Source organism: Rhizobium sp. M10 (assembly GCF_002531955.1).
Classification (GTDB): domain Bacteria; phylum Pseudomonadota; class Alphaproteobacteria; order Rhizobiales; family Rhizobiaceae; genus Rhizobium; species Rhizobium etli_C.
In genome coordinates, this window is the sequence record NZ_NWTA01000004.1 from 57,672 (window position 1) to 171,471 (window position 113,800).

Genomic DNA, 113,800 nt, shown 5'->3' on the forward strand with positions numbered 1-113,800 from the left:
GGTCGGCAAGGCCGCGTTTTTCGGCGCGGGCGCGGGAGACCTTCAGCTGTTCTTCGCTGAGCGTAATGCCGGTGAACTCGGCGCCCTCCGTCGCCTCCGTCAGATACATGCCCATGCCGCCCCAGCCGGAGCCGATCTCCAGGATACGCTGGTTGGGCTTGAGCAGGAGCTTGGCGGCGATATGGCGTTTCTTGGCGAGCTGCGCCTCATCGAGACTGATGCCCGGCGGATCGAAATAGCCGCAGGAATATTGCCAATCCTCGTCGAGGAAAAGATCAAAGAGCTTGGCCGACAGATCGTAATGATGGGCGACGTTGTGCTTGTTGCGATTGACCGGCAGGCGGCTCTTCAACTGCTGCCAGGCAATGCGGCCGACGAGCAGTGCTGCCATCTTGAAATCGAAGATCTCGTTGGTGGTATTCTGTTTCACCAGCGACAGGAAATCATAGATGTTGCCCTGTTCGAGAATGAACCGGCCCTGCATGTACATTTCGCCGAGCTTCATCGTCGGGTCGCGCCGGATGGCGTCCTCGGCCTCCTGATCGGCAAGCCGGGCGACGACCATGTCTCCGGTGCCGTCGCCGATCATATGGGTGTCGCCATTGGCAAGGGTAAGTTTCAACGAACCCTTGCGGATGATTTGCTGGACGATCGATAAGAAAGCCGACGCCATGGACGCCTCGCAAATGTGACAGGATGGTCACATCAACTTAATAACTCTCTTCCGCCTTACAAGCGCCTGATTTAGCACTCCTGCAATAACGCTGCCAAACTGTGGCATTTTTGCCGAAATGGTGGCTAAGCCCTTATTTTCGCTTCATCGCTTCGGCGAGTGCGGCGCCGAATGCGCCCTGGCTTTCCTGTTTCGGCGCCGCAGGCCGCCTCTCATTCTGCGGCCGGCCTCCCTGATTTCCGCGAGAATCACCGCGCGGCTGAGATGGCTGAGAACCGTCGTCACGGCGCATCGAGAGGCCGATGCGCTTGCGCTTGGCGTCGACCTCGACCACCCGAACCTTGACGACATCGCCCGCTTTGACCACCTCGTGAGGATCCTTGACGAAACGGTCGGCAAGCTGGGACACGTGCACCAGGCCGTCCTGGTGCACGCCGATATCGACGAAAGCGCCGAAGGCGGCGACATTGGTCACCGTTCCCTCCAGCACCATGCCGGGCTTCAGGTCGGAAATTTCGTTGACGCCCTCGGCGAAGGTCGCGGTCTTGAAGCTCGGGCGCGGGTCGCGGCCGGGCTTTTCCAGCTCGGCGATGATGTCGCGAACCGTCGGCAGGCCGAATTTCTCGTCGATAAACTGGCGCGGATCGACCGCTTTCAGGACGGCGCTGTCGCCCATCAACGCGCGCAGATCCCGGCCGCAGGCGGCAACGATCTTCTTGGCCACACCATAGGCCTCCGGATGGACGGAGGAGGCGTCGAGCGGTTCCTTGCCGTTGGGGATGCGCAGGAAGCCGGCGCATTGCTCGAAGGTGCGGCCGCCGAGCCGGGCGACCTTCAGCAGGTCGCGGCGCGTTTCGAAACGGCCCTCGCTGTCGCGGTGGCGGACGATGGCGTCGGCGATCGAGGGCCCGAGGCCGGAAACGCGGGCGAGCAGCGGCGCGGACGCCGTGTTGAGATCGACACCGACGGCATTCACCGCGTCTTCGACCACGGCATCGAGCGAACGCGACAGCTTCTGCTGGTCGACATCGTGCTGATACTGGCCGACGCCGATCGATTTCGGCTCGATCTTGACGAGTTCGGCGAGCGGATCCTGCAGACGGCGGGCAATCGAGACGGCGCCACGCAGCGACACGTCGAGATCGGGGAATTCGGCAGCACCTGTCGCCGAGGCGGAATAGACCGAGGCGCCGGCTTCCGAGACGATGACCTTGGTCGGCTTCGGGGCCGGCAGGTCGGCCAGCATGTCGGCCACCAGCTTTTCCGTTTCGCGGCTGCCGGTGCCGTTGCCGATCGAAATCAGCTCGACATTGTGCTTGCGGATCAGCGATGCGAGCTCGATCTGGGCGCCGCGCACATCGTTCCTCGGCTGGAAGGGATAGACGGTCGAGGTCGCCACCACCTTGCCGGTGCCGTCGACGACGGCGATCTTGACGCCGGTGCGGATGCCGGGATCGAGGCCCATCGTCGCGCGCGAGCCGGCGGGGGCGGCGAGCAGCAGATCCTTGAGATTGCGGGCAAAGACATGGATCGCCTCCTCTTCGGCCCTCTCGCGCAATTCGCGCATCAGGTCGAGCGACAGCGACATGGAAAGCTTGACGCGCCAAGTCCAGCTTGCGACCTCCATCAGCCAGCGGTCGCCGGGGCGGCTTGCGCCGATCTCATAGGCTGAAGCAATCATGCGTTCGACCGGCTTGTTGGGCGAGGCGGTCTCGGCATCGGCCTCGATCGTCAGCGTCAGCACTTCCTCGTTCCAACCGCGCAGCATGGCGAGCGCGCGGTGGCCGGGGGCGGTCGCCCAGCGTTCGGAATGGTCGAAATAATCGGAAAACTTCTCGCCCGTCGCCTGCTTGCCGTCGACGACCTTGGCCTTCAGCAGCGACGCCTGGCGCATATGGGCGCGCAGTCTGCCGAGCAGATCGGCGTTTTCGGCAATGCCTTCGGCGATGATGTCGCGCGCGCCTTCGAGCGCCGTCTTCACATCGGGCACGTCAGCGGTGACGAAGGCTTCGGCGAGCACCGCCGGTTCCCGGCCGCGGTCGGCAAGGATCGTCTCGGCCAACGGGCCGAGGCCGCGTTCGCGGGCGATTTCGGCGCGGGTGCGGCGCTTCGGCTTATAGGGCAGATAGAGATCCTCGAGCTCGGCCTTGGTTTCGGCGCCGGCCACTTTCCCCATCAGCTCGTCGGTCATCTTGCCCTGACCGGTGATCGATTCGACGATCGCAGCGCGCCGGGCTTCGAGTTCGCGCAGATAGACCAGCCGCTCGGCGAGATTACGCAGCTGCGTGTCATCGAGCCCGCCCGTCACTTCCTTGCGGTAGCGGGCGATGAAGGGCACGGTGGCGCCCTCGTCGAGCAGCTCTATGGCGGCCTTGGCCTGATCCGGCCGGGCGTTGATTTCGGCCGCGATGCGGGCTGCGAGAAAGCGGAGGTCAGCGGCCATGGGATTTCCTGTGTCGACGAAAGTTGCGGGACCATAGCGGCGAAAAGCGGCAAGGCAATGCCCGACTGTGGTTTCCACAGCGGAAGTTAATGGATGGGGGGTCATCGGCGTTGTGCCGTGGGGCCCCCTCATCCGGCCCTTCGGGCCACCTTCTCCCCGCTGGGGAGAAGAGGGAGAGTGGCGCTTCGCCATCGATCCCATTGGATGAAGTGCCTATTAGCAGGCGGATTCGTTTGCCAGTGTCGGAGCGACTTGCTCCCTCTTCTCCCCAGCGGGGAGAAGGTGGCCCGAAGGGTCGGATGAGGGGGCCACACGGCACAGCGCCTCCAACCATCCACCCCATCGCCCTCTTCCGTTTTTGCGGTTGTGCAGATGCGGCATTCTTTGATAGCAGAAGCAACGTTTTGGATCGCCCTGCCCGCGGGCGCAAGGAAAAGTGTGACATGCCAAACCTTCTTCTCGAACTCCGCTCCGAAGAGATTCCAGCCCGCATGCAGCGCAAGGCCGCCGGCGACCTGAAGAAGCTCGTCACCGATGCGCTCGTCGAAGGGGGTCTGTCCTATGAGGGCGCGCGTGAATATTGGACGCCGCGGCGGCTGGCGCTCGACATTCACGGCCTGACGGCCCGCTCGGCCGATGTGCGCGAGGAGCGCAAGGGGCCGCGCACCGACGCCAATGAAAAGGCGATCGAAGGTTTCCTGCGCGGCGCCGGCCTTTCGTCGGTCTCCGAGGCGCAGGTGGTCAGCGATCCGAAGAAGGGCGATTTCTACGTCGCGGTCATCTCCAAGCCCGGCCGCGCAGCGGAAGAGATCGTCGCCGAGGTGATGCCCGCCATCATCCGCGATTTCCCCTGGCCGAAGTCGATGCGCTGGGGCAAGGCCTCCTCCAAGTCCGGCGCGCTGCGCTGGGTGCGGCCGCTGCAGTCGATCGTCTGCACTTTCGGCCCCGAGCATGAGGAGACAGTCGTCATCCCCTTCGAGATCGACGGCATCACCGCCTCCAACATCACCTACGGCCATCGTTTCCATGCGCCCGAGGCGATCACCGTTCGGCGCTTCGACGATTATGCAGGGAGCCTGGAAAGGGCGAAGGTCATCCTCGATGCCGAGCGGCGCAAGGACATCATCCTGCACGACGCGCGCGACATCGCCTTCGCCAACGGGCTCGAACTGGTGGAAGACGAAGGCTTGCTGGAGGAAGTCTCCGGCCTCGTCGAATGGCCGCAGGTGCTGATGGGTTCCTTCGAAGAGGATTACCTCTCCATCCCCTCGGAAATCATCCGGCTGACGATCAAAACCAACCAGAAGTGCTTCGTCACCCGCAAGCAGGGCGAGGACACGCTGTCGAACCGGTTCATCCTCGTCTCCAACATCCAGGCGCATGACGGCGGCAAGGAAATCGTCCACGGCAACGGCAAGGTGGTGCGGGCCCGGCTTTCGGACGCGCTGCATTTCTGGAAGCGGGACCAGGGCAATTTGCCGGATCTCGAAACGCTTGCAGCTTCGGCGGCAAAGTTCGGCCTCGACCTCAAGAAGCCGCTCGATCAGCGCATGGCCAAGCTCGACGCGCTCGACGTGACGTTCCATGCCAAGCTCGGCACGCAGGGCGCGCGCGTCGCCCGCATCCGGGCGCTGGCCAAGGAATTGGCTGCTGTCACCGGCGCCGATACCGCGCTCACCGATCGCGCCGCCGTGCTCGCCAAGGCCGATCTGCGCACCGAAGCCGTCGGCGAATTTCCGGAGCTGCAGGGCCTGATGGGCCGCAAATATGCGGTGCTGCAGGGTGAAAACGCCTCGGTTGCCGCGGCCGTCGAGGATCACTACAAGCCGCAAGGCCCGTCCGACCGGGTGCCGGAAGACAAGGTGGCGATCACGCTGGCGCTTGCCGACAAGCTCGACACGCTGACCGGCTTCTGGGCGATCGACGAAAAGCCGACGGGATCGAAGGATCCCTTTGCGCTGCGGCGGGCAGCCCTCGGTGTCGTCAGGATCCTGCTGGAGCGAAGGGTCCGCCTGCCGCTGTTGGCGACAACAAGGGATGGCGATCTGCTCTCCTTCTTCCACGACCGGCTGAAGGTCTATCTGCGCGATCAGGGCGCCCGCCACGATCTCATCGACGCCGTGCTGACGCCCGATGCCGACGACTTGCTGATGGTGGCGCGCCGTGTCGAGGCGCTGACGGCCTTCATCACCTCGGAAGACGGCAAGAACCTGCTTGCCGGCACCAAGCGCGCGACGCAGTTGCTCGCCGCCGAGGAAAAGAAGGGCACCGTCATTGCCGACGGCGTATCCCCGGCACTCCTGAAGCTCGACGCCGAGAAGGAGCTGTTTGCCGCCATATCAAGCGCCTCGAAGGATGCGGCGAATGCCGTGGCCGGGGAAGATTTCCGTTCGGCGATGGAAGCTCTCTCCAAGCTGCGCGGCCCGGTCGACCGCTTCTTCGAAGAGGTGCTGGTCAACGACGAGGACGCCGCCATCCGCGCCAACCGCCTCGCCCTCTTGCGGCTGATCCGCGAAGCGACGGGAACGGTTGCGGATTTCTCGAAGATTTCGGGCTGAAAGCCGGGTTTCGGCTGGGCGTTTTAACTTAAACGCAATACATGCGGCCATGGGTCCTCGGGTCAAGCCCGAGGACGACGGAGGAGAGGTGTGCCGTCCTATCGTAAGGGCCAATCGAGGCGCAGGATCTTCGAGCCACCGCCGAGGAATGATCACGCAATACGAGGTCATCCAACACTGGCATTGTCGCCGCCGTGGCGCTATCAAACAGGCATGCAAGACAAGATTCTCGTCAGCGCCTGTCTTATGGGCTACGCCGTCCGCTATGACGGGCGGGCGAAGCCGTTGGTGCATCCGGCGATAGAGCGCTGGCGCGCCGAGGGGCGGCTGGTGACAATCTGTCCGGAAATGTCGGCGGGCATGCCGGTGCCGCGGCCGCCGGCGGAGATCGCCGGCGCGGCAACGGGCGAAGAGGTGCTGGGCGGCACGGCGCGGGTTGTCGAGATCACCGGCGGCGATGTGACGGAAGACTTCCTGCAGGCGGCGGAGAACGCCGTGGCGCTCGCAAGGCAGGCCGACTGCCGCTATGCGCTGCTCATCGACGGCAGCCCGTCCTGCGGCTCGGCTTTCATCTATGATGGCAGCTTTTCCGGCCGCAGGCAGGCCGGCAACGGCGTGACGGCGGCGGCGCTGAAAGCGGCCGGTATCGAAGTGTTTTCCGATCGCGAGATCGAGCGGCTGATCGAACGCGTGGCGCACGCGACGTGAAAACGACGTATCTGCCGGCGCTGTCTCTAGGTCAAAACAGAATGCACCCCCGCTTCTCTTCGAGGGTGCATCCGGTCCACCTGACGTGGAACCCCAACGATCGAAACCTTGATCGGGCAGGGGCAGGGAACTTTTTCTTCACGCAAATCAGGACGGAAGAAGCTGGAAAGTTTTTAGAACCGCAGCTTGAATTCGGACACGTTCAGCGGCGCCGGCTGTTCGGCCATGCCGGCGGCAACCGGCCGGGCATCGCTGCCGATGACGGCGGCGGTGGTGGCGTTCATATCGATGCCATCTGCGGCCGGGGCTGAAGGCGCGGCGGCAATCATCGCTTCCGGGGTCGCTTTGCTGACGAAGACCACGGGCGAACCGCCCATCCAGGCTTCGGTGCGATAGATCTTCTTTTCGCCGCCGACATCACGGACCTCGGTCGCCTGCACGGCGCCGGGCTTCAGTTCCGGCACCGTATAATCCTTCTTGGTGATCTCGGCCTGCAGCGGCGGGCAATCGGCGCAGCTTTCGGTGACGATGCTGCCCTCGGCAGCGCGCGGCGCGGCCTTGCCGATCACCTCGATCGAGGAGGCCATTGCCGAACCCGCCATCAGCAGGATTGCCGCACCGAGGAAAATCTGACGCATGAAGCCGCTCCGTCTCACTATGAGAGTGTTTTAACGCAGCTTTGTTTCCATCCCGTCAGGGGAAAGGGTAAAAATTTAACGAAGGCGCCGGTTTACACCTGATATCAGGCTTTTTCGCGCTCGATCGCCCGCCAGCCGATGTCGCGGCGGCAGAAGCCGTTATCCCAGCGGACCTTGTCGAGCAGGGCGTAGGCGCGGTCGCTCGCCTCGGCGACCGTGCCGCCGGTCGCGGTGACGTTCAGCACGCGGCCGCCGGTCGCAACCAGCGCGCCGTCCTTGAGGCCCGTACCGGCATGAAACACTTTCTCGCCGTCGCCCGCCTGCGGCAGGGAGAGGATCGGCGTGTTCTTTTCATAGGCGCCGGGATAGCCCTTCGAGGCCATGACGACAGTCAGTGCCGGATCGTCGCTCCAGTCGGCGCTCACCTGATCGAGCGTGCCGTTGGCGGTAGCCAAAAGCAGCGGCAGCAGATCGCTCTTCAGCCGCATCAGCAGCACCTGGCATTCGGGATCGCCGAAGCGGACATTGTATTCGATGAGTTCCGGACCCTTCTCGGTGATCATCAATCCGGCAAAAAATACGCCGGAGAAGGGATGGCCGCTTTCGGCCATGCCGCGGATCGTCGGCTCGATGATCTCCTTCATGGTGCGCTCGACCATTTCGGCGGTCATCACGGGCGCCGGCGAATAGGCGCCCATGCCGCCGGTATTGACGCCGGTATCGCCCTCGCCCACCCGCTTGTGGTCTTGGGCGGTTGCCAGCGGCAGCGCATGTCTGCCATCGCAGAGGCAGAAGAAGCTTGCCTCCTCGCCGTCGAGATAGGCTTCGACGACAACTTCGGCGCCGGCCGCGCCAAAGGCGCCCTCGAAGCAGTCGTCGACGGCGGCCAAGGCTTCATCCAGCGTCATCGCCACCGTCACGCCCTTGCCGGCGGCAAGGCCGTCGGCCTTGACGACGATCGGCGCGCCCTGAGCGCGAATATAGGCCTTGGCCTTCGGCGCGTTGTTGAAGCGCTGATAGGCGCCGGTGGGAATGCCGTAGCGGGCGCAGATATCCTTGGTGAAACCCTTGGAGCCCTCGAGCTGGGCGGCGGCGGCGGAGGGACCGAAGACGGCCAGGCCATCGGCGCGCAAGCGGTCGGCAAGGCCGGCAACGAGCGGCGCTTCCGGGCCGACGACGACGAAATCGATTGCCTTCTCCCGGCAGAAAGCGGCGACCGCTTCATGATCGTCGATATTCACGGGTACGAGGATGGCGTGTTCGGCAATGCCGGGATTGCCGGGTGCGGCATAGAACTCGCTCAGCAACGGCGATTGCGCCAGCTTCCAGGCGAGTGCGTGCTCGCGTCCGCCCGATCCGATCAACAGAACCTTCATGCGCCACCCTTTCCTTTTGTCCCTGGCGGTTAAGGGCCAAGCGCCGAAAGGTCAAGCGGGAAAGCTTACCAGCCCCCGCCTCCGCCACCGCCGCCGCCTCCGCCGGAGGAGCCGCCGCCGGAAAAGCCGGATGACGAGCTCGACGGCGGTGGCGACGGGATCGTCGAGGCGATGGTCGAGGCCATCGACGAGGAGAAGCCGCCGACGCGGTCGGAAAAGCGGCCGCTGTCGAAATCGCCGGAATACCAGGAGGGGTCGTAGGCCGCGGCCGTGCCGGCGGCGGCAGCCGCAAGCCAGGTCTCGAAGGTGCGCGACCAGGGTTTTTCGACACCGAGCGCCACCGCATAAGGCAGCAGCGTCTCGAAATGCTGCGGCGACATTTCGGGCGCGCCGGCCATGTTCATGCGGTCCTTCTCGGCCAGCGTCAGATATTGCCGCAGGCCATCAACGCCGTCCATCATCCTGGCGCCGAGCGGGGTCGGCGCGCCCATGATGAAGAAATAGAGGATGTTGAGCAGCACGATGCCGCCGATCGCAAAGAGCATCGGCGTCTCGTGCAGTTCCACGAGCGAGGAGGCGAAGGCCAGAACGCTGAGCAGAAGGATGCTCACGCCGACGAAAACAACGATTGACGTGACCACGAGTGCGATGATCTTGCCGAACAGCGATCTGCCGCGATAAAGCGGCCGGGTGAACCCGGCGACCAAGACGGCAATGAAGACCGAGATGGCGATCGGCATCAGCATCATCACGACCGTATCGGGCTCGAGCGACCCGACAATGAACGGCGCCGCCAGGAAGACGGCACTGAGCGCGACGCCGCCTATGGTGTAGCCGATATTGGAATTGTAATATTTGCCGCGGTGTTCCTTCTCGATCGCCGAGCGGAAGGCTTGACCCACCGATTTCACATGCTCGCCATTGGCTTTGTCGATCGTCAGCGTCCTGCCGGCGCCGCCGGCGGCTTTCAGGAGCTCGGTCTCGCCGGCCTGCAGTTTTTGCCTGTCGAGCGGCCTGCCGGTGCCGCGTATGGTGATCGAATTCTTGAGATCTTCGAGCTTGACGTAACCGCGGACGGCCAGATCGAGGGCGGTTGCGGCAAGCGCCGTCCAGCCTCCGGAGAAGCCCTTATTGTCGATATAGTTGACCAGGGCCGGCGAGATGCCCTCCGGCGCATCCCAGCGCGGCACGACGACACCGCGGGCGGGGTCGCGGCCGACCTTCCACCAAGATCTCCCATAATAGGCGAAAACCAGGATCAGGCCGCCGAAGCCGATGAAGTAATCGCGGTTATCCTTCAGCCACCATGTGCTCTCCATATCCTTGCTCGGCGGATCGATCGACCCTTTCGGCATGCGGATCGCGAAGGTCAGGCCATCGTTGGGATTGAGCGGCGCGGTGGTGGAAAAGACGAGGCCGGCTGCGGTTTGGCTGACGCGGGCATTCTTTTCCGTCGCGCCTTTCGGGCCGGTGAAAAAGGTCGTCTGCGTCGCAGCGACACCGGGCGGCAGCTTCACCGTCGCGGTGGCCGAGCGGATCGGGAAGAGCCAGCCATTGCCGGTGACATTCCAGTAGAGTTCGTCATGATCGTCGAAATAGCGGACCTGACGGTCGGTCCTGTAGGTGAAGACGTAGCGGTGGCGGCCCGGCGTCACCGTCACCTCGGCCGAACCGGCATAGATGCGGATGCCGCCTGATATCTGTTCCGTGTGCCAGGGCTCATCCTCGCCATCGCGCTTCACCGAGACGACGTCGAAGTCGACGCTGCGGCGACGGCCGCCGGCGTCGGTGAAATAGAGCGGGAAGTCCCGGAAGATGCCGTGCTTGATCCGATCGCGCTCGGCATTGACGGTGACGGTTTCCGTCACCGTCATCGCACCGCTCTTTTCGAGCGCAATGTCGGAGACGAAACTGTCGATCAGTTCCGTGGCAAAGGCCGCCGGGGCGGCCACCAACAAGAGCAGCGCCAAGCAAAAACCGAAAAACCGACGCCCCATCCCTGTCTCCCCGCCGGCAGCCTCGGCTGCGCTTTCCGTCAATCCTTGTCCCGATATGTCACGCCGAGTGCGGCGAGCGTGCGCCAGTAAGCCGGGAAGGTCTTGCCGACGCAATCGGGATCGAGAATGGTAATGCCGTCGATCTTGAGGCCCGCAAGCGCAAAGCTCATGGCGATGCGGTGATCGGCGAAGGTGTCGATCGCGGCCGGCAGCGTCTGACCGGCGAGAGCAGGATCGGAATGAACGATCAGATCGTCACCCTCCTCGACGGCCAGGCCTTCGCGGATATTGTTGAGCCCGGTCGACAGGGCGCGGATACGGTCGCATTCCTTGACGCGCAGGTTGGCGATGCCGACGAAGCGCACCGGCGTCTCGTTGAAGGCGGCAAGCACGGCGATCGTCGGAACGGCGTCCTGCATCTGCGAGCCATCGATTTCAGCCGGCAGATGCGGGAACTTGGCAATCGTCTCGTAGGCCTTGGCATCCGGCTGGGTGAAGGCATCATTCGGCACGCCGAGATCGATCTTGCCGTCGCTCAGCACTTCGGCCGCCCAGAGATAGGTGGCGGCGGACGCATCCGGCTCGATGACGAAATCGGCGGCGCGGTAGCCGGTCGGCTCGACGCGCCAGGTGACGGGACTGGTCTTTTCGACCTTGGCGCCGAAGGCCTTCATCGCCGCCGTGGTGAGATCGATATAGCCAAGCGCGCCGATATCCTCGCCGACGAGCTCGATGTCAACAGGACGGTCGCCGCCGGCGGCCATCATCAGCAGCGCCGAGACATATTGGCTGGACAGCCCGCCATCGATCAGGATGCGGTCGGCTTCGAAGCGGCCGGTCCCCCTGACGGTGACCGGCGGGCAGCCGGTCTCGGCGCTCACATCGATGCCGAGTGTGCGCATCGCCTCGACCAGCGGGCCGATCGGGCGCTTGCGCATGTGCTCGTCGCCGTCGACGATGACGGTGCCGTCGACGAGCGCGGCCGCCGCCGTCAGGAAGCGTGTGGCCGTACCGGCATTGCCGAGGAAGAGCGGCGCCTTCGGCGGCATGAGCCGGCCGCTGCCCGTGACGACGAAGGTGGTCTCATCGGGCTCGTCGATCGCAACGCCCATGGCGCGCAGCGCATCGGCCATATAACGCGTATCGTCGCTCTTCAGCGCGCCGGTCAGCCGGCTCGTGCCCTTTGCAAGGCCGGCGAGCAGCAGTGCCCGATTGGTGATCGACTTCGAACCCGGCGGCATGGCGCGGCCCGAAAGCGGCCCGGCAGGCGGGATGATCGTGAGTTTGGCTGTGCGTGTCATGTTGTTTCTTCCATGGAGCGACCATTGCCGGCCGCAATCTGCCCTTGCTCTTAATCGCTTTCTCGCAAAGGCAAAATGCCGGACCGTCAGAATTTCACGCTGGGGACGGCACGATCGGCCTCATTGGTGATTTCGAAATATTCCCGCTTGGCAAAACCGAACTGGCCGGCGACGAGATTGGAGGGGAAGCTTTCGACCTTGACGTTGAGATCGCGGGCCGCACCATTGTAATAACGCCGCGACATCTGCAGCTCGCCCTCCATGGTTTCCAGCGAATCCTGCAGCTCGGCAAAATTCTGGTTGGCCTTGAGATCCGGATAGGCCTCGGCGAGCGCGATGACCCGCCCGAGCGCCTGGCCGAGCAGCCCTTCCACCTGCGCCCTGCCGGCGACATCGCCTGATGGCACGGCCTGCGCCTTGTTCCGGAGCGCAACCACCTCCTCGAGCGTCGACTTCTCATGGGCGGCATAACCCTTGACGGTCTCGATCAGGTTCGGGATCAGATCGGCGCGGCGCTTCAGTTGCACATCGATGCCCGACCAGGCCTCTTGCGCCATCTGCCGGGAGCGAACAAGGCCGTTATAGATGAAGACGATGTAAAGCGCGATGACAGCGACAATAGCGAGTATGACAAACATGCAGATGGGCTCCCCGATTCGATGATCGCACGTTAGTGATTCGGCCATGGAAAGTCATCGTGGCGAAACAATTCTTCAGCCGGTTTCGATGAGACTTTGATGGATACTCTGCTGACTAAGAGGTTATCAGCCAATCCGGAGCATAGGCATCCATCTTCTGGCTCTCTCGCCACAGATTGAAGCGTTCGGTCCAGCGCTGCTCGACGTTGAGCGCGACTGCGAATGGCAGATTGTGCTCGTAGCATTCGACCGACATTGTCGGGCCGTTTATCTCGCCGCTGATATAACGATTCAAATTGAGGATATTATTGCGGATCTGCCGCTGCTTCGGCGTTGGCATGCGCAGCATCGCGAAAACCGCGATAATGCCGGCAATGTGCAGCAAGATCGCCGTCAGATATGGCCACTGTTCGCTGATCACCTTGGTCGTGCCGATATAGGAAAGCGCAGCAATCACAATCGCCGGAAGCCCCACAAACAAAAAAGTCGCCTGTGCGAACTGCTCGGAGGTGCCGGTGGCCACGGGAAACCGCTCCGGATGGCGAAACATCGTTGTAACGATCAAAAGAACCAACAATATCCCGCAGATGGCCGCGGAAAAAATCAAAAGGCCCGAGAATGAGGCGACGACAATGCCAAGAACCAGAACGGTCGCAGCAGTCGCCAAGCTCCATCGATCTGTGCCTCTGATCTTCTGATATTCCTCGGTGACTGTTCTGTGCAATTCATCCCTCACATCAGGCCGGGCATTTTTAACTCTGCGCCGATCGCCGGCAGGCCGCTCTCCTTCAATTTGGCCGAATACCAAGCGCGTCGCAGCCGGAAGAGCATACCACCTGGAACGACCCGGCTTGCCCTTCTTGCGCTCTTGCTTTGTGATTAAGTTCGAAGCCTCCGCATCCTCATCCAGGCTGGAAATGCGAAGCATTCGCTTTACTGCGAGTTGGCAGACGGACGCCAGGAAGGCCGCTTTTGCCGCATCTGCCTTCCAATTCCGGAACAGATAGGCCGCAAGAGCGGGGGATATGTTTTGCGTTATTTTGGTGTCGACAGTTATCAATGGTGCAGGCACAAGCCAGGACGGTCGAAAATTGAGGATAGCGACCAGAGCGACGATCAGCGGCCCTAAAATGCTTATGAAGGGGAGAAAGTGATCGGAAAGCCACCACTGTATCCGCTTCCCGCTTGTTACAATCACAAAGGTCCCTGCGGGATATTCGATCTCGATATCAGGCAGGACTCTATCCCCCTTGCCTGCTGGAATCGACACCAAGAGCTCATTCGGCGCGCTGCGCGTGACGTCATAGGCCGCCGCCCGATCCTGTTGCGAAGGGCGTAACGTTCCGCCCGGCGGCAGCTTCAGGGTCAGCGTTTTTTTCGCTCCCTGGCCGTGCACGCGACCCATATAGGCTGGCAGGAAGAGAACCTCGCGGTTGCCTTCCTGACGAACCAGGCGTCCGAGCCAGTAAGCGATCTGGATCTTTGTAGGAACCTTGGGCAGATCTGCGGAGCAACTTTTGCAGTGCTCCATTCCTATATAAATCGAATAGCCCGGCACATTGTTTTCTATGGAAAAATATTCATCGAGTCCGCCGCGCCGAGCTGCGGCCAGTTGGAAATCGCGCCAGTGAACACCACCTGACGCATCCGTGAAACGTTGAGGGATATCAACGTAAACGCCGCCGTAATTTTCCGCCCTTTTGACCGCTATGTCGAAGAACTCCGACACAAAGGCGGTGCCGTCGGTGTAGACCTCAACCGTGCTGTTTGCCGATTGGACGGTGAACTCTTGGTCGAAATTGCTGCACGACGTCAGTGCGAGCAGCATGGCGCATAAGATGGGCCATGATAAAAGGCGCAACATCCCGCCTGCGCAGTTTTCAAATGCGATTTTGAAATAAAAAATGCCGCTCTTCAAAAGACAGACCGAATCTATACCTGATCGAAACAGCGATAAGCTTCGCGCGAAAGAAGCGCAGTCTCGAGAGCGGCGAATTTTTAGAGACGGCTTTTACGCCGCCTCTTTCGACAGGTTGACGCCGCCGGCATCGGTCAGCAAGAAGGCTTCGCCGCAGGCTTTGGCGAGGGTGCGCACCCGCAGGATATAGCTCTGGCGCTCGGTCACCGAGATGACGCCGCGGGCATCGAGCAGGTTGAAGACGTGGCTGGCCTTGATGCACTGGTCATAGGCCGGGAAGACGCATTTGTGCAGGCGCTGGTTGGCGCTGTTGCCGGGGGCGCCGGCATCGAGCAGCGCCCGGCATTCCTTCTCGGCGTCGACAAAGTGGCGATGCAGCATTTCGGTATTGGCGAATTCGAAATTGTGACGCGAATATTCCTGTTCGGCCTGCAGGAAGACGTCGCCATAGCTGATCTTCTCGTCGCCCTCGCGGCCGTTGAAGTTCAGATCGTAGACATTGTCGACGCCCTGGACATACATGGCCAGGCGCTCGAGACCATAGGTCAGCTCACCGGCGACCGGCGCGCATTCGATGCCGCAGACCTGCTGGAAATAGGTGAACTGCGAGACCTCCATGCCGTCGCACCAGCATTCCCAGCCGAGGCCCCAGGCGCCGAGCGTCGGGCTTTCCCAATCGTCCTCGACGAAGCGGATGTCGTGCAGCAGCGGATCGAGGCCGATCGCCGCCAGCGAGCCGAGGTAAAGCTCCTGCAGGTTCGGCGGGTTCGGCTTCAGGATGACCTGATACTGGTAATAATGCTGCAGGCGGTTCGGGTTTTCGCCATAGCGGCCGTCCGACGGGCGGCGGGAGGGCTGGACGTAAGCCGCCTTCCAAGGCTTCGGCCCGAGGGCGCGCAGCGTGGTGGCCGGGTGGAAGGTGCCGGCGCCGACTTCCATGTCGTAGGGCTGCAGCACCGCGCAACCCTTGTCCGCCCAGTAGCTATGCAGGGTCAGGATCAGCGCCTGGAAGGAGCGCTTCGGGTTCATATGGTCTGGGATAGCTGACATCGACGGCACCGATTGCTTAGGGATTATCGGCGCGACAGGTGCCATGGAGGGCGGCAGGGGTCAAGGGTTTTGCGGGAGGGCATGTCGAGAGACACTGCCCAACGGCTGCCCCTCACCCTAGCCCTCTCCCCGCGCGCGGGGAGAGGGGACGTGCCCCGCGAGAGGTCAGCGAGGAACGGAGACGTTGCGGCATGCCCCCTTCGCCCCGTTTACGGGGAGAAGGTGCCGGCAGGCGGATGAGGGGCAGCGCAGGGCAATACCTTCTATTCCTCATCCCGCTTCAGCCGGTATTCACCGGTCACGGGATCCTTGACCAGCGTGCCGATCGCGCCGGTCTGGCGCTCCTTCTCGGCGCGGCGCGATTTTTCAGCGAGCTTGCGGGCGTCGGAGACGAAGCGGCGGTAGAGCCACCAGGCCGAAAAGACCAGGACCAGGATGGTGATAAGCTGTGCCATGCCCCTCTCTTGCTCCTCTCAAAGCCCGAAGCGGCTCCACAATGCTCTCTCTTCCGCCGCTTCGACAAGCCCCGTCGCGAGTCCCGATGCGGCGCCCTCGAGCGAGACCGGCGACACGCCGGGAATGCGGCGGCCGAGCAGGCCGCGGCTGGCGGTGACGAGCTCAAGCTTCGCCTTCTGGCCGTAGCGCCGCTTCAGCTCCTGGCGCATGTCGCCGAGGCCGTCGACGAGGCCGAGTTCGAGGCCGCGGGTGCCGCTCCAGAACAGGCCGGAAAAGACGGTGGCGTCATCCTTCAGCTTGCCGGCGCGGCGCTCGCGCACCATCGAGATGAAGACCTGATGGATCTCGAGCTGCAGGCTCTTTAAATATTCGATGTCCTTTTCCTTTTCCGGCTGGAACGGATCGAGGATCACCTTGTTTTCGCCGGCCGTGTAGACGCGCCGCTCGACGCCGATCTTCTTCAGGAGTTCGGGAAAGCCGAAGCCGCCGGAGACGACGCCGATCGAGCCGACGATCGAGGTGGCGTCGGCGATGATCTCATCGCCGGCAAGCGCGATCATATAGCCGCCGGAGGCGGCGACGTCCTCGACGAAGACCAGAACCTTCTTCTGCTTCTCGCGGGCAAGCTCGCGGATGCGGGTGAAGATCAGCCGGGACTGGACGGGCGAGCCGCCCGGCGAGTTGATCGAAATGGCAACCGCCGGCGAGCCCTTCATGGCGAAGGCCTTTTCCAGAACCGGAGCGACATTGGCGAGATTGAGGGTCGGCCGGAATTGGCCGCCGCCGCTGATGATCGCGCCCTGCAATCTGACGACCGGGATGGTGACGCCCTCCTTGCGGAACCGTTTCGGCAGCAATTTTTTCCAGAATCCGGCCATTTCCCATCCTTCGCTTCGGGTCGCCCGATCGTCATCTGCGATCGGCATCCATGTATGCGCTGGAACGACAAACGCAATGGCCGCGTTTGCAAAACATCGAGAATGGTCTTTCTTGTTGCGAATGACTTGCATTATCATTCTAGTTCGTCATAGTGCGCTCACGATAAACAGGTGGAAATGGCATGGACGCCCTCAACCCCAAGGTAACAAGCGGCTGGCGGCACGAACGCGGCGAGGCGTCGCTGTCGGATGTCTACCGCACGGTCGGAACCGGGCGTCACAGCTCGCGGTGGCGCAGGGCCGCGGCCTTTGCCGGGCCGGGCTATATGGTCGCCGTCGGCTATATGGACCCCGGCAATTGGGCGACCTCGCTCGCCGGCGGCTCGAAATTCGGCTATGCGCTGCTCACCGTCGCACTGCTTTCCAACCTGATGGCGATCGTCCTGCAATCGCTCTGCGCGCGTCTCGCGATCGCCTCGGGCCGCGACCTTGCGCAGGCCTGCCGCGACGCCTATCCGAAATGGGTTTCGGTGCCGCTTTGGGCCTTTGCCGAAATTGCCATCATCGCCACCGACATCGCCGAGGTGATCGGCACGGCGATCGGCCTCAACCTCTTGATGGGCATTCCGCTCGAACTCGGCGTGTTGATCACCGCGCTCGACGTCTTCGTGATCCTCTTCCTGCAGAAACTCGGCTTCCGCTGGGTGGAAGCCTTCATCATCGCGCTGCTCGGCGTCATCGCGCTCTGCTTCGGCGTGCAGATCCTGCTTGCCGACCCGCAATGGGGCTCCGTCATCACCGGCTTCTTCCCGACCACTGAGATCGTCACCAATCCTGAGATGCTTTATCTCGCGCTCGGCATTCTCGGCGCGACCGTCATGCCGCACAATCTCTATCTCCACTCCGGCATCGTGCAGACGCGGGCCTACGGCCATACGGTTCCCGAAAAGAAGGAGGCGCTGACCTATGCGACGATCGACTCGACGGTCGCGCTCTGCTTCGCGCTACTGATCAACGCCTCGATCCTGATCCTGGCCGCTGCCGCCTTCAATGCGCATGGCAGGACCGACATCGTCGAGCTCGGCGAGGCGCATTCGCTGCTGTCGCCGCTGCTGGGTCTCGCCATCGCGCCGACGCTGTTCGGCATCGCGCTGCTCTGCTGCGGCCTCAACTCGACGGTGACGGCGACACTTGCCGGCCAGATCGTCATGGAAGGCTTCCTCAAGATCCGGCTGCAGCCGTGGATGCGCCGACTGATCACCCGCGCCATCGCCATCGTGCCGGCGGCAATCGTCACCATCTGGTATGGCGACCAGGGCACGGCGGAGCTTTTGATCCTGACACAGGTGGTGCTCAGCCTGCAGCTTTCCTTCGCCGTCTTCCCGCTCGTGATGTTCACCGCCAGCAAGGCCAAGATGGGCGAACTTGTGGCGCCGCGCTGGCTGAGCGGTATCGCCTATCTGATCGCGGTCGTCATCGCCGGGCTGAACGTCAAGCTGCTCATTGACTTCGTCACCGGCTAGAACAGGATGTCGTCCGAAAACCGCTCACACTTTTCGGCATCATGCTCTGGCAGCTGAGGATCGAAGCCGGGCATAGGCCGCCCGGCCATTGTTGAAATCATCGACGAGAGGGGAGAACTTGTGGCTCCCCTCTTCGTGCATGAAGAGCGGCGCGCGCAGCGACAGCCGCGCCCGCGATCCCTTGATCGCAGTCACCAGGATACGCACGGCGTTTTCACGCTCGCGCGGATGGATGGCTGTCATTTCGATGCCGCCGAAGCGCCGGCCGCAGGCATCGATGATCTCGGCGATCGATTGGGGCCTGGCGATCAGCGACAATTGTCCGCCCGGGATCATGATGGCGCCGGCCGTGCGGATCCAGCTTTCGAACAGGCCGTCGGTCATCGCATGGGCTTCGGCCTTCAGCGCATCGGGCGTGCGCCGGTCGCCGGCATCGTTGAAGGGCGGGTTCATGATGACGTGGTGGAAGCTCTCATCGATGAGGCCGGCATCGTTGCGCGCCTTGGCAGTCAGCGCCACATCCGCCTCGACGACGCTGACGCGGGCGGCGAGATGGGCATTTTCGGGCAGGAGTATGCTGCGACGGGCATAATCGGCCATCTCGGCCGACCGCTCGAACAGCACCACGTCCGCATTGGTGAGGCGCGAGGCAACGGCAAGGCCGGCCGCACCGGCGCCGGCGCCGAGATCGGCCACCCTGACCGGGCGATCGTCGGCAACGAGGGCGGCAAGCAGCATCGCATCCATGCCGGCGCGATGGCCCCTGCCCTTCGGCTGAACCAGATGAAAGGCGCCGCGATGGAAGGCATCGATGGTTTGGGCAGGCTCCCCGGTCATCCCACCCTCACCTCCTGTCGCGCAATTCGCCGCCGAGACCGGCGTCGATGAGGATGCGGCGGGCCTGGTCGGCCATCGCCTCGTCCACCAGCAGCCGGCGCGGCAGCATGCCGAGCGAGCCTTCGAGCACGCTCATGCCCTGATCGGCGATGAAGCAATGAATGCCCGCATCCTTCATCAAGCTCTCGGCATAGGAGAGCAGAACGGGGTCGTTGGCGCGGATAAGTTCATGCATTTGCCGTCATTTTCCTTCCAATTTCGCCGTGCGCGACAATTCACCTCTTGCCGCGTCCATCGCCCCTTTCTATTGTCAGCTGCAATGAATGAACAGGAGTCCGGGTCGTTGGGCGTGGTCATACCGCTTGAAGAAAGCAAAAACAAACTGGCATCCATAAAGCCGTTGGTCGATCTCACCAGGGCGGATATGGAGCGGGTGAACCAGCTCATTCTGTCCAAGGCCGGCTCCGACGTGCAGATGATCCCCGAAGTGGCGAACCATCTGATCTCGTCCGGCGGCAAGCGGCTGCGGCCGATGCTGACGCTGGCGGCCGCCTCGCTGTTCGATTACAGGGGCGAAAATCACGTCAAGCTCGCCACATCGGTCGAATTCATGCACACGGCAACGCTGCTGCATGACGACGTCGTCGACGAAAGCGACCTGCGCCGCGGCAAATCGACGGCGCGGATGATCTGGGGCAACCAGGCCAGCGTGCTGGTCGGCGACTTCCTGCTCGGCCAGGCCTTCCGCATGATGGTCGATGTCGGCTCGCTCGATGCGCTCGACGTTCTGTCTTCCGCCGCCTGCATCATCGCCGAAGGCGAGGTGCTGCAGCTTTCCGTCGCCAAGAACATGGAGACGACCGAGGATGATTACCTCGCCGTCATCCGCGCCAAGACGGCTGCTCTCTTTGCCGCTGCCGCCGAAGTCGGGCCGATCGTCGCCGAGGCCGGCCGGTCCGGCCGCAACGCGCTGAAATCCTACGGCATGAATCTGGGGCTCGCCTTCCAGCTCGTCGACGACGCGCTGGATTACGGCGGCAAGGCCGCCGATCTCGGCAAGAATGTCGGTGACGATTTCCGCGAAGGCAAGATCACGCTTCCCGTCATCCTCGCCTATCGCCGCGGCACGCAGGACGAACGCGCCTTCTGGCGCGATGCGATCGAGGCCGGCAACAGCAGCGACGCCAATCTGGAAAAGGCCCTCGGGCTGATCACCAAATACGGCACGCTCAGCGACACGATCGGCCGGGCGGTCCATTACGGCACGATCGCCCGCGACGCGCTGGCGCCGCTTCCCGATACGGTATGGAAATCCGCCCTGATGGAAGTGATCGATTTCTGCATCGAGCGCGTCAACTGACCAAACGTTCTCGATTGCAGGCTGATTTTCTTGCGGCGCCGCTTCAAAAAAGCCATCCTGTTATGAATCAGTGATCACAACTGATTTGCGACCGGCATCATGGCCGGGCGCTCTCGAAGAAAGGTTTCCTCATGCGGCAGAGAATTGCCATCCGTCTTCTTACGAGCGCAGCATTGGCGGCTGTTCTTTCGCTCGGCGTCGTCGCCGGCGTGAACGCCGAGGATGCGGCCAAGACGGCGGGCGATGCCGGCAAAACCGAGACCTTCGATGCCGATAGCGTCACCACCTTCTCCGGCGCCTTCCTCGCCGCACGCACGGCCGATGTCGATCATGATTATGAAACCGCGATCGCGCTCTACAAGAAGGCGCTGCTGATCGAGCCCGGCAATCCGGAGATCCGCCAGCGGCTGATGATTTCGCTGCTGCTCAACGGCGACATCAAAGAGGGCGTCAAATATGCCAACGACCTGAAGGGCGATCCCTCCGTCGAGCGCATCACCACGATCGTGCGCGGCATGGATGCCGTGCGCCGTGACGACTACAAGACCGCCGAATCCATCCTGAAATACAAGGGCCCGAACGATCTCGACCGGATGATGAACGACCTGCTGCTTGCCTGGGCCCGCGTCGGCGCCGGCCGCGGCAAGGAAGCGCTCACCATGGTCCAGAAGATGAAGGGACCGGACTGGTTCCGCATCTTCCAGAATTACAATGCCGGCGCGATCGCCGTCGTCACCGGCGACGTGAAATCCGCCCGCCAGCACCTGAACGACGCCGTGCTCGACAAGGAAGGCGGTGCGACGGCGCCCGACACCTTCATGCGCGCAGTAATGGCGCTTGCCCGCCTCGAAGCGACACAGGGCAACAAGCAGAAGGCGCTCGACGCCGTGTCGGTCGGCGACAACCTGCTGCCGAACTACGCGCCGCTGAACGCGCTGCGCGACAGCATCGAAAAGGGCGAGAAGCAGGAGCAGCAGGTCAAGACCGCCGAAGAAGGGGCTGCCGGCGTGCTGTTTTCGGTCGGCGGCGCGCTGAACCGCGACGGTGCCGAGGACATCGTCTCGCTCTACCTGCAGACGGCCAAAGCACTCGACCCGAACAGCGCCGATACGCTGGTGCTGCTCGGCGGCATCGCCGAGAAGCAGAACCAGATGGACCGCGCCATCGCGCTCTACAAGAAGGTGCCGGAAAATTCGCCGATGCGGCGCATCTCCGAACTGCAGCTCGGCCTTGCCCTTGCTCAGGGCGGCAAGGTGGACGAGGCGCGCAAGCACCTGCAGGCGCTGATCGCCTCCGACCCGAAGGACATCCGCAGCTACCTCGCCTATGGCAGCGTGCTCTCCGACGCCAAGGACTATGAGGCGATGGCCGCCAACTACGACAAGGCGGTCGAAGCGATCGGCCCCATTGCCGGCCGCGCCAACTGGAGCGTCTTCTTCCAGCGCGGCATCGCCTATGAGCGGCTGAAGAAGTGGGACCAGGCCGAACCGAACTTCCGCAAGGCCCTGGAGCTTAATCCCGACCAGCCGCAGGTGCTGAACTATCTCGGCTATTCCTGGATCGACATGAACCGGAACCTCGACGAAGGCCTCGGCATGATCAAGAAGGCCGTCGAGCTTCGCCCTGACGACGGTTACATCATCGATTCGCTCGGCTGGGCTTATTTCCGCCTCAACCGCTTCGACGATGCCGTCGACGAACTGGAGCGCGCGGCACAGATCAAGGCCGGCGACGCGACGATCAACGACCATCTGGGCGACGCCTACTGGCGCGTCGGCCGCAAGCTCGAGGCCGTCTATCAGTGGAACCGGGCGCTCGCCTCCGAGCCGGAAGCCGCCGAAATTCCGAAGATCAAGGACAAGGTCGCCAACGGCCTGCCTCCTGCAAGCGACGATGCCAAGGCGGCCGACAAGAAGCAGCCGGATCCGGCACCCGTCACCCCGCCGCCGGTCGACAAGAAATCCTGACGGGCGGCAAACATGCCTGAAGAGGGCCTGGCCGAGGCTTTCGGCGTCACCGAGGCGGCGCGCGCGAAGATCAATCTCGCCTTGCATGTGACCGGCCAGCGGGCGGACGGCTACCATCTGCTCGACATGCTGGTGACCTTCGCCGATTGCGGCGACCGGCTGGGCTTTCTGCCTGCACAGGCCGACGCTTTCACGCTGTCTGGCCCTTTCGGCAAGACGCTTGCCGGCGACGGTGGCACCAACCTGGTGCTGCGGGCCCGCGATCTCCTGCGCGAGCAGCTCGGTGCCCTCGCCTTCCCTGTGCATATCCACCTGCAAAAGAACCTGCCGATCGCCTCCGGCATCGGCGGCGGCTCGGCCGATGCGGCCGCGACACTGCGCGGATTGATGCGGCTCTGGGGCATGGACTTGCCGGTAGAGACGCTTGCCGGCATCGCGCTGAAGCTCGGCGCCGATGTGCCGATGTGCCTTGAAAGCCGGCCGCTGATTGCCCGCGGCATCGGCGAAAGGATCGAAGCCGTGCCTGAGCTGCCGGCCTTTGCCATGGTGCTCGCCAATCCGCTGAAGGGCGTTTCGACGCCCGAGGTCTTCCGCCGGCTGGCGGCAAAGGACAATTCGGCCCTCAGCCTTGCTGCCGGCCTGTCCGGGACTTCCGGCTGGCTGACGGCGATCGGCTCGGCCCGCAACGATCTGGAGGCGCCGGCGCGCGAGCTGGTGCCGGAGATTACAATGATCTCGCAGATGCTGCAGGCCCATGGCGCGCTCATCACCCGCATGTCCGGCTCCGGCGCCACCTGCTTCGGCATTTTTACGAGCATGGCGGCGGCGCGCGAGGCGGCGTCAGCTCTTCACGGCGAGCGGCCCGACTGGTATGTCGAGGCGACGGAAACGGTTTCGGGAGGCATGTAATGGCAGGTCTGGACGAAAAGCGGCCGTTTATCGCCGTCGGCATCGCTGTCCTCACCGTCTCGGATACCCGCACGCCGGAAACCGACAAATCCGGCGATACGCTGGCGGCGCGGATCACCGAAGCGGGTCACCGGCTGGTCGAGCGGGCGATCGTGCCTGACGACCGCGACAAAATCGCCGCGCAGGTCAAGGCCTGGACCGAGCGGGGCGACATCGATGTCGTCATCACGTCAGGCGGCACCGGCTTTACCGGCCGCGATGTGACGCCGGAAGCGCTGGAGCCCTTGTTCGAAAAGCGCATGGACGGCTTTTCCGCCGTCTTTCACCGCATCTCCTACGAGAAGATCGGCACGGCGACGATCCAGTCGCGCGCCACGGCAGGTGTCGCCAATGCCACCTTCATCTTCGCCCTGCCGGGCTCGCCCGGCGCCTGCCGGGATGCCTGGGACGGCATCCTGAAGGGGCAGCTCGACTACCGCAGCACGCCGTGCAACTTCGTCGAGATCATGCCGCGTCTCGACGAGCATCTGAAACGCGGCGCACAGAAATAGAATTTCGCGAGAAGCCAATCCGAACGATCGCGGCGCGCTTTAGCCCTTTGTTTTTATGCATGTCGTTGTCGCTGAACCGCTGCACACTTCCGGGCGACATGCATTAGTTAGAGGTCGTAAGGCCCGGCAGAGACGGCATCGTTTCCCAGCTGTCACCCGACAGCAGGATGCAGCTGATGCCGTGAACATCCGTGACGACGAGCGTCCAGGTGCCGCTTTCGGCGGCGTAGACCTCCAGCACGGCGTTCTGGTTGACCAGCCCGACCGCCGTCAGCTTCTCAGCGAAATTCTTGTCCAGGAATTTGACGACGTCGGACCGGCCTGCGCAACTGAGCATCGCCTGCGATGCTGCCGAATGCGGATGCGCGATCATCAACGTCGCCGATATGACGGCCACAAGACCGTAAAGCATATGGCGGATCATGACGCACCTCCTTTCGCCGGAACCCGGCAGAAGAGGAGATTTTCGCCGACCTGTTCTGCCGTCCACCGGCATTCATGGCCATCCGTTGCGAAGCGCGGCGCTTCGGCGGCGCCATGAGCGAATTATAGCGCGAAATCTGATTGGGCGCCATCTTTGCGCGATCTGGGGATGCTTCTGCGAAGGCGCTCCGCCTCTTAGAGAAAACCCCTCCCCAACCCCTCCCCACAAGGGGGAGGGACTAAGCTGTCGCGCCCGACGGCAACCAAAAGGAGAAGTCTTGCTGGCTGTTACCGTTCGCCGGATGGTTACGATGGAGGGTAACGTGAAGCGGTGCGGCACGTTAGCCCCTCCCCCTTGTGGGGAGGGGTTGGGGAGGGGTTTAGGGCGGGTCCCAACCGGACAGTCATGAACCAAGCCCAGACATAATGAAGCGTAGAACCCTACCGCGCCGCGCGCGCCACCCAGGAAGGAATCAATTCGCTTGCGAGTTTACGCAGCTTCCGGCCCTTGGCGAAATCGGCAAGGCGCATGCCGCTCCGGGCGGCGGCCAGCGCCTGGCTCTTCGGCATCAGCAGACCAAGTTCCAGCGGCGGCGCGGTGCGGCCGATGCGCTCGAAAAACGGGCGCCGGTAGCCGCGCGAGGCGGTGAAGCGCGCCGGCAGTTTGTTGAGCGCGATATATTCGGCAATCTCGTCGATCCAGCCCGCCTGCGGGCGTGCACCCGGCTCGACGAAAAGCAGCCAGTCGCCGCGGGCGGACGCGACGATGTCCTTGATATCCCAATGCGAATGAAACCGGCAGCCGGCCGCGTCGGCGACCCGCGAGGTGCCGTCGCGCGAGCCGTGATCGAGCACGACCACATCGCCGACGAGACCCTCCACTGCGCCTGCCACCAGGACCGATAAGGTCTGGGCCAGCTCAGATTCCTGATCCTGACATTCGAGAACAACCGTCAACATCGCCTAGTCATAATGCGCCGCACAAATTTTTGCCAGCAGCGTTTTCCGTATTTTGTTCTTGCATTGTTCTCATTTTGCCGATAGGAATTTAATCATCAAAACGGGCGGAGGCGATGGCCTCCCGCCGCGGGAGAATCCGATGAGAGAGCAGTCCCTGGCAGGGCAGGCCGCATTCGCGCCTGCCAATACGGCAGATATTGCCGATGCGATGATCGTCTCCTCCGGGCTGAGGGTCGAGGTCGACCGGCGGCGCGGGCGCGGCGCCGGACTGAACCCGACCGGCCGCTTCGAGGCGCTGCAGCGGGAGACCTTTGATGACGGCTGGCAGACGCTGGAAGAGCTTCCGCCGTTCAAGACCGAGGTGCAGATCGAAAAGCCGCGCACGGCCATCACCCGCAACGAATCGCCCGACATCGGCTTCGACCGCTCGATCAATCCCTATCGCGGCTGCGAGCATGGCTGCATTTATTGTTTCGCCCGGCCGACACACGCCTATATGGGGCTTTCGGCGGGGCTCGATTTCGAGACGAAGCTGTTCGCCAAGCCGGATGCGGCTAAGCTGCTGGAGCGGGAGCTCGCCAAGCCCGGCTACAAGGTGCGGGCGATCGCGATCGGCACCAATACCGACCCCTATCAGCCGATCGAGAAGGAATGGCGCATCATGCGCGGCATTCTCGAGGTTTTGAACAAGGCGAACCATCCGGTCTCGATTGTCACCAAGTCGGCGATGATCCTGCGGGATCTCGACATTCTGCAGGAGATGGCGGCGAAGAACCTGGTGCGCGTCGGCATCTCCGTGACCACGCTCGACCGCAAGCTTGCCCGGACGATGGAGCCGCGCGCCGCCACGCCGCCGCGTCGGCTGGAGACCATTCACACGCTGTCGGAAGCAGGGATCCAAACGGCCGTGATGGCCGCGCCACTGATCCCGGCGCTGAACGATCACGAGCTGGAGCGCATCCTCGAATCGGCCAAGGCGGCCGGCGCCGTCGAGGCGAGCTATGTCATCCTGCGGCTGCCGCTCGAGGTCAGCCCGCTCTTCCGCGACTGGCTGTTGCAGCATTATCCCGATCGTTACCGGCATGTGATGTCGCTGGTGCGCTCGATGCGCGGCGGCAAGGATTATGACGCTGAATTCGGCAAGCGCATGAAGGGCGCCGGTCCCTATGCGTGGCAGATCGCCCGGCGCTTCGAAATGGCGGCGAGGCGTTTCGGCCTGACGCGGCGCGGTCTGCCGCTGCGCGACGATCTGTTCGTGCCGCCTGATGGCAGCGGCGTCCAGCTGTCGCTGCTCTGATTTATAGAATTTGCGCATCGGCCCATCGAGAAACCGCCCTGTTTTCGAGCCCGAGCGCAATTCCCGCGGATGGCCCTGACCGCCACCATCCGCCGGACCGTCCCCGGCCGCCGCCCTGATCCGGGGACTTGCGGGAAATCGGGTTGGCGTGCGAGGTTCAGCCGCATGAAACCTCGCACGCCACCCGATTCTCCCCTGCTTTTCGACACGGCTCCGCTCGTGCCGGATTTCCGCCTGGAACTCAAAGCCCGCAAGGCCGGCCACTGGCCGGTCGCCGGCGCCGACGAGGCCGGCCGCGGGCCGCTCGCCGGGCCGGTCGTCGCCGCCGCCGTCATCCTCGACCCGAAGCGCATCCCCGAGGGCCTCAACGATTCCAAGCAGCTTTCGGCGCAGCGGCGCGAGGAACTGTTCGTGCAGATTCTCGCGACCGCGACCGTCTCGATCGCCTCTTCCAGCTCGACGCGCATCGACGAGACGGATATCCGCAAGGCAAGCCTCGACGCCATGCGCCGCGCCATCTGCAGTCTTGCCGTTCCGGCAAGCTACGTCCTGACGGACGGGCTCGACGTGCCGCCCGGCCTCGATTGCCCCGGCCAGGCCGTGGTCAAGGGCGACGCCCGCTCGGTCTCGATCGCCGCCGCCTCGATCGTCGCCAAGGTGACGCGCGACCGGATGATGGCCCGCGCCCACAATGTCTTTCCGGATTACGGTTTTGCCGCGCATGCCGGCTACGGCACGGCACAGCACCGCGCCGGCATCGAGAAACACGGCCCCTGCTCCCTGCACCGGATGAGTTTTCGGCCGTTGCGCAAGGGCGAGGACGGGCCTGAGACGGATGAGTTGATACCGGAATAGGACTTGGCTTCAGACTGCCGAGGGCCTGCCCCTCATCCGCCTGCCGGCACCTTCTCCCCGCTCGCGGGGCGAAGGGACAAGCCGCGCCCGCTTCCTCAAACCTCAACGCCGCGTTTGGCACGTCCCCTCGCCCCGTTTACGGGGAGAGGGTTAGGGTGAGGGGCAGTCTTTGGCGCCAGGCCACAGCCGCTGCGCGCACACCTCGGACCAAATAAAACGACTACCAACAACAAAAAGGCCGGGACATGCCCGGCCTTTCTTCATTCCATTCGATACCGCTCAGTTGAGCCGTGTCTTGACCTGGCCGACGGCATTGCCGAAGAGTTCGGACTGGACCTTGCCATCCGCCTTCTTGGCGAGCACCGTTTCGGCGGCCGCGATCGCCAGATCGACGGCGGCGGAACGGACCGCCTTCATCGCTTCGGCCTCGGCCTGCAGGATCTTCTGCTCGGAGAGCGCCGTGCGATTGGCGACGAATTCTTCCGTTTTCTTCTTCGCTTCGGCAGTCAGCATCTCGGCTTCGCGCTCGGCGGCGGCAACGATGTGCGCCGCCTCGGCTTCGGCTTCCTTGCGCTTGCGCTGGTATTCGGCGAGCAGGTGCTGGGCCTCCTCGCGCAGGCGCTTGGCTTCGGCCAGCTCGTTGCGGATCTGGTCGGCGCGGTCGTCGAGCGACCGTGCCATCATGCCGGGGACCTTCAGGTAGACAACCAGCGCCAGGAAGAGAACGAGGCCGACAAAGGCGAAGAAAGTCGCGTCAAAAGCAAATTCCATCGATCAAGCCTCCTTCTTGGCGGCCGCGACGGCGGCGGCGACATCAGCCTGGGCGGCATTGCCGCCAATCAGCTGTTCGACGACGGCAGCCGCCGTTTCTTCGGCAATGGTGCCGACATCGGCGAAAGCCTTCGCCTTGATGTCGGCGATGCGGACTTCGGCAGCCTTGATCTTTTCCGACAGGCTCGTCTCGACAGCGCGACGTTCCTCTTCGGCCTTGGCCTTGGCGGCGTCGCGGGCGGCGGAGCCGATCGCATTCGACTTGGCGCGGGCAGCGGCCAGTTCGCCTTCATAGGTCTGGACGGCGGCGTCAGCTTCCGCCTTCAGGCGGCCTGCTTCTTCCAGGTCCTGGGAGATGCGCGTGTGGCGCTGATCGAGAATGGCCCCGATGCGCGGCGCAATGACCTTTTGCATAAGGAGGTAGAAGACGCCGAACGTAATCACCAGCCAGAGCAGCTGGGACGAGAAGGTCGTCGAATCGAAGGGCGGGAACGGGCCACGGGCGTGTTCGCCTTCGGCTACGCCGGTCTCGGTATGGACCTCGCCTGCGGCCGGAGCGCCATGCGCATCCGTGCCGGTCGCTGCCGCCGGTGCTTCCTCAGCGTAAGCCGGGGTCACAAAAAACATGCTCACCTCCAGGTGGACTGCAAATGCAAAGGATCACGGCTTGCGGTCGCAGGCCGTGATCCACTATCCGCCGATATCAGACGGCGAAGAGGAGGAGGAGAGCGACGAGCAGCGAGAAGATGCCCAGAGCTTCCGTAACGGCGAAGCCGAATACCAGACGGCCGAACTGGCTGTCAGCGGCAGACGGATTGCGCAGAGCGCCGGAGAGGTAGTTGCCGAAGATGTTGCCGAGGCCGAGAGCCGTACCGGCCATACCAAAGCAAGCCAGACCTGCACCGATGAACTTTGCTGCTTCCGCTTCCATGTTGAACTCCTTTGAAATGGTTGTTGCGGCGAATGACTGACGCCCTTTGACGTCGATGTCGTTATCCTTAGTGCCCGCCCGGATGGATCGCGTCGTTGAGGTACATGCAAGTCAGCACCGCAAAGACGTAAGCCTGGAGGAAGGCAACGAGGAACTCGAGACCGGTCAGGGCGACGGTCATGATGAGGGGAAGAACGGCTCCGCCGATACCGACTGCACCGAGGGCTCCAAGCGAGGCAACGAAGCCTGCGAACACCTTCAGCGTGATGTGACCGGCGAGCATGTTTGCGAAAAGACGCACGGAGAGCGAAATCGGACGGGACAGGAAGGAAATGATTTCGATCAGGACGACCAGCGGCAGCAGAAGGCCCGGCACGCCCGAGGGCACGAAGACGTTCAGAAAGTGAAAGCCGTGCTTATAGAAACCATAGACCAGGACCGTGCCGATGACGAGGATCGCCAGCGCGAAGGTCACGATGATCTGGCTCGTCACCGTGAAGAAATAGGGGAACATGCCGAGCAGGTTCGCCGTCAGGACGAACATGAACAGCGAGAAGACCAGCGGGAAGAACTTCATTCCCTGCTTGCCCGCGCCTTCCTTCAGCATATTGGCGATGAATTCATAGGACATTTCCGCGACCGACTGCGAACGACCCGGCACGATGGCGCGGTTCGAGGTCGCGAAATAGAGGAAGCCTGCGGCAACGGCAGCCGAAGCGGCCATGAACAGCGATGCATTGGTGAACGAAAAATCAATTCCGCCGATTTCGATCGGGACAATCTTCTGGATCAGGAACTGATGAGTCGGATCGTTAGACACCGCTTGTTCTCTCTCTTTGGCCCGCAGGACGCGGGGTCATTGCACTGGACCGGGACCGGTCCTTATTTCTTGTCGTCCTTGTCGTCCAGGGGATGGGCCACCACCCCCGCAGAACGCAACACGTTCAGAACGCCGGCACAGAATCCGAGAAGCAGAAGAACAATCAACCCCCAAGGCGCCGTGCCAACAAAACGGTCGAGGAGATAGCCAAGGACGGCACCGACGACGATGGCGGAAATGAACTCGCTGGAAAGCTTCATCGCCTGGGCATAACCTTTGCGGCTTACCTCGGCGCGGGCTTCGCTTGCCTCGTCCACTTTCGCCTCGACGCGCTTGGTCGCGAGTTCCGCTTCCAGCTGCGCACGGCGCTTATCAAGACTTTCCTCGCGGTCGTCCGCCATGGATCTCTCCTCGCCTGCCCGTCGCCCGCACTCCCGCTACCCCGGTCATTCGGACCCCGGACGCGAAGGTTGAGACCCTTCCGGCCCGTTCTGAAGTCGCGCGCAACATAGTTTTAGGGATTGGTATAGTCAAGGCGTAGACAGCTTCTGTCCAGCGAGAAAATAACCCCGTCGAATCAAAGGGATAAAGCGATCATGGGTCGATCGTGCAAATTCGACGGAAAGAATCCGCTTTTCGGGGCCGGAAATCGGCCGGACCCGGACGATTTATCTCAGCTCCAGCCGCCGCCATAGGTGCGGTAGAAGACGTGGAGACCGATGCGGCCGACCTTTTCCATGGTCTTTGCCCATTTCGGGCGGACGTAGACGGCGTGGTAGTGCGTCGCCGAGCCCACCTGCGGCAGCCAGATCTTGCCTGATGTCACCGCCATCGCCACGTCGCGGGCGACCCGCCAGTGATATTCCGAATTCACCCTGTCCTTGATGGCGTCGCAGGCGAAGGAAAACTGGCAGCGGTTGCGCCAATCCTCGTTCTGATAGACGACGCCGCAGATGCTCTTCGGATAGGCGGGATTGCGGACGCGGTTGAGGATGACCTGGGCGACAGCGGCCTGGCCCTTCGCCGATTCTCCGCGCGCCTCGAAATAGATGCCGGAGGCAAGACATTGCTGCTCGCGGGCGGAAAAGACGCTCGGCGGCAGCACGCTTGCGGCCCAGGCGTGATCACGCGGGCCGATCTCCGGGACGAAGCGGCCGCTGTCCGGTTCGGCCAGGATCGAATCGAACGGCGACTGGCGGAAATAGTCGGGTGCTGCCGGCGCGTAAGCCGTGGCCAGCACATCGGCCTTGTTGCTGGTGATCAGGCTTGCGAGCATCGCCGGCACGCCGCTCTCCTCGATCACCGGCTGCTTCTTATAGAAAGATGTGGCGATCTCGATTTCCTTGCCCCGGATCTTCGGCTTGACGAAGGCCGATCGGTCCTTGAGGTCGAAGCTCGGAGTGAAGAGCATCTTCGTGCGCTCGAGAATGGAGCCGGCGGAAAAATCCTTCGGCGGCTGCATCTTTTCCACCGCGACGATGCGGCCCTTCTTCATGCCGCGGTTGACGCGATCCTCATCCGGCGTGTCCTCGTGGCCCTTCTCCTTGGCGGTGCCCTTGTCCTTGGCGGTAAAAGCGACCTTGCGGCCATCGGGCAGCACCATGCCGGCGCCCGACGCGATCGAACCCGTCACTTCAGGATCGGCAAAGGCGAGTTCGGCCTGATGAATGGAGCCGGCCGGAGAATTGGTCAGAACCATGCGCCAGCTCTCGCCCTCACGATCGAGACCGGCGAGCATGGTGGCGAGATCGGCGTGGGAGGCAACGCTCGGGAAGATCAGCCAGCCGGCGAGCCCGAAGATGACAGGTGACACCCAGTTCTCGGGAAGAAGACGCAGCTTGCTACGGGAAGGGCTCTTTCGACGCAACACGAACTCCGGGCATGGAACGCGGGAACATTCCATCGAAAATCCCTTATTAACCTTGACGTCCGGTTAACGGGGCGTGCCGGAATGTGACCATCGGCGGTTTTGGATATTCGAATGTGGCTGGGTTGACGGGACGCATCCCCCAATCTCCGTCATCCTCGGCCTTGAGCCGAGGATCCATGCCATGGCTGCTGGTGGACCCGGTGGATGCTCGGCTCAAGGCCGAGCATGACGGAGGATGAGGTGGCGGAAGTGCAAGACAGCGAGGAGACCCGCGTCAGGGCTGTCGCCCGCGCCCGTCAAATAATAACGTGCGACCCCAGCTCCACCACGCGGTTTGCCGGCAGGCGGAAGTAGTCCGAGGGGTTGGTGGCGGCGTTGGCGAGCGCGATGTAGAGCCGGTCCTGCCAGTAGGGCATGCCCGACTTGGCGTCCGGCACCAGCTTGCGGCGGCCGAGATAAAAGGAGGTCGACATGATGTCGAACTTCAGCCCGGTCTTGCGCAGCGTCGCGAGCGCCTGCGAAACGTTCTGCGATTCCATGAAGCCGAACAGCAGTTCGACGCGCGAGAAACGCTCGGAGATCGGTTCGACCTTGTAACGGTCGTGGCTCGGCACGCGCGGCTTGTTGACCGTGCGGATCGTCAGGATGACGTTGCGGTCGTGCAGCACGTGATTGTGCTTGAGATTGTGCAAGAGGGCGGCGGGTGCGGATTCCGGATCGCTGGTCAGGAAGATCGCCGTGCCGGGAACCTGGGCCGGCGAATGCTCGCTCTTGCGCTCGATGGAACTGACGAAGGAGGCAAGCGGAATATCGGTGTGGCGGGTCTTTTCCAGCAGGATCGCGGTGCCGCGGCGCCAGGTCCACATGACGACGGTAAAGGCGGTGGCGATCAGGATCGGGATATAACCGCCGTCGTGAATCTTCAACAGGTTGGCGCCAAGGAAGATCAATTCGAGCACGACCAGCGGCGCAAGCGCGATCACGGCGACCGGCAGCGACCAGTTCCAGCGGGCGCGGACGAATTCGAAGGCCATGATCGAGGTGACGACCATGGCGCCGGTGACCGAGATGCCGTAGGCGGTCGCCAGCGCCTCCGAGGTCTTGAAGCTCAATACCAGGAAGATGACACCGAAGAACAGCACGGCATTGACCGACGGCACGAAGATCTGCCCGGTATTGGTTTCCGAGGTGAAGAGAATTTCCATGCGCGGCAGGAAACCGAGATTGATGCCCTGACGCACCATCGAGAAAGCGCCGGTGATGACCGCCTGACTGGCGATGATCGTCGCGGCGGTCGCCAGGATGACGACCGGCAGCAGCGCCCATTTCGGATACATCAGATAGAAGGGATCGGACATCGTCATCGGATTGCCGAGAACGAGGGCGCCCTGGCCGAGATAGTTCAGCGTCAGCGCCGGGAATACCAGCAGGAACCAGGCCCACTGGATCGGGCGGCGGCCGAAATGGCCGAGATCGGCATAAAGCGCCTCGGCGCCCGTCACCGTCAGGAAGACGGCGCCGAGCACGACGACGCCGTAAAAGCCCTCATGCAGCAGGAAGGCGACGGCATAATAGGGATTGAAGGCGGCGAGGATGCCGTAGTCATCGGAGATATGGGAAATGCCGGCGGCGGCCATGACCAGGAACCAGACGGCGGTGATCGGGCCGAAGAACTTGGCGACGGCGCCGGTGCCGCGCGATTGCACGACGAAGAGCAGCGCCAGGATCACCACTGAAATCGGCACGATATATTCCGACAGCCTTGGTGTGACGAGCTTCAGGCCCTCAACCGCCGACAGCACCGACAGCGCCGGCGTGATCATCGCATCGCCGAGGAAGAGGGCAGCCCCCATCAGGCCGAGCAGCATCAGTATGGCGGTATGGCCGTTGGCGGTCTTCATCAGAAGGGCAAGCAGCGACAGCGTGCCGCCCTCCCCTTCGTTATCGGCGCGCAGCAGGAAGAGCACATATTTGATGGTGACGATGATCGTCAGCGCCCAGATCATCAGCGAAATCAGGCTGATCACCTCGAAGCGGGTGACACCGTCATGGGCGACGGGCTTCAGCGCCTCGCGAAAAGCATAGAGCGGGCTGGTGCCGATATCGCCGTAGACGACGCCGACGGAACCGAGCGCGAGATAAAAAAGCTTGCGCGGCGTCATATGGCGGTCGTGCGGATGGCTCTCTTCGGACATGAAATTTCAACAGGCTCCTCAGAGCCAGCCTTTCCAGCGAAAAAAGAAAAAGGGGATGACGGCTGATATCACCATCAAAGCCAGCGAGAAGGGGTAACCCGCCGTCCAGGCCAGCTCCGGCATGACCTGAAAGTTCATGCCATAGATGGAGGCGACCAATGTCGGCGGCAGGAACACGACCGAGGCGATCGAGAAAATCTTGATGATCGAGTTCTGCTCGATGTTGATCAGGCCGAGCGAGGCGTCGAGCAGGAAGGTGATGTTGGCGGCGACAAAGGAGGCATGCTCCGACAGCGACTGGATATCGCGCGAGATGGTGCGGCAGAGCTCCTTCGCCTCATGGTCCTGCTGGATCGCCGGGATCGTGTGAAAGAAGGTCAGAAGCCGGGACAGCGAGCCGAGACTATCGCGCAGCTTGCTGATCATGCGGTGATGACCGGCGATATCGCGCAATTTTTGCTCGAGGTAATTCGACGGCTTGCGCACCCTTTTGGCCCGGCCGAAGACATGCGTCGACAAAATATCGATGCGCGAGACGGAGGTTTCGAGGATTTCGGCGGTGCGATCGACGATCGTCTCCAAGAGCTTGGCGAGAAGGGCCGCGCCGCTGCGCCAGTTTTCCGGCAGCCGGTGAAGGGCGGCGATGAACAGCGCAAAGGATTTTGGATGGGCGTAACGGATGGTGACCAGACGGTTTCCGGTCAGAATGAAGGCGACATCGGTGAGCGTCGGCGCGTCGGTTTCCGCCTTCCAGACGAGAGAAGCGGTCATGAAGACGGCGTCGTTTTCGATGTAAAGGCGAGCCGAAGGTTCGATGTCCTTGAGATCCTCGCGGGTCGGAACCTCGATGCCGAGAACCTTCTCGACATAAAGCTCCTCCTCGCGGCTCGGCTCGACCATATCGATCCAGACGACATCCCCGGGAAAGGATGCGGGCTGCGAGAGATCGCGGATCTCGACCGATTTGCAATTGGAGCAGTAAGCGGTGATCACCGGCGGTGTCTCCGATGCTCACGACGCTTCGTGGCCATCGCCATTTTCATCGAAAGCCTTTCCATGCGGCCGCCATCGCGGCGCCGCGAAGGTCGCTCGTCCCAGGTCCAAACGGAAGCGGATCAAGAAAGTTCATAAAACTCCGGCTGCATCCGGCCTTAAAGGCCAGCATGCGCATTGTGCTCCACCGCATCGCAGTTACCAATCCTTCGATCTTGCAGGCGGGCCGGACCCTTCGAAACGAAGACGGCCGTCATTGAGCATCTGCAGCAACGCCATCATGGCGCCGCGGCATATGAAGCAAAGCCGTGAAATAATCAAGACATCTTCCGTGAAGCGCGGCTTTTAACCACGTTTCCCCCACAATTGGGGTGATCGCGGCGGTGATTCGGCGCTTGACCTTCCTCTATGTCCCTGCGCCGGTTCCGCGCTATTCGAAGACGATCGCCGGCGCCGGGCGCCGGGACTGGCCGGCAAGCTGCTCCCAAACCTTGGCGGCGATGCCGCGATAGATGCCGGCGACGACGCCATTCGGGTCGGAGGCGACGAGCGGGGTGCCGGCGTCGGAGGTTTCACGGATATTCATCGTCAGCGGCACTTCGCCGAGGAAGGGCACGCCGATGCGCTCGGCCTCCCTGCGGGCGCCGCCGTGACCGAAGATGTCGTAACGGGTGCCGGTGTCGGGCGCGATGAAATAGCTCATGTTCTCGACGATGCCGAGCACCGGCACCTCGACCTTGCGGAACATGTTGAGGCCCTTGCGGGCATCGATCAAAGCGAGATCCTGCGGCGTGGAGACGATGACGGCGCCGGCAAGCGGCACCTGTTGGGCCATGGTCAATTGGGCATCGCCAGTGCCGGGCGGCATGTCGACGACAAGGACGTCGAGCTCGCCCCAGGCGACTTCGCGCAGCATCTGCAGCAGCGCCGACTGAACCATCGGCCCGCGCCAGATCATCGCCGTCTCCTCGTCGACGAGGAAGCCCATCGACATGACCTTGAGGCCGTAATTCTCCATCGGGTTGATGATGCGGCCGTCGATCTGCGTCGGGCGGCCGGATATCTTCAGGAGCCGCGGCATGGAAGGCCCGTAGATATCGGCATCGAGAATGCCGACGCGAAGGCCGTTGGCGAGCAGGCCGAGCGCCAGATTGACGGCGGTGGTGGACTTGCCGACCCCGCCCTTGCCGGAGGCGACGGCGATGATGGCGCCGATGCCGGGAACACCGATCTTGCCGGCCCGCGGCGGCTGTTGCTGGGGCGCATGGGCGTGATGCTGGTGATCGTGGCCGCCATGATCGTGACCGGCATGGCCGTGCGGCGGGTTCGGCGCCGGGCGGGCAGCAGGTGCTGCAGCCGCCGCCTTCCTGTCCGCCGTCAGCGTGACGAGCGCACCCTTGACGCCCGGCATTTCCTTGATGACGCGCTCGGCGGCGAGCCGCATCGGCTCCAGCTCCTTGGCGCGCTCGGCCGGGACGGTGATGGAGAAATAGACCTTGCCGTCGGAGATGAAAACATCGGAGACCATGCCGAGCGCGACGATGTCGTGCTCGAGATCCGGTCCGCGCACGGTCTTCAGCGTTTCGAGAACCTGTTCCTTGGTGACGTCGGTCATTCCACCCTCACTGCTTCTTCTTGGATCACAGATAGTGGAGGCGCACGCCTTCGCCAAACAAAATCATCGGGAGGAAAATCGATTTGCCGGCTTTGAAAAACGCCGGCCGGGATTCGAAATCCGTTGCGGCCATCAAGTCCGCCGGGCTTTCGCCCTGATGGCCGCAACGGTCTCTCTCCCCGAGAACCGGCGCAATGCGGGGCGAACTAGCGCAAGCCGAAAAAAAGGCCAGAAAAAAGTGACCGGCAGCGGGAAATCGTGAACAGCTGCGCAAGAAGCGGTGCCGAAAGGCAACAACCGCCGCCGACGCCGAGGGCCGGGAGAGAAGCGGCATCGGCGTCGGACAGTGGTGTGTCGGCCGCGCCATTTGCTGGCGCTGGTCATTAAAGTCCCCTCCGGACCTCTGGCAGAAGAGATGCAGAAAGCGTGCCAGATGGAAAAAGCGGGAAACGCGGTCGGAAACGCCGGGACGACGCCCCGATCTGCCTACGCGCTGGGCGCCCGGCCGGAGCGGATCGCTGTCTTTGCACCTTATTTGATCAGGCCGATCCGCAGCGCCTTGGCGACGGCCTGGGTGCGGTTGACGGTGTCGAGCTTCTTGGTGGCGCGGTTGAGGTAATGATTGACCGTATGCTCGGACAGCGCCAGGATTTCGGCGATCTCGGCGCTGGTCTTGCCGGCCGCCGTCCAGTTCAGGCAATCGATCTCGCGGTCGGTCAGCGCATCGGTTATGCGGGTATCGAGGTTGCGGATCTCGGCAAGCCTGTCGAAGACATGGATGGCGATATAACAAAGCTCGCGCATCTCGGCCGGGCTGAAGGGTTCACGATCGCCGGCGAAGGAGACGGCACCGCGCAGGCCGGAGGGCTCATGCGTCGGGAAATAGGCGCAACGCGTCATCCTGAAACGTTCGAACAACCCGACGACCAGGGCGGACTTGCCGTCGTCGCGCGGCCAGTTCTGTCGCGACATGTCGTAAAAGAAGGGCCGCGCCGATGTTCGCAGCCGCCGCAGAACCGGGCTGTTCACCATCAACCCCTCCTGGTCGTAGAGCGCCAGAAGCTCGGCCGGCCAGCTGGTGATGACGGTGCTGCCCTGAAGATCGAGGGATGTGATCGGCGGCAGATTGAGAACCATGAAGGCGCGGCAGCGATAGGCTTCGGTCACGCGTTTCATGAACCGGAAAATGTCGAACTGGGTCTTCAGACCCGCAATTTCCTTGATGTAATCGTCTTCTTCTACCGTGGATGTTTGCGACAAGGGTTCCATCACATTTCTTCATCTTCGGCGCCGCGGCCGTTCGCTTGCATCGGAGGATGACGATTGCTGCGGGTCATACAATCGGCCGCGGCGTTCAAGCATTCGGCCGATAGGTGTTGTCGATTGCGCGGACTATTTCCAGTTGTCGTGATTCGCCGGCAAATCTCAATTTTTTCCGTTTTAGTCTTTTGTCTTATACATGCGTTGTCCCCGGACCGCTGCTCATCGCATCATGCTAGCGACGCGGGCCGAGGCGGATGCGCATGCCTTCCATGATCCTTCCGGCTGCGCGCTGAACCGGAACGACCCATTGGGCGAGAAGTTCCATCGACAGGCGGTAGGCCGGGCCGGTGATCGAGACACCGCCGAGAAAAGTCCGATCCTCCGACCAGATGGGTGCGGCGATGCAGCGGATGCCGGCCTCGTGCTCCTCACGATCGAAAGCATAGCCCTGATCGGCGATCTCACGGATTTCGGCGAGCAGACTTGCTGGCGAAGCGTGGGTGGCGGCGGTAAAGCGGGTGAAATTGACGCCGGCGAGGAGATCGGCCAGGCTTTCGGCCGGAAGCAGCGATAGCGCCGCCTTGCCGACGCCGGTGCAGTAACAGGGCGAGGCATTGCCGATCTGCGAATACATGCGCACCGGCTGGCGGCCCTCGACCTTGTCGAGGTAGATGATCGACTGCCCCCTGAGAACGCCGAGATGCACGGTCTCGCCGGTCGCCTGCTGCAGATCGACAAGATGCGGTTCGGCGATCAGGCGGAATTCGTTGCGCGCCCAGCTGCGGGCGGCGAAATCGAGCAGGCGCAGGCCCGGCGCATAGCGGCCGTCGCCATCGAGTTCGAGCAACCCCTCCTCGACTAGGTGGCTGAGCTGGCGATGCAGGGTGCCGCGCGGCTGGCCGGCAAGCGACAGGATATCGGTGAAACGCAGCGGCGCATCGGCATGGGTGACGAGATCGAGCAGCACCATCAGCTTGCCGAGTGTGCCGGTCTCGCGGGCTTGCTGCGCCATGCCGTCGCCGTTTGCATTCATCGTCTCATCCGCCCTTGACAGAAACGGCAGCATAATTCGATAATTCCATATAGTCAAATTAAGTTCCAAATAATGGAACAATACCTCTTCGGGAGAAGACGATGACCGCGACGTCAGCCCAGTTTCCGGAGTTCAAAGACCGAACCGTGCTCGTGACCGGCGGCGGATCGGGCATCGGCGCGGCGATCGTCGAAGGTTTTGCGCGCCAGGGCGCCAAGGTGTCCTTCATCGACATCGCCGAGGCCGCCGGCCGCGCACTTGCCGAGCGGCTGTCGCTTGAGACGGCGCATCCGGTTTCCTTTTATCATGCCGACCTGCGCGACATCGAGGCGATCCGGCGCACCGTCGATACCGTCGTTGCCGCTTCAGGGCCGATCCGGGTGCTCGTCAACAATGCCGCCTGGGACGACCGCCACGAATTCGACGCGGTCACCGAGGCCTATTGGGACAACAACCAGGCGGTCAATCTGCGGCATGTGTTCTTCGCCTCGCAGGCTGTGGCGCCATCGATGCGGGCCGCCGGCGGCGGCGCGATCATCAATATGTCGTCGATCGCCTTCAAGCTCAACATGGGCGGTTTTCCCGCCTATGCGGCGGCGAAGGCTGCGGTCGTCGGATTGACGAAGAGCATGGCCGGCAGGCTCGGGCCGGAGAATATCCGGGTCAACTGCATCCTGCCCGGCATGGTCGTCACCGAACGGCAGATGCAGCTCTGGCTGACCGAAGAGAGCATCGCCCGCTCGGTCGAGCAGCAATGCCTGAAGGTCGCGCTCAAAGCCGATGCGATCGTCGGTCCCTGCCTGTTTCTTGCATCCGACTGCGCGGCTGGAATGACCGCCCAGTCCCTGATTGTCGATGGAGGCATTCTGTAATGACGAATCCCGCTTATGTCGCGGTGGACTGGGGCACCAGCAGCTTCCGGCTGTGGCTGATCGGCCGGGACGGCAGCGTCCTTGCCGAGCGCCGCAGCGGCGAAGGCATGACGAGCGCCGCAAAAACCGGCTTTTCCGCCGTGCTTGCCAGCCATCTCGCCGCCGTCGCGGCACCGGAAAACCTGCCGGTGATCGTCTGCGGCATGGCCGGCGCCAGGCAGGGCTGGATCGAGGCCGGTTATATCGACGTGCCCACGCCGCTTGCCGCCATCCTCACCGGCGCGGTTTCCGTGCCCGGCGAAAGCCGCGATATCCGCATTCTGCCGGGCCTTGCCCAGCGGCAGGCGGCGACACCCGACGTCATGCGCGGCGAGGAAACCCAGCTTCTCGGCGCACTCGGCAGCACGAGTGCCGGCGCCCAGGCGGTCTGCATGCCCGGCACCCATTCGAAATGGGTGCATGTCAGCGACGGCAAGGTCAGCGGCTTTTCCACCTTCATGACCGGCGAGCTCTTCGACGCGGTCAGCAAACACACGATCCTTGCGCATGCCGTTGCCGGGGCCGAGGCGCAGCCGGCCGATGCGGCGGCCTTCGAGGCGGCGGTCTCGGCCGCCTTCGCCAAGCCGGCCCTGGCGACCAACCTGCTCTTTACCGCCCGCTCCGGCCAGCTGCTGCACGGGATCTCCGCCGCAGCCGCGCAAGCCCGGCTCTCCGGCACGCTGATCGGCCTCGAAATCGCCGGTGCGCTGCAGGATGCCGCCAACTCAGGCATCACCCTCGTCGCCTCCGGACGCCTGCAGGCGCTCTACGAACAGGCCTTCAAAACCCTCTCCCTCGCCTTCACCGCCATCGATGCGGACGCCGCCGTGCGCCGCGGGCTGTCGGCCGCCGCCGACGCCATCTGGCCGAATTGAGAAAGCTGACACGATGAACCGTATCCCCTTCCCCGACATGAAGCGCCCGCTGATCGCCATCCTGCGCGGCATCCGGCCGGACGAGACCGAAAGCGTCGTCGGCGCGCTGATCGACAACGGCCTGACGGCGATCGAGATTCCGCTCAACTCGCCGGAGCCGTTCAAATCGATCGAGATCGCCGCCAAAATGGCGCCGCCCGAGGTGCTGATCGGCGCCGGCACGGTGCTGACGGTCGAGGCGGTCGACAGCCTGAATGCGGCCGGCGGCAAGCTGCTGGTGACGCCGAATGTCGAGCCCGAGGTGATCATCCGGGCGCGCCAATACGGCATGGTGACGATGCCCGGCGTCTTCACGCCGACCGAGGCGCTGGCCGCAGCGCGGGCCGGCGCCACCGGGCTCAAATTCTTTCCGGCGAGCGTGCTCGGTCCTTCCGGGATCACGGCGATCCGCGCGATCCTGCCGCCGGAACTGACGATTGCCGCCGTCGGCGGCGTATCGGACAAGAATTTCGCCGATTACACCAAGGCCGGCATCTTCGCCTTCGGCCTCGGCACCAGCCTCTACAAGCCGGGAATGACCGCGGCAGAGGTTGCCGAGCGTGCCAAGACGACCATTTACGCCTATGATGCAGCCATGGGAGCGTGAGCGTATGACCGAGATTTACGAGTTCGAAGGCAAGACCCTTTGCAACACCAATTCCGTCCTCGGCGAAGGGCCGACCTATGATCCGGACAGCAATACGGTCTGGTGGTTCAACATCCTCGGCAAGGAGTTGCACGAACTCAGACTGGCGACGGGGGAGAAAAAGGTGCACCCGCTGCCGGTGATGGCAAGCGTGCTGGCCCGCATCGACGCCGGACGGCAGCTGATCGCGACGGAAGAAGGGCTTTTCGTGCGCGATCTCGCAAGCGGCAACCTCACCTTCTACGCCGCGCTCGAAAACGACCGGCCGGAAAACCGCTCGAACGACGGCCGCACCCACCCTTGCGGTGCGCTCTGGATCGGCACGATGAGCAAGCGGGCGGAAAACCAGGCCGGCGCCATCTATCATGTCGCGAGCGGCAAGGTGACGAAGATCTTCAACGGTATCAGCATTCCGAATTCGATCTGCTTCTCGCCCGACGGCACGATCGGCTATTATACGGATTCCCGCATCAACCGGCTGATGCGCGTCATGGTCGACCCGCATACCGGGCTGCCGGCGGGCGAGCCGATCGTGCTCGTCGACAGCATGAATGAGCCAGGCGACATCGACGGCTCGGTGGTCGATGCCGACGGCTATATCTGGAACGCCCGCTGGGGCGCCGGCGTCGTCGATCGTTACAATCCCGACGGTCTGCGCATCTCGCGCTACAAGGTCCCCGCCGTCCAGCCATCCTGCCCCGCCTTCATCGGCGTCAATGGCGACCGGCTGGCGGTGACGACAGCCTGGGAAGGGCTCGACGAGGACGCCCGTTCGGCCCAGCCCTCGGCCGGCGCGCTGCTCGAACTCGGCATCGGGGTCAAGGGTGTGTTCGATCCCGTCTATGTCATCTGAGGACGGCGTCTGACGACCGCCATTCAAGGCGCTCCCGAGTGGGGGCGCTTTTTTCGTTTCGGCGGCCATGCCGCGATAAAAGTTCCGTGAGAATCGAGAAATTTTCCGTGTTTTCAACCGGAACCAATCCGCGCACCGCTCATTTTCCCTACGAACCGGCGCGGCAAGGAATACCCATTGCCGGGTCAGCGATCACTCTAGGGAACTGAAAGTAGGTTCGAAATGACACGCAAACTTTTGACGACCGTTGCCGCTGGCGCGCTGTTTGCCACGGCTTTCGCACCGGCGGCCTTCTCGCAGACCGCGCCGCAGCCTGCGGATCCCGCCGCTCCGACCCAGACAGCGCCGGCTGATCCGGCTGCCCCCAAGCCGGTAACCCCTGACGTCACCAAACCCGCAGGCGATGCCGCACAGGCCCCGGCCACCACGGCACCGAGCACGGATATGGCTCAGGGCAGCTATCTGACGGAGCAGGCTGCGGATCAGATCAGCGCCAACACCTATATCGGCCAGTCGGTCTATAACCCCAACAATGAAAGCATCGGCAGCATCAACGACCTCATCCTCAAGAAGGACGGCGGCATCGTTGCTGCGATCGTCGGCGTCGGCGGCTTCCTGGGCATCGGCGAAAAGAACGTCGCGGTGCCGATGGATAAGATTGCCATCGCTCAGAACACCCAGGACGGCAGCCTCAAGCTGACGACCACCGAGACGGCTGAATCGCTGAAGGCTGCGCCTGAGTTCAAGACGCTGGCAATGCAGTCCGCAGAAAAGGCCCCGGCCGCACCTGGTACCGATACAACGGCAACCGGCTCGACCACGCCTAAGTAAACCGCGCGCGGTAGTATAGCGTAGGCGATGGCGCTCCTAGGGGCGCCATTGCTTTGTTGGCGGTATCATTGAATGCAATGGCAAGCGGAATGCTTATGCGCTGACGCGCTCGGTCATCGCCGTGTCGTAGTAGTTCTCGTGCAGGAAACGCAGCGTGGCGATGCCATCGGCCGGGCGGCCGAAATGATAGCCCTGGCCCATGCCACAGCCAAGCGTGCGCAGTTTCACCGCCTCGGCGTAATCCTCGATTCCCTCGGCCACGACTTCCAGTTCCAGGCCGTCGCACATGGCAAGGATCGCCTTGATGATGTGTTCGGAGGCGCGGTCGGAATTGATGCGCGAGACGAAGGCACGGTCGATCTTGATCTTGTCGAAGATGAAGTCGCGCAGGCGCCCGAGGCTCGACTGGCCGGTGCCGAAATCGTCGAGCGAGATGCGCACGCCGGCGGCGCGCAGGTCGGCGATGATGCGGTGGGCGGTGTCGGCCGACCCCATCACCGCCGTCTCGGTGATCTCCAGTTCCAGACGATGCGGATCGAAACCGACCCGGCCGAGGATCGACAGGATGCTGCCGCTCGTGCCGGGATCCATCAGCTGCGCCGAAGAAAGATTGAACGACAGGAAGAGTTCGCGCGGCCAGGAAAGTGCTGCTTCCGCGGCCTTGCGCAGCAGCGTTTCCGACAGGGCGTCAATGAAACCGCGCTCTTCGGCGAGCGGCACGAAGACGCCGGGCGAAACGAAGCCGAGATCGGGATCGTTCCAGCGCGCCAGCGCCTCGAAGCCGACGACCTGATTGTTTGATAACGAAACGATCGGCTGGAAATGCACGTCGATCGCGTCCGATATGATGGCGTTTCTCAGCGCCTGCTCCAGCTGCGTGGCGCGCTTCATCTCCTGGGCGATCTCACGCGAATAGACGGTGATCTGGCCACGGCCGCGGCGCTTGGACCGATAGAGCGCCGTTTCGGCGCTCTTCAGCAGCTCCTCGCAGTCCTCTCCGGCGAAGGGGTAGATGGCAAAGCCGAAGGAGGCGGAGAGACGGACGTTGCGGTCGCCGAGATCATAAGGCGCCGACAGCACCTCGCGGATCATCTGGCCGAATTTCTCCGCGCTCGCCCGCTCGAAAATCAGCGGCAGCACGAAGGCGAATTCGTCGCCGTCGTGACGGGTGACCAGCGCGCCGTCCGGAATGCAGGCCTTGAGGCGATGGGCGACCTGGCAGAGGATTTCATCGCCGGCCGAGGAGCCGAAAAGATCGTTGATCGGCTTGAAGCTGTCGAGATTGGCAATGCCGATGGTGAAGGGAGCCGGATCGCTGGCGCGCTCGGCGGAAATTTGCAGGACCTTCTCGCGCATGCGATTGCGGTTTCCCAATCCGGTCAGCGGATCGGTATAGGCCATCGCCTGAAGCTCATTGTGACTCACGGTCAAGGAAGCCATGTCCGCCGATTTCATCATCCAAACCCGAGCTTTCCTCCGCAGCCGAGCAAAGAATGACCGGCATTTCTTAACAATTCGCTAGTAAATCAGTCGCCCTGACAGCCCGATTCGCCCCAAATTTAAGGGATTGACGCTATCGGCGAGAGCAGGATGCCTTCACCAGAAGGCGGCCATATTTTTCAGTATCACGCGCTCGTTCGAACCCGAACGCCCTCTTCCACCAAATATTTCTGAAATATCGCCTCGAGCATGTCGGGGCTGACGGGTTTCATGATGACGTCGTCCATGCCCGATTTGGCGCATTCGGCGCGATCGCGCTCGAAGGCCTGGGTGAGTACGCCGATAATCGGGGTGCGGGCTGCGGCCCCCGCTTCCTCCATCTGCCGGATCAGGCGCGCGGCTTCGAAGCCGTTGAAGCCCGGCAGGGAAATATCCATCAGCACCACCTGCGGCCTGTGTTCGGCCCAGAGGCGCACGACCTCGTCGCCGGTCGCAGCGATCATATGGCGATAACCGAGGCCCTCGAGGATCTGTGTGAAGACGATCTGGTTGATATCATTGTCTTCGGCGACGAGAACCTGCAGGCCGACCGCGTCGTCGGAGATGCTGATTTCCCAATCGGCATCCGTGCCGGCGCCGTTGTTGCGGCTGTTGCGATTGAAATGGCGAGCGATCTGGAAGGTGAGCTCGTTGGCGATCTGGAAGCCGTCCATGACGAGCGCCGGGATGCCGTATTGCTCGGCAAGCTCGAGGCAGCGCATGCCCATCTGGTTGTCGATGATCAAGAGATCGAGCGAGATGCCGGAGGAGGTGGCGATTTCCAGGAAGCGCTCCTCCTCGTCCTCGCCGCGCACCGAACAGGATTCGAAACCGTATTTCGACAGCGTGCGCAAAGCCGCGACCTCGGCGGCGAGGTCGGCGGTGACGACGAGGATCTTGCGGCCGGAAAAATTCTCCGGAACGATCGCTTCCATCGCCGCCGGCTCGCGGCGCTCCACCGCGCTCGGCACCGGCACATAGGCGCGGCGATAGCTCTGGTTGGCGGAGGTGGTGATCGCCGAGGCGCGGTCGAACTCCTCGAGATCGGCGCCGTCGCGCGGCAGGTCCTGCGTCGTCGACACCAGGAAATAGCGACCGGGCTTGCCGATACGGTGCTTGCGGCTAACGATGTCGCGCTCGATGCCGTCACGGGAGATCTGCCGCTGGCGGGAGACCGACATTTCGCCGGTCTCCAGCACGTGACGGTCGCTCTCTTCGAAGCGTTTGGCGATCTCGGGGGAAAAAAGGTCGCCGCTCTTGCGCCCGAGCACCTCGTCGGCGGTGGTCTGGTATTTCTCGCAGAAGGCGAGATTGACCGCGACATAGGTAAGGTTGCGGTCCTTGACGAAAAGCGGAAACGGCAGATTGTCGAGAATGTCCTCGGTGAGCTGCACCCGTTCCAGATCCGAGCGCCACTGCTCCTCGCGCTTCTTGTCCTCGGAAATGTCGGAGACGATGGTGACGCCGTAACCGCCCGGCAGCCTGCGCTTGACGAAGCGGACCCAGCTGTCGGCGCCATGGCGCTCGACGGCGTCGAAGCGCTCGCGCCAATGCGAGGCGATCTTCTGCGACAGCCAGTCCTCGCGGCTGAGCGAGCCGCCCTGCCTGACATCATATTGCTGGCGAACGCCGGTATCGTAGATCGCGCCCAGGAAATCGCGCAGCCGCGTGCCCGGCTTCAGCATCTCGGCCGGCAGCGGGAAGAATTCGAGGATCTGGCGGCTCGCGAAGATCAGGTGATCGTTCTTGTCGTATATGATGAACGCTGCCGAAAGACCGTCGCACACGACATCGAAAAGCGCCGTCTGCAGATCGGCCTCGGCGGGAGTCCCGTCGATTTCCGATGACGTGTCCGCCTTTTCGAAGCCGGCACTCATTCTATTGCGTCCCACATCTGTTCGATTTTCGCAGCTTCCGGAGGTATATGAATAAAAATGCCATTTTTCTGTTAAAACCGGCTTAACACTGCCGATCGTCGAAACTGGGGAGCCGCAGATCACGCTTCTGTAAAGCCTATGAAATCCCCTTCCCTCCAGCCCGCGAATCCCCGAAAATAGCCCATGGCCATCAGACAGCTTTCCGAAACGCTCATCAACCAGATTGCCGCCGGCGAGGTCATCGAACGGCCGGCGAGCGCTGCCAAGGAACTGATCGAAAATGCGCTCGACGCCGGGGCGACGCGCATCGAGATCGCCACGGCGGGCGGCGGCAAGGCGCTGCTGCGGGTCAGCGACAACGGCTCCGGCATGGAGGCGGCCGATCTGGAACTGGCGGTCCGGCGCCACTGCACCTCGAAGATATCCGAGACGCTCGAGGATATCCGCACGCTCGGCTTTCGCGGCGAGGCGCTGCCGTCGATCGGTTCCGTCGCCAGGCTCAGCATCGCCAGCCGCAGGCGCGACAGCGCCGGCGGCCACGAGATCACTGTTGCCGGCGGCAAGATCGTGCATCTCCGGCCGGCCGCCGCCAATCCCGGCACCATCGTCGAAGTGCGCGACCTGTTCTTCGCCACGCCGGCGCGGCTGAAATTCCTGAAGAGCGAAAAGGCCGAGGCCGGCGCCATTACCGAGATCGTCAAGCGCATGGCGATCGCTTTTCCCGCCGTGCGCTTCGTGCTGTCGGGTTCGGACCGCACGACGCTGGAATTTCCGGCGACCGGCGAAGATCATCTGGCGCGCATGGCGCAGGTGCTCGGCAAGGAATTCCGCGACAACGCCATTCTCCTCGACGCCGTGCGCGAGGATATCGCGCTGACCGGCTTTGCCGGCGTGCCGACCTTCAACCGCGGCAACTCCGCTCATCAATATGCCTTCGTCAACGGCCGGCCGGTGCAGGACAAGCTGATCCTCTCGGCGATCCGCGGCGCCTATGCCGAGACGATCCCTTCAGGACGCTATCCGGTGGCGGTGCTGTCGATCACGCTTGATCCGGCTCTCGTCGACGTCAACGTGCATCCGGCAAAATCCGACGTGCGCTTCCGCGACCCGGGCCTGGTGCGCGGCCTGATCGTCGGCGCCATCCGGGAAGCCCTGGCGCGCGACGGCGGCCGGGCGGCGACAACAGGAGCGAGCGACATGCTGCGCGCCTTCCGCCCCGGCTTCCAATCCTATGCGCAGCGGCCGCAAGCGCCATGGTCGGCCGAAACCTCGCCCTTCCGGCCCTACCAGCCGGCAAGCGGTCTCAGTGAACGGCCGCAGGCGTCCTTCGACGGGCTATCAATGCCGACGGCGCGGGCCGAGCCGCCGCCTTCGGCCCAGCCGGCCGCTTCCGAACCGGCCTCTCCCGAAACAACCGGACGCTATCCGCTCGGCGCCGCGCGGGCGCAGATCCACGCCAACTACATCGTCGCCCAGACCGAGGACGGGCTCGTCATCGTCGATCAGCATGCGGCACATGAGCGGCTGGTGTTCGAGGCGATGCGCAAGGCGCTGCATTCGAAGCGGCTGGCCTCGCAGGTGCTGCTCATCCCTGAGATCATCGACCTTCCCGAGGAGGATTGCGACCGGCTGATGCAGCATGCGGCCGAGCTTTCGGAACTGGGACTGGCGATCGAACGCTTCGGCCCCGGGGCGATCGCCGTGCGCGAAACGCCGGCGATGCTCGGCGAGGTCGACGCGCACGGCCTCATCCGCCAGCTTGCCGACGAGATCGCCGAATGGGACACGGCGGCCGGCCTGTCGGCCAAGCTCGAATATGTGGCGGCGACCATGGCCTGCCATGGATCGGTTCGCTCCGGACGGCGGCTGCGGCCGGAGGAAATGAACGCGCTGCTGAGAGAAATGGAAGTGACGCCCGGCTCCGGCCAGTGCAATCACGGCCGGCCGACCTATATCGAATTGAAGCTCAGCGATATCGAGCGGCTTTTCGGCAGAAGCTAAAAAAGCTGGCAAAGCCGCTGTTGCGGGAGTATGGCAGACGCATGACAGGCAGCAGGGAACGGAGCGCATGAATTTGTTCGAAGGGCACGGAAACCGCGAGGCGAAGATCCGCTATCTCGACGGCGATTTCCAGATTCTCTCGCCCGGCTCCTACGTCGTCTGCGCGATGACCGGAAAACAAATCCCGCTCGACGAGCTGCGCTACTGGAGCGTCGCCCGCCAGGAGCCCTATGCCGATGTGATCTCGGCGATAGAAGCCGACAAACGTGCCGGCGTGCTGCCGAACCAGCGGCGTTAGAGCATTCTCGCCGTTCCTCCTGTAATTGGCGTGACCGCAAACGGCCTTTGGCCGTTCTGCGACCCGTGACAAAACCGCAAGATCGGTCGAGCGCGTCATGGCCGCCAAGGTTTAGCTGGTGCCGCCACGGAGGACGGGATGATGAAGGCGGCGCTTCAAAATTACCATGCCCGCATGCAGCGGGTGCTGAATCACATAGACCGGCATCTGGACGATGATCTGGACCTGGATGCGCTGAGCAATGTCGCAGCCTACTCGAAATATCATTTCCATCGGCAGTTCACGGCGACCTTTGGTCTATCCGTGCATCGCTATATCCAGCTCGCCAGGATGAAGCGCGCTTCATACCAGCTAGCCTACAGGGATGCCCAAAGCGTCACCGATATAGCGATGGAAGCCGGCTACGACGGCCCTGATGGCTTCGCCCGCGCCTTTCGGCAACGGTTCGGCCAATCGCCTTCGTCTTTCCGGAAGTCTCCCGACTGGGAGCCGTGGCTTGTGGCCTTCGGGCCTCTCAACAACGCCAGGAGCAAGCTCATGCAGAAGACTTTTACCATTGACGACGTGACGATCCGCGATGTGCCTCCCACGCCGGTGGCGATCATGGAGCATCGGGGCGATCCCGCAACGCTCGGCGCCACCATCCAGCGCTTCATCGCCTGGCGCCAGGGGGCCGGCCTGCACCCTAAGACAAATCCGACCTTCAATATCTGGCGCTCCGAGCGGCGTCCCGCGTCGCCCGCCGATTATAGCGTGGACCTTTGTGTCGGGCTGGACAAACCAATTGAGGCGGACGGCGGTGAGATCAAAGCCGGCGAGATCCCCGGCGGACGCTGCGCGGTGCTGCGCGTCGTCGGCAACACCGACAACCTGGAGCCCGCCGCGCTCTACCTTTATCGCGACTGGCTGCCGGCCAGCGGGGAGGAAGCGCGCGACTTCCCGATCTATTGCCAGCGGCTGCACTTCTTCCCTGAAGTGGCGGAGCATGAGGCGGTCGCGGAGCTGTTTTTGCCGCTGAAATAGCGCCCTTCGACGGCGGCCTGCCGCTTCCGCGCGCAGGAGACGGACAGGCCGCTATCCGTCCAATCCCGGTTTAATGCATGTCGCCCGGAAGTGTGCAGCGGTTCCGGAATAACGACATGCATCAAAACAAAGGGTTAAAGCGCGTCGCATGAATCATATTTGACGCGACGCGCTTTACGGGTTTCCGGCCTTCATCTCCCGCAGGCGCCGCTCGCGGCAGGCGACAATTGCCCGGTCGATGATCAGCCCGGGGGCGAGGTGATCGTCGAAGACCATGTCGACCTCGATCACCCGGCACTTTTGCGCCAACTCCGCCGCCTTGCCGTGATGGCCGGCGAGGCGGACGAAATCCTTCGAGGTGGTGACGATCAGAAGATCCTGGCGCTCGGCGGTCGTCAGGATGTCGCCGATCTCATCCTCGGTCAGGTGCTCGTGGTCACCGAAGGTCTTGGCGACTGTGATTTCGGCGCCGCGCGATTCGACGGTACGGAAGAATTTGCCGGGATCGGCGATGCCGGCAAAGGCCAGCACCCTGATGCCGGTGAGCCTATCGTCGCCGCGCACCTTGAGCGATGCGGTGAAATAAGGTTTTGCCGCGCGCGCCGCCATACGGACGATCCTGTCGGCGGCATGGCCGCCGCCGACCTTCAGCAAAGCCGTCGCCGAGCGCAGCTGCTGGCGGATCGGGGCGCGGACCGGGCCAGCCGGCACGATATGGCCGTTGCCGAGGCCGCGCGTCGCGTCGATGACGAGCAGGGCATAGTCGATCGCCAGCCGGGCGCTCTGGAAACCGTCATCCATGATGATCAGGTCAGCACCTTCCGCGACCAGGCGCCGAGCCCCCTCGATGCGCCGCCGGGAAATCACCGTCAGCGCCTCCTGGGCAAGCAGCAGCGGCTCGTCGCCGACGGCGACGGCCCGGTGATGCTGCGGATCGACCACCGTCGTCACGTCGAGGGAGCCGCCGTAGCCCCGGCTGAGAAAGCCGGGTTTCAGGCCTTTCGACTTGGCGGCGCGGGCGATCGTCAGCGCCGTCGGCGTCTTGCCGGCGCCGCCGACGGTGAAATTGCCGACGCAGATGACGGGAACGGAAACGGAGGCGCGGCGCGCATGGGCCATGCGGTAGCCGGCGACGCGGCCGTAGAGAAAGGAAAGCGGCGCCAGCATCCAGGCCCGCCAATCGGCTTTCCTCCACCAGAACGGCGGCGCTTCGGATATCATCTTGCCGTCCCGCTCCCCTGCCCGGCTTCAGAACCGGCCCCTTGCTTTTCGACCGGCCGGATTGAGAAGCCAAAACCGGTGAAAATGCAAGTCCTTGCCAAGACCGCGACGCGGTTTAGGCGGGCTGCAGGTCCGGCAGCAATGTCTCGATGGCGGTTATATCGTCGAGCACATGATCGGCAGCGGCGGCAAGCGAAGCCCGCGAGCCGGTGCCGGTCAGCACCGCGATCCTCAGTCCCGTCCCGGCATTCAGGCCCATGTGCAGATCATGATTGTTGTCGCCGACGATCGCGACCTCTTCCGGCAAAAGTCCGGTCGCGGCGCAGAAGCCGAGCACCATGCCGGGCTCCGGCTTGACGCCGAAGCCGCTGTCGTAGCCGGCGATGTAATCGACATATCGGGCAAAACCGAAGCGTTCGGCCGTCTGGCGGATCGAGCGTTCATTGTCGCTGGAGGCGACGCCGAGCTTGAAGCCGCGCTGGTGCAGCCTGGCGAAGAAGCCGGCGAGATCGGTCACCGGCACGGAAAATTCGGCAGCGCCGGAAAAGAGATCGTCGAGGCGGACGGTCAATTCGCCGACATCGACCATCGAGCCGGCGGCGACGAGCCCCTCGGCAATCTGGCGGGTATTGCCGGCAGCAAGCAGGCTGTCGGGAACGATATGACCGGTCTGAGGATCCATGCCGCAAGCCAAGAGCAACCGGTCTGCGAGAAGCGGATCGCCCTCGGCGGCGATGCGGGCAAGCTCGCGATTGACCGGCAACCAGCTCTCGTCATAATCGAGCAGCGTGCCGTCCTTGTCGAAGAGGATGCCTTTGATACGCGCCGGGCCCGACATCGCGCCTCCTCAGAGCTGGGCGACGGCTTTGGGCAACAGGCGCGCCTTGACCGTCAGCGGATTGATATAGGGTTCCAGCCCCTTCACCGTCGCCGTGAGCGCGCCGCGCATCTCGTGCACGGTGGCGATGCCGGCTTCGATCATCTTGCGGCGGGCGTCGTCGTTGATCAAAAGGTAATGCACGCCCTTGGCCAGCATTTCGGTATCGCGCACCATGCGGGCGCTGCCGCTGCGGGCGAGCTTCTGATAGGCCTCGCGGAAATTCTGCACGTTGCCGCCGGAGAGGATGGCGCAGCCAAGCATGGCCGGCTCCAGCGGGTTCTGGCCGCCTTCGGCAAACAGCGAACGGCCGACGAAGGCGATCTCCGTCAGGCGCAGATAAAGGCCCATTTCACCGATCGTATCGCCGAGGAATATATCGACATCCGCCGACAGGACGTCGTCGCGGGTGCGGCGGGCGACCTTGAGGCCCTGTTTGACCAGGGCCGCCTCGATCTCGTCGCTGCGTTCGGGATGGCGCGGCACGATGATCGTCAACTGGCGATCGCGTTCCTTCAGGGCGCGATGGACGATGCCGGCGGCATTCTCCTCGCCGTCGAAGGTCGAAATCGCCGCCCAGGTCTTACGATCGCCGATCTGCTTCTTGTAGCGGGCGAGGACGGCGCTGTCATAGGGCGGAGCGTCGGTATCGACCTTGAGATTGCCCGAGGTGATGACGGGAACGGCGCCGAGATCACGGAAACGTTCGGCATCGATATCCGACTGGGCGATGACGAGGGCAAGATTTTCGAACAGGGCTTCGGCAATCGATGGGCGGCGGCGCCAGCGGGCAAAGGAGCGGTCCGACATGCGGGCATTGATCAGGATCTGCGGAATGCGGCGGCGGCCGAGCTCCAGCACGGTTGCCGGCCAGATCTCGGATTCGGCGATGATGGCGCAATCGGGCTGCCAATAATCGAGAAAGCGGCTGACCGACGGCTTCAGATCGAGCGGCACATACTGATGGATCGCTTCATCGCCGAGGCGCTCGGCGGCGAGCCTGGCCGAGGTGATGGTGCCGGTCGTCAGGATGACGTGGATATCGCGGCGGCGGATTTCGCGGATCAGCGGAATGACGGCATTGGTTTCACCCACACTTGCGGCATGAAACCAGACGAGCGGGCCCTGCGGCCGGTTGGCGCTCGGATAGCCGAAGCGTTCCAGGCGGCGCGCGCGGTCTTCCTTGCCCTTGGCCGTGCGGTAGGTGATATAAAGGCCGACGACAGGAGAGGCTACGGTTCCCGCCAGACGATATGCGCTCAGACCGAACCGCGCCATCCGGGAGCTCATTGCGCCAGCCTCCGATCCAAGACGATCGACATCAAACCCATTCCCTGATTATCGTTGCGGCCGAGATGGCCGATTAGTTTGTTCAGAATGCGTCAAACGATCCGGATCGACGGACGGCCGATGCACGAAGCCCGGCGCGACGAACGGCAGGCCGCCGACACAAGCCGCGGCCGATCGCCGGGGTCAGTGACCCCCGGCCTTTTCCTGCGGATCGAGCAAACGATGCATGTGGACGATAAAGTAGCGCATATGCGCATTGTCGACCGTCTGCTGCGCCTTTGCCTTCCAGGCCGTCAGCGCCGTGGCATAATCGGGAAAGATGCCGACGATATCGAGACCCTTCAGATCACGGAACTGGACGTCATCGAGACTTTCCAGTTCGCCGCCAAAAACGAGATGCAAAAGCTGCTTCTTGTCACCGGAGTCAGTCATTTTCTTGTTCTCTTTCTGCCCATTCTCCTCCGCCACCCCATCTGCGGGATTTTGACGGAAACGTCAACTGTCTCGTCGCCCGGCAAAGGCCGCGAGGAACTCATCGATGCGCGGCGCTGGCGCCGCACACAGCACCTTGTGGGTGACTTCGGCGCGATTGTAGACGATCGGATTTCCGTCGAGGTCGACGAGGCGGCCGCCGGCGCAAGCCAGGATCAGATCGGCGGCGGCAAGGTCCCAATCATGCGAATTGCCCTTGACGAACGTGCCGTCGAGCCGTCCGTCCGCCACCATGGCAATACGATAGGCAAGCGAGGGAATGTATTTCTCGCGCCTCACCTGTTCGCGAAACGCCGATGGAAAGGTCTTCAGCAGATCTTCGCCGATCGCCAGGCGGCGCATCTCCTCCGGCAAGGCGGCCGAAACGGTGAGCGGCTCGCCGTTCTTCAGCGCCGGGCCGCCCTCGACGGCCCCGTAGAGCTCTTCAAGCGCCGGGGCGTAGAGCACGCCGGCGACCGGGCGGCCGCGATGGACGACCGCGACGCTGACGCACCAGACCTTCTGCCCGCCGAGGAAGGCGCGCGTGCCGTCGATCGGATCGATGATGAACAGCGTCTCGCGCCCCAGGCGGTCGGCATCGTCGTCGGTTTCTTCAGACAGCCAGCCATAATCCGGCCGCGCCTTGCGCAGGATCGATTCCAGCGTCTTGTTGGCGGCGAAATCGGCGGCGCTGACGGGAGAGCGACCGTCATTCTTCCACCAGACCTCGGGAGACTGGTTGAAGAAGCCGAAGGCGACCGCGCCGGCCTCCCTCGCAGCCTCGGCGATCAAGGCGAGATCGCCCTGCCAGCGGAGCTTTTCCCTATCGCTCATCGCGTCAATCGTTTCCTTCTGCCCTTTTTCACTGTCCTGCGAGCGTCATGCCTTCGATGGCGAAGGTGGGTGCGGCGACGCCGAACTTGCGGTCGATGTCGTTGGCCGGCGTCAGGCGCATGAACATGTCCTTGAGGTTCGAGGCGATCGTCACCTCCGACACCGGGAAGGTGAGTTCGCCGTTCTCGATCCAGAAGCCGGTGGCGCCGCGGCTGTACTCGCCGGTGATCATGTTGACGCCGTGGCCGATCAATTCGGTGACGTAGAAGCCGTTGCCGACGCTGCGGATCAGGTCCTCCGGCGAGATGTCGCCGGGTTCCAGCGCAAGGTTGGTGGAGGACGGCGAAACGGCGGTGCCGCCGCGCACGCCGCGGCCATTGGTTTGAAGTCCGAGCTCGCGGCCGGTCGAGGTCGAAAGGAACCAGTGCTTCAGAACACCGTCCTCGATCATCACCAGCCGCTCGCCGGACACGCCCTCGCCGTCGAAGGGTCGCGAGGCGGGGCCGCGCACGATCAGCGGATCGTCGGTGATCGACAGGCCCGCCTTCAGCACCTGCTGACCCATCCTGTCGCGCAGGAAGCTGGTCTTGCGGGCGACGGCGGCGCCATTGATCGCGCCGGCGATATGGCCGACGAAGCCGCGGGCGATACGCGGGTCGAAGATGACGGTGACGTTCTTGCCGGTCGGCACCTGGCGCGGATTGATACGCTTCACCACCCGTTCGCCGGCCCGGCGGCCGATGTCGGCGGGGTCGTCGAGCTCGGCATAATAGAGGCGGGTGTCGAAATCATAGTCGCGTTCCATGCCGGTGCCTTCGCCAGCGATGACGCTGACGGAATGGCCGAAACGGGAGCCCATATAGCTGCCCGCAAAACCGTGCGAGGTGGCGAGGACAAGGCCGCCCATGCCGGCGGATGCGCCGGCGCCGGAGGAATTGGTCACACCCTTGACCGCAAGAGCCGCCGCCTCGGCGGCAAGGGCTGCCTCGCGCAGCATCTCGGAGGACACCTCGGTGGCATCGAACAATTGCAGGTCGGGATAGGATTTCGCAAGGTTCGCCTCATCGGCGAGGCAGGCGAAGGGATCCTCCGGGGAAACCCTGGCCATGGCGACGGCGCGTTCGGCAAGCGCCTGCAGATCGAAGCCCGGATTGGCCGAAACGCTGGCGACGCGTTTGCCGATGAAGACGCGCAGGGAAAAATCGTCGCTTTCGGAGGATTCCGTTCCCTCGACCTTGCCAAGACGGACGCTGACCGATTGCGACCGCGAGCGAACGACGACGGCGTCGGCGGCGTCGGCCCCTGCCTTCCTTGCCAGATCGATCAATTGACTTGCGCGGGAAAGAAGTGTCGAGGAATCGATTTCAGAGGACATGATTTGGCCTTTCCTTCGGCTTCCATTTATTGTGCACTCTCCCAAGCATCAAGGCCGCCGCCGCCGATTCTTTATCGGGACTGCCTGCATGCTTCCGCCACCTGAAAGAAATTGCCAGCATGTCAGCACCCAATGACCTTTTTTCCGAAACGATCCTGCTGCTCGGCGGCGCGGTGGTCGCCGCTCCGATCTTCAAGAAGCTCGGACTCGGCACCGTCCTCGGCTATCTCGCTGCCGGCATCGTCATCGGTCCTGTTTTCCACGGCATCACCGACGGCGAACAGATCCTCGGCGTCGCCGAGCTCGGCGTCGTCTTCCTGCTGTTCATCATCGGGCTGGAATTGAAGCCCAGCCGCCTGTGGCAGATGCGGCGCGACATTTTCGGCCTCGGCACGGCGCAGGTGGTGGTGACGGGGCTGGTGCTGACCGCGCTCGCCTGGTTTTCTGAAGTGCTCGACTGGCGCGGCAGCATCGTAGCCGGCTTCGGCCTGGCGCTGTCTTCGACCGCCTTCGCCATGCAGATCCTGGAGGGCGACGGCGACGTCAATACGAGATACGGGCAGCGTTCGTTCTCGATGCTCTTGTTCCAGGACCTGGCGATCGTGCCGCTCTTAGCGCTGATCACCGTCCTCGACGGCAGCGACAAAGGCAGCAGCGCGCCGCTGACCGATTTCGCGGTGGCCGTCGGCGCGGTCGCGGCTATGGTCGTCGCCGGGCGCTACCTGCTGACGCCGCTCTTCCAGGTCATTGCCCGCACCGGCGCGCGCGAGGCAATGATCGCCGCCGCCCTCTTCGTCGTCATGGGATCGGCAAGCCTGATGCAGCTTGCCGGACTTTCAATGGCGATGGGCGCCTTTCTCTCCGGCGTGATGCTGGCCGAATCCTCCTATAGGCACGAGCTGGAGGCCGATATCGAGCCGTTCCGCGGCGTATTGCTCGCCATCTTCTTCATCGCCGTCGGCCTGTCGCTGGAGCTCGACGTTCTCTTCGACAACGCTCTCTTCGTCATCGTCGCCGTGCCGATCGTCATGGCCGTCAAGGCGACCATCATCTATGGGCTCTGCCGGATCTCCGGCTCGCCGCACGATGACGCGATCCGCATTGCCTTCCTGCTGCCGCAGGGCGGCGAATTCGGCTTCGTGCTGTTCACAACGGCGGGTGCGGCCGGGCTGATGTCGACGAGCACGGCATCGCTGCTGGTGGCGATCGTCACGCTCTCCATGGCGCTGACGCCGATCGGGGCGGCACTTTCGAAGCGGCTGCTCAGCGGCGACGCACAGGAGGAGCTGGACGAGGATTTCGAGGGTGCGGGCGCCGACGTGCTGATGGTCGGCTTCTCGCGTTTCGGCCAGATCGCCGCCCAGATCCTGCTTGCCGGCGGGCGCAGCGTCACCGTCATCGATTTTTCGGCCGACCGCATCCGCCAGGCCTCCTCCTTCGGCTTCCGCATCTATTTCGGCGACGGCATGCGCAAGGACGTGCTGCGCTCGGCCGGCATCGACCGGGCAAAGATCGTGCTCGTCTGCACGCAGAAGAAGGAGATCACCGACAAGGTGGTGGAACTGGTGCAGGCCGACTATCCGCACACAAGGCTCTATGTGCGCTCCTACGACCGCATTCATTCGATCGAGCTGCGCAACAAGGGCGTCGATTACGAGCTGCGCGAAACGCTGGAATCGGGCCTGCTGTTCGGACGGCGGACGCTGGAGGCGCTCGGCGTCGCCGAGGTCGACGCCTACGAGATCGGCGAGGATATCCGCAAGCGCGACGAGGCGCGGCTTGCCCTTCAGGTCTCCGAAGGGCTGCAGGCCGGGCGCGACATGCTGTTTTCCCACCCGGTGCGCCCCGAACCGCTGGTCAAACCGAAACGCGCCGCCGATCCTTTCGAGGACGACCCTCTGGCGGGCACCGCGGATGCGACGGCCGAGGCCTAAACGCCCCCTGTCCGGCTTGTTAAATTGACGCATTGAATATGCACTCGTCGGCGTCTATCAACCGGGCGATCGGAGCGATCCAAGAGGCAAACTTGATCAGACGGGCGGGACAGATCGAACAATGGGCACTGCGCATCCTGTGCGCCGTCGCACTGGTGTTCGTCGGGCTCGCCCATCAGGCTCCCATCGCAGCCGCCGGCGACGCCGGTCCCGCTGAACTCGCCCAATATGTGCTGCCCGATGGAACGCTGCCGACGCTTTGCGTTACCGCCACCGACGAGCCCGACCAGGGCCAGCACGACAAAACCCATTCGCACGGTTGCGAGGCCTGCCGGATCGGCGCGTCGATCCTGCTGCCAGCGCCGACGGATGTCGCCGGTGCGCCGATACCCTTTGCGGTCGCGGTCGAACTGCCGATCCGGGCAGAAAGCTTCCCCCGCCGGCTTTTCCCGCCCAATAGCGGTCCGCGCGCGCCCCCTTCCGATCCGATCCTCGCCTGAACCTCGTGTTGCGGCAGGCGCCGTGACGCCTTTCAACGCCGGCCGAGCTGCGCTCCCGCAGTCGCCCGTGGATACGGATCCATTCTCATGTCGACCATTACTGCCGCCGAACCGGCGCAGCACGCCGCCAGCGGCGTTTCGCTCTACCGCGCCATCTGGCGCTGGCATTTCTTTGCCGGGCTTCTCGTCATTCCCTTCATGCTCAATCTGGCCGTGACCGGATCGCTTTATCTCTTCAACGACGAGATCAACAGCACCGTCTTCGCCCACCGCTACATTGTCCAGCCGGCCGGCCAGGCGCTGCCGGCGGAGCGGGTTGCTGAGATCGCCGCCGCCGCCGTGCCGGGCTCGACGGCGACCTCCTACAAGGATCCGGCCGGACCCGAACGATCGGCCATCGTCACCGTCTCCGGCGATGCCGGCGCGATGCTGGTCTTCGTCAATCCCTACGACGGCAAGGTGCTCGATGTGGTCGGATCGACCGACGAGTTCAATTATGTCGTCAAGCGTATCCACAGCCTCGCTTTTTTCGGCAAGGCGGCGAACCGGCTGATCGAGATTGCCGGCGGCTTTGCCATGGTGCTGGTCGCGACCGGCATCTATCTCTGGTGGCCGCGCCGCCAGACGGGCGGTGTCGTCAGCGTCCGGGGAACGCCGGGCCGCCGGGTTTTCTGGCGCGACCTGCATGCGGTGACAGGGGCTTTTGCCGGCTTGCTGATCTTCTTCCTGGCGATCACAGGCATGCCATGGTCGGGCTATTGGGGCGCGAATGCCAATGCCTGGCTGACCGAACAGGGCCTCGGCTATCCCGTCCAGCTCTGGGACGACGTGCCGAAGTCGCAGAAAGTCACCGAGGACATCCTGCCGAAGAGCGGCTGGATCGTCGAGAAAGCGCCGGTTCCGCTTTCCGATATTGCTAGAGCGCAATCGGCCAAGCCGATCGGCCTCGACAGGGCCGTGGAGATCGCCAAGCGGCTGGGCATGGCGCCGGGTTTCGACATGGCGATCCCCTCCGACGAGACCGGCGTCTATACCGCCTCGCTCTATCCCGACGATCTCGCCGATGAACGCACCATCCATATCGACCAGTATTCCGGCAAACCGCTGATCGATATCGGCTTCAACCAATATCCGTTCCTCGGCAAGGCGATCGAATGGGGTATCAATGTCCACCAGGGACAGGAATGGGGGCGTTTCAACCAGTTGCTGATGCTCGCAACCTGCCTGGCCATTGTGCTCAGCTGCGTGACAGCAGTCGTCATGTGGTGGAAACGGCGCCCGGCGGGCCGGCTCGGCGTGCCACCCATGCCGCCAAGGCGCTCGGTCTACTACGGCCTGTGGGTGATTACCGCAATCTTCGCCGTCGCCTTCCCGATGAGCGGGCTTGCCATTGTCGTCATGATCGCCTTCGACCAGATCGTCGTGCGCTTCGTGCCCGTATTGAAACGCGTTCTCGCCTGAAGGAGACCAAGAGATGAAGACGATCATTGCTCTTCTTGCCTGCGTGCTCTTCGCATCCATGGCATCCGCGGACGACGATCCGCAGCAGGTCATCCCGGCAAGGCTGAAGCTGATGTTCGAAACGGCGGACAAGCCCCTGGAGCTCACGCCGGTCGTCGCCGTTCAGGCCGATTGGGCGATCGTCGGCTGGCGGCAGGACGGACGTGGCGGCCGCGCCCTGTTGAAAAAGACGCATCACGGCTGGAGCATCTATCTCTGCAGCGGCGACAGCCTGAAGGATGCCGGTACGCTGCAGAAGATCGGGCTCCCGGCGAATGACGCGGCCGCGCTGGCTGCAAAACTGCGCGATGCCGAGGCGAACATCGATTCCCCCACGCTTGCACTGCTCTCAAGCTTCGAGGGCACGGTCATGATGATGAACGAAGCATCGGATGGCGCGGGCGGCGGCCATGAAGGCCACGCCCAATAATGCCTCAGCGCTTCAGCCGCGCTTCGATTTCCCGGTCGAGGGCGAATTTCAGCTCGTCCTTGACGCCGACCGACATGGCCAGCACGTCGCGGGCCTTGAGGAAATCCATCACGCCGGTGCGGCCGACCGCCGGACGCAGGAAGATGTGCGGCTGGCAGAGCTTCAGCTTCAGCGAGATCGCCGTCTGCATCATCAGCTGGCCGGAACCGAAGATGCTCTCCATGCGGTTCGGGATATGGGTGCCGTCGCCTTCCGGCGCGCCGACGACATCGATGCCGACGACGATATCTGCAAGATCCATCAGGGGTTCATAGGGCACCGGATTGCTGATGCCGCCGTCGATCATCACCCGGCCGCGCAGGCGCACCGGCATGAAGACGGCGGGGATGGCGGATGAGGCGGCGAGCGCCGGAAACAGCTCGCCGTCTTCGATGATGACCTCGTTCTGCCCGTAATAATCCGTGGTGATGACCTTCATCGGCACCAGCAGATCCTCGAAGCGGGCCGGCAGTTCGGCCGGCAGAAAGGCCTTGAGGATCCGCTCCAGATTGAACTGGCCGATGCGGATGCCCTTGGCCACCGCATCGCGCACCGTCGCCGGCCTCAGGCCCCAGATGCGGGCGACGACCGCCGTCTTGTTGCCGACAGTCGTCAGCGCATGTTCGCGGATTTCGGCGCCCGACATGCCGGCGGCCATGCCGGCCCCCATGATCGCCCCCATCGACGAGCCCGATATCGCCACCGGGCGGATGCCGAGTTCGTCGAGCGTCTCGATGATATGGATGTGGGCAAGTCCACGCGCACCGCCGCCGCCGAAAGCGACCGCGACCGTCGGAAGGTCGCTGATCGCAGGCAGTTTCGGGCTGATGAATTCTGCCTGCTGCACGCCCGCCCCCGCTTATTGCGGCTGATACCGGAAGAAATGCACCCTCGTATCGCCAAAGATGCGGTCTTCGAGGAAAACATAGGAAGGATGCACGGAAACGACAATATCGGCGCGTTCTTCGAGCACCGCAATCGCGCCTGGCCTGAGCCAGCCGCCCTGGGCCGCCGCCGCCATCGCCTTTTCACCAAGCCCCTTGCCATAGGGCGGATCGGCAAACAGCACGTCGAAGGCTTCGAGATTGCCGACGCTGCCGAGATCGGTCGCATCGCGACGCAGGATGCGCGTGCGGCCGTGCAGGCCGAGTGCGTCGATGTTTTCCCAGAGCAGCGCCCTGCCCTCGACGCTGTTTTCGACGAAGAGCGCATGCCGACAGCCGCGCGACACGGCTTCGAGGCCGACGGCGCCGGTTCCGGCAAAAAGATCGAGGATCCGGGTGCCGTCGACGCATTCCGGATAGGCATGGCTCAATATATTGAACAGGCTCTCGCGCGTCCGGTCGGCAGTCGGCCGGATATCGTTGGATTTTGGCACGGCGAGAGGCCGTCCGCGAAACTCACCGCCGACGATCCGCACCGCGCGTCATTCCCTTTCCTCTAGCACCACCTCTGGACGGGCCGCCCGCAGGCCTGTCACCGCCCGGCCTGTCATTTCCGGGCTTAGCGCCCTTCGGCTTGCCGGAAAAATTCTTCGACCCGCCGGGCTTGGCACCAAAACCCTTGCCGCGCGGTTTGTCGCCGGCAGGCTTGCCGCCCGCCGACTTGTCGGCGAAAGACCGGTCGCCACGCGAACGCTCGGAGCGCCCTTCGCCGGCAAAACTTCTGGCTGCCCGCGGGCGTTCGTCACCCTCTTCGCGCGGCCTGCGATCGCCACGCGGCTTGTCGCCGAAAGGCCGGTCGCCGCGTGAAGGACGATCGCCGAACGAGCGCTCGCCACGCGGCCGTTCCGAACGGCCCTCGCCGGCGGAAGCCCTGGCGGCACGCGGACGCTCGTCGCCATCGGCACGCGGCCTGCGATCACTGCGCGGCTTGTCGGCGAAGGGCCGATCGCCGCGCGAAGGACGCTCGCCGAAACCACGGTCTTCGCGGGCCGGACGATCGCCGAAAGAGCGCTTGCGGCCGAAGCCTTCGCCCTCATCCTTGCGGCGGGGCGGCTCGCTCGAGCGGATCCATTCGCCGTCCTCTTCGCGCACGCGGTTGATCGGCGTGCGCGGACGATCCTCGATGCGATCGAAAGCAGCGTTCTTTGCCGGCGCCTGCTCACCGCGCCGGCGCGCAGTCTGCGCATTCTTGGCAGCCTTGGCCGCCGCCTTCTCGCCGAGCGGGCGGGCACCGGGCGCCATCCAGACATTGGCGCTGCGGCGCTGGCCGAGCGGCTGAGGCCGCTTCGGCTTCTCGTCATCCCGGCGGCCGCCATCGCGGCGATCGTCATCGCGGCGCCCCCCACCACGGCGGTCATCACCGCGGCGGTCGTCCCGCTTGGTGTCGAGGCGGCTCAGCGCCCGTTCGCGCTTGTCCTCGTCGCGGCGCGGACGCTCACGCTTCTCGGGTGCCGCGGCCTCAGCCTCTTCCTCGGCGGCAACGGCCGGGGCATTGTAGATCGGCGCGTCGAAATTCGCCTTGGCTTCCTCGATGAGGCGCGGGCCGAGCTGGTCGCGCAGTGTACGTCCGCGCACTTCGATGACATGGCCTTCCGGCAAATCGCCGAGCTGGAACGGGCCGTAGGAAATGCGGATCAGGCGGTTGACGTCGAGACCGAGCGCGCCGAGCACGTTCTTGATTTCGCGGTTCTTGCCCTCGCGAAGGCCCATGGTGATCCAGACATTCGAGCCTTGCGTGCGGTCGAGCGTCGCCTCGATCGAGCCGTAAAGCACGCCGTCGACGGCGATACCGTCCTTCAGCTTGTCGAGCGCTTCCTGATCGATCTCGCCATGGGCGCGCACGCGGTAACGTCTCAACCAGCCGGTCGCCGGCAGTTCGAGCGCCCGGGCAAGACCGCCGTCATTGGTCAGCAACAGCAGGCCTTCGGTGTTGATGTCGAGGCGGCCGATCGACATGACGCGCGGCAGTTCTTCCGGCAGGTTGTCGAAGACGGTCGGGCGGCCCTCCGGATCGGCATTGGTGGTCACGAGACCGGCCGGCTTGTGATAGAGCCACAGCCTGGTGCGCTCGATGCCGCGGATCGGCACGCCGTCGACCTCGATCCGGTCGGCAAGCGTGACATTGACGACGGGAGTGTCGAGAACCTTGCCGTTCAGCGTCACCCGGCCTTCCATGATCATGCGTTCGATGTCGCGGCGGGAGGCGACGCCGGCGCGCGCCATCACCTTGGAAATGCGTTCGGCCTTGGCCTCGCCTTCGGTCTCGGCCGCGGTCGCAGCCTTTGCCGGCTTTACGCCGCCCGACTTCGCGCCGGCCTTCGGCCTGTCGTCCCGTGAAAAGGGCTTTGCGCCCGGGCGTTTTGGCTTGTCTTTGGGTGTCATTTGTTGTTTGCCTGCCTTTTGGGCCTGTCTATCAGGTCACGCATCTGCGGTTAAGTGGAAATTCGTGCGATCGTGAAGACAAATCGTTTCATGGAGATGGCGCTCGAAGAGGCGCGCGCCGCCGGCGAACGCGGCGAGGTGCCGATCGGCGCCGTCGTCGTCATCGACGATATCGCCGTTTCACGCTCGGGAAACCGCACGCGCGAGCTCAATGACGTCACCGCCCATGCCGAAATCGCCGCAATCCGACTCGCCTGCGAAGCGCTCGGACAGGAGCGCCTTGCCGGCGCCGATCTCTATGTGACGCTGGAGCCTTGCACCATGTGCGCGGCAGCCATCTCGTTTGCGCGTATCCGCAGGCTCTATTACGGCGCCGAGGACCCGAAGGGCGGCGCCGTCGACAATGGCGTCCGATTCTACGCGCAGCCGACCTGCCACCACGCCCCGGAGGTCTATTCCGGCTTCAACGAGGTTCAGTCGGCCGAGATTTTACGGACGTTCTTTTCGCAAAAGAGAGAGGCGCCGTAGGCTCCAGGGCGCGACGCGGTCATCTTCGGCCGCGTGCCGCGACCGTCCGGTTGGTGCGAATGGCTGCCCCTCACCCTAACCCTCTCCCCGCTTGCGGGGCGAGGGGACGTGCCCTGCGAGAGGTTAGTGGGGGACAGAGAGGTTGCGGCATATCCCCTTCGCCCCGCGCGCGGGGAGAAGGTGGCGGCAGCCGGATGAGGGGCTGCCCTCGCCGGTCTCATGAGGCGCGCCTAAGCGCTTGGACAAGCCGCTATTGCAGGAAGTTCCACCACTGCTTGCCGCTGTTGGCGACCGCCGCGTCCTTCTTGCGCTTCTTCTGCTTCTTGAGCTCGGGCTCGCCGACATCTTCGAGCTTTGCCGGGTCGTCGACGGTGCGGTAACCGGGCGGCGGGTCGGAAATATAGCGGCGCTGATCGACGTAGGAACCCTTCTGCAGGGCGCGGGCCTCGCGATAGGCCTGGGTCTGGGCTTCCGTCGTGCGCCGGCCGCCTTCGATGGCGGAGCTGGCGAGCGGCGAGCGGTAGTTCGGATTGTCGGAGTTCGCGTCGGCCTCCGAAACGAGGCGGGCGCGGGTTTCCTCCGGCGATTCAAGCCATTGCGGATTGTCCTTGTTGGCAACCGTCTGCTGCGGTTGAACGAGGGTCCCCCTCTGCGCCTGGGCCGGCAGCACCAGCGTCGGGCGCGGCGTGTACTTGACGCCCTTGTTCTTCGGATCCGGCCCGGTCAGCGACACGGACTGGCCGAGGTCGTCGGTCAACTGCTCCATGGCGGTCTTGTCGGTGCCGTAGGTCGGGCTGCTGGCGCAACTGGAGACCAGGGAGCATCCCGCCACTACAACAGACAGGCAGGCGCCCATACGGAACCAATGCGTTGCGAACATGAAAACCCTTCCAGCCACCGGTGCAATCGTTGCCCAACCGGACAACCGTCCCCCTGACGCAAAAATCCGGCCATTTTCAGGCAGCTTTTACCGGATGAACGCCATAAAGGCAATTCACCCGGCAAATATCTTCAGGCGCGGATGCCGAGTTCGCGCAATGCCGCGGCGTCACGCGCCGAGACGTCGGGATAATCAGGATCGGAGCCGACATCGGTGGTGATGCGCCAGGAACGCGCGCATTTGACACCTTCGGCGAGTTTCGGCACGACCGCGACATCCGGCACTTCGGCCAGGCGGAAGGCTTCCGCCGGACCGGCGTCCGCCTTGATTGTTATGCCCGAGGTGATGCAGACTTCGCTGAAGTCCTGACCCTCGAGCGCCTTGCGAAGCTCCCCATCGGCGATGTGGACGACGGGCGCCGCTTCCAGCGAGGAGCCGATGCGCTTGTCCTTGCGCTCGATTTCCAGCGCGCCTGTCACCACCGAACGCACGGCGCGGATCTTCTTCCACTTCTCGGCCAGGGCATCGTTGCGCCATTCCTTTGCAACAGCGGCAAACTGCTCCAGATGCACGGAAACGGCGGAAGGGTTGCGCGACAGCCAGGCCTCCTCGGTGGTGAAGGGCAGCATCGGGGCTAGCCAGGTCACCATGCAATCGAAGATCTGGCGAATGACGTGCAGGCTGGCGCGCCGGCGCAGGCTCGACGGCGCGTCGCAATAGAGCGCATCCTTGCGGACATCGAAATAGAAGGCCGAAAGCTCGACATTGGCGAAATCGATCAACGCGCGGGCGATCTTCTTGAAATCGAACGCGTCGTAGTTTTCGCGCACCAGCTGATCGAGCTCGGCAAGCCGATGCAGCATCAGCTGCTCCAGCTCCGGCAGATCGGCAAGCGCGATCTCCTCGCCCTTGTCGTGCGCCAGCGTGCCGAGCATCCAGCGGATGGTGTTGCGCAGCTTGCGATAGGCATCGACATTGGTCTGGATGATCGTCTTGCCGACGCGCAGGTCGTCGGCATAGTCCGAGGTCATCACCCAGAGGCGCAGGATGTCGGCACCGGCGTCCTTCATCACCTCCTGCGGGGCGGTGACGTTGCCCTTCGACTTCGACATCTTCTCGCCCTTCTCGTCCATGGTGAAGCCATGGGTGAGGACGGTGTCGTAAGGCGCGCGGCCGCGGGTGGCAGCCGATTCCAACAGCGAGGAATGGAACCAGCCGCGATGCTGGTCGGAGCCCTCGAGATAGAGATCGGCCGGCCACTTCAGGTCCGGGCGGTCTTCCAGCGTGAAGGTGTGGGTCGAACCCGAGTCGAACCAGACGTCGAGGATATCCATGACCTGCGACCACTTGGCCGGGTCATGCTCGTTGCCGAGGAAGCGCTCCTTGGCGCCTTCGGCAAACCAGGCGTCGGCGCCTTCGGCGTCGAAAGCATCGAGGATGCGCCGGTTGACGGCCTCGTCCTGCAGCACGGCGCCGTGCTCATCGACGAAGACGCAGATCGGCACGCCCCAGGCGCGCTGACGGGACAGCACCCAGTCCGGGCGCTGCTCGATCATGGCGCGCAGGCGGTTCTGGCCGGCGGCCGGCACGAAGCGGGTATCGTCGATCGCCGTGAGCGCACGGCTGCGCAGCGTCGTTCCATCCGGCAGCGTCTTGTCCATATAGACGAACCACTGCGGCGTGTTGCGGAAGATGACCGGCTTCTTGGAGCGCCAGGAATGCGGATACTGGTGCTTCAGGCGGCCGCGGGCAAAGAGCGCGCTGCGCTCGATCAGCGCCTTGATGACGCGGTCGTTGGCATCGCCCTTCTTGCCGTTGTCGTCGATGACGCGTCCGCCTTCGAGGCCGGGGGCATCCGATGTGTAGAAGCCGCCGTCGTCGACCGGGAACGGGATCTTGGTGTCGATGCCGCGCGCGTCGATCTCGCGGGCATGCGCCATCCAGACATCGAAGTCTTCGCGGCCGTGGCTGGGTGCGGTATGAACGAAGCCCGTACCGGCATCGTCGGTGACATGGTCGCCCTCGAGCAGCGGCACGGCAAATTCGTAGCCGTCTCCCAGACCCTTGAGCGGATGCGCGCAGGTGATGGCAGCGAGATCGGCAGCCGTAACGTCGGCAAGACGCTTGTACTGCAGCTTCGCCTTGGCAAAGGATTCCTCAGCCAGCTGATCGGCAAAGATCAGCTTCTCGCCCGGGCGCGGGCCAAAATCATTTTCGGCGGCCGTGACTTCGTAAAGGCCGTAGGCAACACGCGAGGAATAGGCGATCGCCCGGTTGCCGGGGATCGTCCAGGGCGTCGTCGTCCAGATGACGACGGAGGCATCCTTGACGCCGTCGGGACCTTTCCCGACCGGGAACTTCACCCAGATCGTGTCGCTCTCGTGGTCGTGGTATTCGACTTCGGCTTCGGCAAGCGCGGTGCGTTCGACCACCGACCACATGATCGGCTTGGAGCCGCGATAGAGCTGGCCGCTTGCGGCGATCTTCAACAGCTCGCCGGCGATGCGGCTCTCCGCGTGAAAATTCATCGTCAGGTACGGGTTGTCGAAATCGCCGACGATGCCGAGACGCTGGAACTCGTCGCCCTGGACCTTGATCCATTTTTCGGCATAGGCGCGGCACTCGCGGCGGAACTCGATCATCGCCGCCGGCTCCTTGAGATCCGGCTTGGCCTTGCCCTTGGCGCGATAGTTCTCCTCCTCGATCTTCCATTCGATCGGCAGGCCGTGGCAATCCCAGCCGGGCACGTAGTTGGCGTCATAACCGCGCATCTGGAACGAACGGTTGATGACGTCCTTGAGGATCTTGTTCAGCGCATGGCCGATATGGATGTTGCCATTGGCATAGGGCGGTCCGTCATGCAGGACGAATTTTTCGCGGCCGGCGGCAGAGGCGCGCAGTTTCTTGTAGAGATCCATCTCCTGCCAGCGCTTGACGAGCTCCGGCTCCTTCTGCGGCAGGCCGGCGCGCATCGGGAAATCGGTTTCGGGCAGATAGAGGGTCTTCGAGTAATCGATTTTTTCGGCTGTGTCGGTCATATCGGGACAATCGTTTCTGGCGGCCCAGAAAGGGGCGCAACGGGTATGAAAAAGCTGGTGACGGAAGCGCTTGTATCCAAGCGCCGAAAACCCGGACCTCCCGGCCGCTTAGCGCGCGCGGAAGGCCGGGCCGATAATTCGCATCGTGATCGCCAGCCGAAATTTTCTCATCGGGCCGGTTCATAGGCGTTTTTCGGCGGAAAAGGAAGAGAAGAATTCTGCGATGCGATCGCCGGGGCGCCGAGGTTTTTGCGCTCGAAGGACGCCGCGCGGACCACGACCTCAGGAAAAGCAAAGCTTCCGGTCGAGTTCGCCGAGCGGCTTGACACCCCCCAGCAGCGCCCGCGCCTCCTCCTCGTCGCGCTTGATCTGGGCGACGAGCGGATCGAGGCCGTCGAATTTCAGCTCCGGTCTAAGATAGCCGAAGAAGGAGACGGCGCAGAGCTGGCCGTAGAGATCGCCGCTGAAATCGAAGACATAGGTTTCGAGCAGCGGCGCGCCGTTTTCCGTCACCGTCGGGCGGCGGCCGTAGCTTGCGACCGCGTCGTGGAGCGTTCCGTCCTGGCGGCGGAAGCGGACGGCGTAGATGCCGGCGGCAAGCTCGGCCTCCGGCGGCAGGCGCATGTTGGCGGTGGGAAAGCCCAGCTGCCGGCCGAGTTTTTCGCCGTCGATCACCTCGGCTTCCACCGTATAGCGATAGCCCAGCATGCCGGCGACTTCGCTGACATCGCCCTCCTTCAACAGCATGCGGATATGGCTCGATGAGACGACATCGGCATTTTCGTCGCGAAAGGCATCGATCAGGGTGACACCGAAGCCGTAGGTCTGGCCGGCATTCATCAGGAAGGCGGGACCGCCTTCGCGGTTGCGGCCGAAATGGAAATCGAAGCCGGTGACGACTTCGGAGGCGCCGAGCCAGTCCTTCAGGATCGAATGGATGAAATCATCAGCCGAGCGCTGCGAGAATTCGTAATCGAAGGGATATTCGATGACGGCGTTGAACCCCAGCGTTTCCAGGATGCGGGCCTTGAGCGGCGCCGGTGTCAAGCGAAACACCGGCGTCTGCGGCCGGAAGACCGTGCGCGGATGCGGCTCGAAGGTCAGCACAAGAGCCGGAATGCCGCGCGCCCTGGCGATCTCAAGCGCGCGGTTCAGCACCGATTGATGTCCGCGATGCACACCGTCGAAATTGCCGATGGCGATCACCCCGCCCTTGAGATGGGCGGGCAAGGGATCGCGGGTTTCATTGCGGTGGAAGACGGTCATCGGCTGGCTTCTCTTTATGCAAGGCGCGGCATCCACCACTTCGGCGCGGCGTTTTCCCGTTCGAGATAGGCGTTGAGGATTGCCTCGTCGGTTTCGCCGTTCAAGGTGTATTCCTTGGCGTGGATCCCGCCGCTGATGTAGAGAAGGTCGAGGCCAAAATTCAAGGCGCCGCGGACATCGGTCGGCATGCCGTCGCCGATCGCCAGCACGCGCTCGGCTGAGAAATCGCCGCGAAGCTCGCGGGCGGCCGCCAGCGTCGCCTCGTAGATCGGCCGGTGCGGCTTGCCGGCGATGCGGGTCTTGCCGCCGAGCTGCTCGTAATAGGCGGCCATGGCGCCGGCGCAGGGAATGATGCGGTGGCCGCGCTCGACGACGAGGTCGGGATTGGCGCAGATCATCGGCACCTCGCGCGCCTGAAAATCCAGGAGCATGTCGGTGTAATCCTCCGGCTTCTCGGTCTCATCGTCGAAAAAGCCGGTGCAGACGAGCGATTGCGCTTCGCCTGATGGCACCCGCTCGACGCCGATGCCTTCGAGAAGCGCCTTGTCGCGCTCGGGGCCGAGCAGAAAGACCGTCTTCGGTCCCTCGGAAATCAACCCGCGCGTGACGTCGCCCGAGGTGACGATCCGGTCATAGGCGCTGTCGGGCACGCCGATATGACGCAATTGCTCGACGACCTGCCAGGAGAGGCGCGGCGAGTTGGTGATGAGGACGACGGCGAGGCCGCTCTCGCGGGCGGCCTGAAGGGCCGCGGCAGCCTTGGGGAACGGATCGACGCCGTTGTGAACGACGCCCCAGACATCACAGAGCACCACATCATAGCGATCCGTGATCTCAGAGAAGGTTTCTATCCGCTTGGCCATTCCAATATCCCGAGTTGCTGCAGTCACCGGTGACATTGCAAAGGCGCAGGAGGATGGCAAGGCATTTTCTTCGCCATCAGCCACCGCAAAGCTCAGTCGCGGCAATCCGGCGCGTGATCGGCAAGGCTCGGCCGCGGCAGAGGGTTCGGCGGAAATCTCCGGCATTTCTCCGGTCTCTTCACAATTCCGGCACAAAAATTCGTGATTGCTCTCATTGACTCCTTTCGGAGCCATCCCTAAATGCACGTCGCTAGCACTCACCGCAAGGGAGTGCTAACACCTATCCATGTGGGCCGCTCCGGCCCGCGAATGTCATTCGATCGAGGGATTAGACAATGGCAAGCACCAATTTCCGTCCGCTTCACGACCGCGTCGTCGTTCGTCGCGTCGAGTCCGAAGAGAAGACCAAGGGCGGGATCATCATTCCCGACACCGCCAAGGAAAAGCCGCAGGAAGGCGAAATCGTCGCCGTCGGTTCCGGCGCTCGTGACGAGTCCGGCAAGGTCGTCGCACTCGACGTCAAGGCTGGCGACCGCGTGCTGTTCGGCAAGTGGTCCGGCACCGAAGTCAAGATCAACGGCGAAGACCTTCTGATCATGAAGGAAGCCGACATCATGGGCATCATCGGCTGATTGGCCGATCCGCTTTCCCGAAATGACTGACGGGCTTTTGCCCGAACAAATCGAATTCAGGAGTCACAAACATGGCAGCTAAAGAAATCAAGTTTGGCCGCACCGCGCGCGAAAAGATGCTGCGCGGCGTCGACATTCTCGCCGATGCAGTCAAGGTCACGCTCGGCCCGAAGGGCCGTAACGTCATCATCGACAAGTCCTTCGGCGCGCCGCGCATCACCAAGGACGGCGTTTCGGTCGCCAAGGAAATCGAACTCGAAGACAAGTTCGAAAACATGGGCGCCCAGATGGTCCGCGAAGTTGCTTCGAAGACCAACGACATCGCCGGCGACGGCACCACGACTGCAACCGTTCTGGCCCAGGCGATCGTTCGCGAAGGCGCCAAGGCCGTTGCCGCCGGCATGAACCCGATGGACCTGAAGCGCGGCATCGATCTCGCCGTCGCCGAAGTCGTCAAGGATCTCCAGGCCAAGGCCAAGAAGATCAACACCTCGGAAGAAGTCGCACAGGTCGGCACGATCTCGGCAAACGGCGAGCGCCAGGTTGGTCTCGACATTGCCGAAGCCATGCAGAAGGTCGGCAACGAAGGCGTCATCACGGTTGAAGAAGCCAAGACCGCCGAAACCGAACTCGAAGTCGTCGAAGGCATGCAGTTCGACCGCGGCTACCTCAGCCCCTACTTCGTCACCAACCCGGAAAAGATGGTTGCCGACCTCGAAGACGTCTTCATTCTCCTCCACGAGAAGAAGCTCTCGAACCTGCAGTCGATGCTCCCGGTTCTCGAAGCCGTCGTCCAGACCGGCAAGCCGCTCCTCATCATCGCTGAAGACGTCGAAGGCGAAGCCCTTGCAACGCTCGTCGTCAACAAACTGCGCGGCGGCCTGAAGATCGCTGCCGTCAAGGCTCCTGGCTTCGGCGACCGCCGCAAGGCCATGCTCGAAGACATCGCCATCCTGACGGGCGGCACCGTGATCTCCGAAGACCTCGGCATCAAGCTCGAGAGCGTCACGCTCGACATGCTCGGCCGTGCCAAGAAGGTTTCGATCTCCAAGGAAAACACCACGATCGTCGACGGTTCGGGCGCCAAGTCCGACATCGAAGGCCGTGTTGCCCAGATCAAGGCCCAGATCGAAGAAACCACCTCCGACTACGACCGCGAGAAGCTGCAGGAACGCCTTGCCAAGCTCGCCGGCGGCGTTGCCGTCATCCGCGTTGGCGGCTCGACGGAAGTCGAAGTCAAGGAAAAGAAGGACCGCATCGACGACGCCCTCAACGCGACGCGCGCTGCCGTTCAGGAAGGCATCGTACCGGGCGGCGGCGTTGCCCTGCTGCGCTCCTCCGTCAAGATCACCTCCAAGGGTATCAACGACGACCAGGAAGCCGGCGTCAACATCGTTCGCCGCGCGCTGCAGGCTCCGGCCCGCCAGATCGCTGAGAACGCAGGCGACGAAGCCTCGATCGTTGTCGGCAAGATCCTCGACAAGGATCAGGACAACTGGGGTTACAACGCCCAGACCGGCGAATATGGCGACATGATCGGCATGGGCATCATCGACCCGGTCAAGGTCGTTCGCACCGCCCTGCAGGATGCCGCTTCCGTTGCATCGCTGCTGATCACCACCGAAGCCATGATCGCCGAGCTGCCCAAGAAGGACGCTCCGGCTATGCCGGGCGGCATGGGCGGCATGGGCGGAATGGACATGATGTGATAGGCCAACGGCCTTTCACAGCATCGTCCATGAAACCGCCCATCATCTAAGATGGTTCAGCGCGGCAAGCGCGCTGAACTGGTGGAATGGACATGATGTGATAGGCGAAAGCCTGCACACATTCCGGCATCCGGAACAGGAAGGGCGGCCCTCGGGTCGCCCTTTTTCTTTGCCGCGAGCTTGCTCGAAACGATTCGATCCGTTGCGCGCGATTTTGTGCCGTGCATCGCATTTGCCGGCGGGCCAAGCTTTCGCGAGGCTTGCGCCGCTGCTTGTTTTTCTCTCCACGCAACCTGTGGGCGATCGTCGTCTTGCGGCGATATATCTCCCGCCAAGTGGGAGGAAACGGGGGAAAAACGCTGAAAATTGGGCTCCATTCTCGCCAACAGTGCGGAGATCCGACATCTCCGGCAAAGGATCTCGATGCGAACGCCCCTTAAAAAGCCGTTGCCGTTTGTGCAAAAGCCCCTATAAATCCGCGCTGCAATTGAAGCGCGCCCGGCGATCATTTTCGCTGTCAGACGAGCGCGGGAAGGCGATGCCAGAATAGTCGGTTTCGAAGGGCTCCGGTTCGGAGGCTCGGATGGCCGCGGCAATGATCGCCGGTATGGGCGCGGGCATTATGCCCGATGCTGCATAAGCCTGTGTCTAGTGTTTGCCGAGCGTGCGGCGGAGGAGCCGCATGCGAACGAGGGAACGCCCGTGTTCAAGATTGCCAAAGCCAATGCAGCCGTGCCGTTGCTGCCCGGCTCGATGAACGACAACAATCAACAGCACGAGATGCTGGCGCAGTTTTCCGTTTCCGAAAGCTGGACCGGGGATCTGTCGAGCGGCGTGCTCCGTCTCGGCAAGTGGAGCGCCATGCTGCACGGCCTCTCCGCAGAGGAATGCGGACTGCTGAACCTGGTACGATGTTATGATTCCGGAGATCGCAGTCACGTGCTGGAACTGTTCGAACAGGCGGCAACACATTGCTCCTCCTTCTGCTTTTCGACGACGATCATCATGCCGAACGGCTTGCGCCAGCCGCTGTTCTGCATGGGCGAGTCGAACGGGCTCGAAGAGAAATACAGCGGCAGCATGGCCGGCGTTTTCGTCTTTCCGCGTTTCAAGCTCGAAGGCGCAAGGCAGACTGCCAGCCGGCAATAGAGGCGGTCGGACGAAATAACGGTCTCCACTGAAAGCGGTCAGACTGCTGAAAAGGCCGGCCAACTTCTCTTTCGTCATACTCGGGCTTGTCCCGAGTATCTGCCTCGGGCCGATAGGGCAACAGATCCTCGGCACAAGGCCGAGGATGACGTTGGCGGGGGGAAGCCGAGGGTTGTCATGTATTGAGGGCCGCTCCCGAGAGCAGCCTTTGCGCTTTCCGGAACCGTCAACTACTCCGGCTTGACCGGAATATTGAGGCCCCTGGCGCTGGCCGGGCGGGCGATGCAGCGTTCCAGCCAATCGGAAACGGCGGGGAAACTCGCATAGTCCAGGACCTCGCGGCCGCCATAGAAGATATCGGCGCCGCGAACCCAGGTGAAGGTGGTGATGTCGGCAATCGAATACAGATCGCCCATGATCCACTGCCGACCTCTCAGCCTGCCTTCGAGGACGCCGAGCAGCCGTTTGGATTCGTCGCGATAGCGCTCCACCGGATAGGAATTGTTGGCGACCTTGTCGGCGGCGGATTTGTAGAAATGGCCGAACTGACCGAACATCGGGCCGATGCCGGCCATCTGGAAAAACACCCACTGAATGCATTCATAGCCGCCGGCGGCATTCTCAGGAATGAGCCTGCCGGTCTTTTCCGCGAGATAAAGCAGGATTGCGCCGGATTCGAACAGCCCGATCGGTTTACCATCAGGCCCGTTCGGATCGATGATTGCCGGAATGCGACCGTTGGGATTGAGAGACTCGAATTCGGGTGATTTCTGCTCGTTGGCGTCGAAGGAAATATAATGCGGCTCATAGGCGAGGCCGAGTTCCTCGAGGGCAACCGACACCTTCACCCCGTTCGGCGTCTGCAGCGAATAGAGCTGGATGATGTCGGGATTTTTCGCCGGCCATCGCCTCGTGATCGGAAAAGCGGAAAGATCTGCCATCGGAGTCTCCATGTTAGGCGCCGACCATAGGAGACGAGGCTGCGGAAACGCAAGCGAGGCATCGTTTCATATTATTGAACGAAGTGTCCCCTTCCGTCTACCTTTGCATAACGAAGGAAATAGGCGAGATAGGGATATCAGAGATCCACAGCGTGCCCGGGGCACCAAGATCTTGAGAAGCCATTCAACGGAGCAACATCCATGTCGAACGCCTTTATCCTGATTGCCCGCATTCTCCTGTCTTTCATGTTCGTCCTTTCCGGCTTCATGAAGCTAACCGATCCTGCCGGTACTGCGGGCATGATCGCCGGTGCCGGCCTGCCGGCAGCAACTCTGCTGGCCTATGTCGCAGGCCTTTTCGAACTGCTCGCCGGCCTTGCGGTTCTCACAGGCTTCCAGGTCCGCATCGCCGGCTGGCTGCTCGCGGGCTTCTGTGTCTTCACGGCCGTTGCCTTCCATCTGCCCTACGCCAGTGGCGCGGAACTCGTGAATATTCTCAACCAGATCATGGTCATGAAGAACATCACGCTTGCCGGCGCGTACATATTGCTCGCGACCGTCGGTGCCGGTGCCTATTCGATTGACGCCCGCCGCGGCGCCTATGCGGCTGCCTGATCCAGCAGACATCCTCCCAGACATGCAGAACCCGCCGTCATTGAATTGACGGCGGGTTTTCTTGTGTCTTGACCATTGCAATCAGAGCGCGGCGCGCACCGCCTCGATAATCGCCTGCACGACGGGTTCGTCGGCATGGCTTTCCTTGCGGGCGCGCACCAGGCTAGCCTGCGAATGGAGGATGACGCCGTCCTGAAGCACCTTCAGATGGTTGGCGCGCAACGTCGAGCCGGTGGAGGTGATATCGACGATGATATCGGCCGAGCCGGAGGCAGGAGCCCCCTCGGTGGCGCCGAGGCTTTCGACGATGCGGTACAGCTGGATGCCGTGCTGGCTCGAAAAGAACTGCTGGGTGAGGCGCCAATATTTGGTGGCGATGGCGAGACGCCGGCCATGACGGGCGCGGAAATCGGCGGCGACGTCGCCGAGATCGGCCATGGTCTCGACATCCAGCCAGATCTCCGGCACCGCGACGACGACATCGGCCTGGCCGAAGCCGAGGCGGGCGCAGAATTCGACGCGCTTGTCGACCTCGGCAAAACCTTCCCGCATCAGGTCCTCACCGGTGACGCCGAAATCGACGGTGCCGTTGCCAAGCTCGCGGGAGATTTCGGAGGCCGAGAGGAAGGCGATTTCCACATCGTCCCAGCCTTCGACTCGGCCGCGATAGGAGCGGTCGTTGCCGACGGCCGTTATCGGCATGCCGGCCCGCTCGAAGATCGCCGAAGCATCGTCCTTCATCCGGCCCTTGGAGGGAAGCGCGATGGTGATGGTCATGCGGCTGCCCTTTCGGTTTCGATGCGGTCGAGCCAGAAGGAGAAGCCGACGGCCGGAATGCGGTCGGTTGCGCCGAGGAAGGTCAGGAGCTTATCGAAGCGGCCGCCGCCGGCCAGAACCGCGCTCGATCCCTCTACCGTCACCTCGAAGACGAGACCGGTGTAATAATCGAGCGGCCGTCCGAAGGCGGCGCGGTAGTCGAGGCAGGACAGATCGACGCCGGCATCGGCAAGGGCGCCGACGCGGCCGTTGAAGCGGGAGAGTGCATTGCCGAGCTTCAGGCCGGCGGCATCGGCAAAACCGGCCAGCGCCGCCGACGCATTGACGAGCGGGACGTCGAGCGACAAAAACTCTTCCAGCACGTGGAAGGCGGCATCGTCGAGACGCGTTTCGGACAGGATGAGCTTTTCCTTGAGCCGCCGGGCAATCTCCAGCGGCGAGCGGCTGGCATTGGTCGAATAGCCCGTCGTCTGCATTTCCTGCTCGAGATGGGCGACCAGCGCCTGCTCGTCGCCTGATGCGACAAGCTTTGCGATATCGTCGTCCAGCCCGGTGACGAATTGCGGGCTGACGAGACCGGCCAGCAGGGCTTCCAGCTGCGTCATGTTGCCGAAGGCGTGGATCAGCCGCTTCTGCCAGCCGAGCGGCAGGCCGAGCGCCTGAACGACCGCCTCGAACACCGCCTGGTCGCCGAGCGTCACCGACAGGCGCCGGCCCGGCAGCAGGCGGGCGAGAATGCCGGTGGCATCGCCGATGGCGCGGGCGTCAGCGCTCGGTATGTTGATATCGCCGAGATCCTCGATGCCGGCCTGGTAGAATTCATTGGCGCCGTCGCGGCGCTGGCGGAAGACCTCGCCGAGATAGGCGTAACGCTTCGGCGTGCCGGTCGCCGTTTCGATGTGGCGCAGACAGACCGGAATGGTGAATTCGGGGCGCAGGCAGAGGCTGGCGCCGGTTTCGCTCTCGGTCATGAAGATACGGCGGCGCAGATCCTCGCCGGCGATGTCGAGGAACGGCTCGGCCGGCTGGATGACCGGCGTATCGATGCGCTCGGCCTTGCGGGCGTCAAATTCGGCAAGCAGCTCGGCGGAGAATTCGGGGAGGTTGATCAGGGGCATGATGTCGCTCCTGGGAAAAGTCCCCTCCCCAACCCCTCCCCACAAGGGGGAGGGACTAACTCGCGGCGATCGTCGAACCAAATCGAGAGGACCTCCGATGAAGCAAATGTTGAGTTGGGCACAGCGGCGCCAAGTAAAGCCCCTCCCCCCTGTGGGGAGGGGTTGGGGAGGGGTTTATTGCGCATCGCCCGCCCTCTTCCGATCTTCCGCCTGCGCCGCAAGGATCTCCCTCACCTTGGCGACGAGGTCGGCCTCCGGCACCGTTTCCTGCGCCACGCGGGCTTCGCGCCAGCTGGCATTGTCCTCGATCTCGCCGGACAGCCGTTTGCCCTCGATCAGATCCTTGATCTGCACGACGCCGGTTGCGCGTTCGTCGCCGCCCTGGATGATGGCGACGGGGCAGCCGCGGCGATCGGCGTATTTCAGCTGGTTGCCGAATTTCTTCCAGTTGCCCTGGAACATCTCGGCGCGGATGCCGGCGGCGCGCAGCTCCTGCGTCATCTTCTGATAGCGGCCCATCGCCTCGACATCGCCGTCCATGACGGTCACCAGCACCGGCTCGATCACGTCGCTGGCGCCGAGCTTGCCGAGGTTCTTCAGAGCCGTCATCAACCTGGAGACACCGATCGAAAAGCCCGTCGCCGGAACCGGCTGGCCCATGAAACGCGAAACCAGGCCATCATAACGGCCGCCGCCGCCGACCGAACCGAAGACGACCTTCTCGCCCTTCTCGTTGGTGACGTCGAAGCTCAGCTCGGCCTCATAGACCGGGCCGGTATAATATTCGAGGCCGCGCACGACGGAGGGATCGATCTTGATGCGGTCGGACTGATAGCCGGCGCTCTTCACCAGCGCGCCGATGAAATTCAGTTCCTCGACGCCTTCGCCGCCCTTCGACGTTCCGGCAACGAGTTCGGCGAGCTGGGCAGCGCTTTCGGCATAGTCCTTGATGCCGACGAAGAACAGCACCTTGTCGATCTGCGCCTGGTCGAGGCCGGCGCCCTTGGTGAAGTCGCCGGATTCATCCTTGCGGCCGGCGCCGAGCAGCAGGGCCACACCTTCGGGGCCGAACTTGTCGAGTTTGTCGATGGCGCGCAGCACGTTGAGCCGCTGGCCGGCCTTGTCGTCGCCGCCGAGGCCGATCGCCTCGAGCACACCGTCGAGAACCTTGCGGTTGTTGACGCGGATGACGTAGTCGCCGCGCTTGATGCCGAGGGCTTCAAGCGTATCGGCCATCATCATGCACATTTCGGCATCGGCCTGGACGCCCGGCGCGCCGACGGTATCGGCATCGAACTGCATGAATTGGCGGAAACGGCCGGGCCCCGGCTTCTCGTTGCGGAAGACGTAACCGGCACGATAGGTGCGATAGGGAAGCTGGATCTCGTTGAAATTCTCGGCGACATGGCGGGCAAGCGGCGCCGTCAGGTCGTAACGCAGAGACATCCACTGCTCGTCCTCATCCTGCAGCGAGAAGACGCCCTCGTTCGGCCGGTCGCTGTCGGGCAGGAACTTGCCGAGCGCATCGGTATATTCGAACAGCGGCGTTTCCACGGGGTCGAAACCATAATGCTCATAGACTTCCCGGATCTTTGCCGTCATCTCGTTGACGGCGCGGATATCGCCGGCCGTCCGGTCGACGAAGCCGCGCGGCAGGCGGGCCTTGAGCTTTTGCGGTTTCTTCTGCTTGTCGTTCATTTCCGGGAATTCCGCTGACTGTGACAGTGGCGGTGTCCTAGCGGATTGGGCGGGGAGCGGCAAGGGCGCAGGGGTCTTGATGTTTGCAGCGCCGCGCGTCTTTTCAGACGCGCAAAGGACGCTGCAGAACTTTGAACTACTACTGCATAATTCCTTAAATCGATTCCGATTTAAGGAATTATGCAGTGGGCCCAGAATCGATGGAACGAGGGTATCCATCCGAAATACGGGATATGCATCATGATCGCTGAAGCGCTTCTCTATGCCGCGACATGGCCGCTGACCGGCAAGCCGCATCGAAAGTTCGTCCGCTATTCCGTCAATCTCTGGTCGCGGGCCGGGCGGTGTGCCGCCGAATGGGCCGAACATGAGGAGATGAGCCGGAATGCGATCCGTGCGGCGACGGCCGATCTCAGGCAGAAGCGGACCGCCGTGGTGCTCGGCTCCGGCCTACTGCGCGACGTGCCGATCGAGGAACTGGCGCGAGCGTTCGACACCGTCGTTCTGGTCGATCTCGTCCATCTCGCCTCGGTGCGGCTATCGGCCAAGGCCCATCGCAATATCCGGCTGATCGAGCGCGATCTTTCCGGCTATGACGAGCTCGCGGCCGGCAGAGAGCCCGAACCGCTCGGCTTCCTGCGCTCGGTGCCCTATCTCGATTTCGTGGTTTCGGCCAATCTCCTATCGCAGATCGGCCGGGGCGTGAAACGGCGCTACGAAGCCGAGGCCGCCGGAATGCCTGCCGACACGGTGGAAAGGCTGATCGGAGCGCATCTGACCGGCCTCTCGGGACTTCCCTGCCGCCATTGCCTGGTGACCGACATCGCCTATGCCGTCATCGACCGCAACGGCAGGACGCATGAGGAGGCCGACCTGCTGCATGGCGTTTCGCCGCCGCCGGCCAAGGCCGCCTGGACATGGCCGGTTGCGCCGCTCGGCGAGGAGAGCCGGGATTACAAGATCGAGCACAAGGTGATTGCCGCCTGGTGAGAGGATGACGGTGCAGTCACCGAATGTTCACCGTCATCCGGATTGGCTTACAGCCGACATCCACTTATATGAAACACCATGCGCACGCTCGCTCTCATCACGATGGTTCTCGGCTGGCTGGTCTACAGCGCCATGTCCGCATGGGCGGGCTGTCCGACATGTGCGTCGATGAATGCGCCGGTCGCCGCCGAGGCCGGCAGCATGCACCATGAGATGGGCGGCATGGAAATGTCCGACGGGGCCATGCCCGAGGGGGTAGCCAAAACTGCTCCCATGAAAGACCCCTGCGCCACCGGCGATTCCGCGCATATGCCGCTTTGCAGCGCTTGTCTGCTGCTGCCGCCGGCCATCATGGTCGTCGACAGCGCAAGATCTGCTTTCGCCTATCCGACCCCGGCGCTGGCCCGCGCCCTCGATAACGATCGCCCCGCTCCGCAGGCTCCCCCTCCTCGCCTGTCCTGACACCATGCTTACGCATTGAGAAGCGAGCGGCCTCCGTCGCCCGCAAACCTATTGTCAGACAGAGGAAGGACCTCTCATGTCTCTGAAAATCATCACGCTTACCGCAATGCTCGCCATTGCCGGACCCGCCTTTGCCGAAGACATGTCCATGGACATGAGCAAGCCGATGGGCAGCCACGATGCCGCAAGCCAGGCCTTGGGCGAGGCGAACGACAAGATGCACAAGGATATGATGATCGACTATAGCGGCGATCCCGATGTCGATTTCGTCCGTGGCATGATCCCGCACCATCAAGGTGCGATCGATATGGCGAAAGTCGAGCTTCAATACGGCAAGGATCCCGAAATCCGTAAGCTCGCCGAAGCCGTGATCAAGGCGCAGGAGGCGGAGATCGCCGAGATGAACGCCTGGCTCAAGGCCCACGGCAAGTAATCGATCGCTCGCGAAACTCCTCCTTCGTGATGCTCGGGCTTGTGCCCATGCATCCGCAACCGGTGCATATCAGGCACAAGGCCACGGCTGTCCGGGGTTTGTGCCCCTCACCCTAACCCTCTCCCCGTAAGAACGGGGAGAGGGGACGTGCCCTGCGAGAGGTAGGAGGGGGAACCGAGAGGTTGCGGCATGCCCCCTTCTCCCCGCGAGCGGGGAGAAGGTGCCGGCAGGCGGTTGAGGGGCCGCTCTCGGCGATCTCTCGGCACGAGTGCAGTGATCTCAGTCCTTCGGCTCGAAGTCCGCGGGCCGGCGGCCGGCGCCCTGCCGCGCCAGCATCCAGCCCGGATATTCGGGGGCAAGGGCGCTCACCTCGTCGAGCCGCTTCATATCCTCGTCGTCGAGCTTCAGCTTGACGGCGGCGAGGTTCTGGTCGAGCTGGTCGACACGCTTGGCGCCGATGATGACAGTAGTGACGAAAGGCTTGGCGAGAATATAGGCGAGCGCGACGGTGGCGACGCTGGCGCCATGCTTTTCGGCAACCTCGCGCATGACGGCGACGCAGGCCCAGGCCTTGTCCTTGTCGACCGGCGGGAAATCGAAACTGGCGCGGCGACCCTCGCCGTTGCCGGGCGCGCCGGGGCCGTATTTGCCGGACAAGAGGCCGCCGGCGAGCGGCGACCAGACCATCAGGCCGAGCTTTTCCTCCTGCATCATCGGCACGATGTCACGTTCGAGATCGCGGCCGGCGATGGAATAATAGGCCTGCACCGTTTCGAAGCGGGCGAAGCCGCGCCGTTCGGAGAGACCGAGCGCCTTGGAAATACGCCAGGCCTGCCAATTGGAGACGCCGATATAGCGGACAAGGCCACGCGAAACGAGATCGTCGAGGGCACGCAGTGTCTCCTCGATCGGCGTGACCGTATCGGTCGCATGGATCTGGTAGAGGTCGATATGGTCCGTCTGCAGCCGCTTGAGGCTCGCCTCGACGGAATCCATGATATGGCCGCGCGAGGCGCCGCGGTCGTTCGGCTTGTCGCCCATGACGCCATAGACCTTGGTGGCGATGACGACGTCCTTGCGCGGCACGTCGAGGTTCTTCAGCGCCTGGCCGAGCAGCCTTTCGGATTCGCCGGATGAATAGACGTCGGCCGTGTCGATGAAATTGACGCCTGACGCCAGCGAGCGCTCGACGATCCGGTCGGCGGCATTCTGGTCGACATCGGCGATGGCGCCCCACATGCTGCCCGGCTGGGCCTCGCCGAAGGTCATCGTGCCCAGGCAGATTTCCGAGACGAAAAGTCCCGTATTTCCGAGTTGATTGTAACGCATGGTCGAAAAAATCCTTTGTGTCTGCCGCAAGAGGGGCTTGCGAACGGAAGAACTTCATTTTTTGATTATTGGCCTGCGCGCGACAGGCACAGCCGTGGCTGGCTGCAGGGTGAGGCCAATTCGATGTAGTGCGACGGCGGCGCTTTTCAACGCCACAGCTTGCCGCACCGCAGGCCGACGCCCTTGTCTCGACACAGGGCGGCGATAGATTGCCGGCCATAGTTCAAGAGGTGCGCATGTGACGACGCGAGCACTGACGACGATCGGCTTCGATGCCGACGATACGCTTTGGCAGAACGAACAATATTACCGACTGACGGAAGCGCATTTTACCAAGCTTCTTGCCGATTTCGCCGAAGGACCGAAGATTTCCGACCGGCTGCTGGAAGCCGAGAAACGCAACCTTCGCCACTACGGATTCGGCATCAAGGGCTTCACGCTGTCGATGATCGAGACGGCGATCGAGATTACCGAAGGCAAGGTGCCGGCCAGCGTCATCGCCAAGATCCTCGATACCGGCCGCGACCTGCTGTCCCACCCGGTCGAGACCATGCCGCATGCGCGCGACACGCTGGAGGCGCTTGCCGGCAAATATCTGCTCGTCATGATCACCAAGGGCGATCTTTTCGACCAGGAGCGCAAGCTTGCCCAATCCGGCCTCGGCGACTTCTTCGATGCGGTCGAGATCGTTTCCGACAAGACCGCCGTCACCTATCGCCGCATCTTCGCCAAGGTCGGTGACGGACCGGAGCGGGCGATGATGGTCGGCAATTCACTGAAATCGGATATCGTGCCGGCGATTGCGGCCGGCAGCTACGGCGTCTTCGTGCCGCACGAACTCACCTGGGTGCTGGAACATGTGGACGAACCGACGGAAGCGCCGCGTTTCCGCAAGATCGGCCATCTCGGCGAATTGCGCGAGCTGATCGACCGGCTGGCATAGGCGGCCGGCCGATCGATGCCGGCCGTACGGCCCTGCCCTAAAGCGTGTCGCGATCTTTCAGATTCGCTTGGCACGCTTTAGGTCTTTATTTTCTCGCATGTCTTTATCGCAAAACCGCTGCACACTTTTGCGAGACATGCTCTATTGCGGCTTGGGCGGCGCCTTCGGAAACAGCGACGGCTGCTCCGGCTCGGCCGGCGGTTTCGGCTGCGACGGGGCGGCCGTCAGCGGTTCGATCAGGATGCTGAAGGGGGCGCCGAGGCCGCGGCGCGGCGAGACCTTGGAATAATAGGGGCGCAGCAGCCAGGTGGTATTTTCCTTCGCCGTCGTCTGAAAATTCATGCCGTCCTCGTCGGTGCCGAAGAAAGCTTCGTCATCGGGCTTCGACAGGTCGAAAATCGCCAGGAAGGCGAACTTGCTCTTGGTGGCAAAGCTGATCTTGATGTGCTGGCCGGCGCGCACCGGCAGTGTGTAGACATGGCTGTTGCCGAATTTCGTCCAGCCCTTCAGTTGCATGGTGACGGCGGGGAATTGCAGCTTCTCCAGCTTCTCGCCGGGATCGAGCTGCGGCGTCTGCGCCACGGCTGAGATCGGCAGGAAGAACAGGGCGAGGGCAGCAATCGATGTTTTCACGGACAGATCTTTCATGGTCGAACCAGGACGGCGCGCATCGCCTCCACCTCGGGCCGGCAGAAGCAGCCCTCCAGATGATCGTTGACGAGGCCCATCGCCTGCATGAAAGCATAAACTGTGGTCGGGCCGACAAAGGTCCAGCCGCGCTTCTTCAGATCCTTCGAAATGACCACCGAGGTCGGCGTCGTCGGATTGGCGAGGATATGGTCGCGATCGACCACGGTCGGCCGCTCGTTGTGGCCGGGTTCGTAGCCCCAGAAATAATGGGCGAGCGAACCGAATTCGTCCCGGAGCGCGATGGCGCGCCTGGCATTGTTGATGGTCGAGACGATCTTGCCGCGATGGCGGATGATGCCGGCATCGGCAAGGCAGCGATCGACATCCGCTTCGCCGAAATGCGCCACCTTATCGAAGTCGAAGCCGGCAAAGGCGGCGCGGAAATTCTCCCGCTTGCGCAGGATGGTCAGCCAGGACAGGCCGGATTGGAAGCCTTCGAGACAGATCTTTTCGAAGAGGCGGATGTCGTTGGTAACGGGGCGGCCCCATTCCTCGTCATGATATTTGAGATAATCGGGCAGATTGGCGTGCCAGTGGCAACGGCTCCTGCCGTCCTCGCCGATGATGATGCCTGTCTCGCTCATGATCCTTCATTCTGCCGGGGTCCGTTTCGTTTTCCGGTCATGATTCCGGCTTTACCATTTGCAAACCGTCTTTCCAAACCGAACGGTAACCCTGACGAAAAGTTTATCCGATCGGTCGGCCTTTCAGAAATCGATCTTTACCATTCGCTGGCGGATCAGGTGGCAGCGTCCTTGCGAGCGGACCTGTCGCGCCCGCGCATTTCGGCCATTTGTAGAGAGTTCGTCCGATGATGAAACCGCTTGTTCTTGCCGCAGCCCTCTTCGGCGCCTTCTCCACGGCCGCCCTTGCCGACGACCGCTACGCCACCCGCCCGCCTGTCGTGCTCAGCCCCGATCTGACGGCGCCATGGATCAACCAGCTCGGCGGCAAGGTTCGCCCGGTGGTCTACCAGCGGCCGGTCGTCCAGCCGCAGCAGCGCGGCCTTTTCCAGCGCCGCGTCGTCCGCCAGGCGCCGCGGCCGGCACCGCAGACCGTCTCGGTGATCAATCCGGGTATTCCGGCGATCCGCCATCCGATCGAGCCGCAATTCCTGCCGCAGATGGTCGACTACGACACCCAGGAAAAGCCTGGCACGATCGTCATCGATACCAATAATCGCTTTCTCTATCTGGTGATGGAGGGCGGCAAGGCGCGGCGCTACGGCGTCGGCGTCGGCAAGCCCGGCTTCGAATGGGCCGGCGCCCACAAGATCACCCGCAAGCAGGAATGGCCGGACTGGACGCCGCCTTCCGAGATGATCAGCCGCGAAGCCGCCAAGGGCCATTACCTGCCGGCGCGCATGGATGGCGGCCCGGAAAATCCGCTCGGCGCCCGCGCCATGTATCTCGGCTCGACGCTCTACCGCATCCACGGCACCAACGCACCCTGGTCGATCGGCAGCGCCGTCTCCTCCGGCTGCATCCGGTTGCGCAACGAAGATGTCGTCGATCTCTATGACCGCGTCAGCGTTGGGACCCGCGTCATCGTCATGTAACGGCACATACATTATCTTGGAAGCCGCAAGAACAGGCGGTTTCCTCTCCCGAAATTGCTTTATCCGGCCGGGCCGATCTTGAATCGGGCAGAAGTTCATGTAGCTTCAGGCAAATTTGCTTGAGGGGAATCGATCATGATCAAATTGATGCCAGGTCTGGCTGCGGCTGGACTTGTTCTGTCCTTGATGTCCACGTCCGTCTTTGCAGCGCCGGCCGGCTCCGACAACACGCAGCGCCCGGCTCAGGTCGTGCGCGTGGCGCAGATGCCGAAATATGTGAAGCCGCAGTTCAAGCGCAAGAAAGTGCGCCTCGTGACGACGGAAGCGGCCGGCACCGTCATCATCGATACCAACAACAAATATCTCTATCTCGTCGAAGGCAACAACCGCGCCACCCGCTACGGCATCGGCGTCGGCCGTGACGGCTTCGGCTGGTCGGGTATCGTCAAGATCGGCCGCAAGGCCGAATGGCCAAGCTGGACGCCGCCGGCCGAAATGCGCCGCCGCGAAGCTGCCAAAGGCCACATCATTCCCGCTTTCCAGGAAGGCGGCGAGGACAATCCGCTCGGCGCCCGCGCCATGTATCTCTACCAGGGCGGCCGCGATACCATCTTCCGCATCCACGGCACCAACCAACCTTGGACGATCGGCCTCAACATGTCTTCCGGCTGCATCCGCATGATGAACCAGGACGTGATGCATCTTTACGATCGCGCCGCCGTCGGCACCAAGGTGATCGTCATCGGCCCCGGCAATAAGCAGGGCAAGGTGGCGTTCGAGGACAGGGGTATCGACGTGCTGCGCACCATGTTCGGCGGCTGAGCAACACTTGCGAAAAAATCGAAAGGCGCATTTTGACGCGCCCTTTCTTTTCCTTAGACTTTATGGCGGAAAGCTGGCACTGGTGCCTAAGAGTCGACATATTTGCAATATCGGGGCTATTCAATGACATATGCGCTGCGTTCCTCCGCTTCCCTGCTTGCGGGCATCGCGCTTTTCACCATCTGTTCGGCAGCCTCCGCCTCGGCGGAAGACCTGGAATTTTCCATTTACGGCGGCTACCAGACGGCGCCGCACAGCGGCGTCGACGTCTCCGACGGCACGAGTTTCACCGCCGGCTGGGAGGGCAAGTCCTTCGGCGCGCCGCCCTATTACGGCGCTCGCGTCACCTGGTGGCTCGAGGATTTCAACAAGCCGAACTGGGGTGTCTCACTCGACTTCACCCATGACAAGGTCTATGCCGACGACGACACGCTCGCCAAGGCCGGCTGGTCGCATTTCGAATTCACCGACGGCCTGAACCTGCTCACTGTGAACGGTCTCTATCGCTTCCAGGATCCGGCTCGCCGCTGGACGCCCTATCTCGGCGCCGGTATCGGCGTGAACATTCCGCATGTCGAAGTGATTCGCCCCGAAGGCAAGACCTGGGCTTATGAATTCGGCGGCGTGACACTGCAGGCGCAGGCTGGCGTCGACTTCAAGATGACCGAGCGCTGGTCGACCTTCGTCGAATACAAGGGCACCTATTCGCGCGTCGACGTTCCGATCGACAGCGGCGACCGCCTGAAGACCAACATCTTCACGAATGCCGTCAACGTCGGCGTCTCGTTCCACTGGTAATGAATTGAATTTCGGCTGCGTTAGAGCATTTCCGCTTTCTTCGAATCGCGGGAATGCTCTCTTTGCTTTCGCGCAATTCCCGGCAAAAGCGCTTCACGCTTTGCCTGGCAAAACCGCGGCACACTTTTGCTGGAATTGCTTTATTTCGTGCCGCAGCTGACCCTGCCCTCGGCGGCGTAAGGTTTGCTGCCGCCCTCTATCGTCAGGGAATAGGTGCCGCTGAAATTTGCCGAAGGCTTGCCGCGCACGCCGGCGACCACCACCAGATCGAGCGTTGCCCCTTCGGTATCGTCACCGCCGCCATCAAAGACTTCCAGGAGCAGCTCGCCATCGCGCGCCCAGTGGTTGCTCAGATGCTGCGATTCGAACACGCGTTTTGCGAAGGCCGGCGCTTGCGCGGAATCCTTGACAATAAGCGCGCCGCGGAAATGGTTGAGCCTGTGGCCGGCATCGCTCGCGAAACCGCTTTCGAGGGTAAAACGCGCTTGCGCGTCATCGGCGGAACAGAATAAGCGGCTGTCGGCATGGGCCGCGCCCGCCGCCGCGAGCAGTCCCGCAAGTATAATCATTCCCCGCCACATCGCCCGACCTCCCGAGAGCGGCCCGAATGGGCCGGCTGCATTCTCTTCAGCCTAATGGCAAACCTGTTAATTTTTCCGGCATAGCGCCGCCATAGGCCCAATCGAGCAGCTCGACCGTATGCAGGATCGGGATAGCGGTGCCGGTGGCGATCTGGGTGATGCAGCCTATATTGCCGGTGGCGATGATGTCGGCCTTGGTCGCTTCGATATTCCTGACCTTGCGTGCCTTCAGCGCAGCCGAGATCTCCGGCTGCATGATGTTGTAGGTGCCGGCCGAGCCGCAGCAGAGATGACCTTCGGCCGGATCGCGCACTGTAAAGCCTGCCGCTTTCAGCAAGGATTTCGGCGCAAGGGTGATGCGCTGGCCGTGCTGCATCGAACAGGCGGAATGATAGGCGACCGTAATGCCCCTCGGCATATGGGCCGGCAGCTCGAGGGTCGCCAGATATTCGGTGATATCTTTTGCCAGTGCCGAGACCCTGGCCGCCTTTGCCGCATAGGCGGGGTCGAGGCGCAGCATGTGGCCGTAATCCTTGATCGTCGTGCCGCAGCCCGAAGCGGTGATGATGATCGCATCGAGCCCCTGCGTCTCGATTTCGCGCGTCCATATGTCGACGTTGATCCGCGCACTTTCGAGCGCCTGTTCGGCGCGGCCCATGTGGTGAACCAGCGAGCCGCAGCAGACCTCGCCTTCCGGCGCCACGACCTCGATACCGAGCCGCGTCAGGAGCCGGATCGCCGCCGCGTTGATGCCGGGATCAAGCACCGGCTGGGCGCAGCCGGAAAGGATCGCCACTCGGCCACGCCGCTCCGCCTCGGGCGGGTAGCTGCCGGGTTTTGCAAAGTCCGACGCGGCCGGCAGGCGCCGCGGCGCCAGCGCCAGCATGGCGGCAAAGGGTTTGAGTGCCGCCCCGCGCATCAGGCCGGCGAAGGGGCGGCCAAGACGGGCGAGACGGAGCGCCAGGCGGAAACGGCCGGGATAGGGCAGCACGGCCGCCAGGAGGGCGCGCGTCAGCCGGTTCATCAGCGGGCGCCTGTAGGTCTTTTCGATATGGGCGCGGGCGTGATCGACCAGATGCATATAGTCGACACCCGAGGGACAGGTGGTGACGCAGGCAAGGCAGGAGAGACAGCGGTCGATATGTGTGACGACCTCGGCATCGGCGGGCCGGCCGTTTTCCAGCATGTCCTTGATCAGATAGATGCGGCCGCGCGGACTGTCGAGCTCGTTGCCGAGCGTCACATAGGTGGGACAGGTGGCGGTACAGAAGCCGCAATGGACGCATTTGCGCAGGATCTGCTCGGATTCGGCGACATGGGGGTCGAGGAGCTGGGCGGGGGTGAAGTTGGTTTGCATTTACGCGGCCTCCGGTGCCCCCTTCGCCCCAGCGGGGGTCCGAAGGACGGGTCGAGACCCGTGGCTCGACCCGGGTGGGTGCCCGAAGGGCGGATGAGGGGGCCGCACCCGGGACAAAAGCGAGAAGACGACAGACTGCATGCCGTGTGGCCCCCTCATCTGACCCTTCGGGCCACCTTCTCCCCGCTGGGGCGAAGGGGGAGCAAGAGGCACCCTTGTGCAATCCATCGAGCGTGGACAGTCGGCAACAAGCATCTGCTCACCCCATTTTCCCCGGATTCAATATCCCCGCCGGATCGAACTTCTCCTTCACCCGCCGCGACAGCATCGCCACCGCCTCGGGCTCCGGATGAAAGGCGGCGGTCGCCGCCCTTGCCGCAGCGGAGGCGCGGATCAGTGTAGCATGGCCGCCGCCCAGCACCTTGATGAAGCGGCGGACCATCTCAGCCTCCGGCTCCGCCTCCATGCGCATCCAGACGAGGCCGCCTTGCCAATCATAAAAGGCATCGACGCCGGCTTCGAGACGGAGCGCTGCGACGAGCTGATGGCCGGTGCCGGGGGCGACCGAGACGCGCCAGACCGGCCGCGCCGTGCCGTCGGCATAAGGCAGCACATCGCGGATTTCCCGCCAAAGCCTCTGGCTTTCCCTCCCATCCAGCTGCGTGACCGTGGCGAAGGCGGACATTGCCGCCGCAAGTTTTTCGACGCGCACGTCGACAGAGCCAGCCAAGCCCTCGATGCGCAGAACTGTGGCCTCGCCCTCGGGCAGTTTGCCGGCGAGGAATTTCCACGTCACCGTCAAAGGCAGATGGGCCGCACCCGAGACTTCGACCGGCAGCGCCATCGCCGTCGCCATGGCGCTGGCCGCTTCGGCATCGTTGAGGCCCGAGAGAACCACCGTGCGTTCCGTCTTCGGGCGCGGCGGCACGCGGAAGGTGACTTCGGTCAGAAAACCCAGCGTGCCGTGCGAACCGGCGATCAGCTTGACGAGATCGAGGCCGGTGACATTCTTCATCACCCGACCGCCGGCCTTGATGATCTCGCCGCTGCCGTTGACGAAGCGCACGCCGAGCAAACTGTCGCGGGCAGCGCCCGCAATGAGGCGGCGCGGGCCAGAGACATTGGCGGCAAAGACGCCGCCGATGGTCGGCTCGCCAGACCTGACCATAACGGGGCGATGATCCATCGGCTCGAAGGCAAGCATCTGGCTATTTTCGGACAGCGCCGCCTCGACCTCGGCAAGCGGCGTACCCGAACGGGCTGTCATGACCATCTCGCCGGGATTGTAGGCGATGATGCCGGAAAGCCTGGTCGATCGCAGCCGGTCTTCGGCTGCAACGGCATTGCCGAAACCCGAGCGCGTATCGCCGCCGCAGATCGCGAGTGGCCGGTTCATCTCCCGATGTGCGCGGACGATCGCCGCCGCCTGTTCCTCGCTCGTCGGCATCAGATCGATCATGCGGCGGGGCGTCCTTCCAGCGGAAAGACCTTCGACGGGTTGAGCAGCCAGCCCGGATCGAAGGCAGCGCGCACCGCCATCTGCTGGGCGAGATCGGCCTCCGAATACTGGTGCCGCATCAGGTCACGCTTTTCGATGCCGACACCATGCTCGCCGGTCAGGCAGCCGCCGGCATCGACGCAGAGCCTGAGGATATCGTTGCCGGCGGCTTCGGCACGGGCGGCATCCTGCGGATCGTTGGCGTTGAAGAGGATCAGCGGATGCATGTTGCCATCACCGGCATGGAAGACATTGGCGACACGCAGGCCGTAATGATCGACGATCTCGGCGGTCTTCTTCAAGACGTGCGACAGCTGGCTGAGCGGCACGGTGCCGTCCATGCAGATATAATCGGCGATGCGGCCGGTGGCGCCGAAGGCGGATTTGCGGCCTTTCCAGATCAACGCCGCTTCGGTGGCCGACTGGCATTCGCGCACGGTCTTGACGCCGTGCCTGCGGGCGATGTCGACCACGTCCTTCAGCATGGCGTCCATCTCCGCCTCCGATCCCTCGACCTCGACGATCAGCAGCGCGCCGACATCGAGGGGATAGCCGGCATGGGCGAAGGCCTCGCAGATCTCGATCGCCGGCTTGTCCATGAATTCGATCGCAACGGGGATGATGCCGGCGGCAATGACATCAGCGACACAGGCGCCGGCCTCTTCCGAACTCTCGAAGCCGAAGAGCACCGGGCGCGCGCCTTCGGGCTTGGCGATCAGCCGCACGGTCGCCTCGGTGACGATGCCGAGCTGGCCTTCATGGCCGCAGACGAGACCGAGCAGATCATAACCGGGCGCATCCAGCGCCTTGCCGCCGAGCTCGATCACCGTGCCGTCGACCAGCACCATCCTGACGCCGAGCAGATTGTTGGTGGTGACCCCGTATTTCAGACAGTGGGCGCCGCCGGAATTCATGCCGATATTGCCGCCGATGGTGCAAGCAAGCTGCGAACTCGGATCGGGCGCATAGAAAAACCCGTCGGCTGCGACAGCGTCGGAAATATTAAGATTGGTCACGCCCGCCTGCACCACGGCGACGCGGTTCGGCAGATCGATCTCGAGGATGCGGTTCATCTTCGACAGGCCGAGCACGACGGCATCCTCCTGCGGAATGGCGCCGCCGGAAAGCGAGGTGCCGGCGCCGCGCGGCACGACGGGGACGCCATAGCGGTGGCAATAACGCATGACGGCCGCAACCTCGGCGGTGGTGCGCGGCAGGGCGACGGCGAGCGGCAGGCGGCGATAGGATACGAAGGCATCGGTCTCGAAGGGAACCAGTTCGCGCGCCTCATGAACCAGGCATTCCGGGGCCAACAGATCGGTGAGATCGGCGACGATCTGAGAGCGCCGGGCCAGGACATCGGCGCGGGGCGCAAGAAACGGAATGGCGTCGGACATGGCCTTCTCCCTGGCCTCCCGGAAAGATGACGACGGGAGGACGACGGCGGGAACGGGTGTCGGATCTTGCCTGCCGCCGTGAGATCGGCTTAGCACTTTCCCAATAGGCGCGCAAATGCTAAGCACTTATGCCAAAAGGGGAAAAAGTCAAAAAAAGCTTATGACCAATCTGGGCGATCTCGAAATCTTTGCCAAGGTCGTTTCGACGGGAAGCATGTCGCTTGCCGGGCGCATGCTCGGCTTTTCCCCCGCCGTCGTTTCCAAGCGGATCAAGCGGCTGGAGGACCGGCTCGGCACCCGGCTTTTACAGCGCACGACGCGGCAGATCTCGCTGACGGAAGCCGGCCAGGGTTTCTACGACCGCGTTCTCGGCATCCTTGCCGGGCTGGAAGAGGCGGAATTTTATATTTCCGGCCGCGCGGCGCAGATGCACGGGACGCTGAAGATCTCGGCGCCGACCTCCTTCGGCCGCATGCATATCGCGCCGCACCTGAAAGCCTTCATGCAGGCGCATCCGGAGCTGGCGATCAACCTGGTGCTGACCGACGAATTCAGCGACATTGTCGGCGACGGCTTCGATCTGGCGATCCGTATCGCGGAACTCACCGATTCCAGCCTCGTCGCCCGGCGGCTGGCGCCGGTGCGCCGGCTGCTCTGCGCCTCGCCGGATTATCTCTCGGCACATGGCGCGCCGCGTGACATCGACGATTTGAAACACCATCGCTGCCTGCCGGCACACAATGGCGACAGCTGGCGGCTGAACGGGCCGAATGGGGCGCTCAGCCTGCGGCCGGAAGGCATGCTGGTCACCAATTCCAGCGAAGTGATCCGCGAGGCCGTCATATCAGGCCTCGGGATCGCGCTGCGCTCCACCTGGGATATCGGCGAAGAACTCAAAGCCGGCCGTCTGGTGCAGGTGCTGCCGGCCTATGAGGGCTCGCACAATGTCACGCTGTCGGCCGTCTATCCCAGCCGGCAGTTCCTGCCGGCCAAAGTGCGGCTGTTCATCGACTATCTCACCGAACTTTACGGGCCGGTTCCCTATTGGGAGCGCTGACACTTCAGCACGGCAATCGCCACCATGCCCACGCACGAGACCACGTTCAGCTCTTCGGCGGCTTTGCTGCGATGACGGCCTGAAAGGCACGGACGGCATTGAGAGGCATAGTTACCACATTTGCAAAAATCCTAGTGGAACAATTGATCCCGCCATTGATTAGGAGTCGGGACGAAGCCATATTGTACACCTGTGCAACGTGACGCATTCGAGACAGGACGTGACGGATTTCTGAGCCTGCCCCAGCTCGATTTCCCCTATGAACAGCGATCGAATCGCGTTTCGGATCGTCCTGCAGCTTTTGGATTGCGTAAGCTTTCCGTGATACATGTATATGAGTGATTCCTAACAACCACTGCAAAGGTGACCCGACAATTGACTCTACTCGCCCGATTGGCATCCGATGTGCAACTGATGTTTCGGCGGCCGCCGCGACAGCAATATGGTGCGATCTGTTACCGGGTGAAAAAGAAGAGCGGTGAGGTCGAGGTGCTCTTGATGACGAGCCGCGACACCGGCCGCTGGGTCATCCCCAAGGGCTGGCCGATGAGCGGAAAAAGCGCTCATGAGGTCGCCGCGCAAGAAGCCTTCGAGGAAGCCGGTGTCCGCGGCGTCGCCGAAACGGAGACGCTCGGCGCCTACACCTATTCGAAGGTGCTGCGCGACGGGGTGCAAGTGGTCTGCAAGGTGCAGGTCTATGCGCTCGAAGCCGCCAACATGGCGAAGAACTTCAAGGAAAAAGGCGAGCGCCGCATCGAATGGGTCTCGCTCGACGAAGCGGCCGCGCGCGTGCGCGAGCCGGAGCTGCGCGGCCTTTTCCTCGCCTTCAAGCGGAAGATGACCGACAGGCTCTCGCCCAAAGCGGCAAAGCAGGCTCCAGCGGCGAAACAAATTCCGGCGGAATGAATCCTGCCATCTTGCGCTGCTAGAACAGGATGAATTTAGGCCGGTCGGCCTAAAATATGAATCCTGTTCTACATTAAAGAGTTAGAGCATGATGTCGTCCGAAAATCGCTCACACTTTTCGGCATCATGCTCTAGGAAAGCAGCCCAGACGCAGCTTTGTCCCTGGAAACACGCATGCCGCCACGCCCCGCCGTCCTCACCAAACGCACGCTCGACAAGGACCTCGACAAGATCACCCATGCCGAGGATGCGGCAAAGCACGTCTTGCGGCGGCTGGTGGCGCCTGGCCTCGGACTGATCTTCGTCGGCCTGACGATGATCTTTGCCGGTGTCTATGTGTTCGACCGCCCGGGAGCGATGCTCGTCGTGGCGGCGGCGGCCCTTGCCGGCTACATGGCGATGAATATCGGCGCCAACGACGTGACCAACAATGTCGGTGCCGCCGTCGGTGCGCGCGCCATGACGATGGGCCAGGCACTCATCATCGCCGCGATTTTCGAGGTCCTCGGCGCCACGATCGCCGGCGGCGAGGTCGTCAAGACGATTTCCTCCAACATCGTCGACGCCGTGCAGGTGCCGCAGGCGATACTTGGCTGGATCATGATGGCGGCGCTGATGGCGGCGGCCCTCTGGATCAACCTCGCCACCTGGATGAACGCGCCGGTTTCCACCACCCATGCGATCGTCGGCGCCGTGATCGGCGCCGGCATCTCGGCCGTCGGGACGGAGCCGGTGAACTGGCGGGTCATGCTGGAGATCACCTCGAGCTGGATCACCTCGCCGCTGATCGGCGGGCTGATCGCGGCCGGCCTGCTCTACCTCGTCAAGACCCTCATCATCTATCGCGACGACAAGATCGCGGCGGCTCAGCGCTGGGTGCCGGTGCTGGTCGCGGTGATGGCCGGCGGCTTCATGGCCTATATGGTGCTGCAGCTGTCGCCGCCCGGCCGGTTTCCGTCCTTCACCGTCATCCTGATCGGCATCGGCATCGGGCTGGTCAGCTGGCTTGCCGCCCGGCCGCTCGTCCTCGCCCAGGCGCGGGATCTCGAAAATCGCAACAGCTCGCTGCGGGTGCTGTTCCGGCTGCCGCTGATCGGCTCGGCGGCGCTGCTTTCCTTCGCGCATGGCGCAAACGACGTTTCGAACGCTATCGGGCCGCTTTCGGCGATCGTCCATTCGGTCGGCATCGGCGGCGTCGACGGCGTCGGGCATCCGCCGCTCTGGGTGATGCTGATCGGCGCCTTCGGCATCTCCGTCGGCCTGCTGCTGTTCGGGCCGCGGCTGATCCGGCTGGTCGGCGAGGAGATCACCAAGCTCAATCCAATGCGGGCCTATTGCGTCGCGCTGTCGACCGCGTTCACCGTCATCGTCGCCTCCTGGCTCGGCCTGCCGGTCAGCACCACGCATATCGCCGTCGGCGCCGTCTTCGGCGTCGGCTTCTTCCGCGAATGGTATACGCGCCATTCGAAGCGCCGCATCGCTTATATCCGGCGCAAGGCCGAGAGCTTCGATATCGACGAGCCGGAGGAGCCGAACATCCATGAGCAACGCCGGCGCTATCTCGTGCGCCGCTCGCATTTCATGACGATCGTCGCCGCCTGGATCGTCACCGTGCCGGTCTCGGCAGCGCTTGCCGCCGTGATTTATTGGGCTATGTTCGCGCTCTTCGTCTAAAGCGCGTCGCGATCTTTCAGATTCGCGTGCCGCGCTTTAGGTCTTTGTTTTCCGCATGTCTTTAACGCAAAATCGCTGCACACTTTTGCGAGACATGCTTCGAGACCCTGAGTTTTTCGAATGCGCGCCAATTTTCGCATGCAACGGCTTTTCGTCGACGCGCCGCTTTCTGCCGGCGCCGCCCTCGAGGCGAATGCCGATCAGTTCAACTATCTCGCCAATGTGCTGAGGATGGAGGACGGGGCGGAAATCCTGCTCTTCAACGGCCGCGACGGCGAATGGAAGGCGAGCCTCTCCTTCCCCACGCGCAAACGCATTCAACTGATGGCAATCGAAGAGACGCGGCCGCAGCCGGCACCTTGCGACCTGCATTATCTCTTTGCGCCGCTCAAGGTCGGTCGCATGGATTATCTGGTGCAGAAGGCGGTCGAAATGGGCGCCGGCCTGCTGCAGCCTGTTATGACCCAGCACGTGCAGGGCAAGATCACCAATCTCGACAAGCTGCGCGCCAATGTCGTCGAGGCGGCCGAGCAATGCGGCGTTCTCGGCATTCCCGAGGTGGCCGAACCAGTGAAGCTCTCCGACCTGCTCGACCGTTGGCCGAAGGAGCGCCGCATCATCTATTGCGACGAGGGCGAGGCCGGGCAGAACCCGCTGCCGGTGCTGTCGGCGATCCGGGAAAAGCATCTCGCGCTGCTCGTCGGGCCGGAAGGCGGCTTTTCGGAAGAGGAACGGGGCCGGCTTCGAAGCCTCGATTTCGTCACCGCCATTCCGCTCGGACCACGCATCCTGCGGGCCGATACGGCAGCGGTTGCGGCGCTCGCCGTGGTGCAGGCGGCGATCGGCGACTGGGCCTGACGGCGAAAACGGGTGGACATGGAAATTGCTGCTATTTTTTTGATGCACCGTTGAAAGAATTTCACTTGCAACATACGTGGCTTGGGTCCTAATCACCCTTCCAGCTGCCCGGCCCCCTGGGCGCCTTTTTCAATACAGGTACCCCGCATGGCCCGCGACACTACCGACCAGACGCCGCTCTCTTCGGTCCAGGATCTGACCGATTACATCGCCGCGGGCAACAAGCCGCGGGAGCGCTTCCGGATCGGCACCGAACACGAGAAATTCGCCTTCTTCCGCGCCGACAACAGCCCGGTTCCCTATTTCGGCGATGCCAGCATTTCGGCCCTGCTCACCGGCCTGCAGGAAAAGAGCGGCTGGGAGCCGATCATGGACGGCGGCAACATCATTGGCCTGGCCGAACAGAGCGGCATGGGCGCCATCTCGATCGAGCCCGGCGGCCAGTTCGAACTCTCCGGCGCGCCGCTGGAGACGCTCCACGAAACCTGCAGGGAATCGAACCAGCACCTGGCGACGCTGCGCGAAATCGCCGAACCGATGGGCATCCGCTTCCTCGGCATCGGCGGCAGCCCGAAATGGACCTATGCGCAAACGCCGCAAATGCCGAAATCGCGCTACGAGATCATGACCCGCTACATGCCGAAAGTCGGCAGCAAGGGTCTCGACATGATGTACCGCACCTGCACGATCCAGGTGAACCTCGATTTCTCCTCGGAAGCCGATATGCGCCAGAAGATGCGCGTCTCGATGAAGCTGCAATCCTTGGCGACCGCGCTCTTTGCATCCTCGCCCTTCACCGAGGGCAAGCCGAACGGGCTGCTCTCCTGGCGCGGCGATATCTGGCGCGATACCGACAACCGGCGCTCGGGCCTGCTCGATTTCACCTTCCGCGACGATTTCGGCTTCCGCGACTATGCCGAGTGGGCGCTCGACGTGCCGATGTATTTCATCGTCCGCGACGGCCGCTATCACGATTGCACCCATGTCACCTTCCGCCAGTTCATGAACGGCGCGCTGAAGGGCGAGGTCGCCGACCCGGCGCCGACGATGGGCGACTGGACGAACCATCTTTCGACGCTCTTTCCCGACGTCAGGCTGAAGCGTTTCCTCGAAATGCGCGGCGCCGACGGCGGCCCGTGGCGGCGCATCTGTGCCTTGCCGGCCTTCTGGGTCGGCCTGCTCTACGATGATGCGGCCCTTCAGGCTGCCGACGAACTGACCAAGGATTGGAGCTTTGCCGAGATCGCTGCCCTGCGCGACGCCGTCCCCGCCGAAGGGCTGAAGGCTCAGTTTCGCGGGCATGCGCTGCTCGACGTGGCGCGCGAGGTGGTCGGCATATCGAGAACCGGCCTCAAGACGCGCGGCAAGCTTAACCGCGAAGGCCAGGACGAAAGCATCTTCCTGGCGCCGCTCGACGAGGTGCTCGCCAAGAAGGCGACGCTCGCCGAGGATCTGCTGTCGCTCTATCACGGCCGCTGGAACGGCTCCGTCGAACCGGTCTTCGAGGACTATCAGTACTGAGTCGCTATTTTCGACCGTCTCCGAGCAGCGGAAGCTGTCGCAGCATATCCCTGATGATCAGCGCGTCCCAGGGCAGATGTTCGGTGATCCCCAGCCCCACGACCTCGACCTGAGCGGCGACATCGTTCAGCAGGCGGATGACGTGCGGGATCGTCATTCGTCCGCGCGCCACCCCTGAAAAAGCGTCCGGAGCGATATTGGGCATGGTGAAGTTGAGCGAGCGAAACTGCGACGGGTCTATGACATCAAGGTCGAAATGGATTGCGACGTGCCTGGCGCCAGTTGATCGCAGCCAATCGAGCACGGGTTCGCTGTCTTCGGCCAGTTGAGACGGCGTTGCCATGCGAAGCCCGAGCCTCTGGACGATCTGCCATTCCACCGGCGACATGTCGTAGAGGCCGGCATACATGACATTTTGAGGCTTGATCGGCCGGCCCACCCTGTCGGCAAAATCGGGATCACCCTCGCCCATGAGATTTCCAAGCACCATCGCATGGGCATGCGCGGCGTGCTCGGGCGTGACAACGTCGGGATGGGCGTCCACCCAGAGAACGGCCAGATCGCCCCCATAGCGTTGGTTGAGATAGGCAAACGGGGCGAGATCGACCAGGCAATCGCCGCCGAGCACCACGACCTTATCAGGCGCGTGCCTCTTCAGGATTTGCTCGGCAGAATCGATCTGCCGCAACAGCGTGCTGCGCGCAACGATGCCGTTCTCCAGAGGAAGCGCGCCGCCATCGGGTTCGGCAACCTCGACCGTGGCAATCGGGCCGCTGGCGGAAGGTGCCAGCATGGCCAGCAATTGCGAGCCGAAGTGATAGGCTTCGATATTTCCACCCTGCCATTGGGGAAAGTGCAGCCGTAAGGTCTTGCCGCTCATGTCTTGCTCCATGTCCCTCCACGACCTGCCGCTGAGGCCTCGGCCGCATGCTCTCGCGAAATTCCTCCCTAAGTTCTTATAGCAAAAAGCCGTTTGCACATTACCTTTTCCGGATATATTGGCGTTACACGCGTCACGACTCGGGGAAAGGGACCTCCATGCTGCCACTCTTCGACATGATGATGCAGGCACAGAACGGTGCGGCGATGGAAGCGGTCGCGCGGCAGTTCAACCTGGCGCAGGAACAGGCGACCAAGGCGATGGCGGCGCTGATGCCGGCCTTTTCCGCCGGCCTGAAGCGCAGCACCAGCAATCCTTACGATTTCGTCGGGCTGATGCAGGCCGTCGCCTCCGGCAATTACGCGCGCTATTTCGAGGATATGAACCGGGCCTTCACGCCGGAGGGCATTTCCGACGGCAACAACATCCTTGCCCAGCTCTTCGGCTCGAAAGAGGTTTCGCGGGCGGTCGCCGCCCAGGCGGCGCAGATGACCGGGATCGGCCAGGATATCTACAAGCAGATGCTGCCCGTTTTGGCCGATACGCTGATGGGCGGGCTCTTCAAGCAGACGACCGGCCAGATGGCCTCGCCGGTCAACCCCTTCGTCAACACCGCAATGGGCGAGACCATTCAGAAATGGCTCGAGAGCACCGGCTTTGCGCCGAAACCGAAGGCCCCGGAACCCAACATCTTCGACAATCCCTTCACGCAAGCGATGCAGCTGATGTTCTCGATGCCGAAACAGGAACCGGCGCCTCAGCCGAACCCTTTCCTCGACAATCCCTTCGCCAAGGCCTTTCAGGAAATGATGACCGGGCTCGGCCAGCAGCCGCCGGCCAAGCAGCCGCCAGCCAAACAACCGGCGGCCAAGACGCCGGAGGCGCCGAAGGAAGAGGCGAAGGCCGCTGCCGAGAGCTATACCGACATGCTGAACGCCATGTTCGACAGCGGGCTTGAGGTGCAGAAGAGCTACCAGAGGAACCTGGAAGCGATTTTCGAAACCTACCGGCCGAAGCCCCCCGAAACCAAGGCATAAAAAAACCCGGCGATGGCTTGGGAAAAGCCGATCGCCGGGTCAAGCGGCAGGGCTATTGGCTATCACCCTGCGGGGAAAACTCGAAACTCCTACTCCTCGTGGGAGCGGAAGAGCTGCAGGCGCCAGCGATTGCGCGCCGAGCGCGTCAGATGTTCCGACGGGTCCTCGAAAAAGGTCGAGGCCAGGAAGGCGGAGGTCAGGTCGGCCCTTGTGAGGCCGATATCCCTCAGCTGACTGTCATTCAGATCATGCAGCCCGTTGACCTCCATTCGATTGCGAAACCCGCGAAAGAGGGAGACCAGCGGAGCGAGGCCTGCCACCAGACGCTGGAAAAGCGTCGGGGTCAGCTTGCTGCAGTCGAGTTCTAGTGTTCGGTCTGTCGTGTGCATCGAACTCTCCTTTCTCGGGCACGCAACAACCCACCCCTCCCGCGAGGTCGTGCGAGAGGGGATAAGGCTGAATTCTGCTTGGACAGGCAGGGTGTCTGTCCTTCACTTTGCTTGATTTGCGTCCCGAAGATGCCAAAGACCTATTGATCAGTCCAACGAATGTTTCTAATGATTATCATCAGCTATCTTTATGGGTGACACCATGTCCGCACCTCTTGATCTCGACCAGTTGCAGACTTTCATCGCCATCGTCGATTCCGGCAGCTTCACCAAGGCGGCCGACAAGGTCTACAAGACTCAATCGGCCGTCTCCATGCAGATGCGCCGCCTCGAAGAGCGCATCGGCAAGCAGCTCTTCATCAAGGATGGCCGCGGCAACCGGCTGACGGTCGAGGGCGAGAAGCTGCTCAATTACGCCCGGCGCATCATCCGCCTCAACAATGAAGCGATCGCCGCTTTTGACGACAACAGGCTGGAGGGTATGCTGCGCATCGGCACGCCCGACGACTATGCCGACCGCTACATGCCCGAGATCATCGGCCGCTTTGCCAAGACGCATCCGAACGTCGAGCTCTACATCGTCTGCGAGCCGTCGATGGACCTTGCCGAGCGCATGCACAAGGGCGAGCTCGATATCGCGCTTGTCACCCACAATCCGCGCGAGCGCATGTCCGACGTGGTGCGAACCGAACCGCTCTGCTGGGTCGGCTCGGCCAACCATCCGATCCGCGACGACGCGCCGGTGCCGCTTGCCGTCGGCCGCCGCGACTGCCAGTGGCGCCAGCTCGCCTGCTCGGCGCTCGATGCCGTGGGCCGCGAACACCAGATCCTGTTCACCAGCTGGTCCTGCACCGTCGTCGCCGCGGCCGTGCTTGCCGGCATGGCTGTCTCGGTGATGCCGGAATCGGCGCTGCGGACCGGCATGAAAGTGCTGAGCCAGGCGGACGGCTTTCCGGCGCTGCCGCCGGTGCAGATCGGCATCATGAAACGGCCGGGCGTTTCGATCTCGCTGATGAACGCGATCACCGCGCATATCACGGCCTGCCTCGACAACATCACGCCTGCTGTCATCGACGACGGTCTGGATGCGGACGTCAAATCCGCGCAGGCGCGCCTTTATCCGCGGCTGAAGGCCGCCAATATGGTGCCGAGCTGGTAGAGGCTCTCAGGCCGCGCGCGGCGCGGCCTCGGTGAAAAGGGAGGCGCGGATGACGCGTTTCCACTCGCCGAGCATGCGCCGCGCTATGGTCTCCTCGCTGATGGCGGCAAGCCGGATGACGGCGCCGATCAGATGGCTGAAAAGGTAAGTGCGGGCGAACATTTCTTCGTCGCAAAGATCCGGAGCCAGCCTGCGCACGGCGTCATGAAAGATACCGGCGACACGGCCGCTATGCTCTATATTCAGCTGCAGCAGATCCTGATCGGTCTCCGTCCCCATCCAGACGCCGAGATAGACGGGATCGTCATGGTAGGAATCATAGTACCAATCGATGATATCGCAGACGAGATCGAGCGCCTGGTCGAGCGACTGCACGTCGGAGAACATCGCCGCCGTCTTCGTCTGGATCGCCGAAGCGTGCTGATCGAACAGGGCTTTGACGATCGCCGCTTTCTCCGGGAAATACTGGTAAACCGAGCCGATCGGCACTTTGGCCGCGATCGCGAGCTCGGTCATCCGCATGGCGCTGACGCCCTTCTCGGCGATGATCCTGGCAGCGGCGGCAAGAATAAGATCCAGCCTCTGAATGCTGCGCTCCTGCTTCGGCTTCCTTCGCAAGCCGATGCGATCCATGCTTTCCGCGCCCATGTCGTTCCCATTCTTATTGTTGCGCGCAGAGGCTTCTGCCACCAGCGCGTCGAGCGGATATGACATGCAGGTCTTCATCAGGCGTAAACGGAAAAGCTCGCATTTTAACGACCGGCAAACGCGTATGAAAATCGGGAGTTCAGCTGTTCCCGCCGGTTGCGCCAGGCTAGAGAATCCTTGAAATAGTTGCGAAATTCTCTTCAACGGGAAAAGGCTGATGTCGCCACTCTTCGTTGCGGGGAATGGCCGTCCAGAAGTTTTAGAACTTCACAGACAGCGTCGCCTTAACCCCATGCTGCTGTGCGTCTTTCGCGATCTGGCCGGAATAGACGATCCCGAGCGCAGCACCTTCGTTCAGGGCGACGTCAAGGCCGGCGTCGAGAACGAAGGCGTTCTGCGCCAGCGGCACGCCGGCGATGGTGAAGGAATCGCCTGCTGCAAAAGCCTGCGTCGACAAGGGGGCGATGTCGCCGGCGGCATGCCGCCAACCGGACATGCCGTGCAGGACGGCACTCGTCCCGCCGAGGCGAACCTCCATTTCGGCACGCAGGCCGAGCGTGGTGATGGTGGTGTTGGTCGTGCGGCCGGAGACGTCGAGTGCGGCCGCTCCGCCCTCTTCGGAAAAGCCCGCCGTTCGAATGCCCACATGGGCGAGATTGACGAAGGACTCGAAAGAGGCCGCCGCCCTCTCGAACCGGTAGCCGAGCTCCGCAAAGCCCTGCAGCGTGCCGCCCCCATAGTTCGCGTCCAGCCTGTCCTCGAAGCTGCCGATCGCGACGCGGCGGCTGGTTTCGATGTCATGCCACGTATAGGCGAGGCCGGAGCGGAAGGCGAGACCGCCCCAGTGCGTGCCGGCATAGAGGCCGAGATGATAATCGTCGCTCGAGCCTGACGAAGCACGGTGACGGGGATCGAACCGGGAATTGCCGTAGCCGGCCATCAGGCCGAACCGGACTTCGTCGAAATTGCTGTCGACACCGGCGAGAAACCCACCCGTCTGATGGCGGAACGTGGCGGCATTGCCATCCGTGAATGCCTCGCTCAGACCGCCAAAGGCCGTGCTCCAGAAAACCGGCCCGTCCGCAGTCTCGGCGGCGGTCACTTCCGGAGCGCCGGGCCAGAAGGCTTGTATCGGAACCGCGCTCGCGACGGGATCGCCGAAAGCGGAGCGCAGACGTTCGTTGGCGGCCTCGCGAACAAACAGGCTCTGGGTGATCAGCGCCGTCTTGATCGACGCATGGATTTCGCCGGAAAGCGCATCGAAGCTCGCTTGGACCTCGGACTCGTCGTCGGGCAAGGTGACGATGGCATCGTAGATGTCGTTGCCGACACCGAGAGTCTCGGCTGCGTCGGCCGCGGCAATCTGGTTGCGCGTCCGAGCCATATCGCTGAAACTTACGTCATTCCGCTCGATCGCCAGATAGACATTGTTCAGATCATAGGAGAGGTCGGCGGCCAGGAAGGCGTAGTTGGAGGTGACGGCGCCGAATGTTCCGTTGATGCCGCCGGCAGCAGTGAGGATCGTATAGGTGGCGAAAGGCTTATAGTGGCCATTCATCCCGACATGGGTAACGCTGGCGCCATTGAGGAACGCGATCCCGCCGACCGAGATCAAGTCGCTGGCGGTGCCGCCCGGATCGACCTCGACCTCATAGGTAGCGCCCGGATCGAACGTCAGATCGCCGCCGACGGTCAAGGTTCCGATCGAATTGCCCGGCGCGATGGTGACGCCTGCCCCGGCGGTCAGCGCGCCGATATCACCCGAGCCGCCCAGTCTGCCGCCCGTCATCGTCAGGATGCCGCCAAGGCTGCCATTAACGATCAGGCGGCCGTCCGAAACCGTGGTCGTCCCGGTAAAGGCCGAACTGTCGCCGGTTAGGCGCAGGGTGCCGCTGCCGGCCATCGTGAAGTCGCCGCTGCCGGAGAGTACGCCGCCATAGGTGCTCTCAATCGCCTGATCGAGCGTGAGATCGGCGCTGCCGAGCGCGATCTCGCCGCCGCTTCCCGAAAGCTCACCCATGGTCAGGTCGAAACCGCCGAGATCGAGTATACCGCCATTGACCGCATAGGCGCCGTACTGCACGAAGGCGCCGGCGCTGCCCGCCAGCAAGGTGCCGGCCTCGACCGTCGTCACCCCGGTATAGATGTTGGTGCCGGACAGCGTCAGCGTGCCCGTACCCTGCTTGGTCAGGCCGCCGACGCCTTGCAGATCCGTGGTTATGCCGACAGCAAAGCCGTTGGTGTCGATAAAGGCGCCGCCCGAATTGATCGTCACTTCGCCGCCGCTGAAGCCGCGCAGGAAATTCGCCTCGTTGCCCGTTGCCCGCAGAATGCCGCCGTCGAAAACGAGGCTCGCACTGCCGCCGCCTCTCTCGACATAGCCGGTCTCCAGCACGCCGCGCCCGTTCCCGGCGCTTCCGGCAAGTTCGACGGTACCCGTCGCACCTGAATCATCGGCGATAACGACCTCGGACGCCGATACCAGGCCGGCATCGTCGATGGTCAGGCTGCCTGAACCGAATTCGCCGACGAAGAGCGCGCCGGAACTGATCCAGCTCGAGCCTGCGCCGGTCACGCTGACCACACCGCTGCCGTTCGAACTGAAGCCGACATAACCGAAGCTGCCGGTGACAGAGCCACCGTTCGAAATGGTCAGCGTTCCCGCGCCGGCCGCGCCGACCGAGACCTCGATGGAATTGCTCCACAGCGAGTTTGCGCCTGTAACGATGACCTCGCCAATGGCGCTGGAATCATTGCTGATATAGCCGGATGCACTGTTGACCGTTCCGCCATTCGAAATGATCAAAGTGCCGGTGCCGCTGTCGCCGATGGTGAGATCCTGGAAGTTCGTCCAGGCCGAACCTGTGCCGGTGACCGTTACCGTGCCGCTGGCGCCGGAGAAATAACCGATATAGCCGAACTGGTTGTCGACCACAGCGCCGTCTTCGATGGTCAGCGCGCCGGTGCCCTGATGGCCGACATAAAGGTCGTCGGAATTGCTCCAGCTCGAGCCTGAGCCGGTGACCGTCACCGTACCGCCGGCGCCGGGATCGACGCCCAGCACGCCGGTATCATTGCTGACTGCGCCGCCGTTGCGGATGATGAGGGTCGCATCGTCGCCATTCTGATCGCCGATGACGAGATCGGTATTGATGGTCCAGGGACTCGGCTGCGTGCCCGGGCCGGTGCCGCCCGGATCGTTGCCGTCGACGATCTCCGTGTCGTTGCCGGCAATGACCTGCTGCGCCCATCCCGGCTCTGCTGCCAGCATCAGCGCCAGCGCCGCAGTGCTCGCCGAGCCCGCAAGCCGCAGCATGGCCATGCGATGGATCGCCGCCCCGCCTGTCTTCTCGTCCATCTTCGCTCGCAAATCGTCCCCGCCATCATTCGCTCGCGCAGAAATAGACGAATCAATTTAAATATTAGTAACCATGTTCCTGAGATTATTCTTCGACGACAGCGCCCGTGTCTTTCCAGACGCGCGAGGGATGCTGCAACATTTTGAATTTATGCATAATTTTGCTCTTGAATCGATTCCGATTCAGGAAGTTATGCCGTTGGTCGCGGCGCGTTATCCGATTGCCATCCACCCGGCCAGCCAGACCCACATGGCGGCGAGCACGAGGTAACCGGCGGCGAAGATCGGGCTGCGGTAGCGCAGATCATTGCTCGTGACGTGGATGGCGGCATGGGCGTAACGCAGGGCGACGAAGACCCAGGCGAGCGCAACGGCGACAAGATTATCGGCCTCGGTGACATAGAGAAGAATGCAGCAGGCATAGAAGAGCACAGGCAGTTCGAACTGGTTGGCGAGACAGTTCTTGACGGCGAGGCTTTCGGCCGGCTCGTCACGATTTTCGCGATAATCCGATTTCGCGATCTTGCCGGCGCGGACCATTTTTGCGCGTCGCTGCCCAAGAAGCGCATAAAGACCATAGACCAGGGCCACATGGGCAAGCAGTGGCCAAAAGATTTGATAGCCGGTCATATGCTCCCTCAAGTCCTTTCCGTTTCCGCATTCGTTGCGAGGAGTAGCCGAAAGGGGAGCAGGATGCCAGCGGCTGAGGCCGCGTCTCAGTCCTGGCGCGGCGACAGCCAGCGGACGATGGCAAGCCGGGCGAGGAGGATGAAGCAGATGGCGAGGCTTGCGAATTTCAGCCGCGTCATCCACGGCAGCAGATGCGCGGCAGGACCTGCGGATCCGCCATCGCCGAAGGCGATCAGACTTGAGATATTCTCGCCGTAGTCGGCGATGCCATAAAGGAACGGCAGCAGGTAGACCGCCTTGGCGATGAGCGGGTGTGGCGATCGGCCGAACCACGCGCCGACAGGCTCAAGCCTGAGGAAGGATAGAAACAAGAGCGCCGTCAGCAATGCCGGAAAGATCAGTTCCGGCCCGAAATACATGGCGCTGAGCAGCCTTGCCGCCGTCTCGTTGTCATCGAGCAGCGTCTGCATATGAAAGACGGCGGACTCGTCGTAACCGGCGAAATAGGTGTCGAGCACCGCCTGGCCGGTTTCGTGCTTGAAGGGAACGACGAAGCCGAAGGTCGTCCAGGCGAGCACGGCAAGGCAAAGAGCGGCGAGCAGCGCGATGATCCAGAGCGGAATCCCGCTGCCCGCCTTCATGGTCAGAGACCGGCGCCCGGATAGTTCGGGCTTTCCCGGGTGATCGTCACGTCATGGGCATGGCTTTCGCGAAGACCGGCGCCGGAGATGCGCACGAAGGTGGCTCGTTCCTGGAAGTCCTTCAGATCCTTGCCGCCGACATAACCCATGGCCGCCTTGAGGCCGCCGGCGAGCTGGTGGACGACGGCCGAGACCGGTCCCTTGTAGGGAACCTGGCCCTCGATGCCTTCGGGCACGAGCTTCAGCGTGTCGCGCACCTCCGCCTGGAAATAACGGTCGGCGGAGCCGCGGGCCATGGCGCCGACGGAGCCCATGCCGCGATAGGCCTTGAAGGAACGGCCCTGGTAGAGATAGACCTCGCCCGGGCTCTCATCGGTGCCGGCCAGCAGCGAGCCGATCATGACGGCGGAAGCGCCGGCGGCGATCGCCTTGGCAAGGTCGCCCGAAAATTTGATGCCGCCATCGGCGATGACGGGCACATCCTGATCCTGGGCGGCCTGAACGGCCGACATGATGGCGGCGAGCTGCGGAACGCCGACGCCGGCGACGATGCGGGTCGTGCAGATCGAGCCCGGGCCGATACCGACCTTGACGGCATCCGCGCCCGCATCGATCAGTGCTCTCGTGCCGTCATAGGTGGCGACGTTGCCGGCCATGATGCGTATCGAGTTGGAGAGCTTCTTGACCCGGGTGACGGCATCCAGCACGCGCTGCGAGTGGCCATGGGCGGTATCGACGACCAAGAGGTCGACGCCAGCCTCGATCAGCCGTTCGGCGCGTTCGAAGCCGTCATCGCCGACGCTGATGGCGGCGGCGGCGCGAAGCCTGCCCTGGGCATCCTTGGAGGCATTCGGGTTCAGCTGCGACTTCTCGATATCCTTGACGGTGATGAGGCCGACGCAGCGGCCTTCGGTATCGACGACCAGCAGCTTTTCGATGCGATGCGAATGCAGGAGGCGCTTGGCTTCCTGCTGATCGACGTTCTCCTTGACGGTGACCAGATTGTCCTTGGTCATCAGCTCGTGGATCTTCTGCTCCGGATCGGAGGCAAAGCGGACGTCGCGATTGGTCAGGATGCCGACGAGGCGGCCGGACTTCTCGACGACCGGGATGCCGGAAATGCCGTGCGACTTCATCAGGCCGAGCGCCTCGGCAAGCTTTGCCTCCGGCCCGATGGTGACGGGATTGACGACCATGCCGCTTTCGAACTTCTTCACCTGGCGGACTTCTTCGGCCTGCTCGACCGGCGTCAGGTTGCGGTGGATGACGCCGAGGCCGCCGGCCTGGGCCATGGCGATCGCCAACCGGCTCTCGGTGACCGTGTCCATGGCCGAAGAGAGGATCGGGATGTTGAGGTCGAAGTCGCGGGCGATGCGGGTCGCGATGTTCGTCTGCCCCGGCATGACTTCGGAGTGGCCGGGCTGCAGCAGCACGTCGTCGAAGGTGAGCGCGTCCGCGCCGGTTGCCGTTTCTATGATGCGGGCCATGGCCAAATTCCTTCAGTTAAGAAAAATGCAACCCGTCCCGGAAACGAATCGTCCGCCCCGGCGGTGTGCATGAGTTGCTTGGAAGTTGGCGAGGGCTGGTAACACGTCTATGACAGGAAGGAAATAGCAAAAAGCCCGGCGTGCCCGCCGGGCTCGTCATGGGTGCCATGCACGAAGAGCAATTCCGGGAAAAGCGGAACCGCTTGCGATCAGATATCGAACTGATAGGTCTTCGGCACGAAGCGATAGCCGCCGTCCTGCCTCTCGGCAAAACCGACCGCCGGGAACGGCATGTGATAGCCGAGGAAGGCGATCTTGTCGGCCGCGATCATGTCGAAAACCTTGCGGCGGGCGGCGGCCGCCTGCGCCTTGTCCATATCGAAGCGCACCTCCCAATCCGGCCGCAGCAGCGACAGGATATAGTGGTTGGCCGTATCGCCGGTCAGTACCAGGCGTTTGCCCTCGGATTCGACATGGAACACCATGTGCCCCGGCGAGTGGCCGGCTGCCAGCATCGCGGTCATGCCCGTCGCGACGCTGGCGCCGTCCTTGATGAAGGTGGCTTTTTCGACGAGCGGCTTCACATTGGCGAGCACTGCCTTGTGGCCGCCCTCGGCCGGTGTGCCCTCGCGCGCGGTGTTCGACCAGAAATCATATTCGGCCTCACCGATGACATAACGCGCATTCTTGAAGGCCGGCGCGCCGTCTTCCATCAGCCCGCCGATGTGATCGCCATGCAGATGGGTCAGAGCCACCAGGGTCACGTCCTCGGGTGAATATCCCGCCACCTTCAGGCCTTCGGCAAGCTTTCCGAGCCCGCGGGCGCGGCCGCCCGCGCCAAAGCCGGTGTCGACGAGAATGAGATCGGAACCGGTGTCGATGAGTACAGGCGCATAGCCGTTCAGGAGCTTGTCGGCCGGCAGGAAGTTGGCGGTCAGCAACGCCTGGACGGTTTCGGGATCCTGATTGGTGCCGTAGGTCTCATAAGGTTTTTCGGAAATATTGATACCGTCCCTGACGACGGTGAACTTATAGGAACCGAGCTTGAACTGATTGATTTCGGGTAAAGGCGCTATATCCATACGTCTGTTTGCTCCAGTGGCGGCCGCTTCGGCCTTCTCTCTCAAAATTGCCGGCGCCGCCAGCAGGCCGAGGCTTGCGGCAAAAAGCGTGCGCCGTGTCATTCGCGTTGAAATTGCCATATATCCATCCCCCATGACGCGTGCTTTGTCGCTGCGCGGCCGATGATACCCGCCGGATTTCTTGCCCCGGCGCAGTAAAACATATGTCAATCTTGGTAGCGGACCGTGACGGACAAGCCGTCTCACGCAGACGTGAAGCAAACATCGCATCGAACCGGATTTGAGCATTGGCAGCTCCCGGAACTCGGACTAAACAGCACGGGCCTTCCAGCTTCCATCCGCGCCCATCAAGGCTCCCGCCTATGAACCGCATCGTCCCGCTGATCCTCGCCGTCGCTCTCTTCATGGAACAGATGGACTCCACCGTGATCTCGACGGCGCTGCCGGCGATCGCCGCAGACCTCCATGTCGGGCCGATCACGCTGAAGCTGGCGCTGACCTCCTACATGGTGGCGCTTGCGGTGTTCATTCCGGTCAGCGGCTGGATGGCCGACAGGTTCGGCGCCAAGAAAATCTTTCGCCTCGCCATCTCCGTCTTCGTCATCGGCTCGATCTTCTGCGCCATCTCCTCCAACCTCGTCGAATTCGTCTTTGCCCGCTTCCTGCAGGGCATGGGCGGCGCGATGATGACGCCGGTCGGCCGTCTCGTGCTGGTGCGCACGACACAGCGAAGCGATCTGGTCTCGGCCATGGCGCTGCTCACCATCCCGGCCCTTGTCGGCCCGCTCACCGGCCCGCCGCTCGGCGGCTTCATCACCACCTATTTCAGCTGGCACTGGATCTTCCTGATCAACGTGCCGGTCGGCATCGTCGGCATCTGGCTGGCGACGATCTTCCTGCCGGAGGTGGAGGCGACAGCGCCGCCGAAGCTCGATTTCACCGGTTTCGTGCTGACCTCGCTTTCGGCCGCGGGCGTCGTCTTCGGCCTGTCGGTGGTCAGCCTGCCGGCCCTGCCGCCGATCATCGGCGTTGCCGCCACCGGTATCGGTCTCCTCTGCGGCTTCCTCTATGTCAGCCATGCGAAGCGCCACCCGGCGCCGATCCTTAACCTCGGCCTGTTCAAGAACCCGACATTCCGGGTTTCGACCACGGGGGGCAACCTCTTTCGCATCTGCGTCGGCGCCATGCCGTTCCTGACGCCGCTGATGCTGCAGCTCGGTTTCGGTCTGACGCCGTTCCAATCCGGCCTCATCACCTTTGCCGGCGCGATCGGTGCGATCACCACCAAATTCATGGCAAAGCGCGTCTTCGCAGCCATAGGCTTCCGCACGACGCTGATCGGCGCCGCCATGGTGACGACTGTCGTCACCGTCATTACCGGCCTGTTCACACCAGCAACGCCGCATCTCGTCATCATCGGCGTGCTGCTCATCGGCGGCTTCTCGCGCTCCTTCATGTTCACCGGCGTCAATGCGCTGGCCTTTGCCGATATCGACGATGCGCAAGCGAGCCAAGCGACCTCGATGAGCTCGGTGATGCAGCAGATCAGCCTGGCGCTCGGCGTCGCGGTCGCGGCCGCGATCCTGGAAAGCTCGATCTATATCCGGGGCGAGGCGCTTGATGTGGCCGATTTCCACCTTGCCTTCTACATCATCGCCGGACTGACGGTGATTGCGACCATCCCCTTCATCAGGATGGACCGCAACGCCGGCGCGCTGGTTTCCGGACACCGCGCAAGGCGCCTGACGGGACCGATCGAGGCCGAGCAGCAGGCCGTGAAATAAGCTTTCTATTCAGGGCTCTCGCAGACGGCAGAGAGCTTGTTGCCGTCGAGATCGCGGACATAGGCGGCATAAAAATGGGCATGGTAGGAGCGCAGGCCCGGCCCGCCTTCATCGGCGGCGCCTGCCGCGATCGCCGCCGCATGGAAGGCATCGACGGCCGCCCGCGTTTCGGCCGTGAACGCGACCATGGCGCCGTTGCCCGCGCTCGCCCGGCGGCGATTGAAGGGCGTTACCACCCAGAAGCGGCAGCGCGTATCGCCCACGGCGGAATAGCCGATCTCCTCCTGCGAATAATGCTGGCGGCGATAGCCGAGCACGGGCAGAACGGCATCGTAAAAATGCCCTGCGCGGTCAAGGTCGTTGGTTCCGAGCGTGACGTAAAGAAGCATGGGATCGTCATCATCGGCCGGGATCGACCGGAGATCAAGCTTGCTCTGCGTCAGCTTCCGCCTTGCGGCCTTTGAAGCCCTTGGCCAGCAAAAACATCTCGACCGATTCGGCGCGCGACGCGTTGGGCTTGACGTGGACCACCTGACGGAAATTCTGCTTCAACATGGCAAGCAGATCACGCTCCGTGCCGCCCTGAAAGGTCTTGGTGAGGAAATGCCCGCCCTCCCCCAGCACCTCGATGGCGAAATGGGCCGCGACTTCGCACAGATGCATGGTGCGCAGGTGGTCGGTGCGGTGGTGGCCGGTGGTTGGTGCTGCCATATCGGAGATGACGAGATCGGGCGTGCCGCCGACGGCCTCCATCAGCTTTTCCGGCGCGCTCGGATCAAGGAAATCGAGCTGCAGGATCTTGACGCCGGGAAGCTGGGCCATTTCGAGGAAATCGATGGCGGCGACACGGATATCCTCATCGGTCGAACCGGTGACCTTGGCGGCGATCTGCGACCAGCTGCCGGGTGCCGCACCCAGATCGATAATCCGCTTGGCGCCGCGCAGGATGTGATATTTCTCGTCGATCTCCAACAGCTTGAAGGCGGCGCGGGCGCGATAGCCTTCGAGCTGGGCGCGCTGCACATAGGGATCGTTGATGTGGCGCTGCAGCCACTGGCGGGAGGAGGCCTTCATCTTCTTGTTCTTGACGCGCTGGCCGAGCTTGCGGCCGGTGCGATTTCCCGCGATCGGTGCCTTGGTCATGCCCTTCCCCTCATTTCGCGCGCTGGCCGCGGCGATTGCGATTGCGCCGCCACACGCCGTCATCGGCCATCATGTCGGTGAGCAGGCCTTCCCTCAAGCCGCGATCGGCAACACGCATGCGCGGGCTCGGCCAGCGGCGGCGGATCGCCTCGAGGATGGCGCAGCCGGCGAGCACCAGATCGGCCCGGTCCGGTCCGATGCAGGGATTGGCCGCACGGCTGTCGAAATCCCAGGAGAGAAGTTTTGCCTGCATGGCGGAGACCTCATCATCCGACAGCCAGATGCCATCGACCTTGCGCCGGTCATAACGCGGCAGGTCGAGATGCACGCCGGCAAGCGTCGTTACCGTGCCGGACGTGCCGATCAGGTGGAAATCGCCGGTCTGGACAATTTCGATCTCGGGGCAATCGAAGCGCCCGAGCATGCCTTCGACCTCGCGCACCATGCCTTCGAAAAGCTCCGGCGTGACATCACGCCCGCCGTGACGCTCCGACAGCGTCACGACGCCGACCGGCAGGGACGTCCAATGGGTGATGTGATTGGCGAGCCGGCTGAAGCGATTGTCGCCGATGCGGATGACGGCGATCTCCGACGAACCGCCGCCGATATCGAAGAGCACGACGGAGCGTGTCTCGCGCCCGACGAGCGAAGAGCAGCCGGAGACGGCAAGCCGCGCCTCGGTCTCCCGATCGATGATTTCGAGCTCGAGGCCGGTTTCGGCAACGACGCGGCCAAGGAATTCCTCGCCATTGACTGCCTGGCGGCAGGCTTCGGTGGCGATCAGCCGCATGCGGCGGATTTCCCGGTTCCGGAGCTTGGAGGCGCAGACCCTCAGCGCCTCGATCGCCCTTTCCATCGCCTCATCGGACAGACGGCCGCTCGCCGCCAGGCCTTCGCCGAGGCGGACGATGCGGGAAAAGGCATCGACGACGCGGAACTGGCCCGGACGGGTCGGCTGGGCAATGAGCAGACGGCAATTGTTGGTGCCGAGATCTAGAGCGGCATAAAGCTCTTCCGGCCAGGCATGCTCGGGCGCCTGGCGATCCCCCTGGTGCGCGTGGCTTTCCGGGCGGCCCTTGCGGCCTGCGCCGTTCTGCATTTCGCGCGGCGCGGCGGCACGCGCCGTCTCTTCCGCCCGGTTTTCCTGCGGCTGGATATGGGAAGGCTTTGCCGATGTCAGCGGCCGGCCCTGCAGGCCGCGCTTGCCGCGATGCTTGCGGCGGTTGCGCCGGCTCGACGGCGAATCGCCGCCGTCCCGGGCGGCATTGGCTGCGACGCCCGTCTGTTCCATCGGCTGGGGTTGAAGCGAGCCCTCCTGCGAAGCGCCATGGCCGCCGCGACGGCGCCGCTTTCGCTTGCGGGCCGGATGTCCGGCGGCATCTTCCATTGGGCGCGCTGGCTGCCCGGCATTGCCGGAGAGCTCATGCGAAGCGGGATGAGCGGCGCTGCGGGTTTGCCCGCCGCGCTTGCCCTTGCGACGCCTGGACTTCTTGCCGTCCTTGCGCCCTGCCGCCGACGCCCCGTCAAATTGCGACTTCACGCCGCCTTCGGGGTCTTCCACGTTGTTTTTCCACCGCGCCGCGCAACTCCCTGAGGTATGCAGCAGGCGCTCATTCGATTTTTGCGTTGCCGCAAGAATATCAGCGCCCGCCAAAATCACCAAATTCTTTTTTGGCAGAGGGATTTGCGGAATAGTTTCAGCCCTCGCCGAAAAGGCGCCGATTTTTTTCAAAACAGGTATTTGCAATCGGCGGGCTTTTGTTTATAAGCGCCGCACACCAGCCGAACCGCCCGCCGGTTCGCTCTTGCTGGGGAATAGTTCAATGGTAGAACAGCGGACTCTGACTCCGTCGATCTTGGTTCGAATCCAGGTTCCCCAGCCAATTCTTCCTCATTGATAAGACAGCAGCCGTTGATGCGGATGCCTTACCGGCGGCTTGTCGAAGCAGCTGAATGATTGGGGTGAGGCAGGGCGTCATCGCGTGCCTCGATCAACAGCGCCGCTTGCGGCGAGACATCAAACCAACGCCGCGCCCG

The 113,800-nt window shown here is 63.1% G+C and carries 104 protein-coding genes and 1 tRNA gene (1 of these 105 running past the window's edge); 42 read left to right on the forward strand and 63 right to left on the reverse strand.

Features of this window, described 5'->3' with window-relative positions; genetic code table 11:
- Positions 1-673: the 5' portion of a cyclopropane-fatty-acyl-phospholipid synthase family protein gene (locus tag CO671_RS07955; protein WP_097605485.1), read on the reverse strand. 587 nt of this gene lie to the left of the window's left edge; only the first 673 of its 1,260 coding nucleotides appear in the window; the start codon lies at positions 671-673; its stop codon lies off the left edge, out of view.
- Positions 674-806: 133 nt separating this feature from the next.
- Positions 807-3,116, reverse strand: a complete 2,310-nt coding sequence (locus CO671_RS07960; protein ID WP_097605486.1) for a Tex family protein — start codon at positions 3,114-3,116, stop codon at positions 807-809.
- Between the two features lie 443 nt (positions 3,117-3,559).
- Between CO671_RS07960 and glyS the strand changes: the two genes are divergently transcribed.
- Both glyS and CO671_RS07970 read left to right on the forward strand, forming a co-directional pair.
- Positions 3,560-5,674: a glycine--tRNA ligase subunit beta gene (gene glyS, locus CO671_RS07965; RefSeq protein WP_097605487.1), complete on the forward strand. Its 2,115-nt coding sequence runs from the start codon at positions 3,560-3,562 to the stop codon at positions 5,672-5,674.
- A gap of 213 nt (positions 5,675-5,887) precedes the next feature.
- Positions 5,888-6,382 (forward strand): DUF523 domain-containing protein, encoded by a 495-nt coding sequence (locus tag CO671_RS07970; RefSeq protein ID WP_097605488.1) that lies wholly within the window; start codon positions 5,888-5,890, stop codon positions 6,380-6,382.
- Between the two features lie 173 nt (positions 6,383-6,555).
- Here CO671_RS07970 and CO671_RS07975 read toward each other — a convergent pair whose 3' ends face one another.
- The 9 genes from CO671_RS07975 to CO671_RS08015 form a co-directional block, all read right to left on the reverse strand.
- On the reverse strand, positions 6,556-7,020 hold the full coding sequence (locus CO671_RS07975) for a plant virulence effector HPE1-like domain-containing protein (RefSeq protein WP_097605489.1): 465 nt from the start codon (positions 7,018-7,020) through the stop codon (positions 6,556-6,558).
- Between the two features lie 104 nt (positions 7,021-7,124).
- A complete protein-coding gene (gene purD / locus CO671_RS07980) occupies positions 7,125-8,396 on the reverse strand; it encodes a phosphoribosylamine--glycine ligase (RefSeq protein ID WP_097605490.1) in 1,272 nt (423 codons plus the stop codon).
- Between the two features lie 65 nt (positions 8,397-8,461).
- Positions 8,462-10,393: a DUF2207 domain-containing protein gene (locus tag CO671_RS07985; protein WP_097605491.1), complete on the reverse strand. Its 1,932-nt coding sequence runs from the start codon at positions 10,391-10,393 to the stop codon at positions 8,462-8,464.
- Between the two features lie 38 nt (positions 10,394-10,431).
- Positions 10,432-11,694, reverse strand: a complete 1,263-nt coding sequence (gene aroA / locus CO671_RS07990; RefSeq protein ID WP_097605492.1) for a 3-phosphoshikimate 1-carboxyvinyltransferase — start codon at positions 11,692-11,694, stop codon at positions 10,432-10,434.
- Between the two features lie 86 nt (positions 11,695-11,780).
- Positions 11,781-12,332, reverse strand: coding sequence for a LemA family protein (locus CO671_RS07995; RefSeq protein WP_097605493.1), 552 nt, complete (start codon positions 12,330-12,332; stop codon positions 11,781-11,783).
- 115 nt (positions 12,333-12,447) lie between these two features.
- Positions 12,448-14,196 (reverse strand): DUF2207 domain-containing protein, encoded by a 1,749-nt coding sequence (locus CO671_RS08000; RefSeq protein WP_097605494.1) that lies wholly within the window; start codon positions 14,194-14,196, stop codon positions 12,448-12,450.
- 147 nt (positions 14,197-14,343) lie between these two features.
- Positions 14,344-15,300 (reverse strand): glycine--tRNA ligase subunit alpha, encoded by a 957-nt coding sequence (locus tag CO671_RS08005; protein ID WP_097605495.1) that lies wholly within the window; start codon positions 15,298-15,300, stop codon positions 14,344-14,346.
- 263 nt (positions 15,301-15,563) lie between these two features.
- On the reverse strand, positions 15,564-15,755 hold the full coding sequence (locus CO671_RS08010) for a hypothetical protein (RefSeq protein WP_003584596.1): 192 nt from the start codon (positions 15,753-15,755) through the stop codon (positions 15,564-15,566).
- An 18-nt stretch (positions 15,756-15,773) separates the two neighbouring features.
- Entirely contained in the window at positions 15,774-16,634 is an 861-nt protein-coding gene (locus CO671_RS08015; protein WP_097605496.1) for a S49 family peptidase, read from the reverse strand.
- Positions 16,635-16,816: 182 nt separating this feature from the next.
- On the opposite strand from CO671_RS08015, the gene CO671_RS08020 reads away from it, so the two are divergent.
- Positions 16,817-18,157, forward strand: a complete 1,341-nt coding sequence (locus CO671_RS08020) for an Nramp family divalent metal transporter (RefSeq protein WP_097605497.1) — start codon at positions 16,817-16,819, stop codon at positions 18,155-18,157.
- 39 nt (positions 18,158-18,196) lie between these two features.
- Here CO671_RS08020 and CO671_RS08025 read toward each other — a convergent pair whose 3' ends face one another.
- On the reverse strand, positions 18,197-18,994 hold the full coding sequence (locus CO671_RS08025; RefSeq protein ID WP_097605498.1) for a methyltransferase: 798 nt from the start codon (positions 18,992-18,994) through the stop codon (positions 18,197-18,199).
- 7 nt (positions 18,995-19,001) lie between these two features.
- Entirely contained in the window at positions 19,002-19,229 is a 228-nt protein-coding gene (locus CO671_RS08030) for a DUF2007 domain-containing protein (RefSeq protein ID WP_097605499.1), read from the reverse strand.
- 108 nt (positions 19,230-19,337) lie between these two features.
- On the opposite strand from CO671_RS08030, the gene CO671_RS08035 reads away from it, so the two are divergent.
- The 4 genes from CO671_RS08035 to moaB all read left to right on the forward strand — a co-directional run bounded on the left by CO671_RS08035 (position 19,338) and on the right by moaB (position 23,781).
- Positions 19,338-20,354 carry a polyprenyl synthetase family protein gene (locus CO671_RS08035; protein WP_097605500.1) on the forward strand — a complete coding sequence of 339 codons (1,017 nt, stop codon included), beginning with the start codon at positions 19,338-19,340 and terminating at the stop codon, positions 20,352-20,354.
- A 131-nt stretch (positions 20,355-20,485) separates the two neighbouring features.
- Entirely contained in the window at positions 20,486-22,321 is a 1,836-nt protein-coding gene (locus CO671_RS08040) for a tetratricopeptide repeat protein (RefSeq protein WP_097605501.1), read from the forward strand.
- 12 nt (positions 22,322-22,333) lie between these two features.
- A complete protein-coding gene (locus CO671_RS08045; RefSeq protein ID WP_097605502.1) occupies positions 22,334-23,230 on the forward strand; it encodes a 4-(cytidine 5'-diphospho)-2-C-methyl-D-erythritol kinase in 897 nt (298 codons plus the stop codon).
- Positions 23,230-23,781 (forward strand): molybdenum cofactor biosynthesis protein B, encoded by a 552-nt coding sequence (gene moaB / locus CO671_RS08050; protein ID WP_097605503.1) that lies wholly within the window; start codon positions 23,230-23,232, stop codon positions 23,779-23,781. Before CO671_RS08045 ends, moaB begins: the two co-directional genes overlap by 1 nt.
- A 103-nt stretch (positions 23,782-23,884) precedes the next feature.
- Here moaB and CO671_RS08055 read toward each other — a convergent pair whose 3' ends face one another.
- On the reverse strand, positions 23,885-24,205 hold the full coding sequence (locus CO671_RS08055; protein WP_010030327.1) for a hypothetical protein: 321 nt from the start codon (positions 24,203-24,205) through the stop codon (positions 23,885-23,887).
- Positions 24,206-24,645: 440 nt separating this feature from the next.
- Positions 24,646-25,164: a hypothetical protein gene (locus CO671_RS08060; protein ID WP_010028928.1), complete on the reverse strand. Its 519-nt coding sequence runs from the start codon at positions 25,162-25,164 to the stop codon at positions 24,646-24,648.
- Positions 25,165-25,303: 139 nt separating this feature from the next.
- Between CO671_RS08060 and CO671_RS08065 the strand changes: the two genes are divergently transcribed.
- Positions 25,304-26,461, forward strand: a complete 1,158-nt coding sequence (locus tag CO671_RS08065) for a PA0069 family radical SAM protein (RefSeq protein ID WP_097605504.1) — start codon at positions 25,304-25,306, stop codon at positions 26,459-26,461.
- A 165-nt stretch (positions 26,462-26,626) separates the two neighbouring features.
- Positions 26,627-27,316 carry a ribonuclease HII gene (locus CO671_RS08070; protein ID WP_097605505.1) on the forward strand — a complete coding sequence of 230 codons (690 nt, stop codon included), beginning with the start codon at positions 26,627-26,629 and terminating at the stop codon, positions 27,314-27,316.
- Between the two features lie 279 nt (positions 27,317-27,595).
- Here CO671_RS08070 and CO671_RS08080 read toward each other — a convergent pair whose 3' ends face one another.
- The 11 genes from CO671_RS08080 to CO671_RS08130 form a co-directional block, all read right to left on the reverse strand.
- Entirely contained in the window at positions 27,596-28,087 is a 492-nt protein-coding gene (locus CO671_RS08080) for a F0F1 ATP synthase subunit B (RefSeq protein WP_097605506.1), read from the reverse strand.
- 3 nt (positions 28,088-28,090) lie between these two features.
- On the reverse strand, positions 28,091-28,714 hold the full coding sequence (locus CO671_RS08085) for a F0F1 ATP synthase subunit B (RefSeq protein ID WP_064686135.1): 624 nt from the start codon (positions 28,712-28,714) through the stop codon (positions 28,091-28,093).
- Positions 28,715-28,790: 76 nt separating this feature from the next.
- A complete protein-coding gene (locus CO671_RS08090; protein ID WP_010026583.1) occupies positions 28,791-29,018 on the reverse strand; it encodes a F0F1 ATP synthase subunit C in 228 nt (75 codons plus the stop codon).
- Between the two features lie 67 nt (positions 29,019-29,085).
- Positions 29,086-29,838, reverse strand: a complete 753-nt coding sequence (locus tag CO671_RS08095; RefSeq protein WP_064686134.1) for a F0F1 ATP synthase subunit A — start codon at positions 29,836-29,838, stop codon at positions 29,086-29,088.
- Between the two features lie 62 nt (positions 29,839-29,900).
- Positions 29,901-30,239 (reverse strand): AtpZ/AtpI family protein, encoded by a 339-nt coding sequence (locus CO671_RS08100; RefSeq protein WP_097605507.1) that lies wholly within the window; start codon positions 30,237-30,239, stop codon positions 29,901-29,903.
- Between the two features lie 272 nt (positions 30,240-30,511).
- Positions 30,512-31,741, reverse strand: coding sequence for a cell wall hydrolase (locus tag CO671_RS08105; RefSeq protein WP_097605508.1), 1,230 nt, complete (start codon positions 31,739-31,741; stop codon positions 30,512-30,514).
- Between the two features lie 263 nt (positions 31,742-32,004).
- Positions 32,005-33,903, reverse strand: coding sequence for a potassium transporter Kup (locus CO671_RS08110; RefSeq protein WP_097605509.1), 1,899 nt, complete (start codon positions 33,901-33,903; stop codon positions 32,005-32,007).
- 18 nt (positions 33,904-33,921) lie between these two features.
- The gene (locus CO671_RS08115; protein ID WP_097605510.1) at positions 33,922-34,896 is read right to left on the reverse strand and encodes a magnesium transporter CorA family protein; all 975 of its coding nucleotides are present in this window, start codon (positions 34,894-34,896) and stop codon (positions 33,922-33,924) included.
- A 430-nt stretch (positions 34,897-35,326) separates the two neighbouring features.
- The gene (locus CO671_RS08120) at positions 35,327-36,511 is read right to left on the reverse strand and encodes an Mrp/NBP35 family ATP-binding protein (RefSeq protein ID WP_097605511.1); all 1,185 of its coding nucleotides are present in this window, start codon (positions 36,509-36,511) and stop codon (positions 35,327-35,329) included.
- A 531-nt stretch (positions 36,512-37,042) separates the two neighbouring features.
- On the reverse strand, positions 37,043-37,780 hold the full coding sequence (locus tag CO671_RS08125) for an autoinducer binding domain-containing protein (RefSeq protein ID WP_010030477.1): 738 nt from the start codon (positions 37,778-37,780) through the stop codon (positions 37,043-37,045).
- 226 nt (positions 37,781-38,006) lie between these two features.
- Positions 38,007-38,807 carry an IclR family transcriptional regulator gene (locus tag CO671_RS08130; RefSeq protein WP_097605731.1) on the reverse strand — a complete coding sequence of 267 codons (801 nt, stop codon included), beginning with the start codon at positions 38,805-38,807 and terminating at the stop codon, positions 38,007-38,009.
- Between the two features lie 101 nt (positions 38,808-38,908).
- Here CO671_RS08130 and CO671_RS08135 point away from each other — a divergent pair, with 101 nt between their 5' ends.
- The 5 genes from CO671_RS08135 to CO671_RS08155 all read left to right on the forward strand — a co-directional run bounded on the left by CO671_RS08135 (position 38,909) and on the right by CO671_RS08155 (position 42,962).
- Positions 38,909-39,679, forward strand: coding sequence for an SDR family oxidoreductase (locus CO671_RS08135; protein ID WP_097605512.1), 771 nt, complete (start codon positions 38,909-38,911; stop codon positions 39,677-39,679).
- The gene (locus CO671_RS08140) at positions 39,679-40,593 is read left to right on the forward strand and encodes a 2-dehydro-3-deoxygalactonokinase (protein ID WP_097605513.1); all 915 of its coding nucleotides are present in this window, start codon (positions 39,679-39,681) and stop codon (positions 40,591-40,593) included. Before CO671_RS08135 ends, CO671_RS08140 begins: the two co-directional genes overlap by 1 nt.
- Positions 40,594-40,606: 13 nt before the next feature.
- Positions 40,607-41,239, forward strand: coding sequence for a 2-dehydro-3-deoxy-6-phosphogalactonate aldolase (locus CO671_RS08145; protein WP_097605514.1), 633 nt, complete (start codon positions 40,607-40,609; stop codon positions 41,237-41,239).
- Between the two features lie 4 nt (positions 41,240-41,243).
- The gene (locus tag CO671_RS08150; protein WP_097605515.1) at positions 41,244-42,131 is read left to right on the forward strand and encodes an SMP-30/gluconolactonase/LRE family protein; all 888 of its coding nucleotides are present in this window, start codon (positions 41,244-41,246) and stop codon (positions 42,129-42,131) included.
- A gap of 222 nt (positions 42,132-42,353) precedes the next feature.
- A complete protein-coding gene (locus CO671_RS08155; protein ID WP_010033432.1) occupies positions 42,354-42,962 on the forward strand; it encodes a PRC-barrel domain-containing protein in 609 nt (202 codons plus the stop codon).
- A 93-nt stretch (positions 42,963-43,055) separates the two neighbouring features.
- Here the strand turns inward: CO671_RS08155 and CO671_RS08160 are convergent, their stop codons facing one another.
- Together CO671_RS08160 and CO671_RS08165 are read right to left on the reverse strand one after the other, a co-directional pair.
- On the reverse strand, positions 43,056-44,420 hold the full coding sequence (locus CO671_RS08160; protein ID WP_097605516.1) for an EAL domain-containing protein: 1,365 nt from the start codon (positions 44,418-44,420) through the stop codon (positions 43,056-43,058).
- Positions 44,421-44,587: 167 nt separating this feature from the next.
- Positions 44,588-46,318: a response regulator gene (locus CO671_RS08165; RefSeq protein ID WP_097605517.1), complete on the reverse strand. Its 1,731-nt coding sequence runs from the start codon at positions 46,316-46,318 to the stop codon at positions 44,588-44,590.
- A 183-nt stretch (positions 46,319-46,501) separates the two neighbouring features.
- Here CO671_RS08165 and mutL point away from each other — a divergent pair, with 183 nt between their 5' ends.
- From mutL to CO671_RS08180, 3 genes are all read left to right on the forward strand, one after another.
- A complete protein-coding gene (mutL, locus tag CO671_RS08170) occupies positions 46,502-48,319 on the forward strand; it encodes a DNA mismatch repair endonuclease MutL (RefSeq protein ID WP_097605518.1) in 1,818 nt (605 codons plus the stop codon).
- 67 nt (positions 48,320-48,386) lie between these two features.
- The gene (locus tag CO671_RS08175) at positions 48,387-48,617 is read left to right on the forward strand and encodes a DUF2093 domain-containing protein (RefSeq protein WP_003588271.1); all 231 of its coding nucleotides are present in this window, start codon (positions 48,387-48,389) and stop codon (positions 48,615-48,617) included.
- A 141-nt stretch (positions 48,618-48,758) separates the two neighbouring features.
- Positions 48,759-49,640, forward strand: coding sequence for an AraC family transcriptional regulator (locus CO671_RS08180; RefSeq protein ID WP_097605732.1), 882 nt, complete (start codon positions 48,759-48,761; stop codon positions 49,638-49,640).
- A gap of 174 nt (positions 49,641-49,814) precedes the next feature.
- On the opposite strand, the gene lpxK is transcribed toward CO671_RS08180, so the two are convergent.
- The 6 genes from lpxK to CO671_RS08210 all read right to left on the reverse strand — a co-directional run bounded on the left by lpxK (position 49,815) and on the right by CO671_RS08210 (position 55,708).
- On the reverse strand, positions 49,815-50,861 hold the full coding sequence (lpxK, locus tag CO671_RS08185) for a tetraacyldisaccharide 4'-kinase (protein WP_097605519.1): 1,047 nt from the start codon (positions 50,859-50,861) through the stop codon (positions 49,815-49,817).
- Between the two features lie 115 nt (positions 50,862-50,976).
- Positions 50,977-51,699 (reverse strand): HAD family hydrolase, encoded by a 723-nt coding sequence (locus CO671_RS08190; protein ID WP_097605520.1) that lies wholly within the window; start codon positions 51,697-51,699, stop codon positions 50,977-50,979.
- 9 nt (positions 51,700-51,708) lie between these two features.
- The gene (waaA, locus tag CO671_RS08195; RefSeq protein WP_097605521.1) at positions 51,709-53,028 is read right to left on the reverse strand and encodes a lipid IV(A) 3-deoxy-D-manno-octulosonic acid transferase; all 1,320 of its coding nucleotides are present in this window, start codon (positions 53,026-53,028) and stop codon (positions 51,709-51,711) included.
- 183 nt (positions 53,029-53,211) lie between these two features.
- Positions 53,212-53,460 (reverse strand): DUF4170 domain-containing protein, encoded by a 249-nt coding sequence (locus tag CO671_RS08200; RefSeq protein WP_010031177.1) that lies wholly within the window; start codon positions 53,458-53,460, stop codon positions 53,212-53,214.
- A 63-nt stretch (positions 53,461-53,523) separates the two neighbouring features.
- On the reverse strand, positions 53,524-54,333 hold the full coding sequence (locus CO671_RS08205; RefSeq protein ID WP_097605522.1) for a 3'(2'),5'-bisphosphate nucleotidase CysQ: 810 nt from the start codon (positions 54,331-54,333) through the stop codon (positions 53,524-53,526).
- A gap of 28 nt (positions 54,334-54,361) precedes the next feature.
- Positions 54,362-55,708, reverse strand: a complete 1,347-nt coding sequence (locus tag CO671_RS08210; RefSeq protein WP_097605523.1) for a TldD/PmbA family protein — start codon at positions 55,706-55,708, stop codon at positions 54,362-54,364.
- 119 nt (positions 55,709-55,827) lie between these two features.
- On the opposite strand from CO671_RS08210, the gene CO671_RS08215 reads away from it, so the two are divergent.
- The 4 genes from CO671_RS08215 to CO671_RS08230 all read left to right on the forward strand — a co-directional run bounded on the left by CO671_RS08215 (position 55,828) and on the right by CO671_RS08230 (position 60,072).
- Positions 55,828-57,642 carry a monovalent cation:proton antiporter-2 (CPA2) family protein gene (locus tag CO671_RS08215; RefSeq protein ID WP_097605524.1) on the forward strand — a complete coding sequence of 605 codons (1,815 nt, stop codon included), beginning with the start codon at positions 55,828-55,830 and terminating at the stop codon, positions 57,640-57,642.
- 92 nt (positions 57,643-57,734) lie between these two features.
- Positions 57,735-58,142, forward strand: a complete 408-nt coding sequence (locus CO671_RS08220; protein WP_097605525.1) for a DUF2946 family protein — start codon at positions 57,735-57,737, stop codon at positions 58,140-58,142.
- An 87-nt stretch (positions 58,143-58,229) separates the two neighbouring features.
- Positions 58,230-59,603: a PepSY domain-containing protein gene (locus CO671_RS08225; RefSeq protein ID WP_097605526.1), complete on the forward strand. Its 1,374-nt coding sequence runs from the start codon at positions 58,230-58,232 to the stop codon at positions 59,601-59,603.
- A gap of 13 nt (positions 59,604-59,616) precedes the next feature.
- Complete coding sequence (locus tag CO671_RS08230) at positions 59,617-60,072, forward strand: copper uptake system-associated protein (protein WP_097605527.1); 456 nt, start codon at positions 59,617-59,619, stop codon at positions 60,070-60,072.
- Positions 60,073-60,076: 4 nt separating this feature from the next.
- On the opposite strand, the gene CO671_RS08235 is transcribed toward CO671_RS08230, so the two are convergent.
- From CO671_RS08235 to CO671_RS08245, 3 genes are read right to left on the reverse strand one after another with little or no spacing between them, the layout of a single operon-like run.
- Complete coding sequence (locus CO671_RS08235) at positions 60,077-60,958, reverse strand: patatin-like phospholipase family protein (protein ID WP_097605528.1); 882 nt, start codon at positions 60,956-60,958, stop codon at positions 60,077-60,079.
- Between the two features lie 12 nt (positions 60,959-60,970).
- Positions 60,971-61,531, reverse strand: a complete 561-nt coding sequence (gene rsmD / locus CO671_RS08240; protein WP_064686105.1) for a 16S rRNA (guanine(966)-N(2))-methyltransferase RsmD — start codon at positions 61,529-61,531, stop codon at positions 60,971-60,973.
- The gene (locus CO671_RS08245; RefSeq protein WP_097605529.1) at positions 61,512-63,437 is read right to left on the reverse strand and encodes a pseudouridine synthase; all 1,926 of its coding nucleotides are present in this window, start codon (positions 63,435-63,437) and stop codon (positions 61,512-61,514) included. Before CO671_RS08245 ends, rsmD begins: the two co-directional genes overlap by 20 nt.
- Positions 63,438-63,527: 90 nt before the next feature.
- Here CO671_RS08245 and CO671_RS08250 point away from each other — a divergent pair, with 90 nt between their 5' ends.
- A complete protein-coding gene (locus tag CO671_RS08250; protein ID WP_097605530.1) occupies positions 63,528-63,965 on the forward strand; it encodes a nucleoside deaminase in 438 nt (145 codons plus the stop codon).
- A 250-nt stretch (positions 63,966-64,215) separates the two neighbouring features.
- On the opposite strand, the gene CO671_RS08260 is transcribed toward CO671_RS08250, so the two are convergent.
- The 4 genes from CO671_RS08260 to CO671_RS08280 form a co-directional block, all read right to left on the reverse strand.
- Positions 64,216-64,845 carry a hypothetical protein gene (locus tag CO671_RS08260; RefSeq protein WP_097605531.1) on the reverse strand — a complete coding sequence of 210 codons (630 nt, stop codon included), beginning with the start codon at positions 64,843-64,845 and terminating at the stop codon, positions 64,216-64,218.
- A 131-nt stretch (positions 64,846-64,976) separates the two neighbouring features.
- Positions 64,977-67,883 carry an isoleucine--tRNA ligase gene (gene ileS, locus CO671_RS08265; protein WP_097605532.1) on the reverse strand — a complete coding sequence of 969 codons (2,907 nt, stop codon included), beginning with the start codon at positions 67,881-67,883 and terminating at the stop codon, positions 64,977-64,979.
- 282 nt (positions 67,884-68,165) lie between these two features.
- Positions 68,166-69,149 (reverse strand): bifunctional riboflavin kinase/FAD synthetase, encoded by a 984-nt coding sequence (locus tag CO671_RS08275; RefSeq protein WP_097605533.1) that lies wholly within the window; start codon positions 69,147-69,149, stop codon positions 68,166-68,168.
- Positions 69,150-69,163: 14 nt separating this feature from the next.
- Positions 69,164-70,012 carry a TIGR01459 family HAD-type hydrolase gene (locus tag CO671_RS08280; RefSeq protein WP_010030871.1) on the reverse strand — a complete coding sequence of 283 codons (849 nt, stop codon included), beginning with the start codon at positions 70,010-70,012 and terminating at the stop codon, positions 69,164-69,166.
- A gap of 335 nt (positions 70,013-70,347) precedes the next feature.
- Between CO671_RS08280 and groES the strand changes: the two genes are divergently transcribed.
- From groES to CO671_RS08295, 3 genes are all read left to right on the forward strand, one after another.
- Positions 70,348-70,644, forward strand: a complete 297-nt coding sequence (gene groES / locus CO671_RS08285) for a co-chaperone GroES (protein ID WP_004675403.1) — start codon at positions 70,348-70,350, stop codon at positions 70,642-70,644.
- Between the two features lie 71 nt (positions 70,645-70,715).
- On the forward strand, positions 70,716-72,353 hold the full coding sequence (groL, locus tag CO671_RS08290) for a chaperonin GroEL (RefSeq protein ID WP_038687103.1): 1,638 nt from the start codon (positions 70,716-70,718) through the stop codon (positions 72,351-72,353).
- A gap of 702 nt (positions 72,354-73,055) precedes the next feature.
- Positions 73,056-73,502 carry a hypothetical protein gene (locus tag CO671_RS08295; RefSeq protein ID WP_097605534.1) on the forward strand — a complete coding sequence of 149 codons (447 nt, stop codon included), beginning with the start codon at positions 73,056-73,058 and terminating at the stop codon, positions 73,500-73,502.
- A gap of 230 nt (positions 73,503-73,732) precedes the next feature.
- On the opposite strand, the gene CO671_RS08300 is transcribed toward CO671_RS08295, so the two are convergent.
- Positions 73,733-74,443, reverse strand: coding sequence for a glutathione binding-like protein (locus tag CO671_RS08300; protein ID WP_097605535.1), 711 nt, complete (start codon positions 74,441-74,443; stop codon positions 73,733-73,735).
- Between the two features lie 201 nt (positions 74,444-74,644).
- Between CO671_RS08300 and CO671_RS08305 the strand changes: the two genes are divergently transcribed.
- Positions 74,645-75,058 carry a DoxX family protein gene (locus tag CO671_RS08305; RefSeq protein ID WP_064686098.1) on the forward strand — a complete coding sequence of 138 codons (414 nt, stop codon included), beginning with the start codon at positions 74,645-74,647 and terminating at the stop codon, positions 75,056-75,058.
- An 81-nt stretch (positions 75,059-75,139) separates the two neighbouring features.
- On the opposite strand, the gene hisG is transcribed toward CO671_RS08305, so the two are convergent.
- From hisG to hisS, 3 genes are all read right to left on the reverse strand, one after another.
- The gene (gene hisG, locus CO671_RS08310) at positions 75,140-75,835 is read right to left on the reverse strand and encodes an ATP phosphoribosyltransferase (protein ID WP_097605536.1); all 696 of its coding nucleotides are present in this window, start codon (positions 75,833-75,835) and stop codon (positions 75,140-75,142) included.
- A complete protein-coding gene (locus CO671_RS08315) occupies positions 75,832-76,953 on the reverse strand; it encodes an ATP phosphoribosyltransferase regulatory subunit (RefSeq protein WP_097605537.1) in 1,122 nt (373 codons plus the stop codon). Before CO671_RS08315 ends, hisG begins: the two co-directional genes overlap by 4 nt.
- 174 nt (positions 76,954-77,127) lie before the next feature.
- Positions 77,128-78,651: a histidine--tRNA ligase gene (hisS, locus tag CO671_RS08320; RefSeq protein ID WP_097605538.1), complete on the reverse strand. Its 1,524-nt coding sequence runs from the start codon at positions 78,649-78,651 to the stop codon at positions 77,128-77,130.
- Between the two features lie 240 nt (positions 78,652-78,891).
- Between hisS and CO671_RS08325 the strand changes: the two genes are divergently transcribed.
- The 3 genes from CO671_RS08325 to CO671_RS08335 all read left to right on the forward strand — a co-directional run bounded on the left by CO671_RS08325 (position 78,892) and on the right by CO671_RS08335 (position 80,536).
- Positions 78,892-79,641, forward strand: a complete 750-nt coding sequence (locus tag CO671_RS08325) for a hypothetical protein (RefSeq protein WP_097605539.1) — start codon at positions 78,892-78,894, stop codon at positions 79,639-79,641.
- A 78-nt stretch (positions 79,642-79,719) separates the two neighbouring features.
- Positions 79,720-80,103, forward strand: a complete 384-nt coding sequence (locus tag CO671_RS08330; protein WP_097605540.1) for a hypothetical protein — start codon at positions 79,720-79,722, stop codon at positions 80,101-80,103.
- 76 nt (positions 80,104-80,179) lie between these two features.
- The gene (locus CO671_RS08335) at positions 80,180-80,536 is read left to right on the forward strand and encodes a DUF305 domain-containing protein (protein ID WP_097605541.1); all 357 of its coding nucleotides are present in this window, start codon (positions 80,180-80,182) and stop codon (positions 80,534-80,536) included.
- Positions 80,537-80,815: 279 nt separating this feature from the next.
- Here the strand turns inward: CO671_RS08335 and CO671_RS08340 are convergent, their stop codons facing one another.
- Positions 80,816-81,865, reverse strand: a complete 1,050-nt coding sequence (locus CO671_RS08340) for an aldo/keto reductase (RefSeq protein WP_097605542.1) — start codon at positions 81,863-81,865, stop codon at positions 80,816-80,818.
- Positions 81,866-82,103: 238 nt separating this feature from the next.
- On the opposite strand from CO671_RS08340, the gene CO671_RS08345 reads away from it, so the two are divergent.
- The gene (locus CO671_RS08345; protein WP_064681010.1) at positions 82,104-82,808 is read left to right on the forward strand and encodes an HAD family hydrolase; all 705 of its coding nucleotides are present in this window, start codon (positions 82,104-82,106) and stop codon (positions 82,806-82,808) included.
- Between the two features lie 141 nt (positions 82,809-82,949).
- On the opposite strand, the gene CO671_RS08350 is transcribed toward CO671_RS08345, so the two are convergent.
- On the reverse strand, positions 82,950-83,456 hold the full coding sequence (locus tag CO671_RS08350) for a hypothetical protein (protein ID WP_097605543.1): 507 nt from the start codon (positions 83,454-83,456) through the stop codon (positions 82,950-82,952).
- Positions 83,453-84,082, reverse strand: a complete 630-nt coding sequence (locus tag CO671_RS08355; protein ID WP_097605544.1) for a DNA-3-methyladenine glycosylase I — start codon at positions 84,080-84,082, stop codon at positions 83,453-83,455. Before CO671_RS08355 ends, CO671_RS08350 begins: the two co-directional genes overlap by 4 nt.
- Before the next feature lie 227 nt (positions 84,083-84,309).
- Between CO671_RS08355 and CO671_RS08360 the strand changes: the two genes are divergently transcribed.
- From CO671_RS08360 to CO671_RS08370, 3 genes are all read left to right on the forward strand, one after another.
- Positions 84,310-85,056 (forward strand): L,D-transpeptidase, encoded by a 747-nt coding sequence (locus tag CO671_RS08360; protein WP_097605545.1) that lies wholly within the window; start codon positions 84,310-84,312, stop codon positions 85,054-85,056.
- Positions 85,057-85,191: 135 nt separating this feature from the next.
- Positions 85,192-85,878, forward strand: a complete 687-nt coding sequence (locus CO671_RS08365) for a L,D-transpeptidase (RefSeq protein WP_097605546.1) — start codon at positions 85,192-85,194, stop codon at positions 85,876-85,878.
- A 123-nt stretch (positions 85,879-86,001) separates the two neighbouring features.
- Positions 86,002-86,676: an outer membrane beta-barrel protein gene (locus tag CO671_RS08370; protein WP_097605733.1), complete on the forward strand. Its 675-nt coding sequence runs from the start codon at positions 86,002-86,004 to the stop codon at positions 86,674-86,676.
- Between the two features lie 140 nt (positions 86,677-86,816).
- On the opposite strand, the gene CO671_RS08375 is transcribed toward CO671_RS08370, so the two are convergent.
- The 4 genes from CO671_RS08375 to CO671_RS08390 all read right to left on the reverse strand — a co-directional run bounded on the left by CO671_RS08375 (position 86,817) and on the right by CO671_RS08390 (position 91,509).
- On the reverse strand, positions 86,817-87,257 hold the full coding sequence (locus CO671_RS08375) for a hypothetical protein (RefSeq protein WP_097605547.1): 441 nt from the start codon (positions 87,255-87,257) through the stop codon (positions 86,817-86,819).
- A gap of 46 nt (positions 87,258-87,303) precedes the next feature.
- Positions 87,304-88,614 (reverse strand): glycolate oxidase subunit GlcF, encoded by a 1,311-nt coding sequence (glcF, locus tag CO671_RS08380; protein WP_097605548.1) that lies wholly within the window; start codon positions 88,612-88,614, stop codon positions 87,304-87,306.
- A 259-nt stretch (positions 88,615-88,873) separates the two neighbouring features.
- Positions 88,874-90,073, reverse strand: a complete 1,200-nt coding sequence (locus tag CO671_RS08385) for an FAD-binding protein (protein WP_097605549.1) — start codon at positions 90,071-90,073, stop codon at positions 88,874-88,876.
- Complete coding sequence (locus tag CO671_RS08390; RefSeq protein WP_097605550.1) at positions 90,070-91,509, reverse strand: FAD-linked oxidase C-terminal domain-containing protein; 1,440 nt, start codon at positions 91,507-91,509, stop codon at positions 90,070-90,072. The genes CO671_RS08385 and CO671_RS08390 overlap by 4 nt, the downstream gene beginning before the upstream one ends.
- 160 nt (positions 91,510-91,669) lie before the next feature.
- On the opposite strand from CO671_RS08390, the gene CO671_RS08395 reads away from it, so the two are divergent.
- From CO671_RS08395 to CO671_RS08415, 5 genes are all read left to right on the forward strand, one after another.
- Positions 91,670-92,566: a LysR family transcriptional regulator gene (locus CO671_RS08395; protein WP_097605551.1), complete on the forward strand. Its 897-nt coding sequence runs from the start codon at positions 91,670-91,672 to the stop codon at positions 92,564-92,566.
- A gap of 375 nt (positions 92,567-92,941) precedes the next feature.
- Entirely contained in the window at positions 92,942-93,472 is a 531-nt protein-coding gene (locus tag CO671_RS08400) for an NUDIX hydrolase (RefSeq protein ID WP_097605552.1), read from the forward strand.
- A 174-nt stretch (positions 93,473-93,646) separates the two neighbouring features.
- Positions 93,647-95,146, forward strand: coding sequence for an inorganic phosphate transporter (locus CO671_RS08405; protein WP_097605553.1), 1,500 nt, complete (start codon positions 93,647-93,649; stop codon positions 95,144-95,146).
- Positions 95,147-95,266: 120 nt separating this feature from the next.
- Positions 95,267-96,004 (forward strand): 16S rRNA (uracil(1498)-N(3))-methyltransferase, encoded by a 738-nt coding sequence (locus CO671_RS08410; protein WP_097605554.1) that lies wholly within the window; start codon positions 95,267-95,269, stop codon positions 96,002-96,004.
- 147 nt (positions 96,005-96,151) lie between these two features.
- Positions 96,152-97,525, forward strand: coding sequence for a glutamate--cysteine ligase (locus CO671_RS08415; RefSeq protein WP_097605555.1), 1,374 nt, complete (start codon positions 96,152-96,154; stop codon positions 97,523-97,525).
- A 4-nt stretch (positions 97,526-97,529) separates the two neighbouring features.
- On the opposite strand, the gene CO671_RS08420 is transcribed toward CO671_RS08415, so the two are convergent.
- On the reverse strand, positions 97,530-98,405 hold the full coding sequence (locus CO671_RS08420) for an arginase family protein (protein WP_097605556.1): 876 nt from the start codon (positions 98,403-98,405) through the stop codon (positions 97,530-97,532).
- A 158-nt stretch (positions 98,406-98,563) separates the two neighbouring features.
- Between CO671_RS08420 and CO671_RS08425 the strand changes: the two genes are divergently transcribed.
- Positions 98,564-99,442, forward strand: a complete 879-nt coding sequence (locus CO671_RS08425; protein WP_097605557.1) for a DUF937 domain-containing protein — start codon at positions 98,564-98,566, stop codon at positions 99,440-99,442.
- Between the two features lie 89 nt (positions 99,443-99,531).
- Here CO671_RS08425 and CO671_RS08430 read toward each other — a convergent pair whose 3' ends face one another.
- On the reverse strand, positions 99,532-99,831 hold the full coding sequence (locus tag CO671_RS08430; protein WP_010032235.1) for a DUF1127 domain-containing protein: 300 nt from the start codon (positions 99,829-99,831) through the stop codon (positions 99,532-99,534).
- Positions 99,832-100,033: 202 nt separating this feature from the next.
- Between CO671_RS08430 and CO671_RS08435 the strand changes: the two genes are divergently transcribed.
- Positions 100,034-100,990 carry a LysR substrate-binding domain-containing protein gene (locus CO671_RS08435; RefSeq protein WP_012482798.1) on the forward strand — a complete coding sequence of 319 codons (957 nt, stop codon included), beginning with the start codon at positions 100,034-100,036 and terminating at the stop codon, positions 100,988-100,990.
- Between the two features lie 6 nt (positions 100,991-100,996).
- Here the strand turns inward: CO671_RS08435 and CO671_RS08440 are convergent, their stop codons facing one another.
- From CO671_RS08440 to CO671_RS08465, 6 genes are all read right to left on the reverse strand, one after another.
- Positions 100,997-101,638, reverse strand: a complete 642-nt coding sequence (locus CO671_RS08440; RefSeq protein WP_097605734.1) for a TetR family transcriptional regulator — start codon at positions 101,636-101,638, stop codon at positions 100,997-100,999.
- 259 nt (positions 101,639-101,897) lie between these two features.
- A complete protein-coding gene (locus tag CO671_RS08445) occupies positions 101,898-104,996 on the reverse strand; it encodes an autotransporter domain-containing protein (RefSeq protein ID WP_097605558.1) in 3,099 nt (1,032 codons plus the stop codon).
- A gap of 213 nt (positions 104,997-105,209) precedes the next feature.
- Positions 105,210-105,626, reverse strand: a complete 417-nt coding sequence (locus CO671_RS08450) for an MAPEG family protein (RefSeq protein WP_097605559.1) — start codon at positions 105,624-105,626, stop codon at positions 105,210-105,212.
- An 86-nt stretch (positions 105,627-105,712) separates the two neighbouring features.
- Complete coding sequence (locus CO671_RS08455) at positions 105,713-106,267, reverse strand: hypothetical protein (RefSeq protein ID WP_097605560.1); 555 nt, start codon at positions 106,265-106,267, stop codon at positions 105,713-105,715.
- 2 nt (positions 106,268-106,269) lie between these two features.
- Positions 106,270-107,754 carry an IMP dehydrogenase gene (gene guaB, locus CO671_RS08460; RefSeq protein WP_097605561.1) on the reverse strand — a complete coding sequence of 495 codons (1,485 nt, stop codon included), beginning with the start codon at positions 107,752-107,754 and terminating at the stop codon, positions 106,270-106,272.
- 209 nt (positions 107,755-107,963) lie between these two features.
- Positions 107,964-108,956 (reverse strand): MBL fold metallo-hydrolase, encoded by a 993-nt coding sequence (locus CO671_RS08465; protein ID WP_097605562.1) that lies wholly within the window; start codon positions 108,954-108,956, stop codon positions 107,964-107,966.
- Between the two features lie 242 nt (positions 108,957-109,198).
- Between CO671_RS08465 and CO671_RS08470 the strand changes: the two genes are divergently transcribed.
- Complete coding sequence (locus CO671_RS08470) at positions 109,199-110,620, forward strand: DHA2 family efflux MFS transporter permease subunit (protein WP_097605563.1); 1,422 nt, start codon at positions 109,199-109,201, stop codon at positions 110,618-110,620.
- Between the two features lie 5 nt (positions 110,621-110,625).
- Here the strand turns inward: CO671_RS08470 and CO671_RS08475 are convergent, their stop codons facing one another.
- From CO671_RS08475 to CO671_RS08485, 3 genes are read right to left on the reverse strand one after another with little or no spacing between them, the layout of a single operon-like run.
- Complete coding sequence (locus CO671_RS08475; RefSeq protein ID WP_097605564.1) at positions 110,626-111,009, reverse strand: VOC family protein; 384 nt, start codon at positions 111,007-111,009, stop codon at positions 110,626-110,628.
- Between the two features lie 34 nt (positions 111,010-111,043).
- The gene (locus CO671_RS08480; RefSeq protein WP_097605565.1) at positions 111,044-111,763 is read right to left on the reverse strand and encodes an RlmE family RNA methyltransferase; all 720 of its coding nucleotides are present in this window, start codon (positions 111,761-111,763) and stop codon (positions 111,044-111,046) included.
- A 10-nt stretch (positions 111,764-111,773) separates the two neighbouring features.
- Positions 111,774-113,324: a Ppx/GppA phosphatase family protein gene (locus tag CO671_RS08485; RefSeq protein WP_097605566.1), complete on the reverse strand. Its 1,551-nt coding sequence runs from the start codon at positions 113,322-113,324 to the stop codon at positions 111,774-111,776.
- Between the two features lie 248 nt (positions 113,325-113,572).
- On the opposite strand from CO671_RS08485, the gene CO671_RS08490 reads away from it, so the two are divergent.
- A tRNA-Gln gene (locus tag CO671_RS08490) sits at positions 113,573-113,646 on the forward strand.
- Positions 113,647-113,800 lie beyond the last annotated feature (154 nt).

Excerpts from the sequence above, each read along its gene's own strand:
- CO671_RS07975 (WP_097605489.1), bottom strand. The coding sequence starts at position 7,020 with ATGCGTCAGATTTTCCTCGGTGCGGCAATCCTGCTGATGGCGGGTTCG.
- ileS (WP_097605532.1), bottom strand. The coding sequence starts at position 67,883 with ATGACCGACACAGCCGAAAAAATCGATTACTCGAAGACCCTCTATCTG.
- CO671_RS08365 (WP_097605546.1), top strand. The coding sequence starts at position 85,192 with ATGATCAAATTGATGCCAGGTCTGGCTGCGGCTGGACTTGTTCTGTCC.
- CO671_RS08160 (WP_097605516.1), bottom strand. The coding sequence starts at position 44,420 with ATGATGAAATCGGCGGACATGGCTTCCTTGACCGTGAGTCACAATGAG.
- CO671_RS08305 (WP_064686098.1), top strand. The coding sequence starts at position 74,645 with ATGTCGAACGCCTTTATCCTGATTGCCCGCATTCTCCTGTCTTTCATG.
- CO671_RS08260 (WP_097605531.1), bottom strand. The coding sequence starts at position 64,845 with ATGTTCGCAACGCATTGGTTCCGTATGGGCGCCTGCCTGTCTGTTGTA.
- hisG (WP_097605536.1), bottom strand. The coding sequence starts at position 75,835 with ATGACCATCACCATCGCGCTTCCCTCCAAGGGCCGGATGAAGGACGAT.
- CO671_RS08225 (WP_097605526.1), top strand. The coding sequence starts at position 58,230 with ATGTCGACCATTACTGCCGCCGAACCGGCGCAGCACGCCGCCAGCGGC.
- CO671_RS08180 (WP_097605732.1), top strand. The coding sequence starts at position 48,759 with ATGAAGGCGGCGCTTCAAAATTACCATGCCCGCATGCAGCGGGTGCTG.
- CO671_RS08325 (WP_097605539.1), top strand. The coding sequence starts at position 78,892 with ATGATCGCTGAAGCGCTTCTCTATGCCGCGACATGGCCGCTGACCGGC.
- CO671_RS08475 (WP_097605564.1), bottom strand. The coding sequence starts at position 111,009 with ATGCTTCTTTACGTCACGCTCGGAACCAACGACCTTGACCGCGCAGGG.
- CO671_RS08085 (WP_064686135.1), bottom strand. The coding sequence starts at position 28,714 with ATGTTTTTTGTGACCCCGGCTTACGCTGAGGAAGCACCGGCGGCAGCG.
- CO671_RS08005 (WP_097605495.1), bottom strand. The coding sequence starts at position 15,300 with ATGTCAGCTATCCCAGACCATATGAACCCGAAGCGCTCCTTCCAGGCG.
- CO671_RS08210 (WP_097605523.1), bottom strand. The coding sequence starts at position 55,708 with ATGTCCTCTGAAATCGATTCCTCGACACTTCTTTCCCGCGCAAGTCAA.
- CO671_RS08045 (WP_097605502.1), top strand. The coding sequence starts at position 22,334 with ATGCCTGAAGAGGGCCTGGCCGAGGCTTTCGGCGTCACCGAGGCGGCG.
- CO671_RS08020 (WP_097605497.1), top strand. The coding sequence starts at position 16,817 with ATGGACGCCCTCAACCCCAAGGTAACAAGCGGCTGGCGGCACGAACGC.
- CO671_RS08090 (WP_010026583.1), bottom strand. The coding sequence starts at position 29,018 with ATGGAAGCGGAAGCAGCAAAGTTCATCGGTGCAGGTCTGGCTTGCTTT.
- CO671_RS08000 (WP_097605494.1), bottom strand. The coding sequence starts at position 14,196 with ATGTTGCGCCTTTTATCATGGCCCATCTTATGCGCCATGCTGCTCGCA.
- CO671_RS08355 (WP_097605544.1), bottom strand. The coding sequence starts at position 84,082 with ATGAGCGAGACAGGCATCATCATCGGCGAGGACGGCAGGAGCCGTTGC.
- CO671_RS08360 (WP_097605545.1), top strand. The coding sequence starts at position 84,310 with ATGATGAAACCGCTTGTTCTTGCCGCAGCCCTCTTCGGCGCCTTCTCC.
- CO671_RS08135 (WP_097605512.1), top strand. The coding sequence starts at position 38,909 with ATGACCGCGACGTCAGCCCAGTTTCCGGAGTTCAAAGACCGAACCGTG.
- CO671_RS08060 (WP_010028928.1), bottom strand. The coding sequence starts at position 25,164 with ATGTTGACGGTTGTTCTCGAATGTCAGGATCAGGAATCTGAGCTGGCC.
- CO671_RS08150 (WP_097605515.1), top strand. The coding sequence starts at position 41,244 with ATGACCGAGATTTACGAGTTCGAAGGCAAGACCCTTTGCAACACCAAT.
- CO671_RS08175 (WP_003588271.1), top strand. The coding sequence starts at position 48,387 with ATGAATTTGTTCGAAGGGCACGGAAACCGCGAGGCGAAGATCCGCTAT.
- CO671_RS08465 (WP_097605562.1), bottom strand. The coding sequence starts at position 108,956 with ATGGCAATTTCAACGCGAATGACACGGCGCACGCTTTTTGCCGCAAGC.
- guaB (WP_097605561.1), bottom strand. The coding sequence starts at position 107,754 with ATGGCCCGCATCATAGAAACGGCAACCGGCGCGGACGCGCTCACCTTC.
- CO671_RS08300 (WP_097605535.1), bottom strand. The coding sequence starts at position 74,443 with ATGGCAGATCTTTCCGCTTTTCCGATCACGAGGCGATGGCCGGCGAAA.
- groES (WP_004675403.1), top strand. The coding sequence starts at position 70,348 with ATGGCAAGCACCAATTTCCGTCCGCTTCACGACCGCGTCGTCGTTCGT.
- CO671_RS08390 (WP_097605550.1), bottom strand. The coding sequence starts at position 91,509 with ATGTCCGACGCCATTCCGTTTCTTGCGCCCCGCGCCGATGTCCTGGCC.
- CO671_RS08415 (WP_097605555.1), top strand. The coding sequence starts at position 96,152 with ATGGCCCGCGACACTACCGACCAGACGCCGCTCTCTTCGGTCCAGGAT.
- CO671_RS08010 (WP_003584596.1), bottom strand. The coding sequence starts at position 15,755 with ATGGCACAGCTTATCACCATCCTGGTCCTGGTCTTTTCGGCCTGGTGG.
- CO671_RS08070 (WP_097605505.1), top strand. The coding sequence starts at position 26,627 with ATGAAACCTCGCACGCCACCCGATTCTCCCCTGCTTTTCGACACGGCT.
- CO671_RS08280 (WP_010030871.1), bottom strand. The coding sequence starts at position 70,012 with ATGGCCAAGCGGATAGAAACCTTCTCTGAGATCACGGATCGCTATGAT.
- CO671_RS08120 (WP_097605511.1), bottom strand. The coding sequence starts at position 36,511 with ATGACCGACGTCACCAAGGAACAGGTTCTCGAAACGCTGAAGACCGTG.
- CO671_RS08410 (WP_097605554.1), top strand. The coding sequence starts at position 95,267 with ATGCGCGCCAATTTTCGCATGCAACGGCTTTTCGTCGACGCGCCGCTT.
- CO671_RS08350 (WP_097605543.1), bottom strand. The coding sequence starts at position 83,456 with ATGAAAGATCTGTCCGTGAAAACATCGATTGCTGCCCTCGCCCTGTTC.
- CO671_RS08015 (WP_097605496.1), bottom strand. The coding sequence starts at position 16,634 with ATGGCCGGATTCTGGAAAAAATTGCTGCCGAAACGGTTCCGCAAGGAG.
- CO671_RS08215 (WP_097605524.1), top strand. The coding sequence starts at position 55,828 with ATGTCAGCACCCAATGACCTTTTTTCCGAAACGATCCTGCTGCTCGGC.
- CO671_RS08450 (WP_097605559.1), bottom strand. The coding sequence starts at position 105,626 with ATGACCGGCTATCAAATCTTTTGGCCACTGCTTGCCCATGTGGCCCTG.
- moaB (WP_097605503.1), top strand. The coding sequence starts at position 23,230 with ATGGCAGGTCTGGACGAAAAGCGGCCGTTTATCGCCGTCGGCATCGCT.
- CO671_RS08245 (WP_097605529.1), bottom strand. The coding sequence starts at position 63,437 with ATGACACCCAAAGACAAGCCAAAACGCCCGGGCGCAAAGCCCTTTTCA.
- CO671_RS08335 (WP_097605541.1), top strand. The coding sequence starts at position 80,180 with ATGTCTCTGAAAATCATCACGCTTACCGCAATGCTCGCCATTGCCGGA.
- CO671_RS08455 (WP_097605560.1), bottom strand. The coding sequence starts at position 106,267 with ATGAAGGCGGGCAGCGGGATTCCGCTCTGGATCATCGCGCTGCTCGCC.
- lpxK (WP_097605519.1), bottom strand. The coding sequence starts at position 50,861 with ATGATATCCGAAGCGCCGCCGTTCTGGTGGAGGAAAGCCGATTGGCGG.
- CO671_RS08435 (WP_012482798.1), top strand. The coding sequence starts at position 100,034 with ATGTCCGCACCTCTTGATCTCGACCAGTTGCAGACTTTCATCGCCATC.
- CO671_RS08385 (WP_097605549.1), bottom strand. The coding sequence starts at position 90,073 with ATGATCGATCTGATGCCGACGAGCGAGGAACAGGCGGCGGCGATCGTC.
- waaA (WP_097605521.1), bottom strand. The coding sequence starts at position 53,028 with ATGAGCTCCCGGATGGCGCGGTTCGGTCTGAGCGCATATCGTCTGGCG.
- CO671_RS08420 (WP_097605556.1), bottom strand. The coding sequence starts at position 98,405 with ATGAGCGGCAAGACCTTACGGCTGCACTTTCCCCAATGGCAGGGTGGA.
- CO671_RS08275 (WP_097605533.1), bottom strand. The coding sequence starts at position 69,149 with ATGACCGTCTTCCACCGCAATGAAACCCGCGATCCCTTGCCCGCCCAT.
- glcF (WP_097605548.1), bottom strand. The coding sequence starts at position 88,614 with ATGCAAACCAACTTCACCCCCGCCCAGCTCCTCGACCCCCATGTCGCC.
- CO671_RS08315 (WP_097605537.1), bottom strand. The coding sequence starts at position 76,953 with ATGCCCCTGATCAACCTCCCCGAATTCTCCGCCGAGCTGCTTGCCGAA.
- mutL (WP_097605518.1), top strand. The coding sequence starts at position 46,502 with ATGGCCATCAGACAGCTTTCCGAAACGCTCATCAACCAGATTGCCGCC.
- CO671_RS07970 (WP_097605488.1), top strand. The coding sequence starts at position 5,888 with ATGCAAGACAAGATTCTCGTCAGCGCCTGTCTTATGGGCTACGCCGTC.
- CO671_RS08200 (WP_010031177.1), bottom strand. The coding sequence starts at position 53,460 with ATGACTGACTCCGGTGACAAGAAGCAGCTTTTGCATCTCGTTTTTGGC.
- CO671_RS08140 (WP_097605513.1), top strand. The coding sequence starts at position 39,679 with ATGACGAATCCCGCTTATGTCGCGGTGGACTGGGGCACCAGCAGCTTC.
- CO671_RS08405 (WP_097605553.1), top strand. The coding sequence starts at position 93,647 with ATGCCGCCACGCCCCGCCGTCCTCACCAAACGCACGCTCGACAAGGAC.
- CO671_RS08205 (WP_097605522.1), bottom strand. The coding sequence starts at position 54,333 with ATGAGCGATAGGGAAAAGCTCCGCTGGCAGGGCGATCTCGCCTTGATC.
- CO671_RS08165 (WP_097605517.1), bottom strand. The coding sequence starts at position 46,318 with ATGAGTGCCGGCTTCGAAAAGGCGGACACGTCATCGGAAATCGACGGG.
- CO671_RS08440 (WP_097605734.1), bottom strand. The coding sequence starts at position 101,638 with ATGGGCGCGGAAAGCATGGATCGCATCGGCTTGCGAAGGAAGCCGAAG.
- CO671_RS08055 (WP_010030327.1), bottom strand. The coding sequence starts at position 24,205 with ATGATCCGCCATATGCTTTACGGTCTTGTGGCCGTCATATCGGCGACG.
- aroA (WP_097605492.1), bottom strand. The coding sequence starts at position 11,694 with ATGACACGCACAGCCAAACTCACGATCATCCCGCCTGCCGGGCCGCTT.
- CO671_RS08395 (WP_097605551.1), top strand. The coding sequence starts at position 91,670 with ATGACCAATCTGGGCGATCTCGAAATCTTTGCCAAGGTCGTTTCGACG.
- CO671_RS08130 (WP_097605731.1), bottom strand. The coding sequence starts at position 38,807 with ATGAATGCAAACGGCGACGGCATGGCGCAGCAAGCCCGCGAGACCGGC.
- glyS (WP_097605487.1), top strand. The coding sequence starts at position 3,560 with ATGCCAAACCTTCTTCTCGAACTCCGCTCCGAAGAGATTCCAGCCCGC.
- CO671_RS07985 (WP_097605491.1), bottom strand. The coding sequence starts at position 10,393 with ATGGGGCGTCGGTTTTTCGGTTTTTGCTTGGCGCTGCTCTTGTTGGTG.
- CO671_RS08145 (WP_097605514.1), top strand. The coding sequence starts at position 40,607 with ATGAACCGTATCCCCTTCCCCGACATGAAGCGCCCGCTGATCGCCATC.
- CO671_RS08025 (WP_097605498.1), bottom strand. The coding sequence starts at position 18,994 with ATGACCGGGGAGCCTGCCCAAACCATCGATGCCTTCCATCGCGGCGCC.
- CO671_RS08340 (WP_097605542.1), bottom strand. The coding sequence starts at position 81,865 with ATGCGTTACAATCAACTCGGAAATACGGGACTTTTCGTCTCGGAAATC.
- hisS (WP_097605538.1), bottom strand. The coding sequence starts at position 78,651 with ATGAACGACAAGCAGAAGAAACCGCAAAAGCTCAAGGCCCGCCTGCCG.
- CO671_RS08250 (WP_097605530.1), top strand. The coding sequence starts at position 63,528 with ATGGAGATGGCGCTCGAAGAGGCGCGCGCCGCCGGCGAACGCGGCGAG.
- groL (WP_038687103.1), top strand. The coding sequence starts at position 70,716 with ATGGCAGCTAAAGAAATCAAGTTTGGCCGCACCGCGCGCGAAAAGATG.
- CO671_RS08100 (WP_097605507.1), bottom strand. The coding sequence starts at position 30,239 with ATGGCGGACGACCGCGAGGAAAGTCTTGATAAGCGCCGTGCGCAGCTG.
- CO671_RS08370 (WP_097605733.1), top strand. The coding sequence starts at position 86,002 with ATGACATATGCGCTGCGTTCCTCCGCTTCCCTGCTTGCGGGCATCGCG.
- CO671_RS08445 (WP_097605558.1), bottom strand. The coding sequence starts at position 104,996 with ATGGACGAGAAGACAGGCGGGGCGGCGATCCATCGCATGGCCATGCTG.
- CO671_RS08480 (WP_097605565.1), bottom strand. The coding sequence starts at position 111,763 with ATGACCAAGGCACCGATCGCGGGAAATCGCACCGGCCGCAAGCTCGGC.
- CO671_RS08110 (WP_097605509.1), bottom strand. The coding sequence starts at position 33,903 with ATGTCCGAAGAGAGCCATCCGCACGACCGCCATATGACGCCGCGCAAG.
- CO671_RS08155 (WP_010033432.1), top strand. The coding sequence starts at position 42,354 with ATGACACGCAAACTTTTGACGACCGTTGCCGCTGGCGCGCTGTTTGCC.
- CO671_RS08080 (WP_097605506.1), bottom strand. The coding sequence starts at position 28,087 with ATGGAATTTGCTTTTGACGCGACTTTCTTCGCCTTTGTCGGCCTCGTT.
- CO671_RS08230 (WP_097605527.1), top strand. The coding sequence starts at position 59,617 with ATGAAGACGATCATTGCTCTTCTTGCCTGCGTGCTCTTCGCATCCATG.
- CO671_RS08375 (WP_097605547.1), bottom strand. The coding sequence starts at position 87,257 with ATGTGGCGGGGAATGATTATACTTGCGGGACTGCTCGCGGCGGCGGGC.
- CO671_RS08030 (WP_097605499.1), bottom strand. The coding sequence starts at position 19,229 with ATGCATGAACTTATCCGCGCCAACGACCCCGTTCTGCTCTCCTATGCC.
- CO671_RS08430 (WP_010032235.1), bottom strand. The coding sequence starts at position 99,831 with ATGCACACGACAGACCGAACACTAGAACTCGACTGCAGCAAGCTGACC.
- CO671_RS08125 (WP_010030477.1), bottom strand. The coding sequence starts at position 37,780 with ATGGAACCCTTGTCGCAAACATCCACGGTAGAAGAAGACGATTACATC.
- CO671_RS08470 (WP_097605563.1), top strand. The coding sequence starts at position 109,199 with ATGAACCGCATCGTCCCGCTGATCCTCGCCGTCGCTCTCTTCATGGAA.
- CO671_RS08425 (WP_097605557.1), top strand. The coding sequence starts at position 98,564 with ATGCTGCCACTCTTCGACATGATGATGCAGGCACAGAACGGTGCGGCG.
- CO671_RS08105 (WP_097605508.1), bottom strand. The coding sequence starts at position 31,741 with ATGGAATGTTCCCGCGTTCCATGCCCGGAGTTCGTGTTGCGTCGAAAG.
- CO671_RS08330 (WP_097605540.1), top strand. The coding sequence starts at position 79,720 with ATGCGCACGCTCGCTCTCATCACGATGGTTCTCGGCTGGCTGGTCTAC.
- CO671_RS08065 (WP_097605504.1), top strand. The coding sequence starts at position 25,304 with ATGAGAGAGCAGTCCCTGGCAGGGCAGGCCGCATTCGCGCCTGCCAAT.
- CO671_RS08190 (WP_097605520.1), bottom strand. The coding sequence starts at position 51,699 with ATGTCGGGCCCGGCGCGTATCAAAGGCATCCTCTTCGACAAGGACGGC.
- CO671_RS07960 (WP_097605486.1), bottom strand. The coding sequence starts at position 3,116 with ATGGCCGCTGACCTCCGCTTTCTCGCAGCCCGCATCGCGGCCGAAATC.
- CO671_RS07995 (WP_097605493.1), bottom strand. The coding sequence starts at position 12,332 with ATGTTTGTCATACTCGCTATTGTCGCTGTCATCGCGCTTTACATCGTC.
- CO671_RS08040 (WP_097605501.1), top strand. The coding sequence starts at position 20,486 with ATGCGGCAGAGAATTGCCATCCGTCTTCTTACGAGCGCAGCATTGGCG.
- purD (WP_097605490.1), bottom strand. The coding sequence starts at position 8,396 with ATGAAGGTTCTGTTGATCGGATCGGGCGGACGCGAGCACGCACTCGCC.